At 30.4% G+C, this 115343-nt stretch carries 113 protein-coding genes, 1 tRNA gene, 1 pseudogene and 1 other annotated feature (1 of these 116 only partly in view); of the genes and pseudogenes, 102 read left to right on the forward strand and 13 right to left on the reverse strand.

The features are described 5' to 3' along the window. Nucleotides 1-330, forward strand: partial view of a peptide-methionine (S)-S-oxide reductase MsrA gene (msrA, locus tag BR69_RS0115750; RefSeq protein WP_027634048.1) — the 3' portion only. It extends 204 nt beyond the left edge of the window; 330 of the gene's 534 nt are visible here — the last part of the coding sequence; the start codon falls outside the window, past its left edge; the stop codon is at nt 328-330. A gap of 94 nt (nt 331-424) precedes the next feature. Here the strand turns inward: msrA and BR69_RS0115755 are convergent, their stop codons facing one another. The 3 genes from BR69_RS0115755 to BR69_RS20705 form a co-directional block, all read right to left on the reverse strand. After that, nucleotides 425-913 (reverse strand): hypothetical protein, encoded by a 489-nt coding sequence (locus BR69_RS0115755; RefSeq protein WP_242840703.1) that lies wholly within the window; start codon nt 911-913, stop codon nt 425-427. Between the two features lie 112 nt (nt 914-1025). Beyond that, nucleotides 1026-1823, reverse strand: coding sequence for a pyruvate, water dikinase regulatory protein (locus BR69_RS0115760; RefSeq protein WP_027634050.1), 798 nt, complete (start codon nt 1821-1823; stop codon nt 1026-1028). A 292-nt stretch (nt 1824-2115) separates the two neighbouring features. Further along, nucleotides 2116-4599, reverse strand: coding sequence for a transglycosylase domain-containing protein (locus BR69_RS20705; protein ID WP_051623647.1), 2484 nt, complete (start codon nt 4597-4599; stop codon nt 2116-2118). A gap of 119 nt (nt 4600-4718) precedes the next feature. Between BR69_RS20705 and yunB the strand changes: the two genes are divergently transcribed. Next, a complete protein-coding gene (yunB, locus tag BR69_RS0115770; RefSeq protein ID WP_242840704.1) occupies nt 4719-5375 on the forward strand; it encodes a sporulation protein YunB in 657 nt (218 codons plus the stop codon). 37 nt (nt 5376-5412) lie between these two features. On the opposite strand, the gene hpt is transcribed toward yunB, so the two are convergent. Further along, nucleotides 5413-5940 carry a hypoxanthine phosphoribosyltransferase gene (gene hpt / locus BR69_RS0115775; RefSeq protein WP_027634052.1) on the reverse strand — a complete coding sequence of 176 codons (528 nt, stop codon included), beginning with the start codon at nt 5938-5940 and terminating at the stop codon, nt 5413-5415. 117 nt (nt 5941-6057) lie between these two features. Between hpt and hflX the strand changes: the two genes are divergently transcribed. The 7 genes and pseudogenes from hflX to BR69_RS21605 all read left to right on the forward strand — a co-directional run. Next, nucleotides 6058-7842, forward strand: coding sequence for a GTPase HflX (gene hflX, locus BR69_RS0115780; protein ID WP_027634053.1), 1785 nt, complete (start codon nt 6058-6060; stop codon nt 7840-7842). 343 nt (nt 7843-8185) lie between these two features. Beyond that, nucleotides 8186-8404 carry a hypothetical protein gene (locus BR69_RS20710; protein ID WP_034850017.1) on the forward strand — a complete coding sequence of 73 codons (219 nt, stop codon included), beginning with the start codon at nt 8186-8188 and terminating at the stop codon, nt 8402-8404. A gap of 70 nt (nt 8405-8474) precedes the next feature. Beyond that, nucleotides 8475-9371 (forward strand): nucleotidyltransferase domain-containing protein, encoded by an 897-nt coding sequence (locus BR69_RS0115795; RefSeq protein WP_027634054.1) that lies wholly within the window; start codon nt 8475-8477, stop codon nt 9369-9371. An 88-nt stretch (nt 9372-9459) separates the two neighbouring features. After that, the gene (gene pdxR, locus BR69_RS0115800; RefSeq protein ID WP_027634055.1) at nt 9460-10869 is read left to right on the forward strand and encodes a MocR-like pyridoxine biosynthesis transcription factor PdxR; all 1410 of its coding nucleotides are present in this window, start codon (nt 9460-9462) and stop codon (nt 10867-10869) included. Next, a complete protein-coding gene (locus BR69_RS0115805) occupies nt 10869-11519 on the forward strand; it encodes a YigZ family protein (RefSeq protein ID WP_027634056.1) in 651 nt (216 codons plus the stop codon). The genes pdxR and BR69_RS0115805 overlap by 1 nt, the downstream gene beginning before the upstream one ends. 228 nt (nt 11520-11747) lie before the next feature. Then, complete coding sequence (locus BR69_RS0115810) at nt 11748-12488, forward strand: YebC/PmpR family DNA-binding transcriptional regulator (protein WP_027634057.1); 741 nt, start codon at nt 11748-11750, stop codon at nt 12486-12488. A 286-nt stretch (nt 12489-12774) separates the two neighbouring features. Next, nucleotides 12775-13029 (forward strand): annotated as a pseudogene (locus tag BR69_RS21605) (tyrosine-type recombinase/integrase); the annotation flags it as partial. A gap of 264 nt (nt 13030-13293) precedes the next feature. Here the strand turns inward: BR69_RS21605 and BR69_RS0115815 are convergent. Continuing rightward, complete coding sequence (locus tag BR69_RS0115815; protein ID WP_027634058.1) at nt 13294-13527, reverse strand: hypothetical protein; 234 nt, start codon at nt 13525-13527, stop codon at nt 13294-13296. Nucleotides 13528-13859: 332 nt separating this feature from the next. Then, nucleotides 13860-14441, reverse strand: a complete 582-nt coding sequence (locus BR69_RS0115820; RefSeq protein ID WP_027634059.1) for a hypothetical protein — start codon at nt 14439-14441, stop codon at nt 13860-13862. 224 nt (nt 14442-14665) lie between these two features. On the opposite strand from BR69_RS0115820, the gene BR69_RS0115825 reads away from it, so the two are divergent. Both BR69_RS0115825 and dut read left to right on the forward strand, forming a co-directional pair. Continuing rightward, on the forward strand, nt 14666-15130 hold the full coding sequence (locus tag BR69_RS0115825; RefSeq protein ID WP_027634060.1) for a GNAT family N-acetyltransferase: 465 nt from the start codon (nt 14666-14668) through the stop codon (nt 15128-15130). Nucleotides 15131-15816: 686 nt separating this feature from the next. After that, nucleotides 15817-16245, forward strand: coding sequence for a dUTP diphosphatase (gene dut / locus BR69_RS0115835; protein ID WP_027634061.1), 429 nt, complete (start codon nt 15817-15819; stop codon nt 16243-16245). 199 nt (nt 16246-16444) lie between these two features. On the opposite strand, the gene BR69_RS21260 is transcribed toward dut, so the two are convergent. Continuing rightward, on the reverse strand, nt 16445-17326 hold the full coding sequence (locus tag BR69_RS21260) for a CAP domain-containing protein (protein WP_051623648.1): 882 nt from the start codon (nt 17324-17326) through the stop codon (nt 16445-16447). A 158-nt stretch (nt 17327-17484) separates the two neighbouring features. Here BR69_RS21260 and BR69_RS0115845 point away from each other — a divergent pair, with 158 nt between their 5' ends. The 21 genes from BR69_RS0115845 to BR69_RS0115945 all read left to right on the forward strand — a co-directional run bounded on the left by BR69_RS0115845 (nt 17485) and on the right by BR69_RS0115945 (nt 39083). Further along, complete coding sequence (locus BR69_RS0115845; RefSeq protein ID WP_027634062.1) at nt 17485-18108, forward strand: hypothetical protein; 624 nt, start codon at nt 17485-17487, stop codon at nt 18106-18108. 140 nt (nt 18109-18248) lie between these two features. Further along, nucleotides 18249-18854 carry a Holliday junction branch migration protein RuvA gene (gene ruvA / locus BR69_RS0115850; protein ID WP_027634063.1) on the forward strand — a complete coding sequence of 202 codons (606 nt, stop codon included), beginning with the start codon at nt 18249-18251 and terminating at the stop codon, nt 18852-18854. 12 nt (nt 18855-18866) lie between these two features. After that, nucleotides 18867-19898: a Holliday junction branch migration DNA helicase RuvB gene (gene ruvB / locus BR69_RS0115855; RefSeq protein ID WP_027634064.1), complete on the forward strand. Its 1032-nt coding sequence runs from the start codon at nt 18867-18869 to the stop codon at nt 19896-19898. Nucleotides 19899-19916: 18 nt separating this feature from the next. Continuing rightward, nucleotides 19917-20942, forward strand: coding sequence for a tRNA preQ1(34) S-adenosylmethionine ribosyltransferase-isomerase QueA (gene queA / locus BR69_RS0115860; protein WP_027634065.1), 1026 nt, complete (start codon nt 19917-19919; stop codon nt 20940-20942). Between the two features lie 33 nt (nt 20943-20975). After that, nucleotides 20976-22106, forward strand: a complete 1131-nt coding sequence (gene tgt / locus BR69_RS0115865; RefSeq protein ID WP_027634066.1) for a tRNA guanosine(34) transglycosylase Tgt — start codon at nt 20976-20978, stop codon at nt 22104-22106. A gap of 12 nt (nt 22107-22118) precedes the next feature. Then, nucleotides 22119-22409: a preprotein translocase subunit YajC gene (gene yajC, locus BR69_RS0115870; protein WP_027634067.1), complete on the forward strand. Its 291-nt coding sequence runs from the start codon at nt 22119-22121 to the stop codon at nt 22407-22409. 58 nt (nt 22410-22467) lie between these two features. Then, the gene (locus BR69_RS0115875) at nt 22468-22836 is read left to right on the forward strand and encodes a TIGR04086 family membrane protein (RefSeq protein ID WP_027634068.1); all 369 of its coding nucleotides are present in this window, start codon (nt 22468-22470) and stop codon (nt 22834-22836) included. A 182-nt stretch (nt 22837-23018) separates the two neighbouring features. Further along, complete coding sequence (gene scfA, locus BR69_RS20720; RefSeq protein WP_034850021.1) at nt 23019-23156, forward strand: six-cysteine ranthipeptide SCIFF; 138 nt, start codon at nt 23019-23021, stop codon at nt 23154-23156. Between the two features lie 90 nt (nt 23157-23246). Continuing rightward, nucleotides 23247-24608 (forward strand): thioether cross-link-forming SCIFF peptide maturase, encoded by a 1362-nt coding sequence (gene scfB / locus BR69_RS0115885; protein WP_027634069.1) that lies wholly within the window; start codon nt 23247-23249, stop codon nt 24606-24608. A 294-nt stretch (nt 24609-24902) separates the two neighbouring features. After that, entirely contained in the window at nt 24903-26189 is a 1287-nt protein-coding gene (gene secD, locus BR69_RS0115890; protein ID WP_034850023.1) for a protein translocase subunit SecD, read from the forward strand. 6 nt (nt 26190-26195) lie between these two features. Next, a complete protein-coding gene (gene secF / locus BR69_RS0115895; protein ID WP_027634071.1) occupies nt 26196-27053 on the forward strand; it encodes a protein translocase subunit SecF in 858 nt (285 codons plus the stop codon). A gap of 353 nt (nt 27054-27406) precedes the next feature. Then, on the forward strand, nt 27407-28225 hold the full coding sequence (locus BR69_RS0115900; RefSeq protein ID WP_027634072.1) for a DHH family phosphoesterase: 819 nt from the start codon (nt 27407-27409) through the stop codon (nt 28223-28225). Between the two features lie 52 nt (nt 28226-28277). Beyond that, a complete protein-coding gene (locus BR69_RS0115905; protein WP_027634073.1) occupies nt 28278-28796 on the forward strand; it encodes an adenine phosphoribosyltransferase in 519 nt (172 codons plus the stop codon). 134 nt (nt 28797-28930) lie between these two features. Beyond that, nucleotides 28931-31114, forward strand: coding sequence for a RelA/SpoT family protein (locus tag BR69_RS0115910; RefSeq protein ID WP_027634074.1), 2184 nt, complete (start codon nt 28931-28933; stop codon nt 31112-31114). A gap of 16 nt (nt 31115-31130) precedes the next feature. Beyond that, a complete protein-coding gene (gene dtd, locus BR69_RS0115915; RefSeq protein WP_027634075.1) occupies nt 31131-31580 on the forward strand; it encodes a D-aminoacyl-tRNA deacylase in 450 nt (149 codons plus the stop codon). A gap of 13 nt (nt 31581-31593) precedes the next feature. Then, nucleotides 31594-32199, forward strand: coding sequence for an MBL fold metallo-hydrolase (locus BR69_RS0115920; RefSeq protein ID WP_027634076.1), 606 nt, complete (start codon nt 31594-31596; stop codon nt 32197-32199). 11 nt (nt 32200-32210) lie between these two features. Further along, on the forward strand, nt 32211-33635 hold the full coding sequence (locus tag BR69_RS0115925) for a coproporphyrinogen III oxidase (protein WP_034850024.1): 1425 nt from the start codon (nt 32211-32213) through the stop codon (nt 33633-33635). Between the two features lie 263 nt (nt 33636-33898). Further along, a complete protein-coding gene (hisS, locus tag BR69_RS0115930; protein WP_034850026.1) occupies nt 33899-35152 on the forward strand; it encodes a histidine--tRNA ligase in 1254 nt (417 codons plus the stop codon). Between the two features lie 17 nt (nt 35153-35169). Then, nucleotides 35170-36966: an aspartate--tRNA ligase gene (aspS, locus tag BR69_RS0115935; protein ID WP_027634079.1), complete on the forward strand. Its 1797-nt coding sequence runs from the start codon at nt 35170-35172 to the stop codon at nt 36964-36966. A 289-nt stretch (nt 36967-37255) separates the two neighbouring features. Further along, nucleotides 37256-38485: an aminopeptidase gene (locus BR69_RS0115940; RefSeq protein WP_027634080.1), complete on the forward strand. Its 1230-nt coding sequence runs from the start codon at nt 37256-37258 to the stop codon at nt 38483-38485. A 334-nt stretch (nt 38486-38819) separates the two neighbouring features. Further along, the gene (locus BR69_RS0115945; RefSeq protein WP_027634081.1) at nt 38820-39083 is read left to right on the forward strand and encodes a metal-sensitive transcriptional regulator; all 264 of its coding nucleotides are present in this window, start codon (nt 38820-38822) and stop codon (nt 39081-39083) included. A 154-nt stretch (nt 39084-39237) separates the two neighbouring features. Here the strand turns inward: BR69_RS0115945 and BR69_RS0115950 are convergent, their stop codons facing one another. Both BR69_RS0115950 and BR69_RS0115955 read right to left on the reverse strand, forming a co-directional pair. Continuing rightward, nucleotides 39238-39696, reverse strand: a complete 459-nt coding sequence (locus BR69_RS0115950; RefSeq protein ID WP_027634082.1) for a threonine/serine exporter family protein — start codon at nt 39694-39696, stop codon at nt 39238-39240. 1 nt (nt 39697) lies between these two features. Next, nucleotides 39698-40465, reverse strand: coding sequence for a threonine/serine exporter family protein (locus tag BR69_RS0115955; RefSeq protein WP_027634083.1), 768 nt, complete (start codon nt 40463-40465; stop codon nt 39698-39700). A 209-nt stretch (nt 40466-40674) separates the two neighbouring features. Between BR69_RS0115955 and glyA the strand changes: the two genes are divergently transcribed. The 61 genes from glyA to BR69_RS0116260 all read left to right on the forward strand — a co-directional run bounded on the left by glyA (nt 40675) and on the right by BR69_RS0116260 (nt 99759). Further along, nucleotides 40675-41910 (forward strand): serine hydroxymethyltransferase, encoded by a 1236-nt coding sequence (gene glyA / locus BR69_RS0115960; RefSeq protein WP_027634084.1) that lies wholly within the window; start codon nt 40675-40677, stop codon nt 41908-41910. A gap of 491 nt (nt 41911-42401) precedes the next feature. Then, nucleotides 42402-42917: a flavin reductase family protein gene (locus BR69_RS0115965; protein WP_027634085.1), complete on the forward strand. Its 516-nt coding sequence runs from the start codon at nt 42402-42404 to the stop codon at nt 42915-42917. Continuing rightward, a complete protein-coding gene (locus BR69_RS0115970) occupies nt 42910-43674 on the forward strand; it encodes a histidinol phosphate phosphatase (protein ID WP_242840705.1) in 765 nt (254 codons plus the stop codon). Before BR69_RS0115965 ends, BR69_RS0115970 begins: the two co-directional genes overlap by 8 nt. A 176-nt stretch (nt 43675-43850) precedes the next feature. Then, on the forward strand, nt 43851-44312 hold the full coding sequence (locus BR69_RS0115975) for a MarR family winged helix-turn-helix transcriptional regulator (protein WP_027634087.1): 462 nt from the start codon (nt 43851-43853) through the stop codon (nt 44310-44312). Between the two features lies 1 nt (nt 44313). Further along, on the forward strand, nt 44314-45285 hold the full coding sequence (locus BR69_RS0115980) for a beta-ketoacyl-ACP synthase III (RefSeq protein WP_027634088.1): 972 nt from the start codon (nt 44314-44316) through the stop codon (nt 45283-45285). Between the two features lie 22 nt (nt 45286-45307). Next, on the forward strand, nt 45308-45529 hold the full coding sequence (gene acpP / locus BR69_RS0115985) for an acyl carrier protein (RefSeq protein ID WP_027634089.1): 222 nt from the start codon (nt 45308-45310) through the stop codon (nt 45527-45529). Nucleotides 45530-45594: 65 nt separating this feature from the next. Then, nucleotides 45595-46536, forward strand: a complete 942-nt coding sequence (gene fabK, locus BR69_RS0115990) for an enoyl-[acyl-carrier-protein] reductase FabK (protein ID WP_027634090.1) — start codon at nt 45595-45597, stop codon at nt 46534-46536. Between the two features lie 4 nt (nt 46537-46540). Further along, entirely contained in the window at nt 46541-47482 is a 942-nt protein-coding gene (gene fabD / locus BR69_RS0115995; protein WP_027634091.1) for an ACP S-malonyltransferase, read from the forward strand. Beyond that, nucleotides 47482-48222: a 3-oxoacyl-[acyl-carrier-protein] reductase gene (gene fabG / locus BR69_RS0116000; protein ID WP_027634092.1), complete on the forward strand. Its 741-nt coding sequence runs from the start codon at nt 47482-47484 to the stop codon at nt 48220-48222. The genes fabD and fabG overlap by 1 nt, the downstream gene beginning before the upstream one ends. A gap of 12 nt (nt 48223-48234) precedes the next feature. Then, nucleotides 48235-49470, forward strand: coding sequence for a beta-ketoacyl-ACP synthase II (gene fabF / locus BR69_RS0116005; RefSeq protein ID WP_027634093.1), 1236 nt, complete (start codon nt 48235-48237; stop codon nt 49468-49470). Nucleotides 49471-49472: 2 nt separating this feature from the next. Next, nucleotides 49473-49958 carry an acetyl-CoA carboxylase biotin carboxyl carrier protein gene (accB, locus tag BR69_RS0116010; RefSeq protein WP_027634094.1) on the forward strand — a complete coding sequence of 162 codons (486 nt, stop codon included), beginning with the start codon at nt 49473-49475 and terminating at the stop codon, nt 49956-49958. Between the two features lie 4 nt (nt 49959-49962). Further along, nucleotides 49963-50394, forward strand: coding sequence for a 3-hydroxyacyl-ACP dehydratase FabZ (fabZ, locus tag BR69_RS0116015; RefSeq protein WP_027634095.1), 432 nt, complete (start codon nt 49963-49965; stop codon nt 50392-50394). An 11-nt stretch (nt 50395-50405) separates the two neighbouring features. After that, on the forward strand, nt 50406-51755 hold the full coding sequence (locus BR69_RS0116020; protein WP_027634096.1) for an acetyl-CoA carboxylase biotin carboxylase subunit: 1350 nt from the start codon (nt 50406-50408) through the stop codon (nt 51753-51755). Beyond that, on the forward strand, nt 51752-52645 hold the full coding sequence (gene accD, locus BR69_RS0116025; protein ID WP_027634097.1) for an acetyl-CoA carboxylase, carboxyltransferase subunit beta: 894 nt from the start codon (nt 51752-51754) through the stop codon (nt 52643-52645). Before BR69_RS0116020 ends, accD begins: the two co-directional genes overlap by 4 nt. Continuing rightward, the gene (locus BR69_RS0116030) at nt 52638-53441 is read left to right on the forward strand and encodes an acetyl-CoA carboxylase carboxyltransferase subunit alpha (RefSeq protein WP_034850028.1); all 804 of its coding nucleotides are present in this window, start codon (nt 52638-52640) and stop codon (nt 53439-53441) included. Before accD ends, BR69_RS0116030 begins: the two co-directional genes overlap by 8 nt. Nucleotides 53442-53593: 152 nt before the next feature. Continuing rightward, nucleotides 53594-54076 (forward strand): NTF2-like N-terminal transpeptidase domain-containing protein, encoded by a 483-nt coding sequence (locus tag BR69_RS0116035; protein ID WP_027634099.1) that lies wholly within the window; start codon nt 53594-53596, stop codon nt 54074-54076. A 485-nt stretch (nt 54077-54561) separates the two neighbouring features. Beyond that, nucleotides 54562-55815 carry a replication-associated recombination protein A gene (locus BR69_RS0116040; protein ID WP_027634100.1) on the forward strand — a complete coding sequence of 418 codons (1254 nt, stop codon included), beginning with the start codon at nt 54562-54564 and terminating at the stop codon, nt 55813-55815. Nucleotides 55816-55942: 127 nt separating this feature from the next. Next, nucleotides 55943-56389: an RrF2 family transcriptional regulator gene (locus BR69_RS0116045; protein WP_027634101.1), complete on the forward strand. Its 447-nt coding sequence runs from the start codon at nt 55943-55945 to the stop codon at nt 56387-56389. Between the two features lie 20 nt (nt 56390-56409). Next, entirely contained in the window at nt 56410-57600 is a 1191-nt protein-coding gene (nifS, locus tag BR69_RS0116050) for a cysteine desulfurase NifS (RefSeq protein ID WP_027634102.1), read from the forward strand. Nucleotides 57601-57605: 5 nt separating this feature from the next. Beyond that, a complete protein-coding gene (nifU, locus tag BR69_RS0116055) occupies nt 57606-58031 on the forward strand; it encodes a Fe-S cluster assembly scaffold protein NifU (protein WP_027634103.1) in 426 nt (141 codons plus the stop codon). 22 nt (nt 58032-58053) lie between these two features. Beyond that, nucleotides 58054-59130, forward strand: coding sequence for a tRNA 2-thiouridine(34) synthase MnmA (gene mnmA, locus BR69_RS0116060; RefSeq protein WP_027634104.1), 1077 nt, complete (start codon nt 58054-58056; stop codon nt 59128-59130). A 135-nt stretch (nt 59131-59265) separates the two neighbouring features. After that, nucleotides 59266-59772, forward strand: coding sequence for a PRC-barrel domain-containing protein (locus tag BR69_RS0116065; RefSeq protein ID WP_027634105.1), 507 nt, complete (start codon nt 59266-59268; stop codon nt 59770-59772). Then, entirely contained in the window at nt 59753-60760 is a 1008-nt protein-coding gene (locus tag BR69_RS0116070; RefSeq protein WP_027634106.1) for an AI-2E family transporter, read from the forward strand. The genes BR69_RS0116065 and BR69_RS0116070 overlap by 20 nt, the downstream gene beginning before the upstream one ends. Before the next feature lie 50 nt (nt 60761-60810). After that, nucleotides 60811-60984, forward strand: a binding site (T-box leader). A 51-nt stretch (nt 60985-61035) separates the two neighbouring features. Beyond that, on the forward strand, nt 61036-63675 hold the full coding sequence (gene alaS / locus BR69_RS0116075; protein WP_027634107.1) for an alanine--tRNA ligase: 2640 nt from the start codon (nt 61036-61038) through the stop codon (nt 63673-63675). Nucleotides 63676-63873: 198 nt separating this feature from the next. After that, entirely contained in the window at nt 63874-64128 is a 255-nt protein-coding gene (locus BR69_RS0116080; protein WP_027634108.1) for an IreB family regulatory phosphoprotein, read from the forward strand. 58 nt (nt 64129-64186) lie between these two features. Next, nucleotides 64187-64600: a Holliday junction resolvase RuvX gene (ruvX, locus tag BR69_RS0116085; protein WP_027634109.1), complete on the forward strand. Its 414-nt coding sequence runs from the start codon at nt 64187-64189 to the stop codon at nt 64598-64600. Nucleotides 64601-64666: 66 nt separating this feature from the next. Further along, entirely contained in the window at nt 64667-64924 is a 258-nt protein-coding gene (locus tag BR69_RS0116090; RefSeq protein ID WP_027634110.1) for a DUF1292 domain-containing protein, read from the forward strand. Between the two features lie 27 nt (nt 64925-64951). Further along, entirely contained in the window at nt 64952-65404 is a 453-nt protein-coding gene (locus BR69_RS0116095) for a Fur family transcriptional regulator (RefSeq protein ID WP_027634111.1), read from the forward strand. Nucleotides 65405-65440: 36 nt separating this feature from the next. Then, nucleotides 65441-67108: a ribonuclease J gene (locus BR69_RS0116100; RefSeq protein ID WP_027634112.1), complete on the forward strand. Its 1668-nt coding sequence runs from the start codon at nt 65441-65443 to the stop codon at nt 67106-67108. 20 nt (nt 67109-67128) lie between these two features. Further along, nucleotides 67129-67482, forward strand: coding sequence for a YlbF family regulator (locus BR69_RS0116105; protein ID WP_027634113.1), 354 nt, complete (start codon nt 67129-67131; stop codon nt 67480-67482). A gap of 146 nt (nt 67483-67628) precedes the next feature. Beyond that, nucleotides 67629-69452 (forward strand): translational GTPase TypA, encoded by a 1824-nt coding sequence (gene typA, locus BR69_RS0116110; RefSeq protein WP_027634114.1) that lies wholly within the window; start codon nt 67629-67631, stop codon nt 69450-69452. Nucleotides 69453-69478: 26 nt separating this feature from the next. Further along, nucleotides 69479-70513, forward strand: coding sequence for an endolytic transglycosylase MltG (gene mltG / locus BR69_RS0116115; protein WP_027634115.1), 1035 nt, complete (start codon nt 69479-69481; stop codon nt 70511-70513). Nucleotides 70514-70526: 13 nt separating this feature from the next. Next, the gene (locus tag BR69_RS0116120; RefSeq protein WP_027634116.1) at nt 70527-71183 is read left to right on the forward strand and encodes an O-methyltransferase; all 657 of its coding nucleotides are present in this window, start codon (nt 70527-70529) and stop codon (nt 71181-71183) included. Further along, entirely contained in the window at nt 71176-72405 is a 1230-nt protein-coding gene (locus BR69_RS0116125; RefSeq protein WP_027634117.1) for a peptidase U32 family protein, read from the forward strand. Before BR69_RS0116120 ends, BR69_RS0116125 begins: the two co-directional genes overlap by 8 nt. Beyond that, complete coding sequence (gene udk, locus BR69_RS0116130; protein WP_027634118.1) at nt 72405-73028, forward strand: uridine kinase; 624 nt, start codon at nt 72405-72407, stop codon at nt 73026-73028. The genes BR69_RS0116125 and udk overlap by 1 nt, the downstream gene beginning before the upstream one ends. Before the next feature lie 52 nt (nt 73029-73080). Further along, nucleotides 73081-74748 carry a penicillin-binding transpeptidase domain-containing protein gene (locus BR69_RS20725; protein WP_051623649.1) on the forward strand — a complete coding sequence of 556 codons (1668 nt, stop codon included), beginning with the start codon at nt 73081-73083 and terminating at the stop codon, nt 74746-74748. A 58-nt stretch (nt 74749-74806) separates the two neighbouring features. Beyond that, nucleotides 74807-75511 carry an RNA polymerase sporulation sigma factor SigK gene (gene sigK, locus BR69_RS0116140; protein WP_027634119.1) on the forward strand — a complete coding sequence of 235 codons (705 nt, stop codon included), beginning with the start codon at nt 74807-74809 and terminating at the stop codon, nt 75509-75511. An 89-nt stretch (nt 75512-75600) separates the two neighbouring features. Next, nucleotides 75601-76362 (forward strand): shikimate dehydrogenase family protein, encoded by a 762-nt coding sequence (locus tag BR69_RS0116145; RefSeq protein WP_027634120.1) that lies wholly within the window; start codon nt 75601-75603, stop codon nt 76360-76362. 22 nt (nt 76363-76384) lie between these two features. Continuing rightward, nucleotides 76385-77440 carry a type IV pilus twitching motility protein PilT gene (locus tag BR69_RS0116150; protein WP_027634121.1) on the forward strand — a complete coding sequence of 352 codons (1056 nt, stop codon included), beginning with the start codon at nt 76385-76387 and terminating at the stop codon, nt 77438-77440. 299 nt (nt 77441-77739) lie between these two features. Continuing rightward, complete coding sequence (locus BR69_RS0116155; protein ID WP_027634122.1) at nt 77740-79014, forward strand: glycosyltransferase family 2 protein; 1275 nt, start codon at nt 77740-77742, stop codon at nt 79012-79014. A gap of 164 nt (nt 79015-79178) precedes the next feature. Then, entirely contained in the window at nt 79179-80414 is a 1236-nt protein-coding gene (gene ftsA / locus BR69_RS0116160; RefSeq protein ID WP_027634123.1) for a cell division protein FtsA, read from the forward strand. 15 nt (nt 80415-80429) lie between these two features. After that, nucleotides 80430-81551: a cell division protein FtsZ gene (gene ftsZ, locus BR69_RS0116165; RefSeq protein WP_027634124.1), complete on the forward strand. Its 1122-nt coding sequence runs from the start codon at nt 80430-80432 to the stop codon at nt 81549-81551. 339 nt (nt 81552-81890) lie between these two features. Further along, nucleotides 81891-82694, forward strand: a complete 804-nt coding sequence (gene spoIIGA / locus BR69_RS0116170; RefSeq protein ID WP_027634125.1) for a sigma-E processing peptidase SpoIIGA — start codon at nt 81891-81893, stop codon at nt 82692-82694. 11 nt (nt 82695-82705) lie between these two features. Next, entirely contained in the window at nt 82706-83413 is a 708-nt protein-coding gene (gene sigE / locus BR69_RS0116175; protein WP_027634126.1) for an RNA polymerase sporulation sigma factor SigE, read from the forward strand. Between the two features lie 75 nt (nt 83414-83488). Then, complete coding sequence (gene sigG / locus BR69_RS0116180) at nt 83489-84262, forward strand: RNA polymerase sporulation sigma factor SigG (protein WP_027634127.1); 774 nt, start codon at nt 83489-83491, stop codon at nt 84260-84262. Nucleotides 84263-84367: 105 nt separating this feature from the next. Then, the gene (locus BR69_RS0116185) at nt 84368-84631 is read left to right on the forward strand and encodes a YlmC/YmxH family sporulation protein (protein WP_027634128.1); all 264 of its coding nucleotides are present in this window, start codon (nt 84368-84370) and stop codon (nt 84629-84631) included. 61 nt (nt 84632-84692) lie between these two features. Continuing rightward, on the forward strand, nt 84693-85163 hold the full coding sequence (gene nrdR / locus BR69_RS0116190) for a transcriptional regulator NrdR (RefSeq protein WP_027634129.1): 471 nt from the start codon (nt 84693-84695) through the stop codon (nt 85161-85163). 97 nt (nt 85164-85260) lie between these two features. Further along, entirely contained in the window at nt 85261-85974 is a 714-nt protein-coding gene (gene pgeF / locus BR69_RS0116195) for a peptidoglycan editing factor PgeF (protein ID WP_027634130.1), read from the forward strand. Between the two features lie 16 nt (nt 85975-85990). After that, a complete protein-coding gene (locus BR69_RS0116200) occupies nt 85991-86686 on the forward strand; it encodes a response regulator (RefSeq protein ID WP_027634131.1) in 696 nt (231 codons plus the stop codon). A gap of 2 nt (nt 86687-86688) precedes the next feature. Beyond that, on the forward strand, nt 86689-88407 hold the full coding sequence (gene pnpS / locus BR69_RS0116205; protein ID WP_027634132.1) for a two-component system histidine kinase PnpS: 1719 nt from the start codon (nt 86689-86691) through the stop codon (nt 88405-88407). Nucleotides 88408-88831: 424 nt separating this feature from the next. After that, nucleotides 88832-89716, forward strand: a complete 885-nt coding sequence (locus BR69_RS0116210) for a phosphate ABC transporter substrate-binding protein (RefSeq protein WP_027634133.1) — start codon at nt 88832-88834, stop codon at nt 89714-89716. A gap of 59 nt (nt 89717-89775) precedes the next feature. Then, nucleotides 89776-90657: a phosphate ABC transporter permease subunit PstC gene (gene pstC, locus BR69_RS0116215; protein ID WP_027634134.1), complete on the forward strand. Its 882-nt coding sequence runs from the start codon at nt 89776-89778 to the stop codon at nt 90655-90657. Next, nucleotides 90657-91541 carry a phosphate ABC transporter permease PstA gene (gene pstA, locus BR69_RS0116220; protein WP_027634135.1) on the forward strand — a complete coding sequence of 295 codons (885 nt, stop codon included), beginning with the start codon at nt 90657-90659 and terminating at the stop codon, nt 91539-91541. The genes pstC and pstA overlap by 1 nt, the downstream gene beginning before the upstream one ends. 11 nt (nt 91542-91552) lie before the next feature. Then, nucleotides 91553-92305 carry a phosphate ABC transporter ATP-binding protein PstB gene (gene pstB, locus BR69_RS0116225; protein ID WP_027634136.1) on the forward strand — a complete coding sequence of 251 codons (753 nt, stop codon included), beginning with the start codon at nt 91553-91555 and terminating at the stop codon, nt 92303-92305. 152 nt (nt 92306-92457) lie between these two features. Then, a complete protein-coding gene (gene phoU / locus BR69_RS0116230; protein WP_027634137.1) occupies nt 92458-93114 on the forward strand; it encodes a phosphate signaling complex protein PhoU in 657 nt (218 codons plus the stop codon). 214 nt (nt 93115-93328) lie between these two features. Beyond that, the gene (locus BR69_RS0116235) at nt 93329-94630 is read left to right on the forward strand and encodes a DUF512 domain-containing protein (protein ID WP_027634138.1); all 1302 of its coding nucleotides are present in this window, start codon (nt 93329-93331) and stop codon (nt 94628-94630) included. A gap of 17 nt (nt 94631-94647) precedes the next feature. Next, nucleotides 94648-95964, forward strand: a complete 1317-nt coding sequence (der, locus tag BR69_RS0116240) for a ribosome biogenesis GTPase Der (protein ID WP_027634139.1) — start codon at nt 94648-94650, stop codon at nt 95962-95964. A 3-nt stretch (nt 95965-95967) separates the two neighbouring features. Further along, nucleotides 95968-96960, forward strand: coding sequence for an NAD(P)H-dependent glycerol-3-phosphate dehydrogenase (locus BR69_RS0116245; RefSeq protein ID WP_027634140.1), 993 nt, complete (start codon nt 95968-95970; stop codon nt 96958-96960). Nucleotides 96961-97256: 296 nt separating this feature from the next. Continuing rightward, nucleotides 97257-98723, forward strand: coding sequence for a stage IV sporulation protein A (gene spoIVA, locus BR69_RS0116250; protein ID WP_027634141.1), 1467 nt, complete (start codon nt 97257-97259; stop codon nt 98721-98723). 371 nt (nt 98724-99094) lie between these two features. Beyond that, nucleotides 99095-99170: transfer RNA gene (locus BR69_RS0116255), tRNA-Pro, on the forward strand. A gap of 133 nt (nt 99171-99303) precedes the next feature. Continuing rightward, entirely contained in the window at nt 99304-99759 is a 456-nt protein-coding gene (locus BR69_RS0116260; RefSeq protein ID WP_027634142.1) for a hypothetical protein, read from the forward strand. A gap of 216 nt (nt 99760-99975) precedes the next feature. On the opposite strand, the gene BR69_RS21865 is transcribed toward BR69_RS0116260, so the two are convergent. The 3 genes from BR69_RS21865 to BR69_RS0116275 all read right to left on the reverse strand — a co-directional run bounded on the left by BR69_RS21865 (nt 99976) and on the right by BR69_RS0116275 (nt 101473). Beyond that, entirely contained in the window at nt 99976-100149 is a 174-nt protein-coding gene (locus BR69_RS21865; protein WP_160169958.1) for a hypothetical protein, read from the reverse strand. 213 nt (nt 100150-100362) lie between these two features. Continuing rightward, nucleotides 100363-100554 (reverse strand): hypothetical protein, encoded by a 192-nt coding sequence (locus BR69_RS0116270; protein WP_027634143.1) that lies wholly within the window; start codon nt 100552-100554, stop codon nt 100363-100365. A gap of 343 nt (nt 100555-100897) precedes the next feature. After that, entirely contained in the window at nt 100898-101473 is a 576-nt protein-coding gene (locus tag BR69_RS0116275) for a GNAT family N-acetyltransferase (RefSeq protein ID WP_242840706.1), read from the reverse strand. A 454-nt stretch (nt 101474-101927) separates the two neighbouring features. On the opposite strand from BR69_RS0116275, the gene BR69_RS0116280 reads away from it, so the two are divergent. From BR69_RS0116280 to BR69_RS0116290, 3 genes are all read left to right on the forward strand, one after another. Continuing rightward, entirely contained in the window at nt 101928-102917 is a 990-nt protein-coding gene (locus BR69_RS0116280) for an FUSC family protein (protein ID WP_027634145.1), read from the forward strand. 283 nt (nt 102918-103200) lie between these two features. Beyond that, nucleotides 103201-104226, forward strand: coding sequence for an FUSC family protein (locus BR69_RS0116285; protein WP_084315550.1), 1026 nt, complete (start codon nt 103201-103203; stop codon nt 104224-104226). Continuing rightward, the gene (locus tag BR69_RS0116290) at nt 104223-104687 is read left to right on the forward strand and encodes a methylated-DNA--[protein]-cysteine S-methyltransferase (protein WP_278246099.1); all 465 of its coding nucleotides are present in this window, start codon (nt 104223-104225) and stop codon (nt 104685-104687) included. Before BR69_RS0116285 ends, BR69_RS0116290 begins: the two co-directional genes overlap by 4 nt. Before the next feature lie 424 nt (nt 104688-105111). On the opposite strand, the gene BR69_RS0116295 is transcribed toward BR69_RS0116290, so the two are convergent. Then, a complete protein-coding gene (locus BR69_RS0116295; protein ID WP_051623650.1) occupies nt 105112-106014 on the reverse strand; it encodes a YitT family protein in 903 nt (300 codons plus the stop codon). Nucleotides 106015-106277: 263 nt separating this feature from the next. Here BR69_RS0116295 and BR69_RS0116300 point away from each other — a divergent pair, with 263 nt between their 5' ends. From BR69_RS0116300 to BR69_RS0116325, 6 genes are all read left to right on the forward strand, one after another. Continuing rightward, entirely contained in the window at nt 106278-107138 is an 861-nt protein-coding gene (locus BR69_RS0116300) for a DegV family protein (protein WP_027634149.1), read from the forward strand. Nucleotides 107139-107469: 331 nt separating this feature from the next. Continuing rightward, entirely contained in the window at nt 107470-108618 is a 1149-nt protein-coding gene (locus tag BR69_RS0116305) for a VOC family protein (protein WP_051623651.1), read from the forward strand. 379 nt (nt 108619-108997) lie between these two features. After that, nucleotides 108998-110377 carry an MATE family efflux transporter gene (locus tag BR69_RS0116310; RefSeq protein ID WP_027634151.1) on the forward strand — a complete coding sequence of 460 codons (1380 nt, stop codon included), beginning with the start codon at nt 108998-109000 and terminating at the stop codon, nt 110375-110377. 441 nt (nt 110378-110818) lie between these two features. Then, nucleotides 110819-111427: a hypothetical protein gene (locus BR69_RS0116315; protein WP_150112286.1), complete on the forward strand. Its 609-nt coding sequence runs from the start codon at nt 110819-110821 to the stop codon at nt 111425-111427. 370 nt (nt 111428-111797) lie between these two features. After that, on the forward strand, nt 111798-114758 hold the full coding sequence (locus tag BR69_RS0116320; protein ID WP_027634153.1) for an ATP-dependent DNA helicase: 2961 nt from the start codon (nt 111798-111800) through the stop codon (nt 114756-114758). Nucleotides 114759-114777: 19 nt separating this feature from the next. Further along, nucleotides 114778-115134, forward strand: a complete 357-nt coding sequence (locus BR69_RS0116325) for a C-GCAxxG-C-C family (seleno)protein (RefSeq protein WP_242840707.1) — start codon at nt 114778-114780, stop codon at nt 115132-115134. The last annotated feature ends 209 nt before the right edge of the window (nt 115135-115343 follow it).

Genomic DNA, 115343 nt, shown 5'->3' on the forward strand with positions numbered 1-115343 from the left:
TATGAAAAGCTTCTTTGGATATTTTGGACACAAATAGATCCAACAGATGACGGTGGACAGTTTATAGATAGAGGTTCCTCTTATAAAACAGCTATATTTTATAGTAATGAAGAGGAAAAGTCCTTAGCAGAAAAAACTAAAAATCACATAGAGGAAAGTGGTGAATTTTCAAAACCTATAGTTACTAAGGTATTACCTTTAGGAGAATTTTATGATGCAGAGGATTATCATCAAGATTTCTTTATAAAGAATCCTATTGAATATGCAAAAGAAAGAAAAGAGTCAGGAAGAGATGAGTATATAAAAGAGCATTGGAAGAATTTTATATAATATAATAAAAACACTATGATAAGCTATTTAATAATTTATCATAGTGGTTATTTATGCAAGAATATAGTTTTAATTCTTTATAGTAATCAGTTTTTTAAGCATTTATTAAAAGGTTTTCAGAGTTTTCAAGAGATTCCCTTTGTTTTTCTTCTAAATAGGAACAAAGACTTTTAAATATCTTAATATCATGAATGGTAGATAAATACCTAAGATCTATTGTTATACCTGTATGATATTGGGTTATAAATTCCATATTATAAAGTTCAGTTTCCTTAAAGCCTTCTCTTAAATCATATATGGAAGGGTAAAAGTTATGCCAATTATTTTCAAAGTATTTTGTTTTAGCAAAACATAGTCTATAAACTTGAAATACCATACCTAGGACAGTGGCTTTTGAGGCAAACTTCAATGAGAAGTAGTCTTGAGTTGGATACTTAGCCTCTATTTTCTCATAATATAATCTATTATTTAAAGTAAGCCCATATTTATCTAGAACCTTACATTTTTCTTCTCCAAGATATTCCTTAAGAAATTTTTCTCGAAGAAGTGGATCCATAAGTTTAAGTTTTTCAAAGTCTAACACATATATCACCCTTTTCTATAAGTCTTATTTATATAGTAACTTAGAGATAAGGGTTAGTCTAATAGTTAATATGTATAAAGTAATTACAAAGTATTACTAAAAACTATAATATTTATTGATTAATATAATTCATAATAATTAAAGCTGTGTCTTCTAGTGCTCTATTAGTCACATCAATAGACTTACAACCAAGTTTTTTTATTATTTTATCAGAAAAGTCAAATTCTTCTAGTATCCTGCCTTCATCAGCATAGGAGATAGACTTATGATATGTAGAGAATTTATCAAGTCTATGTTTTCTTATATCAATTAAGTTTAAAGGATTTATAGTAAGTCCAAAAACTTTACTTTTATCTATGGTAAATAGTTCTTCAGGTATAGGAACCTCAGGAACTAAGGGAATATTTATGGTTTTATATCCTTTGTTAGCAAGATATAGACTTAAGGGGGTTTTTGAAGTTCTAGAAAGACCAACTAGTATTATATCAGCATTTTTAAGTCCTCTTAAGTCCTTAGAATCATCGTATTGAATAGCAAATTCCATTGCCTCTATCCTTTTAAAATAATCCTCATCCATTTTCCAAACAGCTCCAGGGTTATACACAGGAACACTTTTGGTTTTAGAACTTATTACATTCATAATAGGAGATAAAATATTTATAATTGTAATATTATTTTCTATACAACGATTTATTAAAAATTCTCTAACTTCTGATAGTACAATTGTACATATAATCACAGTATTCTGAAAATCATCTAGGGACTTAAGAAAGTCTTCCACATCTTCAAAAGATTTTACATAGGGTACTCTTTTAACTTCTATATCTTCTTTGAATTGACTACAGGAGGCAAGAGCTACAAGTTCAGCAGTTTCTCCTATAGAATCTGATAGAGCATAAACCTTAATCATAATATCACCTCAAGTTAATTTTATCATAAAATAAAAATACATTACTAATGATTTCTATAAGTATAAGTAAATTATTATTCTTAACTTAGTGTATCCTATGATTTATAATTCTAATACTTTCTTTAGATTAAGAGTGAAGGTAAAAGATTCTAAAGATGTAAAAGTTTCTAGGGCAGTGAAGTAAAGTAGAATAAATATAACTTTACACAAAAAATAGTATTAAAATTATAATATAAAAAATAGGATTCATAACTAAAAGATTTTTTAGTTATGAATCCTATTATAAATTTTTTTAATTAGTCTTTTTTTTACCATCCCCTGGTGGAGTGACCTCGTTATTAGTTGGGGGCTTTGGTGTAGTTACAGGTGGAGTAGTGGTATTTGGATCAGTAGGATTTGGATCTTTATTTTCTTCCTTATCCTTATCTTTATCCGAATCTTTATTTTCCTCAGGAACTACAGGAGCCACAGCTGTGTTATCTTGTTCTGTTGGAAGAACATATTTTTGATCCTGTAGGGTAACTGAAGGTTTATAATTTCTTGTAATGAAAACTCTACTTTCTATTAAATCCTTAGTAGTATTTCCATTAGCAAGCTTTCCATTAGACTTATTTATCTTAGCTTCTACATGAGTATCACATAAAGAGGTTGGTTGAGTTCCATCTATAAACATTTCAGAATATACCCTTCCTCCTCTTGGATCTCTAGAGCATAGATTTGTAGCAAGTTTTCCAGAATCCTTACATACATCAACTCTTACTAAGCTAGAAGGTTCAGATAAATCTTTATAAGGTAAACCTTCATGAGCTTTTGCCATTATCTTTGACCAAATGGCTGCTGCATCTCCACTAGAGCCTTTAATAGGTCTTGAGAGATCATCACCAATCCAAACAGCTCCAGAATAATATGGGCTAAGTCCAGCAAACCATAAGTTTTTGTTGTCAGAAGATGTACCAGTTTTACCTGCTACAGGCATAGAACCCCACTTAGCTCTTCCACCAGTACCAGGAGGAGTTACAACCCCTTTAAGTAAATCATACATAATATAAGAGGCTTCTTTAGAAATAAGTTGTTTTTCTTTTGGTTTTCCATCTAAAATTACTTTACCGTTTCTATCTTGAACCTCTGTGTAAAGCATAGGATCAATGTACTTACCTTCATTTCCGAAAGTACCATAGGCAGCGGATACCATTAGAGGGTTACCACCATCTAAGTCTTTATAAGAGTTATTAAATTCTCCTAGTGCTAGAGATGCAATACTTTCTTTAGAGTCCTTATTAATAATCAAACCGAACTTTTCTCCATAGGCACTACCAGTTGAAAGTCCTATCATGTCCTCGGCTTTAACTGCTATTGTATTTTGAGAACGCTGAAGACCTTCTCTAATAGTTAAATAACCTTTAAAGTCGTTTGTATCATAGTTTTTAACTTCGTATCTAGCATATTTTTTTGATACGGCATCAGACAGCGGAGAATCCTCTAAAACTGTTGCTGCAGTACCTATTTTACTATCTATTAGTGGGGCATAAACAGTTAGAGGTTTTACAGCAGATCCTAAGGGTTTCAGATACTTATTAGAAGCACCTCTATTAAAGGATAAAGCAGGTTGATCTCCACGACCTCCAATAATAGTTTTAACTTGTCCTGTTGAGTAATCCATAACTGCTGCTGATACTTGAGGCTGAATTAAATTAGTCTTATCATCTTTTTTTCCATTTATTGATGTAAGGGATGAAGCCTTGTCAATAACCTCATGTTGAGCATAGTTTTGAAGATTTCTATCCATGGTGGTATAAATCTTTAGTCCACCATAGTTTAACATTCTATCTACTTCTTTATCAGTATATCCATATTGAGTCTTTAAGTCTTTCTTTACCTGAGTCATAACAGGTCTTGAGAACCATTCAAAGTTTAACTTATCAGCATTTTGTTTTGGTGGGTTAAACTTTATTCCATTAGCTTCAATGTCAGCTATGGTATTATTATATTCTTCTTCAGAAATCTTATTGAGTTCCTTCATTTTTCCAAGAACTAATTTTGTCTTATTTATATAAGGACTTGGATCCTTCTTAGCACTAGGTGAGAAGGGATAAAATCTAGCAGGATTTTGAGTAACTCCAGCTATATAAGCACTTTCAACTAAGTTTAAGTCCTTAGCTGATTTGTTAAAGTACTGTTTAGCAGCAGCTTCAACCCCATTAGCTCTTCCACCTAGGTGTATTGTATTTAAATAAGCTTCAAGAATTTGTTCCTTAGTTAATGTTTTTTCAAGTTTTAAAGCCATGTACATTTCTTGTATTTTTCTTTTTAATGTTACTTCATTAGTTAACAATGTATTTTTAAGTAACTGCTGGGTTATAGTAGAAGCACCATGTAATCCACTTTGTCTTGTTATCTTATTTTTAATATCTATATATACAGCCCCTAGAACTCTTCTATAATCGAGTCCATTATGTGAGAAAAACCTTTCATCTTCTATAGAAACAAAGGCATCTTTAAGATTTTGGGACATATCATTTATAGATATTATGGAACGTTTCTGTTCTGTAGGAACATAGTCCATAAATTCACCCTTATTATCATATAAGGTTGAATCTTCATTTAAGGATAAAAGAGCATTTATATCTAAAGGTGGTGCCGTTTTTACTATTGCGAAAGAGACTCCAGCAAGGGCTATACCAATAAGTAGTGTAAAAAATACAAAACCTAATAGTATCTTTTTCCATACCTTTGTGGGGCTGCCTTTCTTCTTACTTTGTTTTTTTCCTTTACCCATAGTTTCCTCCTAACTTTATTGGTTTTTAATTATAGCAAAATAAATTCATATTAAAATATTATATCATATTATAGCATATTAATAGAATGATTAATTAAATTTTTGTAGGGGGAATTTATGTGAAAAGGGTTAGAGTAAGTAAGGGTAAGATGATTTTTTTTACTATAGTTATAATAACTGTAATAATCTTCAATGTGACTATTTATCTCTTTGATAAAAAAGTTATGCCAAGGGTTATGATAATAGGAGATGCTGAAATGAGGGCTAAGTCTATTTTTATTCTTAATGATAATATAAATAGAATATTTAAAGAAAAATTTAATTATGAGGATATAATAAAGGTCGAGAAGGATAGTGAAGGCAATATATCAATGATAAGAGCAGATACTCTAAAGATGAATACCCTAGCAACAGAGGTTGCCTTAAATAGCCAAAAGGATTTGAGGGAAATTGGAGCTGTGGGAATAAAGATTCCCTTAGGTTATGTTCTAAATAATAACGTTATTGCAAATATTGGACCAGATATTAGTATAAAGATGCAACCAGTTGGAGATATTGAAACTACTTACACCTCAGAATTTGAAAGTGCTGGTATTAATCAAACTAGGCATAAGATATATTTAAATGTAAAGACTAAAGTTAAAGTAAATGTACCCTTAAAGACTAACGATTTAGAAATAGCTCATGAGATACCAATATGTGAGACTATTATAGTAGGAAAGATACCAAATACAAATTTTCAAATGGATAAATCCCAAGGGTTTAAAATTAATTAGGGCAGTCTATTGACTACCCTAATTAAATATATGTACTTTAGTTATCTTCCCAGTTGAAAACATAAGGAATATTTCTATAGTAATCACCATAGTTTAGTCCATATCCAACAACAAAAATATCTTCTATTTCAAAACAACAAAAATCAGGTTTTAAATCTACCTTTCTTCTTGAAGGTTTATCTAAAAGAACACAAGATTTAACTGATTTTGCACCAAGGTTTTTAACATGGTTTATAACAAAATCCATAGTTATTCCAGTATCTACTATATCATCTACTATAAGAACATCTAAACCTTCTATATTGTCTGGGATGTCGTTAACCACTTGAACTTTACCAGTAGATTCTTCTCCATGACCATAGCTTGAAGTTGTCATAAAGCCTATTTGAGTTTTAACATCTAAATTTCTAACTAGGTCTGCAGTAAAAATAAAGCTTCCTCTTAATAAGGAAAGAACATAGACATTACGTCCTGAATATTCTTTAGAGAGTAATGCTCCAACCTCTTTTATTCTAGAACTAATTTCCTCTTCGTTTAATAAAATATTTACTTTTTTATCTTCCATTGTTAGCCTCCATACCTACCATATTTACATTGTTGTAAATATGGTATAAAATAATATGAAAGTTGTCAAGTATATTACGTTTTCAAGCCTATATTAAAAGAAAGGGAGGGCTTTATAATGATATATGGTAATATAGAAGGAATAAAAAACAGCATTTTAAATGAATTAGAAGAACTTCAGAATTTAAAAAATGATAAATATGTATTTGCATCATTAGAAATAATAAACACAATGGTAAGGGTAACAGATATGCTACAAAGAGAGGTTAGTGTAGCTATAGATAGACGAGGAAAAGTTGTAAGTGTAGCTGTTGGCGATAGTACAACAGTTGAGGTACCCTTAATTGACATTAAAGAAAAAAAATTAAGTGGAGTAAGAATAGTTCATACTCATCCTAATGGATCTTCAAGGTTATCTGCTTTAGATAATACTGCTTTACTTAAATTAAAGCTAGACTCAATTATTGCTCTTGGAGTAGAAGAAGGAAAGCTTAAGGAGATAACTTTTGGATTTTGTGGAGTGCAAAATAATCTTCTTATTGCAGAATCAACTAAGGCTATGAGTGAAGAAGAGGCTGCAGGAATAAATATTTTAGAGAAGATTAAAGAGCATGAGGAACTTATAAAATTTAATGAAGTAGAAGAAGATAATGGGGAAAAGGCTATAATAGTAGGCTGTGATAATGAAGAAAGTCTAGAAGAACTTGAAGAGCTTACTAAAGCTTGCGATATACCTGTTTTAGAGAGAGTTTTTCAAAATAGGCATAAAATAGACTCTGCTTTTTATATAGGTAGTGGTAAAGTAGAGGAAATAGCTATGTTATGCCAAGGTTTAAGGGCTAATATAGTAGTTTTTGATGATGAGCTTTCAGGATCCCAGGTAAGAAACTTAGAAGAAGCCATAGGAGTTAAGGTTATAGACAGAACTACTTTAATTCTTGAAATATTTGCAAGAAGGGCAAAATCCAGGGAAGCAAAAATACAAGTAGAACTTGCTCAGCTTAAATACAGACAAACAAGACTTTTAGGCCTTGGAACTGTACTTTCAAGAACTGGAGGAGGTATAGGTACTAAAGGACCAGGAGAGAAAAAATTAGAAATAGATAGACGTCATATAAGAGAAAGAGTTTATGACTTAAATAGTGAACTTAAAAAGATAAAGAAGACTAGAGAAATTCAAAGAGAAAAGAGAAGTAAAGAAAATATTCCAAAAGTATCCTTAGTAGGATATACCAATGCAGGTAAATCTACTTTAAGAAATGCTCTATGTGATATTGCATCTTCTAGGGATTTAGTTAATAAGGAAAAAGTTTTTGAAGCAAATATGTTATTTGCAACCTTAGATATAACAACAAGAGCTATAAGTTTAAAGGATAATAGAACTATAACCTTAACTGATACTGTTGGATTTGTAAGAAAACTTCCCCATGATTTAGTAGAGGCATTTAAATCAACTTTAGAGGAAGTTATATATTCCGATGTTTTAGTTCATGTGGTAGATGCATCTTCAAAGGAAGCATTAAAGCAAGTAAATGCAGTGGAGGAAGTATTAAATGAACTTGGAGCAAGGGATAAGAGTCAGATTTTAGCTTTAAATAAAATAGATAGTGTAGATAAGGAAACCTTAGAAACATTAAAGGAAGCCTTAGAGGGTTATGATATTATAGAAATTTCAGCTAAAAATAATATTAATCTAGATGAACTTTTAGAGTATATAGGTACCAAGTTACCATATACATTAAAAGAAGCAGAATATTTAGTTCCCTATAGTGATCAAGGAATAGTGTCATATATGCATAGAAATGCTAACGTGCTTTTAGAAGAATATAAGGATAATGGAACTTATATAAAGGCGCAGGTAGACGATGAAGTATATAATAAATGTATAAACTTTATGATATAAAGGAAAAATACCTAGAGGATTCTAGGTATTTTTTAATATATGTATTTAAAGTAATTAGGACAAAGAATCAACTTATTAAAATTCATATAAAAGACCTATAAAGGGAACTTTCTTTAAGTATTAGTTTTTATTTTAATTTAAGGATAGGTAAGTGAGAGTAACTTTAGGATTCTACTATATTATATTTTAACATTGAAGATGTAAGTTCTTATTATAGATATACCATATGATAATTAGAACTAAATTATCAACTATCATTATTTAATGTGTATTAAAAGAATGAGTTTTGAGGTGGTTTATCTACTTATAAAAAGTGAATTTAATGTAAAAAGGAGAGGGAGTTATGGAAAAACTATGTCCTATATGCAATAGTATTTGTACAAAGCATGTAAGGTGCACAATGTGTGGAGAATTTATGGAGGATATGGGAAGAAATTCTCAGTACTATGATAGTTATAGTGCAGAAGCTGAAATTAACAATAGTGGTAAATGCATACATTTGTATCATTGTAATAAGTGTAATGAAGAAAATCTTGTAAATATAACTGAAATATTTATTTAACCATTGAAATAAAATTAAAAATAGATATATAATAAAGTAATGATTTTGTAAATAAATGGAGGGGTGTAGGGTGGTAAAGGCCATTATAAGTTATCAAAGAGTATTTAATAATATAGTGGAGAATCTAAAGAAAAGTAATGATGTATTAGCAGTATTGGTATTTGGAAGTATTGTAACAGGTGATGTTTGGGAGGAATCGGATATAGATTTTTTTGTGGTATGTGATAAAAATCCTGAAAATATAGAAAATATATATCTAGAAGAGGGAGATATACCAGTACACATAAAGCTTATGAATAAAGAAACCTTTATGGATATAGTAGATGGAAATAATAAAACAATTGGATTCTCAAGAGTTTTCTCTGCATCGAGATTAGTTTTTTCAAGGGATTATTATATTACTGATAAATATAATAGTGGAAGATATTTTAAGGATGTTGATAAAAATAGATTGTCTATGGTGTACCTTGGAAATCTTTTAAAAGAATTAAAGGTATGTAAAAAATACCTGTATAATGGGGGGAATTACACAGCTTTTTTAAGTGCTGTTAGAGCTATGGAAGGATTCTCAAAACTTTATGTGAATTCCTTAGGTTATATGACTAGTAAGGATGCACTATCTATGGCATCAGATTCTAATATTGAGTTTAAAATCACATTAGAAAATTTATTCTTTTATAAAAACAATGGAGAAGATGTGGTTAAAGACACCATAGATTTTATAGAAAGAGGAATAGATGAGATTTTTAAAGTAAGCACAAACTTTTTAGTTGAGGTTTTAAGGGAAGAGAAAAAACCATTAAGCGCTGAGGAAATAAAGAATATTCCAATATTTAAGAACTTCAATATAGAGATTGAAGAAATACTAAAGGAATTATTTAAAAGAAGCATGATAAAAAGAGAAATAAGGGAGTATAAAACTAAGGAGGGGAATTTCCTATTTAAAGAAAACTCATACTATCTATAAGGTTATAATGTATGATGAAAGATAAAGATAAAGTTAAAAAATAAAAACTTATAATAAAAAACTTTATTTAGGATAAATAGGGAGCTTTATGGACAAGTTTAAAGTAGAATTTATAGAGGATACACCTAAGTATGTACAGCTATATAGGCATATTAAAAGGTTAATAGATAAAGGGGAAGTAGAAGACGGACAGAAGCTTCCAACTATAAGAATGCTTTCTAAGGAGCTTAGAATAAATAATGTTACTGTGGTTAATGCTTATAAAAAGTTAGAAAGTGAAGGTTATGCTTTTCAGAGAATGGGAAGTGGAACCTATGCAAAAAGAAAGATTCTTGGAAAAAGCTTCAGAAAGGAATATAGAGAAACTTTTAAAAAGCTATCTATTGAGGAACTAAGAAATAGCATAGATTTTTCAGGAGAAAGCACTAGTAGTTCACATTTTCCAGTGGAGGACTTTAAAAATCTTATAAATAAGGTCTTAGATAGGGATGGGGCAGAAGCTTTGATGTATCAAGAATCATTAGGATTCAAAGGTCTTAGAAATGTAATCAATAAAGAATTTTGGAATGATACATTAGATATTGATGATATATTAATTGTTTCTGGAGCTCAGCAAGGAATAGACATTATAGCAAAAGCTCTTATAAATGTAAATGATAATATAGTAATAGAGAAGCCAACCTATAATGGAGCAATGATGGTATTTAACTGGAGAAGGGCTAATATCTTTGAAATAGATATGGAGGAAGATGGGGTTAATATAGACAAGCTTCAAGAAGTTTTAAAAAAGAATAGGATAAAATGTTTTTATACCATGAGCTATTTTCAAAATCCAACAGGATATTCATATAGTCTAGAAAAGAAAAAAAGACTTTTAAATCTAGCGGAAAAATATGATTTTTATATATTAGAAGATGATTACTTATCGGAACTTATATTTAATGAGGATATAAGTTATAACAGCTTCAAATCTTTAGATCTGAATAATAGAGTTATATATGTAAAAAGCTTTTCAAAGATATTTTTACCAGGAATAAGAATAGGATATGTAATAACTCCAAGAAAGTTTAGAGAAATAATACAAAATTCTAAAATTAATACGGATATATCCACATCATCTCTTATGCAACGTACTCTCGCTCTTTATATAGAAAATGGGCTTTGGAGAGAGTATATGGTAAGTCTTATAAGGGAATATGAAAAAAGATACTTTTTTATGGAAAAGTACATAAAGGAGAGGCTCTTCAATAAGGTAGACTTTATAAGCCCAGGAGGTGGGCTTAACTTTTTTATAAAAATAAAGGATAATATAAATATGGACTCTAAAGAGTTATTTTTAAAGTGTAGAAAAAAAGGAGTCATAATAACTCCTGGAGTAATGTTTTTTAAGAATGAGATAGAAGGTATTAAATACTTTAGAGTAGGATATTCTCAAACTAACTTGGAAAAAATTAAAGAAGGAATAGATATAATAAGAGAAGTAATGGAGGATTATTAATGGCATACATGACTATAAAAAAGGAAAGGGCTATTGGTGAATTTGAAGAGAGAAAATCAGAATTCATAGGTCATATAAAAAGAGTCACTAGTGAGGAAGAAGCTAGGGCATTTATTGATGAAATAAAAAATAAGCATAAACAAGCTACTCATAATGTATATGCCTATATAATAGGTGAAAATATGGGGATTCAAAGGTATACAGATGATGGTGAACCTCAAGGGACAGCGGGGATTCCTATGCTAGAGGTTATAAAAAAGAATAATCTTACTGATTGTTGTGTTGTTGTTACAAGATATTTTGGAGGAATACTTCTTGGAACAGGAGGATTAGTAAGAGCTTATTCTAAGGGAGCCAGTGTGGCTATAAAAGAAGCTGGTATTGTAGAAAAGGTAAAGGGAGTAACCTTAAAAATAGTTATGGACTATGATCTGTTAGGAAAGGTTCAATATGTGTGTATGGAGAATAATTGGCATATTGAAGATTCAGAATACACGGATAAGGTTACTATATATACACTTTGCGAGGAGCATATGGAAGAGAAAATAAGAGGAGAGCTTATAGAATCAACTAACGGAAAAATAATTATAGAGAGCATAGGAGAGGGCATATACTTTAAGGAAGGGTATCGCCTTTATTCCAGCATATAACTAAGTTGAAAGATTTAAATATTTTATGGTATAATATTCTTTGAAAATTTTAGATTGTTTTATAACATAATTAATAGTTGAATGTTTATTTTAATAAGGTAATTAAATTCAACTATTAGATTTATAGATGAGTTTTCTATGCTTTTAAAAAGTTATTATTGAATTTAAAAAATAAATTAAGCTTAGAATTACTTTATAATGGATTCATAGTTAGGAGGAATTAGAAACATGTCAGGACATTCAAAATGGCATAATATACAAGCTAAAAAAGGTAAGGTTGATGCTAAAAGAGGAAAGATCTTTACAAAGATAGGTAAAGAAATAATGGTGGTAGCTAAAATGGGTGGTTCAAACCTTGAGGCTAATCCAAAATTAAGGGATGTAGTGGCAAAAGCAAAGGCTGCTAATATGCCTTTAGATACAATACAAAGAGCTATAAAAAAAGCGGCTGGAGAATTAGAGTCTGTAACCTATGAAGAAATAGTATATGAAGGATATGGTCCATCTGGTATAGCTGTTATAGTAGAAGTTTTAACAGATAATAAAAATAGAAGCGCAAGTAATGTAAGACATGGATTCTCTAAGTATGGTGGAAACATGGGATCTAACGGCTGTGTGTCTTTTATGTTCCAAAAGAAGGGTGAAATTATCGTAGAGAAAAATGATAGCTTAGATGAAGATGAATTTATGATGATGGCATTAGATGGAGGAGCAGAGGATTTTATATCTGAAGATGAGGTTTATGTAATTACAACATCACCAGAAGATTTTGGATCAGTTCGTGAAAATCTTGAAGGAAATAATATAGAATTCTTAGAGGCAGAAGTTAAGAGAATACCAGATAATTATACTGCAATAGATGAAGAAACAGCAGTTAGCTTCCAGAAGATGCTAGATATGCTTGAAGATGATGACGATGTTCAGAATGTTTATCACAATGCAGAGTTCCCAGAAGGCTTTGAAGGATAATATATAAATCAAGGCTTTAGCCTAAGTTACTTATGTTAAGTTACTGTAATCCATTATGGCATACATAGATTATGGTTTTTGATAATGGTAAATGTTGAATTTCTATTAATTCCATTGTGGATATGCGAGTAGTACACCTTTATGAAACTTATATAAAAGTTTATGGAGGTGTATTTTTTATGTTATTATCAGAGATGTTAAAGGAATTTATATTTGATTGTGAAATTAGGAAAATGAGTAGTAGGACTATTAAAAGTTACAAAAACATAATACAGGTTTACCATTAACTATTGAAGCAATAGAAAGAGTTGTAAGACTGGCTGGTGAACAAGCAAAAGTTAGAGAAGACATAAGGTGCAGTTCTCATACAATAAGGCATTACTTTGCACAAGCACAATTAAGGAATGGGTTAGACGTTTATTCTTTATCTCGTCTATTGGGACATGAAAATATATCTATAACTAAAAGGTATCTTCAAGGGTTACAAGATGAGATTATCTTAGAAATGAGTGTAAAGACGAGTCCTCTAATGAATTTGTAGGTAAGGTAAAGGTAGAAAACACAATGGTTAAAAAGAAATAGGATTCTAACTTTTACTTTTCTTGTATATATAAATTAGGGTTTTTGTGACATATGTTGACACTTATAAAATTATTGGAAATACTCATTTTAAAGGGAATTTAGGTCAATTTTGAAGGGGGAAAATTAGGACTTTGCTAAATACAAATCCATAAGTTCTCTACTTACTCATACCTTAAGGAATAAAAGTGGGGAATCTAAACACCCCTGTCCCTAAGTAATAGTTTTACATTTGCCCCTCAAATCCGTGTATCACTTCATCATAGTCAAACTTCATTATAACAAATGAATCATCATCATTCCTATCAACGAAACAGTAAACACTAAATTGGTCAAAGTTTTCATCATAACGACAGTTTATAATAGGGTAATTATAGTATTCATATAAGGTCTTCTGTAAGGCTTTCTTCATAGCTTCTACCTCTTCTTTTTTTCTTTTAGATTTTTCGTATATCATCATTTAACTAACAACCTTTTTCTTCTTCATTCTTTTTTTGACTCTCCGTTACTCCTTAATCTAATAATGACGGATATTCTTTTTAGAAAGATAAATCCTAAAACAGATTTAAGATACGAGTTCTAACGAGTAGCTTAGAGTTTATTTGAAGCCTTTTATTAAACACCAACTAAATACTAGGTTTGTATTACAATACCAAGTTGGTATTAATCTTACCTCTCATTTCACTCGAGGTTTTTTTCTTTTTCAGTTTTTTTAAGAACTAACTTGTATTATTAAATTGTCCTCTTACCTATATAATCGCAAGTTAAAATCAAAAAAGTTACCTTTTCAACCTATTTCACAAAATTAAATAAAAATTTTTTATCTTTTTCTAATAGTTCCTTTAACTTTTTTAATCTGCTTTTTATTACTTTCTCACTAATACCAATTTCCTTTGATAATTGTCTAATGTTAATAGCCTTGTTAGCAAAGATAGAATCTTTTGTGTAGGCTAAACCTTCCACTATTTGAGTTATTAAATTAAACTCTTCCAATGGAACGGAATCCTCTATAGAAATTAGAATATTGTCTACTAAATCTATAAGGTTATCACTTAGGTTATAAATATATTCATATTTCAAAACATTAGCATCCTCAACCTTTTTATCTAAACTAAGTTCAATTTCTTTTACTCTTTTAGATTCTTTACGGATGAAATCTAAGAAATCCATTTTGATACTCTGGTTCATATATCTATCGAAGTTGTCCCCTTTGTTACCACAGTTAAATCTCATAATATCGCAAATTCCGTAACTAATAATGAAGCTTTCTGCATCTTGTGAATCAAATTTACTCCCTTTAGCTAATTCTCTGTTAATTTTAAATCTAACTAACTTTAAATACTTATCACATTGATTCCCTTTTATTAATTCCATTTTACTCAAGTCCACCTTTTAATTAGTGAAGAGTTAAAAAAACTTCTCTAATAAAATAACAAGATAGATAGCCATAGTGAGACAGATGTTAAAAGGAATTGTTATAAGAGTTTACCGAATACAATTAATTGGTATATATTTGTAATTATGCAATTGTATGATGTATAATTAAATGAATGTACAATTGTAATATATAGCGAACTTAAAAGGTGGAGAGATAAACTATGGGGTATTTTGTCAGAAAAGTAGAGAATGAAGAGTTAGAAAAAGCGTTTTTATTAATATGGAACACATTTTTAGAATTTACAGCACCAGATTATAGCAAAGAAGCAGTAGATACCTTCAGAGTTAATTTTATTGAAAATGAAGATTTTAAAGATTGTTTTAAAAATGGTACGCAGGTTATGTATGGTGCATATTCAAGAGAAAAACTTGTTGGAGTTGTATCCATAAGTGAAAATAATCATGTATCATGTGTTTTTGTAGATAAGGAACATCATAGAAATGGTATTGCAACAATGCTGTTTAATCAAATGATTTCGGAATTGAAAGAAAAGCAAGTTAAAAAAATAACATTAAATGCTTCTCCGTATGCTGTACATTTTTATCATGCGATAGGATTTAAAGACTTGGATAGTCAAAAAGAATTTCGTGGAATTTTATATACGCCAATGGAATTTATATTATAAAAAGATAAGATATATTGTGTAGTTATATTTAGTCGCTTTCTTCTTATAAAGTTCATTAATCATGAATTAACGATAGCTGAACAACAGTGATTTTTGAGGACTAACACATTAAAGGGAAGCCAATTAATAGTACAGTTAGCAATGATATGAATTAGGAGAAGGGAAGGATTAACGGAAAGCCTTAAATGTGAAATCGTAAATATTCTATTGTTTGAGTCCCAACTGTACAAGGGGAAATTTATTACCTACCCCCTACCTGTTTTTGGATGGATTATTATGTATATTTTAGATTTATATGGGTGTTCCTTATGTGAGTTCATAAAAGTATACCATAATGGAAGCCTTGCCAAGCCTCTTTATGTTATGGTATACTGTCAGTGCATTATGGAAATTGTTTAGTTTCTGTAATGGTGACTATATAAGTTGAATAAAGGAAAAATCTACTGTTAGACGTTGGAATTGCTGAAATTCTATCTTAATGTAAGATGATGTTCAGAACGTTTATCATAATGCAGAATTCCCAGAAGGATGGGAAGGGTAATATACTTTTCTTATATAGCATATGAGTTTACATGAGAGTTTATTATTTTCTAGTTACATGTCCACTTTTCATAAGGAATTATAAGTTCTATTATGAAGGGTGGATTTTTATTTAAATATAAAATACCAAAGAGGAGAGTTTGTTTATGAAATTATTAGTAGAAAAAATTAATGAAAAGGCAATAATACCATTTAGGGCTCATGATGGAGATGCTGGTATGGATTTATTTTCAATAGAAGAAGTTATAATAAAACCTATGGAACGAAAATTAATTCATACTGGAATAAAAATAGGTCTTCCTAAAAATACGGAGGCACAAGTAAGACCTAGAAGTGGTCTTGCTTTAAAACATGGTATAACTGTTTTAAATACACCTGGAACAATAGATGAAGGATATAGGGGAGAAATAGGGGTAATATTAATTAATCTTAGCAATGAAGATTTTAAAGTTGAAGTAGGAATGAAGATAGCACAAATGGTTATCAAGGAAGTGTTAGTTTTAGATGTGGAAGAGGTTTCAGAGTTAACAGAAACTGAAAGAGGAGAAGGGGGATTTGGTTCCACAGGAGTTTAAAAGTTATAATAAAAATATATTTTGAGAGAATAACAAGATCTTAAGATAGGGTAAAATGCAGATTAAAAGAAAGTTTTTAGTGATAATTTAGATGTGTTATATAAATTAAATTATATAAGTTTATATATTAAAATAAAGGAAAGTCTCCCAATTTATTTATGAAATTGGGAGACTTCTACTTACATTCTATTATGTTAATTTAGTTTGCAAATAATTGAGATTCATAAGCTCTATTTCCATTAGGAGAAAAAGCAACTCCAATTCCCATACGCTTATAGTTCCCATTTAATATGTTAGCTCTATGACCTGGAGAGTTCATCCAATTAGTTACTATATATTCAGCAGTTACAGAAGCCTTATCACGACCCATGCTGTATTGGATGTTTTCACCAGCAGCATTGTATTTTACGCTAAATGACTTTAATAGGTCAAAAGGACTTCCAGTATGAGGAGAATTATGGTCAAAGTAACCATACTGAAGCATTTCCTCAGCTTTATATCTAGCAGCTTGTCTCATTGTATTATCCATAGTTAATGGAGCAAGTCCAGCTTTAGAACGCTCTACATTAGATAGTTCTAAGATTTTATTCTCTACATTAGATAAAAATTCAACAGAGTACTTACTTGGAATTTTGGGTAAGTTACTAGGGTAGTTTTCACTGCTAGATGCTGTATTTTTAGAATCACTAGCAGGAGACTTAGTCCCTGTATTAGAATTTGTGTTAGCATCTGATGGATTTTTGCTAGTGCTAGGTTGTTTAGCTGATGATCCATTAGAATTTGAAGAATTATTAGTGTTTGAAGAAGTATTAGGTTTTTTATTAAATACCTTTCTTGCACTAGTGTTCTCCATGTTACTAGCATGGTTAGCTTCTGATTCTTTATTTTCAGAAGAAGTAGTTTCTACATCTTCATTTTTAATCTCTTCAGATGCTTCTTCTTTCCCACTTTCCACTTCTTTTGATGCTTCTATAGTGGAGGGGGTAGTTGAGGGTGCTTTTTTATTTGAATATACGTATGCACCACTTCCACAAGATAAAGCTAAAGCTAATAATATAGATATTTTTATACTTTTACTCAAAAAATCACCTCTTATAATTTATTTTTTTAAGCTTGTACTAAAGTATAAATTAACTTTGAGGAAAATTATACAGGGGACTGTTGGAATGATAAAAACATTCAAACAATTATGTATAATTCTTGTAAAATATGGACATAATTCCCCATGAGGTGATTATTATGGAAAGAAAAAAGAATTTATTTATGTTTTTTACAGGACTAATTTTGATGGTATGTTTATTTTTTATAAGTTTCTATGTTACAGCTATAAAGATACAAGAAAGAAATGAAAAAATAAGAAATGAAGAAACTATGCAAACCTCTGCTAAGGAGCTTATAAGTTCTGATGCAAAAATAAATCTTTACATTAAAGATAGAAATGGTAATTCCACTAAGGAATCAAATGTTTTATTTAAGGATGTAATGGATAAGTTGCAAGGTAAATATGACCTAGCATCTCTTCAAAGTTATTATCAAACTTTAGGGTATTATTATAGATTTTCAAATAGTGAGGGATATGTTTTTGAAAAGAGATTTACTCCTAATAGGTATTATATAAGTGTATATGAGGATAAAGGGAAGGAATACTTTGCTATATTTAAAGCAGATGGAGAGGGCAAGCTTATAATTGAAAATAAGAATGAAGATATAAGCAGCACTACTATAACTAAAATTCCTACAGAAAGAGAAAGAGATATGTATAGAAAAGGCTATGGTGGCCATGATGAAAAAGATAATATAAATAATGAAGGATTTGAAAGTAAGGAAGATGCCTTTGAGGCTCTAAGTGCTTTAACCTCCTAAAAGCCTAGTTTTTCTAGGCTTTTTCTTTTATATATAGAAGGGATCAATGCGTGCAGTACAAAGGACTTTATATTGAATTATTTTTTCTTAAGTGTTAAAGTATAATATGGATTAAATTAAAGGTAAAATTAGGAGGGCTTATGTTTGAGTATATAAAAGGAAAATTTATGGGGATTAATAAGGATTATATAATAATTGAGAATAATGAAATAGCCTATAAAGTATATACCTCAGGAAATACAATGGCTCAGATGCCTTCTGTGGAAGAAAAGGTAATGGTTTATATTGAACAAATTGTAAGACAAGATTTTATAGGATTATATGGATTTTACACTAAGGAAGAATTGGATATGTTTAAGCTTTTAATAACTATAAATGGTGTGGGAGCTAAGGCAGCCTTATCATTGCTTTCAATATGTAGTGTAAATAACTTTAAATATGCAGTTTTAACTGGGGATGAGAAGACCATAGTTAGAGCTCCAGGAGTTGGAAAGAAAATTGCTCAAAGAATTATATTAGAGCTTAAGGATAAGTTTAAGATTAATGAGAAGTTATTAGAAGGTGATGGAATTTCCCTTCATAAGGAAGAAGATTTATATATGGATAATAAAATTAATGATGCTTTAGAAGCTTTAATATCTCTAGGATATTCTGAAAAAGAATCAAATAAGGCTTTAAGCAAGGTAGATAACAGTAAATCTTTAGAGGAAATTATAAAGGATGGTCTTAAGCATCTTATAAGTTAAGGAGGTAATGGTATGGATGATAGAATTATTACCTCTTCAAGTTTACAGGAGGATAATAGTGAATATAGCTTGCGTCCTAAAAACTTAAGAGAGTATATTGGTCAAAAAAAAGTAAAAGAGAGATTGGATATTTTTATAAAAGCAGCTCAAAATAGAGATGAGGCTCTAGATCATGTGCTTCTTCATGGGCCACCGGGACTTGGAAAAACTACTTTAGCCAATATAATAGCAAGAGAAATGGGTGGAGAATTAAAGGTTACATCGGGACCTGCTATTGAAAGAGCAGGAGATTTAGCTGCAATTCTTACCTCACTTCAAAAGAATGATGTTCTTTTTATAGATGAAATACATAGATTAAATAGGTCTGTGGAAGAAATTTTATATCCTGCTATGGAGGATTATGCTTTAGATATTATTATTGGAAAGGGCGCTTCTGCAAAATCTATAAGAATTGACTTGCCAAATTTTACTCTTATAGGGGCCACAACTAGGGTGGGATTATTAACAGCTCCCTTAAGAGATAGGTTTGGAGTTCTTTGTTCTATGGAATACTATGAAGAGGAAGAACTAAAAGAAATAATAGTAAGATCCTCTCATATTTTAGGCTGTGATATAACTGAGGATGGAGCTTTAGAAATAGCTAGAAGAAGTAGAGGTACCCCAAGAATTGCTAATAGGCTTTTAAAAAGAGTTAGAGATTATGCTGAAGTAAAAGGAGATAATATTATAGATTATAAGGCATCAAAGGCAGCTCTTAAGCTTTTAGAGGTTGATAATGAAGGCTTTGATAGAATAGATAATAAAATACTAGAGGCAGTAATAGATAATTTTAATGGAGGGCCTGTAGGAATAGAAACCTTAGCATATTTTGTTGGAGAAGAATTAGATACCATAGAGGATGTATATGAACCTTATCTTCTTCAAAAAGGATTTATAATTAGAACTGCAAGGGGAAGATTAGCTACAGATAAAGCTTATGAGCACTTAAAAAGGGAAAGATTAGATAATATAACGGATCAAATTTCAATATTCAATAAAGACTAAGGATAAGAAGGTGTAGTTATGGAAGTTAAAGATTTTTATTTCGATTTACCAGAGGAGCTTATAGCACAGCATCCACTAAAGGAAAGAGAAAAATCAAGACTTATGGTTATGGATAAAAGTACAGGAGAATTAAGTCATAAACATTTTTATGATATTATAAATTATTTAAAAAAGGGAGATACCTTGGTTTTAAATAATACAAGGGTTATTCCAGCAAGGCTTATAGGAGAGAAGTTAGAGTCTGGTGGTAAGATAGAATTTCTTCTTCTTAATAGAATAGAGGGAGATAAGTGGGAAGCTTTAGCAAAACCAGGAAAAAGAGCTAGGGTAGGACGTGAGTTTGTCTTTGGAGACGGAAAACTTAAGGCAAAGGTTATAGAAGTAAAAGATGATGGTAATAGAATAATAGAATTCTCCTATAAAGGAATTTTTGAACAGGTTTTAGATGAACTTGGACAAATGCCATTACCTCCATATATAACAGAAACCTTAGAGGATAAGGAAAGATATCAAACTGTATATTCAAAGGAGAAAGGTTCAGCAGCAGCTCCTACAGCAGGGCTTCATTTTACAAAAGAGCTTCTAAAAGAAATTGAAGAAAAGGGAGTAAATATAGCATATTTAACTCTACATGTAGGACTTGGAACCTTTAGACCGGTAAAGGTAGATACTATAGAAGATCATGATATGCACTCAGAGTTTTATTCCTTAGACAAAGAAAATGCAAGGATTATAAATGAGACTAAAGAAAGAGGAAATAGGGTTATAGCTGTTGGAACCACCTCAACAAGAACTCTTGAAACCATAGGAAGCAGGGAAGGGGTTTTAAAAGAAAGTAGTGGATGGACAGATATATTTATATATCCAGGATATGAATTTAAAATAGTAGATTCTTTAATTACAAATTTTCATCTTCCAGAATCTACGCTTATAATGCTAGTAAGTGCTTTATCAACTAGGGATAATGTTATGAAGGCTTATAATGAAGCTGTAAAAGAAAGATATAGATTCTTTAGTTTTGGAGATGCTATGTTTATTAAATAAATTTGTTTAATTAAAATTTAAAGGAGTGAAGTTATGTATAAACTACTTAAGAAAAGTGGAAAGGTGAGACGTGGAGAGTTTCATACCCCTCATGGAGTAATACAAACTCCAGTATTTATGAACGTTGGAACTTTAGCAGCCATTAAAGGCGCAGTTTCTTCTATGGATTTAAAAGATATAGGGTGTCAAGTAGAACTTTCTAATACATATCACCTTCATTTAAGACCAGGAGATAAGGTAGTTAGAAAACTTGGAGGATTACATAAGTTTATGAATTGGGACAGACCTATTCTTACAGACTCAGGTGGATTCCAGGTGTTTTCTTTAGCAGGACTTAGAAAGATTAAAGAAGAGGGAGTTTATTTTAGTTCTCATATAGATGGTAAAAGAATATTTATGGGTCCAGAGGAGAGTATGCAAATACAAAGTAATCTAGGATCAACTATTGCCATGGCTTTTGATGAATGTATAGAAATACCATCTCCTCGTGATTATGTTGAAAAATCAGTAGCTAGAACAGTGAGATGGCTTGAAAGATGTAAAACTGAGATGGATAGATTAAACGCTCTTCCAGATACAGTTAATAATAAGCAAATGCTATTTGGAATAAATCAAGGTGCTACATATAAGGATATTAGAATAGAGCATGCTAAAACCATATCAAAAATGGATTTAGATGGTTATGCCATAGGAGGTCTTGCAGTGGGAGAAACCCATGAAGAGATGTATGATATAATAGATACTGTGGTTCCATATTTACCAGAAGATAAGCCTATATATTTAATGGGAGTTGGACTTCCAAGTAATATATTAGAGGCAGTATCTAGGGGAGTAGATTTCTTTGATTGTGTTTTACCAGCTAGAAATGGAAGACATGGTCATGTGTTCACTAATGAAGGAAAAATAAATTTAATGAATGCAAAATTTGAACTAGATGACAGACCAATAGATGAGGGATGTCAATGTCCAGCTTGTAAGGATTATACAAGAGCGTACATAAGACACTTATTTAAGGCAAAAGAAATGCTTGCAATGAGACTTTGTGTATTGCATAATCTTTATTTTTATAATAAACTAATGGAAGATATAAGAAATGCCATAGATAATGATTGCTTTGAAGAATTTAAAAGAGAAAAGCTTGAATCATGGCAAGGAAGAGCTTAAGGAGGAGAAAGTATGCCACAATTATTAGGCGGAGTTTTACCATTTGTAGTTATGATAGGAGTATTTTATCTTTTAGTACTACTACCAGAAAATAAGAGAAAGAAAAAATACAGCTCTATGTTAAACGAACTTAAGGTAAATGATGAGGTATTAACAAGAGGCGGAATAGTTGGTAAGGTTATAAATCTAAAGGAAGATTATATAATCTTAGAATCAGGTCCAGATAGAGCAAGATTTAAAGTTGTTAAAAATGGAATAGCAGATATTTTAAATAAAGAAGAAGAAGAACAAGAAAATAAATAAACATAAAGAATAAACACCCCCTTTGCATCATATTTTAATATGAAAGGGGGTGTTTGTTTTGGAAAAAAAAGCTCTTATGGTGAATGTGAGTAAAGGAGTCTTAAGAGGTGTTATATTAACTACAGTATGTTTAGTTATATATTCTATAATTATGAATTTTGTTGATATAAGCCCTAAAACCACTTCAGTGGTTTATATGGTAATAACATCATTAAGTATACTTCTAGGCTCTGTATATTCATCAAAAATCAATGGAGAAAAGGGTTGGATTGTAGGACTTTTGGTTGCTCTTATATATATGGCGTTGTTAATGATAGTTACAGCTCTTGTAAATGGAGGACTTGTATTTACAACCCTTATTTTAGTTCAATTAATTTTGGCTTTATTAGTTGGATTTTTCTCAGGAATGCTCGGAATAAATCTTTAACCTAGGTAAATTATAATGAAACAAAAGAATAAGATTTAACTATAACTAGGTATTAGCTAAATAAAAAACATAGTAAATAAAAACTAAATGTAAAAGATTTTTATAGACTTAAATAGCTCTTTAATAAAGGGAAAAATTATGATATAATGGCTAGGAAACTACTTGAATGGAGGAAAATAGCAATGAAACATATAAGAACAATCAATAAGGCAAACATTAAGGAAAGCTTAAATAAGCCTGGTTGTAAAGAATGTGCTAACTCTTGCCAATCAGCTTGTAAGACATCTTGTACAGTTGCTAACTTAGAGTGCGAGAACTAAAAACTTACTAAGTAACTAAAAATTTTCATGGCAGTAACTTTGATGTTACTGCCTTAAATTTAGTCAAAATAAGAAATGGAGGAGTAAGAGGTGGCATTAATTCATAAATTTAAACAGGATGAGGATTATTACGTAATAGATGTAAATACAGGAAGTCTTCATTTGGTAGACGAGCTTGTATATGATTTATTAGATGAGGACAAGTTAAGAAAAGAAGAGGATATTATAAATGAGCTCTCTTCTAAGTATAAAGAAGAAGATATAAAAGAAGCTTTAGGGGATATAAAGGAACTTATAGGAGAAGGACTTTTATACTCCTTAGACCTATATGAGAATATTGCTCAAAATGATAGATCTAAATCTTATGTTAAAGCAGTATGCCTAAATATTATTCACGACTGTAATTTAAGATGTAAATATTGTTTTGCTGATGAGGGTGAATATAAGGGCAAAAGGAAAATCATGAGCGTAGAAGTGGGTAAAAAGGCCATTGACTATGTAATAGAGAAGTCAGGTCCAAGAAAAAATATAGAGATAGACTTATTTGGGGGAGAGCCTTTAATGGCTTTTAAAAACATAAAGGAAATAGTAGACTATGGAAGAGAGCAAGAGAAGATTCATAATAAGAACATAAGATTTACTATGACTACCAATGCTACCTTATTAGATGAGGAAAAAATGGAATATTTAGATAAAAATATGGGAAACATAGTTTTATCTATTGATGGTAGAAAATCTGTAAATGATAAGGTAAGAATAAGAGTTGATGGGTCAGGTAGCTATGATGCCATTCTTCCTAAGATAAAGGAAATGGTGAAAAGACGTGATAAATCAAAACAATATTATGTTAGAGGAACCTTTACAAGAGAAAATACAGACTTTTTCCAAGATGTATTAGCCCTTGCAAATGAAGAATTTGATGAGATATCCATAGAGCCTGTAGTCCTTCCCGATGGACATGAATTATCCTTAAGAGAAGAAGATTTAGAAACTATATATGGTGAATATGATAAGCTATATCACGAAATGCTTAAAAGACATAAAGATGGAAACCCATTTAAGTTTTATCACTTTAATATAGATCTTCAGGGAGGACCTTGCGTTTATAAGAGAATAAGTGGATGTGGGGCAGGACATGAATATGTAGCTATAACCCCAGATGGAGAGGTTTATCCATGTCACCAATTTGTAGGAAACAAGGACTTCTTATTAGACAATATATATAATGAAAATTTTAATAATGATTTATCTAGTGATTTTAGAAAAGCTCATATATATAATAAACCAAAATGTAAGGAATGTTGGGCAAGATTCTATTGTAGTGGAGGATGCCAAGCTAATAACTTCAACTTTAATGGAGATATGAATATTCCTTATGAAATAGGCTGTAAAATGCAAAAGAAAAGAATAGAATGTGCCATAGCCCTTAAGGCAAAACTTATGGAAAATTAGAAAATAAATTTAAAAAGTTGACTAAAAAATGGTAAATATATATAATTTACCTATAAAGTTAACCTTAATTTAATAAAAAATTATTTTTTTATCTAACTATACAGGTTATTATAGAGGTTAGCTGAGTTCTAAATATTATTTTAAAATCCATAAGTTAATACTGTATTCTAGTTAAGTTATTCCATTGAAATTATTAGTTTTTAGAAAACTTATTTCTATATAGACTATGAAATATGTTTATTTTAGAATTTAACTAGGAAGACAGATGAAGGTATTTAAACTAAGAAAAATAAAATGCAAAGGGGGAGAAATATGAAAACTAAAGGTAAAGGCAAAGGTAGAAGTTGGGTAGTATTTATATTAATAGCTATGCTAGTAGGCTTTTTTGCATACTCAGGAGCCTATGGAGTTAAGCTGTTTGGAAATACATATGAAGTTAAATCCTTTGGATCCATGATAACTAAGGGCCTTGATCTTCAAGGTGGAGTTTCGGTAATAGAAGAAATAGTATCAGAGGATGGAAAGGTAAAGAAAGAGGATTTAGAGAAGACAAAAGAGCTTCTAAGCCTTAGGGTTAATAGAATAGGAGTAGCTGAAACCACCGTTACCACTGAAGGTGAAAATAGAATCAGAGTGGATATTCCAGGAAAATTTGAATCTAAAGATATTATAGATACTCTTACTAAAACAGGAGAACTAACTTTTAAGGCACCAGATGGAACAGTTCTTCTTACGGGTAAAGAGGTAGAGAATGCAGGATCACGTATTGATCAAAATGGAAAAGCTATAATTGACTTAGAGTTTAATGAAGACGGAAAAGAAAAGTTTAAAGCTGCCACTGAGAAATATATAGGACAACAAATTTCTATATATATGGATGATGAGGTGTTAACATCTCCAATGGTAAAGAATGTTATAAATGATGGAAAAGCTATAATTGAGGGAAGTAAATCCATAGATGAAGCTAAGAGACAGGCGGGAGTGATACAATCAGGAGCTCTCCCTGTAACATTAAAGACAGTTTCTGTGAAAACAGTGGGACCAACCTTAGGTAGTAGTGCAATCCCTAGTAGTTTAAAAGCTGGAGCTATAGGTATAGGATTAATCTTTTTATTTATGATAGTATTCTATAGAGTTCCAGGATTATTAGCAGATTTTGCATTGGTTATATATATATTATTACTTCTTACCATATTCTCTTCCTTAAAGGTTGTATTAACTCTGCCAGGAATAGCAGGATTCCTATTAACCATAGGAATGGCTGTAGATGCTAACGTACTGATATTTGAAAGAATAAAAGAAGAGATTAAAACCGGAAAGTCTATTAAATCTTCAATAGACTCAGGGTTCCATAGAGCTTTATCTTCTATATTAGATTCTAATATAACTACAATAATAGGTGGATTAGTACTATACTTCTTTGGATCAGGGGCTGTTAAGGGCTTTGCAATTACCCTTATGATAGGTATAGTTGTATCTATGTTTACTGCAATAACAGTTACTAGAGTTTTAATTAAACTTGCAGTTAATATGGGTATATTAAATAAGCCATCATTATTTGGGGTAAGGAAGAGGGGGTAGAGATTTATGCTTAAGATAATAGAAAAAACAAAGATATGGTTTACTGCCTCCATAATAGTAATAGCTATAGGCCTTATATTTACTGTAACTAAAGGGTTAAATTTCGGTATAGACTTTAAAGGTGGAACTCAAGTAGTTATAGATTTTAAAAATGATTTCGATAAACTTGAGGTAGATGATATAATAAAAAAATATGCTTCTGATGCAGTAAGTAATAAACTTGAGAACACTCAACTTGAGATAAAGAGTAATAGCTTAGATAGTGCTAAAGTTGCAGAAATGTTTAAAGAGGTTAAGGAGAAATATTCTTTAGAGGATAGTTCTTTAGTATCTCAAGATGAGATAGGAGCAACAATAGGACGTGAATTAACAAGGAAATCTATAATAGCATTACTTATATCAACAATTGCTATTTTAGTGTATGTAGGTGTAAGATTCGAATTTAGATTTGGAGTAGCAGCAATTATTGCTCTTATACACGATATACTAATAACTGTAGGAGTATATGCAGTGTTCCAGATACCTGTAAACACACCATTTATAGCAGCTATATTAAGTATAGTTGGATATTCTATAAATGATACCATAGTTATCTTTGATAGAATAAGAGAAAATATGAAAAATATGAGAAGGGCAGAACCAACAGAGATAGCAAATGCAAGTATAACTCAAACTTTAACTAGATCTATAAATACAACTTTAACTACACTTATAACTATAGTTTGTGTTTATATATTTGTACCTTCTGTTAGAGATTTTGCATTTCCTTTAATTGTGGGAATAGGTACAGGTGCATATTCTTCAATATTTATAGCAAGTCCAATATGGGTAATCCTTAAAAAGAAATATAAGAAAAAACATTAATTAAATGTTAAAATAGGCTATATTCTTTTAGAATTTAAACTCTAAAAGAATATAGTCTTTTTAGAGTTTATATAATTTATTTTAAAGGAGAGAATAAATTTAAATTATTATAGGATTTTCAGGAGCGAATTAAGCATTGTTTTGTAGAGTATATAAATATATTGTAGAAAATATATATTTCAATAGGTAAAATTTATAGTATTATAAAGGTTATTTATGAATATGAGAAAGGATTGTAGAAAAACATACTAAATTAAGGGATATTCCATGGGTTTTTTTATTAAAAGGATTTGTCAAAATAGGCTTTATACATTATAATATATTTGTTTTCTAAAAATTTGGAGGAGTTAGCTATGCAGAAAATTTGGGAGAGAAAATATAGCCTAAACAAAACTTTAGGATATAATCCGTTTTTAATAGAAAAAATGGATATTACCATAAATAAAATAGCAAAGGCTATAAATAAGCGTGAAAAAATTGTAGTATATGGTTCATGTGATGTGGATGGTATATGTTCTATTTCTCTTTTAATTCTGCTACTTAAGTATTTAAATGCAGATGTGGAATATTATATATCTGAGGGAAAAGAAATATTATGTTCAAAGGTAATTAAAAATCATGTTGATATGCTAGGTGCTTCCTTAATAATATCTCTAGGGTGTGTAATAGAATCTAGAGACCAAGAAAATCTTATAAATAATCTTGGTATGGAGGTTATAGCACTTTTAAATAAAGAATATAGTAAAGATTTGAAATCTATAATTTTAGGTAATGAGACATTAAGTATTAGTGCATTAACTTTTAAATTGGCACAAGCTATAGCAGCTTATTATAATATGAAAAGTATAAATAAATATATAGACTTGGTTACCATAGGTACATATTCTTCAAATTACAAATTAGATGGAGAAAATAAAGTTTTGTTTGAAGAAGGTATAAATTATTTGTTAAATAGCAATAATTATGGATTAAAGGCGTTAATGACTTATAATGGAATAATAACTCCAAGTAGGGATAACTTAAGTAAAATGGTTCTTGCTATGACTCCGAGGGTTAATGCGGTAGGAACTATTGACAATGCAAGAATAGTGGTAGAACTTTTGACCACAACTAATGAATATAGAGCACAGCAAATAGTAAAGTATTTAGAAAAAGAATTAAAAAATAATTAGTGGAATAGGAAGTTTAATATATTTCAATAAAATTTAAGTTGGAGGTATGACTATGGATTTAAGAGAAAAGATAAGAATAGTAGATGATTTTCCAAAGGAAGGAATAAGTTTTAAGGATATTACAACCTTAATTGGAGATGGAGAGGCTTTAAAATATACTATAGATACGATAGCAGAGAGACTTAAGGAAAAGAATGTTGACGTAATAGTTGGACCAGAAGCAAGAGGATTTATATTTGGAGTTCCTGTAGCTTATGCTTTAGGGGCCAGCTTTGTTCCAGTTAGAAAGCCAGGGAAGTTACCTTGTGATACTATAAGCCTTAAATATGATCTTGAATACGGCTCAGACTCTTTAGAGATGCATAAGGATGGAATAAAGAAGGGACAAAGGGTTGCCATAGTAGATGATCTTTTAGCTACAGGAGGCACAATATGCTCAGTTGCAAAGCTTGTAGAAGAAGCCGGTGGAGAAGTTGTAGCTATGGATTTTGTAATTGAACTTACAGATCTTAAGGGACGCGATAAGTTAAAGGGATATGATGTTATAAGCTTGGTAGAATACGATATATAGTAGCTTTTACTAGGGGAAATTTAAATTGCAAAATTCTACACAATATTATATAATTTTGTTATATAGTAGTAATGGCTGGTTGTATAACCAGCCATTGATATTATGAAGTTTAGTTTTAGAGGAGAGTATTCCAAATGCTAGATAAATTAATAGAAAAAATAGATAAAAACTGTATAAATATAGATAAAAAACTTGTAGAAAAGGCTTATTACTTAGCAGAAGAGGCTCATAGCCATCAAAAGAGAGAGTCAGGGGAGCCTTATTTAGTTCATCCTGTTGAAGTAGCATGTATACTAGCTGAGATGGGAATGGATACAAATACTATAGTGGCTGGACTTCTTCATGATGTTATAGAAGATACAGATTATAGCTATGAAGATATAGAAGCTTTATTTAATGAAGAGGTGGCTAATCTAGTAGATGGAGTAACTAAGCTTGGAAAAATTAAATATAAAACTAAGGAAGAGCAAAAGGCAGATAATGTACGGAAAATGCTCCTAGCTATGACTAAGGACGTAAGAGTAATTCTTATAAAGCTAGCAGATAGACTTCATAATTTAAGAACATTAAAATTTAAAAGTATTGAAAAACAAAAAGAAAAGGCAAAAGAGACCTTTGATATATATGCACCCCTTGCTCATAGACTTGGGATGTCTAAAATAAAATGGGAACTTGAAGATTTAGCCTTTAGGTATATGAACTCTAATGAATACTATGAACTTGTTAAAGAGATAGCGGAGAAGAGAGTTGAGAGAGAAGAGTATATAAGTAGGGTAATAAATGATTTAAGGGAAAGGTTAGCCCTTTCAGGTATAGAGACGGATATAGAGGGAAGACCTAAGCACTTCTATAGTATATATAGAAAGATGGTAAATAAAAGTAAGTCTGTAGATCAAATATTTGATTTAACAGCTATAAGAATTCTTGTCCATACAATTAAAGATTGTTACGCAGTTTTAGGCATAGTACATACAGTATATAAGCCTATTCCAGGAAGGTTTAAGGATTATATTGCTATGCCTAAGCCTAATATGTACCAATCCCTTCATACAACAGTTATAGGACCACATGGAAAAACCTTTGAAATACAAATAAGAACTTTTGATATGCATAAGACTGCAGAGTATGGAATAGCTGCCCATTGGAAGTATAAAGAAGGATCTAATGATAATGGAGGAAGCAATTTAGATAATAAGCTTTCTTGGATTAGAGATATGGTAGAATGGCAAAGAGATACTGAAGATGCGGAAGAGTTCATGGAAGCCTTTAAAATAGACTTATTCTCTGATGAGGTATTTGTATTTACTCCTAAGGGAGTTGTAATAAACCTGCCTAATGAGGCAACGCCTATAGATTTTGCTTATAGAATACACACAGATGTAGGAAATAAGTGTATAGGAGCTAAAGTTAATGGAAGAATGGTTACCTTAGATTATCATCTGAAAACTGGAGAGATTGTTGAAATCCTGACATCATCTACTCCAAAGGGACCAAGTATAGATTGGCTTAATATAGTTAAGTCTAATCAGGCAAAGAGTAAAATAAGAGCATGGTTTAAAAAGCAGAAAAGAGAAGAAAATATAGTAAAAGGCAAGGATGTTTTAGAACGTGAGGCTAAAAGACATGGATATAACTTTGGAGAGCTTGCCAAGACAGAGGCCTTTGAAAAAATTCTTAAAAAGTATAACTTTAATTCCATAGATGATCTTTATGCATCTGTAGGTAGTGGTATAGTTATAGCTTCAGGAATCGTTGGGAAGTTAAGAGATAGCATTGAACACTCTAAGTGTAATGGTGAGAATAATTCTGAAGCATTAAAGAAGGCTGAAGACCAAATAAAAACTACTAACTTAAAAAAGAAACCTAGTGAGGTTGGAGTTACAGTAAGAGGGCTTTCTAATGTAATGGTTAGATTTTCAAAATGTTGTAATCCGGTACCAGGAGATGACATAATAGGATATATAACAAGGGGAAGAGGAATATCAATACATAGGAAAGATTGTAACAATATAGATGGTTTATTAGAAGAAGATGGAGATAAGTTTGTAGAAGTAACTTGGGGTATTTCTAATAAAGGTGATTATGTAACAGAGATTCAGGTTAAGTGTGATGATAGAAACGGCGTGTTATCTGATATAATGATAATAGTTACTGAAATGAAGGTTCAGCTTCAAGCTTTAAATGCAAAGACAAATAAGCAAGGCTTTGCTATGGTAAATATAAAACTTAGAATAACTACCATAGATGAACTTAAAGAACTTATGAAAAAGGTTAAGAAGGTTAAGGGTGTAATAGAGGTATATAGAGTTAAAAATTAAAAAGGGAAGTGAAGATATGAGAGCAGTGGTTCAAAGGGTTTTAAGTTCTAAAGTAACTGTATCAGGAGAAATTGTTGGGGAGATAGAAAAAGGCTTTAATGTACTCCTTGGAATACAAAAAGAAGATACAGAAGATGATATTAAATACTTAGTTGATAAAATAATAAACCTTAGAGTTTTTACTGACGATAATGATAAGATGAATTTATCTTTACTTGATGTAAAAGGGGAACTATTAATAGTTTCCCAATTTACTTTGTATGGAGACTGTAGACGAGGAAGAAGACCAAGTTTTATAGAAGCATTAGGTGGAGAAGAAGCTGAAAGGCTTTATGAGATATTTCTTGAAAAGTGTAGAGAGTGTGGTTTAAAAGTAGAGAAGGGAATATTCGGAGCAGATATGAAGGTTTCCATTGAGAATGATGGACCTGTTACTTTACTTTTAGAAAGCAAGAAAACTTTTTAGTGGAGGGATTCATATGTTTATAAAAAGAATACCAGCAGGAATATATGCTGCTAACTGTTATATTGTTATGGATGAAATATCAAAGGATATAATACTTATAGATATTGGTGGAGATGCAGAGGATATAATAAAGGAAGTTAAGAACCTTAATGGAAATGTAAGAGGAATAATCTTAACCCATGGTCATGTGGATCATGTAAGTGGGGTATTAGATTTTAAGGAAGAATATGATGTACCAGTATATTTAAGCCATAAGGACGAAGAGCTTATGATACAGGGAACTTATATATATGGAAGCTTCAATGATAAAAGAGCAGATTTTTCCCTTAAAGAAGGAGAGGTAATAACTCTAGGATCAATAAAAATAAATGTTCTAGAGACCCCAGGACATACTCCAGGAGGGGTAAGTTTTATTATTGAGGATAATGTATTTACAGGAGATAGTCTTTTCTATGGATCTATAGGAAGAACAGATCTTTCAGGAGGAAATTATGGTGAGCTTATAGATAGTATAAAAGATAAACTTTTAGTTCTACCAGAGGAAACTAAGGTTTATAGTGGACATGGACCTATGAGCACCGTAGGAAATGAGAAGAGAAGCAACCCATTTTTAAGGTAATAGGAGAAAAGATGGTTAAAGTAGTATTAAATGAAGAAAAGTTTAGATATGATATATATCAGATAATAAATCTTTATCATAGTTTTCAGGATATAGAGTTCACTAAAGATGAAGGAGATTATTATATAAATATAGACTCTTATAATATAGAGATTAAGGGAAAGGAATTAGAAAAGACTTACCCAATCTCAAAGGATGTAAGGACTGATATTAAAAAGTCTGTATTTAGTTATTTTAAGGATATTATGGATAAACCACTTCCTTGGGGAACCTTAGTTGGTATAAGGCCAAGCAAGATAGCACTTTCCATGATAAAAGAAGGAAAAAGTGAAGAAGAAATAATAGAATATTTTAATGAGAAGTATCTAGTAAGCAGGGAAAAGGCAAAGCTTTGTATAGATGTGGCTAGATATGAGGAAGAATTTGTTAATACATCTAAGGATTCCATAAGTGTATATATAGGTATGCCATTTTGTCCTACTAGATGTGTATATTGTTCCTTTACCGCTAATCCTATAGGAGGAAATAAGTCCTTAGTTAAGCCTTATTTAGATGCTCTTATATATGAGATAAAGGAGATTGCATCATATATAAAGGAGAAAAACTTAACCCTTCAATGTGTATATTTTGGGGGAGGTACTCCAACTTCCGTTAATGATGAAGATTTTAGATATTTAATGGAAGAAATATACAATAATCTTATAGAAGGTAAAAATGTAGAAGAGTTTACTGTAGAATGTGGAAGACCAGATAGTATATCCATAGATAAGCTTAAAACTATGAGAGATTTTAAGGTTCATAGAATAAGTATAAATCCTCAAACTATGAATGACTCTACCTTAAAATCCATAGGACGTAATCATTCTGTGGATCTTGTAAAAGAAGTTTATAATGAAGCTAGAGATATGGGATTTGACAATATAAATATGGATCTTATAGTAGGGCTTCCCGGAGAAGATTTAAGTCACATTAAAAAATCCTATGAGGAAATATTAAAACTTAAACCAGATTCATTAACTATTCATGGTATGTCAGTAAAAAGGGCATCAAGACTTTATGAGGATATTTGTCATAATAAAACCCTTAAAATTCCTCATCAAAGAGAATTAAATTCTATGTATGATTTAACTAAGGATTTAGGTAAAGACTTAGGTATGAATCCTTATTACATGTATAGGCAAAAGAACATGGTGGGAAATATGGAGAATGTAGGATATGCTGTAAAAGGAAAAGAAGGAATTTATAATATTCAAATTATAGAGGAGAGACAAACCATAATTGCTTTAGGGGCAGATGGGGTTTCCAAAGTTGTTTTCTTAGATGAAAATAGAATAGAGAGATTTGCTAATGTAAAGGATGTTAGGGAGTATATAAAAAGAGTTTCAGAAATGGTAGATAAGAAAAAAGCATTATTGAGCACATTATATACCTCATAGATATTATAGATATATATAAGAAATTTGTCTAAAAGACTATGACTTAATGCTTATGTAAAGAATTCATAGCTTTTATATAATTAAAAGAAAATAAAGATTATAAATTTTTAGGGTTAATTTATATAGTAACTTATAGTTAGGTTATGTGTAAATATTTATTTAATAGGACTTAAGGTTATGTATATGGTTAAGATTAATTATGTTTATAAATGTTTATAAATATAATTTTAAATAAGATTTATTTTATAATAGGAGGGATAGTAATGGAAAAAATGCAAGCACCTAAGGGTACTAAGGACATGTTACCAAAGGATAGCTATAAGTGGCATTATGTAGAAAATAAACTTAGAAATTTATCAAAGGAATATGGAATAAGAGAAATTAGAACTCCTATGTTTGAGCATACAGAGCTATTTTTAAGAGGTGTGGGAGAAACTACTGATGTGGTTCAAAAGGAAATGTATACCTTTGAGGATAAGGGGAATCGTAGTATAACATTAAAGCCAGAAGGTACGGCACCAGCAGTTAGGGCATATATAGAAAACTCTATTTATGCAGATACTCAACCAACAAAGATGTATTATTTTACTCCAGTATTTAGATATGAAAATGTCCAAAAGGGTAGATTAAGACAACATCATCAATTTGGAGTTGAGATTTTTGGATCTAAGGAAGCGTCAATGGATGCTGAAATTATATCTTTAGCTATGAGGGCTTTTAATGAACTTGGCATTAAGGGTTTAGAACTTAATATAAATAGTATTGGTTGCCCTAAGTGTAGGAAATCTTATAATGAAGCTCTTAATAAGTTTTTAGGGGATAACTACAATAACTTATGTGAAACATGTAAATCAAGATTTGAAAGAAATCCTATGAGAATACTAGACTGTAAAGAAAGAACATGTAAGGAAATAACCAAAGAAGCTCCTGTAATTTTAGATTATATATGTGAGGAGTGTAATGATCACTTTGAAACTTTAAAGAAGTATTTAGGTGTTATGGGCATAGATTTTAAAGTAGATCCTTATATAGTTAGAGGACTAGATTACTACACTAAAACTGTGTTTGAAATTATAAATAAAGGACTTACAGTTTGTGGTGGAGGAAGATATGATAAGTTAATAGAAGAAATAGGTGGACCAGAGATACCAGCTGTAGGTTTTGGTATGGGTCTTGAGAGACTTCTTATGACTCTTGAAGAAGAGGGAATAGAAATAGATGAGCCGAATCTTTTAGAACTTTATATAGGGTCTATGGGAGAGGATGCAAATCTTGAGAGTTTTAATATAGTTTACAACTTAAGAAAACTTGGAGTAAAATGTGAAGGGGACCATATGAAAAAGAGCGTTAAAGCTCAAATGAAGTATGCTAACAAAATGGGAGCTCTTTATAGCATGATTCTTGGAGAAGATGAGCTTAATAATAAAAAGGCAAATCTTAAGAGAATGAGTGATGGAGAAGTTTTTTCAGTGGATTTAACTAATTTAAATATGTTAGTTGAAATAATTAAAAAGTAAAGCTAGGAGGAGTAGTTATGGGCGAAGCACTAAATGGTGTTAAGCGTACTATAATGTGCGGTGATGTAAGAGAATCCAATATAGGTGAAAAAATAACTGTAATGGGATGGGTTCAAAGAAAAAGAAATCTTGGAGGATTAATATTTGTTGATCTAAGAGATAGAGAAGGAATTCTTCAAGTAATGTTTGGAGATGCAATAAATTCTGAAGCTTTTAATAAGGCTGATACTGTAAGATCAGAATATTGTATAGCTGTAACTGGAGAAGTAGTTAAAAGAGAATCAGTAAATCCTAATATGCCTACAGGAATGGTAGAGCTTAAGGGAGAAAGTATAAAGATACTTTCAGAGTCTGAAACTCCACCAATATATATAAAAGAAGATCTAGACGCTTCTGAGGCAATAAGACTTAAGTATAGATACCTAGATCTTAGAAGACCAGACATGCAGAATATTTTCAAAATAAGACATAGAGCAACTAAGGCTGTTCGTGACTTTTTAGATAAGGAAGGCTTCCTTGAAATGGAGACTCCAATGCTTACAAAGAGTACTCCAGAAGGAGCAAGAGACTATTTAGTTCCAAGTAGAAATTATCCAGGAATGTTCTATGCTCTTCCTCAATCACCACAACTATTTAAGCAACTACTTATGGTATCTGGATATGATAAGTATTTCCAAATAGTTAAGTGCTTTAGAGATGAAGATTTGAGAGCTAATAGACAACCAGAATTTACTCAAATAGACCTTGAAATGTCTTTTGTTGAGCAAAATCATGTGATGGAGCTTAATGAGGCACTTGTATCTCATGTATTTAAGGAAGTTTTAGGACATGAAATAAGCCTTCCTATAAAGAGAATGCCTTTTAAAGAGGCTATGGAGAAATACGGTAGTGACAAACCAGATTTAAGATTTGGAATGGAAATAAAGGATTTAAGTGAAGCTGTTAAATCTTCAGATTTTAAGGTTTTTGCTGATACATTAAGCAATGGAGGTTCTGTACGTTGTTTAACTGTTAAGGGCGGAGCTTCTATGGGAAGAAAAGATATAGATAGACTTGGAGAATTTGTTAAGACTTATAAGGCAAAGGGTCTTGCATGGATTCAATATAAGGAAGAAGAAATAAAATCGCCTATAGCTAAGTTCTTAAAAGAAGAAGAAATGAAGGCTATAATAGATAAGGCAGAGGCAGAAGTTGGAGACTTAATACTTATAGTTGGGGATAAAAACTCAGTGGTATTCTCATCTCTTGGTGCTTTAAGATTAGAGCTTGCTAAAAAGTTTGATTTAATAAAAGATAAAAATGAATTTAATTTTGTATGGATAACTGAATTCCCTCTTCTTGAGTATGATGAGGAAGAAGGAAGATATTTTGCAGCTCACCATCCATTTACCATGCCTATGGATGAGGATATAGAATATTTAGATAGTGATCCAGGAAAGGTTAGAGCAAAGGCTTACGACCTTGTATTAAATGGAGAAGAACTTGGAGGAGGAAGTATAAGAATTCATGATACTAGCCTTCAAGAAAAAATGTTTAATGTTCTTGGATTTACTAGTGAATCTGCATGGGAGAGATTTGGATTCTTACTTGAGGCCTTTAAATTTGGACCACCACCACACGGTGGGTTAGCTTTTGGCCTTGATAGAATGGTAATGTTCCTTGCAGGTACTGATAATATAAAGGATGTTATAGCATTCCCTAAGAACCAAAATGCTTTCTGTCCGTTAACAGAAGCTCCAGGAGTTGTTGATGAAAATCAACTTGTAGACCTTGGAATAAAGAAGATAGAAACTCTTTCTAAAGAAGAGAAATAGAAAGCTAAAATAATTAAAGTATGAAAACACAGTATGTAGTAAAAACTACATACTGTGTTTTATTATATTAGTGTTAAGTATATAGGTTAATATTAGTAATAAGAACACCGCCTGAAGGAAGACTCATTCTATATAACTTAAAAAATTATATAAAAATATAATTAATACTTTTCCATATGTTGTGATATAATTATAGAAATAATATTAAGATAGTTAATAGAGGGGAGCACTATTATCTATAGGTTAATAGTGTATCCTTTAAGTAAGATATATAAGGGGGCAATATTTTATGAATAATGAATCATTAAAAAAGTATGCAGACCTAGCTGTAAGATGTGGAATTAATATTCAAAAGAATCAAACTCTACATATAAGTTCACCACTAGAATGTATAGATTTTGTACGTGCTATAGCAAAGGCGGCTTATGAGGCTGGAGCAGGAAATGTGGTAGTTGACTATGTAGATGATGAAATAACATTAATTAAATATAACAATGCACCAGAGGAAAGTTTTTCAAAGGTTCCTAATTGGGCAGCTTTATCAAAGGTGGCTTTAGCTAAGGAAGAAGGGGCAGCCTTTTTAAGTATATCTGCTAGAAATCCAGAGCTTTTAAAAGATGTAGATCCAAAGAGGGTAGCAGCTGCAAGTAAGTCTAGTAGTATAGCTTTTAAAGAGTTTTCGGATTTTCTAATGGGAGATAATGGTCAATGGGCAGTTATATCTGTTCCTACTAAGGCTTGGGCTAAAAAGGTATTTCCAGAGTCATCTGAGGAGGAAGCAGTAGAAAAGCTTTGGAATAGTATATTAAGTATAGTAAGAGCTGATAAAGAAGACCCAGTAAGGGCTTGGGAAGAGCATTTAAATACTTTAAAGGAAAAAAGAGGTTTTCTTAATGAGAAAAAGTTTAAATATCTTCACTATAAATCTGAAGGTACGGATTTAGAAATAGAATTCTCAAAAAACCATAAATGGCTTGGAGGAAGTGATTCCACTAAAAAGGGAGTAAATTTTGTAGCTAATATGCCAACAGAAGAAGTGTTTACCCTTCCATTAAAAACAGGTGTAAATGGTTATGTAAAAAGTACTAAGCCTCTTATTTATGGAGGAAATATAATAGATAATTTTGTTCTTCATTTTAAAGAAGGAAAAGTAGTAGATTTCACTGCAGAAAAAGGATATGATGTGTTAAAGAACTTAATAGAAACTGATGAAGGATCTCATTATTTAGGAGAGGTGGCATTGGTGCCAGATAATTCTCCAATATCTAATTCTAATATAATTTTCTTTAATACTTTGTTTGACGAAAATGCTTCTTGTCACTTAGCACTAGGAAAAGCTTATTCTAGTTGTGTTGAAGGATATGAAGATATGACTGAAGAGGAAAAGAAAGTTCAAGGAGTAAATGATTCATTAACTCATGTGGATTTTATGGTTGGGTCAAAGGATTTAAATATTCAAGGGGAAACCTTTAGTGGAGAGAAGATTACAGTATTTAAGGATGGAAATTGGGCTTTTTAATTAGGGTACCTATATCTTATAAATCTTAATTAAAATATCCAGCTAAGGAAGGGACTAATCTATAAAACCAATCTAATATATATAAAGTGAAATTAATTCGTTTAAAGTTTTTACCATAGGTAATTATGGTGTAGTGAAATCCAGAGATTTTAAAGCTTTTACTCCTATATTAAATAGGAGTAAATATTGAAACTTTAGAGTCTCTGGATAAATTTTTAGTACTAAACATTGCACAATTTAGGGAAGAATAAAGCTAGAATTGTATTATAGGTAGAAAGGTGATATAATTGTATCATACTCTATAGGGGTATAGTATTTAAGGAGTGGTAATATGATGGAGGCTAAAAACGAAGCATTAAAAAAAGATATTTGTGTAAGGTTAAGAAGAATTGAAGGTCAAGTTAAGGGAATTCAAAATATGGTGAATAATGAAGTTTGTTGTAGAGATGTCCTTGTTCAAGTGGCGGCAGTTAGGGCAGCTATGAATAAAGTTGGAGGGCTTATGCTTGAAAATTATGCTTATAACTGTATGGACTTTGATGAGGAAGATGAAAGAATACAACAACTTATAAGTGCATTAGTTATGTTTTTAAAATAAATTAGAACTTAATTTAGATAAAGTTTTTTACCAAAGGCAAAGTGTAGTAAATAAGGCTAGAAAGTTTATAATTATTACATTCTATAGTAATAAAGTCATAAGATTTTTTAGTAAAGAATCCTAATTAGATTTAACCTTAATTAATAGAAAAACCCTAGGAAGATTTCCTTAGGGTTTTATTTTTATTTATATATATTTTATAATTTATAAATCTAGCAATTGAAGATGTAAGTATTACACCAACGGCTATAGCACCAGCACCAGATAGGGTTTTTAATCCTAGTTCTAGGGATTTATAAACATTTCCTTGGATGGATGCCAGCATTGTATAATACATACCACCTCCTGGAACCAGTGGAATTAAAGCGCATATAACAAAGGTCGTTACTGGAGCTTTTAATACTCTAGCTAAGATTTCGGAATAAGCACTTAAAGCTACAGCGCCAATGAAAAGGGAGGTAACATCAGAAAGTCCATAATAAAGAGCAATTTCATAAAAGAGCCATCCAAGACCTCCACCAATGGTTGCAGCAAAAAGGTTTTTTCCCTTTATATTAAATATAATACCAAATCCTAAAGTAGACATAGCAGCATAAAATGTTTTAATAAACATATTAAAAACCTCCTATATAAGTAAACCAAAATTTCATCACAACCCCTGTACCTGTAGCTATTCCTACCGCTATTAGAAAGGCTTCGAGAGCTCTTGCAAGGGCAGCTAAAAGATCTCCAGCTATGGTATCACGAAGGGCATTGGTTATTGCAAGACCAGGAACTAAAAGCATTATAGATCCTATTATTATTTCATCTAAGTTATGTCCTATACCTGTATAAATACTTAGAAGAGCTATAATTGCAGTAATAGCACCACCAAAGGTATTTATAAAAAATTCATTTATTTTGTATTTACTAAAAAAGCTAGAACTAAGCTTTATAATTATACCTATTAAAAAAGAAACAAAAAAGTCGTTAATATCCCCTCCGAATAATAAGGTGAAAAAAGCAGCAGCAGTAGCTGAAAAAAATGCTGTGGTATTTAATCCATATCTTTTTTCATTATTTATTTCCATTAAAGCTTCTTTTATCTCATCAGAGGTTAGTCCTTTAGACTTAATATTTCTTGAAAGATCATTGACTTTTGATATTTTTTCAAGATCAACAGTTCGGCCTCTTACTCTTTTAACTAAGGATATTGTTTGGCCGAAGTTATCTGTTATAGAAACCATTATACCAGTAGGCGTTACAAAACTATCACAATCCTTTACATTAAAAGCAGTACATATTCTAAATATAGTTTCTTCAACTCTATAAGTTTCTCCGCCATTTTCTAATATAATTCTACCAGCCTCTGTGGCAATATGTAATATTTTATTTACATCCATTATAATTACCTCTAATATATGAAAATATTTTACTCAAATATTATAGCATATAACATATAAAATAATATCATTTTATAAAATAAACAATTTTCTGATAAATGATAATAGTTGTTGATAAATAGATTAAAGAACTCTATAATATTATTGAGTGCTTATATAGGGTATTCAAATAATAAGTATAATAAATTTAAATGAGGGGCGTGATATAAATGAATTTTGAGAATCTAAAAAATGTAGATGGGGATGTATTAGACATTATAGAAAGAGAAAGCCAAAGACAGGAGTATAATATAGAGCTTATTGCATCAGAAAACTTTGTATCAAAAGCAGTTATGGAGGCTATGGGTTCTACTTTAACAAATAAATATGCAGAAGGATATCCGCATAAAAGATATTATGGCGGCTGTGAGGTTGTAGATGAGGTTGAAGATTTAGCAAGAGAAAGGCTTAAAAAGCTATTTGGAGCAGAGCATGCTAATGTGCAACCACACTCAGGATCTCAAGCTAATATGGCAGTATATTTTACTGTACTAAATCCAGGAGATACTGTTCTTGGAATGAATTTAAGTCATGGAGGACATCTAACTCATGGAAATCCAGTTAATTTCTCAGGAAAGTTATATAACTTTGTATCCTATGAAGTTAGTAAAGAAGAAGAAGTTATAGATTATGAAGAGGTTAGAAGAATAGCTTTAGAACATAAACCTAAATTAATAGTTGCAGGAGCCTCAGCTTATCCAAGAGTAATAGACTTTAAAAAGTTTAGGGAAATTGCAGATGAGATTAATGCGTACTTAATGGTAGATATGGCTCATATAGCTGGACTTGTGGCTACTGGACATCATCCATCTCCAGTACCATATGCAGATTTTGTAACCACAACTACTCACAAAACTCTAAGAGGACCTAGGGGAGGAGCTATTCTTTGCAGAGAGAAATATGCTAAGGATATAGATAAAACCATATTCCCAGGAATACAAGGAGGTCCTTTAATGCACATAATTGCAGCTAAGGCTGTATGTTTTAAAGAAGCTTTAGAGGATAACTTCAAAGATTATATAGAACAAGTTGTTAAAAATGCCAAGGCTTTAGGAGAAGAACTAGAAAAGTATGGCTTTAGACTTATATCAGGTGGAACAGATAACCACTTACTATTAGTTGACTTAACTAATAAAGATATAACTGGAAAGGAAGCTGAGAAAGTATTAGATTCTGTTGGAATAACAGTAAACAAAAATACTATACCTTTTGAAACTAGAAGTCCTTTTGTAACTTCTGGTATAAGAATAGGAACTCCAGCTATGACATCAAGAGGATTTAAAGAAGAGGATATGAGAGAGATTGCTAGACTTATGGACTATGTTATAAGTCATAGAGAAGAAGATCTATCTAATATAAGACAAGAAGTTATAGAGCTTTGCAAAAAAAATCCATTATACAAATAGTATAGGAATGGGTTAAAGAAAATAATTTAAAACAAAAAGCATATTAGGATATACTTTATAGGGCTACAGTCATATAAAATATACTAATATGCTTTTATTTATTATAGATATGATATAAATAATCGAATATCCTATGTGGATTAAAGAGATAAAGAAACACTGTAGATTTATAGAATTAATTTGAATATAATTTCTTATATAATAAAAGTTGTTATATAAATTAAATTTAACTTTATTCATATGGAATATACTAGTATAATATAAGAACTGATGTAGATAAGGTTAGTATTATATAAAAAATTAAATACTATATAAAGCATAGTTTATTTTCTACAAGAAATTAAAAAACTATTTGAATAATAAATTTAGCCATAATATAAGAATTACAATATATATTACTTACAAATAATTATGTAAGTTTGATATATATATTCATAATTGGTAAACTAATAATAATCTATTTAAATTAAATTTACCTAGGAGGAAAGCTTATGAAGTTTGAATATATAAAAAATATAGATAAGACTATGAAGTACTTTTTAAAATATGGAGGATTCTTAACATGTAAGGATGGGGATGACTTAAATGTAATGACAATAAATTGGGGGACCATTGGAAATCAGTGGGGCAAACCTGTATTTACTATGATGATCAGAAAATCAAGAAGTTCTCATAACATTATAGAAAACAGTAAGGAATTTACAGTAAGTATTCCAACAAAGGTAGAGTATAGAAGATTACTTGGACTTTGTGGTTCATCTTCCTATAAGGATGTAAATAAAATAGAGAAATTTAATATTAAACTTAAGGATAGCGTTGTTATAGATACTCCATCCATAGATGGATGTACAATATTTTATGAGTGTAAGGTCATATATAAGTATGATGTCAAAGCAGAGGATTTAAATAATGAAATAGAAGACATTACTTATATGGAAGGAGATTATCACACTATTTATGTAGGTGAGATAGTTAATTATTATGTGGAGGGAAAGAATAATGATTGATTGTCATGTTCATAGTAATTTTTCTACAGATAGTAAAATGCCTATAGAAGATATATTAAAGACATCTAAAGATTTAAATATAGGGGTTACTGTCACAGACCATATGGATTTAAATTATCCTGATAAAGAACTTTTTAGATTTGATTTAAATAAATATGTAGAGGCTTATGAGAAGTTTAGAAATAATAATTTCTTTCTTGGAATAGAACTTGGAATGGGAGAAGAAATTGTAGATGATAATAGAAGTCTTATAGAAAAATACAGATTTGATTTAATTATAGGATCTATACATATGATTGATGGTGGTGATATATATGATAGAAGAACCTATGAAGGAAAGAGTAGGAAAGAGGTTTTTCAAAGATACTTTACTCTTATGGAGAGTGCTATAAGAAGCCATGAATATATAAATGTTCTTGCTCATATAGACTATATAAGTAGATATTGTCCCTATGAAGATAAAGAAATATGGTATAGGGAGTTTAGTGATTATATAGATGAGGTTTTAAAAAGGATAATAGAAAAAGAAATAGCTTTTGAAATAAATACTAGAAGGCTACAGTTAGAGTCTGCAAGAAATAATATAAAGGATATATTATTAAGATATAAGGAACTAGGGGGAGAAATAGTAACCCTTGGTTCAGATGCTCATAATAAAGAATCCATAGGAAATAACTTTTCTGTAGGAAAATACTTAACAGAATGTTCAAATTTAAAAGCTGTATATTTTAAAGAAGGAAAGATAAAAAGCTTATAGTCATTGGCTATAAGCTTTTTATTTTTTTATTTTTCCTAGGAGTTATAAATTTTAAATAACATGTTAAAACTTTAGAAGAAAGTTGACAGTGAAATTTAGTTGTAATATACTTTGACTATCAAAGTATAATATTTTGATAATCAAAGTTTTATAAAAATACTTCTAGGAGTGAAGAGATGACAAAGAGCATTAATGTATTAAATGAGCTTTTGGTGGACCTATTCAATGATATATTGAAAATAGAACAAAATGCTCTTCAGGAAGGACATTTTAAAGATTTATCAGTAACAGAAATACATACTATAGATGCAATTGGAATGTATGAAGCAAGGTCTATGTCAGAAGTTGCAGATAAACTTAATATTACGGTGGGGACACTAACCACAGCCATAAATAAATTAATAAAAAAAGGTTATGTGGATAGAAAAAGGCAGGAAGAAGATAGAAGGGTAGTTCTTATTGAACTTACTAAACGTGGAAAACTTGCCTATAGAATTCACGAGAAATTTCATAAGGATATGATAAGGGAGACTATTAGTGGTCTTAGTGAGGATGAAGAACATATTCTTATAAATTCTTTAGAAAAGCTAAGTAGCTTTTTTAAGGATAAATATAACCTTATTAAGAAGGAGAATTAATATGAGTTATGTTGAAATATTAGGAAGTGGTGCTTATGTACCTTCTAAGATTTTAAGTAATAAAGATCTTGAAGGAATAGTAGATACTAGTGATGAATGGATTGTTACAAGAACTGGAATAAGAGAGAGAAGAATTGCAGTGGATGAAGAGACTAGTGATGTGGCATCTGTTGCAGCAAAAAGAGCATTAGAGAATTCAAAGGTTTCTAAAGAAGAAATAGATTATATAATAGTTGCAACCTTAAGTGGTGAAACCATAACTCCTTCAACAGCGTGTATGGTTCAAAGTAAGATAGGGGCAATAAATGCTACAGCCTATGACTTAAATGGAGCCTGTAGTGGGTTTATATACGCTCTTATACAAGGAGAGGCACTTATTAAGGCATCAAAAGCTAAGAAAGTATTAGTAATAGGAGTTGAAATTCTTTCAAAGTTTGTAGATTGGAAGGATAGAAATACCTGTGTACTTTTTGGAGATGGAGCAGGAGCTGTAGTGCTTTCAGAAGGAGATAAAGGTATAATTACAACCTATTCTAAATCCTTTGGGGATCTTGGAATGTGTTTAACCATAGGAGGGACTCCTTTAAATAATATTTTTATGGAGGAACCTGTTAAAGCTTTAGATTCATCCATCCATATGGAGGGAGGATCAGTATTTAAATTTGCAACTTCTGCTATGGTAGAAGCGGTGGAAAAGGTAGCATTAGATGGGGGAATAACTCTTGATGATATAGATATTATAATACCTCATCAAGCTAATTATAGAATAATAGAATATGCAAGTAAAAAGCTTAAAATGGATATAAATAAGTTTTTCATTAATTTAGATAAATATGGAAATACATCCTCTGCAAGTGTACCTATAGCCTTAAATGAAGCTCTTGAAAAAGGGATTATAAAAACTAATATGAATGTGGTTATGGTAGCATTTGGAGGAGGCCTTACTGTAGGGGCAACCCTTGTAAAATTTTAATATTAAATTGGAGGAATGTAAAATGATATTTGAAAAAATAAAAAGTGTAATAGTGGATCAATTAGGAGTAGAGGAAGAGGAAGTAAGTTTAGAAACTAGTTTTCAAGATTTAGGAGTAGATTCATTAGATTTATTCCAAATAATAATAGAGCTGGAAGAAGAGTTTGGAGTGCAAATAGAAGAGGCAGAAAAGATAAAAACTGTAAAAGATGCAGTAGAATATATAGAAGCTAAGAAGAACTAGTTTCTTAAATAGTTAGATAGGTCAGATATTATATATCTGACCTATTATATAGGAGGGTTTAAAATATGAAAAATAATAGGGTTTGTGAAATACTTGATATTAAATATCCTATAATTCAAGGGGGAATGGCTTGGGTTGCAGATAGTTCCTTAGCAGCAGCAGTAAGTGAAGGTGGGGGTCTTGGAGTCATTGCAGGAGCTAATGCTCCTATAGATTACATAAGAGAAGAAATAAGGAAGACAAAAACTTTAACAGATAAACCTTTTGGAGTTAATATAATGCTTTTAAGTCCCAATGCAGAAGAACTTTCAAAGTTAGTTTGTGAAGAAGGAGTTAAAGTGGTTACCACAGGTGCAGGAAATCCTGGAAAGTACATGGACATGTGGAAAAAACATAATATAAAAGTAATTCCAGTGGTAGCTTCAGTGGCATTAGCTTTAAGGATGGAAAGAAGTGGAGCAGATGCTATTGTAGTGGAAGGGTGTGAAGCTGGAGGGCACATAGGAGAACTAACAACCATGACTTTAGTACCTCAGGTTAAGGATGCTGTTAAAATTCCGGTTATAGCAGCAGGAGGAATTGGAGATGGCCGTGGGGTTGTAGCAGCTTTATCTTTAGGAGCAGAAGGGGTCCAGGTAGGAACCAGGTTTTTAGTAGCAGAGGAGTGTAATATCCATAAGAACTATAAGGAAAAAGTTTTAAAGGCTAAGGATATAGATACCATAGTAACTGGTAGATCAACAGGTCATCCGGTAAGAGCATTAAAGAATAAGTTAGCAAGGCAATTTCAGAAACTAGAAAAAGAAGGAGCATCTTTAGAAGAGATTGAAAGTTTAGGTCGTGGAGCTCTACCAAAGGCAGTAAGAGATGGAGATGTGGATTATGGTTCTGTAATGGCAGGTCAAATAGCAGGCCTTATAAAAAAAGAACAACCAGCTAAGGATATAATAGAAGAAATGTTTAATGAAGCATTCCAAGTTATTAATGTTCTTAAGGATAGGATATAAACTTATGAGGAAGATAGGATTTGTATTTCCAGGCCAAGGAGCCCAATATGTTGGAATGGGAAAAGAGCTTTATGATAACTTTGAAAGAGTAAAAGACTTATTTGAAGAAGGAAATAATATTTTAGGATTTGATATAAAAGAATTAATATTTAATGGTACAGAAGAAGAGTTAAGTGATACAGAAAATACTCAACCAGCATTACTAATTTTATCTACAGCCATACTTCAGGTGCTTAAGGAAAATAATATAGAGCCATTTATGGTAGCGGGTCTTAGTTTAGGAGAATATTCAGCTTTAGTAGCAAATGATGTATTATCCTTTCATGAGGCACTACCCCTTGTTAAAAAAAGAGGTAAGTTTATGAAAGATGCAGTACCAAAGGGAAGAGGAACTATGGCAGCTATCATAGGAGGAAAGGAAGAAAATATAAGAGAACTTGTTAAGAAAGCTGGAGAAAAGGGAATAATTGAAATAGCAAACTTTAACTGTCCAGGGCAAATAGTCTTATCAGGAGAGGTGAAGGCAATAGATTATGCCATAGAAATTTCAAAGGAATTTGGAGTTTTAAAAGGTATAAGGCTTAAGGTTAGCGGACCTTTTCATAGTTCTATGTTAGAAGAAGCAGCTTTAAGTCTTGAAAAGGAATTAAATAATATAAACTTAAAACCTATGAAGGTTCCCTATGTGTGTAATCTAAAGGGAGATGTTATAAGAGATACAGGTAGAATAAAGGAGTATTTAAAAGAAGGAGTCATGTCATCTGTACTATTTCATCAATCCATAGAAGCTATGATAGAGGAAGGGGTTAATACCTTTATTGAGGTGGGGCCATCTAAAACTTTAAGTAGCTTTATTAAAAAGATAAATAGAAAAGTGGAAGTATTAAACACAGAAGATTTGAAATCTTTAAATAATACTATAAATACATTAAGGGAGGGAGTTTAGTGTTAAAGGATAAATGTGCCTTAGTTACAGGTGGTAATCGTGGTATAGGAAGAGAAATAGCTTTAAAACTTGGAAGTTTAGGAGCTAAGGTAATAGTTAATTATAGAAAAGATGAAGAAGGAGCCTTAGAGGTTGTGGATACCATAGTGAAAAATGGAGGAGAAGCCTTAGCGTTAAAGGGAGATGTAAGTTCCTATGAAGAGGCAGAAGCTCTTATTAAAAAAAGTAAGGAAGCATTTAATAACATAGATATACTTGTAAATAATGCAGGAATAACTAAAGATAAGCTTCTTTTAAGAATGAAGGAAGAGGATTTTGACTCAGTTATAGATGTTAACCTTAAGGGTACTTTTAACTGTATAAAACATATAACTCCTATAATGCTTAAACAAAAAGGAGGAGTTATAGTAAATATATCCTCAGTTATAGGACTTATAGGAAACGCAGGCCAAAGCAACTATGCTGCATCTAAAGCAGGAATTATAGGAATCACAAAATCCATTGCTAAGGAGCTTGGGGGTAAGAGTATAAGGGTTAATGCTGTTGCTCCAGGATTTATAAAAACTGATATGACAGAGGTTTTATCTGATGAGGTAAAGGATAGACTTAAAGATTCTATTCCACTAAAAAGACTTGGAGAAGGTAAGGATGTGGCAGAGGTTGTAGCTTTTTTATGTAGTGAAGGTGCATCCTATATAACAGGCCAAGTTATAAATGTTGATGGTGGAATGGTAATGTAGGAGGAAATTAGGATGAATAGAGTAGTTATTACTGGAATGGGAGCTATTACTCCTATTGGAACAAATGTGGAAGAGTTTTGGAAGAATAGTAAAATAGGAGTAAATGGTATAGATAATATAACTCTTTTTGATACAGAAGGATTTAAAGTAAAGCTAGCAGCAGAGGTTAAAAACTTTAATGTAGAAGATTATTTAGATAAAAGGGAAGCTAAGAGGTATGATAGGTTTTGCCAGTTTGCAATGATAGCAGCAGAAGAGGCTGTAAAAAATAGTGATATAGACTTAGACTTAATAGATAAAGAAAGATTTGGAGTGGTAATAGGTACTGGAATTGGAGGGTTTGATACCCTTGAGAGAGAACATAAAAATCTTTTAACTAAAGGACCAAGAAGAGTATCACCTATGGTTATACCTATGATTATAGGAAATATGGCATCAGGAAATGTGGCTATAAAATATGGGGCAAAGGGACCATGTTTAGACGTAGTTACAGCTTGTGCTACAGGAAGTAATTCCATAGGAGAGGCTTTTAGAAATTTAAAGCATGGTTATATGGATGTGGCTTTAGCAGGAGGATGTGAAGGGTCAATAACTCCTTTATCTGTAGCTGGATTTACTTCCTTAACGGCTTTAAATACAGGTATTGATAAAGATAGAGCTTCTATTCCTTTTGATAAGGAAAGAAGTGGATTTGTAATGGGAGAAGGGGCAGGGGTTCTTCTTCTAGAGACCTTAGAACATGCAGAAAAAAGAGGGGCGAAAATATTAGGAGAAATTATAGGATATGGTAGTACCTGTGATGCCTATCATATGACATCACCATCTGTAGATGGAGAGGGAGCTAAAAGATCAATGGAAATGGCCCTAAGGGAAGGTGGAATAGAAAAGAGCCTAGTAGGATATATAAATGCTCATGGTACATCTACTCCTTACAATGATAAATTTGAAACTTTAGCTATAAAAAATCTTTTTGAAAAAGATGCATATAACATACCTGTAAGCTCTACTAAGTCTATGACAGGACATCTGTTAGGAGCAGCAGGGGCAGTGGAATCTATTGTATGTATAAAAGCTTTAGAGGAAGGATTTATTCCAGCAACTTTAAATTTAAGAGTAAAAGATGAAGAGTGTGATTTAGATTATGTTAGCAATGAGGGGCGTAAAAAAGATATAAAATATGCTCTATCTAATTCCTTAGGATTTGGAGGACACAATGCAACTCTTCTATTTAAGAAGTGGGAGGAATAGAAATGAATATTGATGAGATAAAAGATATTCTTAAGTTTTTAGATAAGTCTTCCTTAGCTTATCTTGAGATTAAAGAAGGAGATTTTTATATAAAAATAGATAAATCATTAAATAGGGATAATTCTGTATCAGAAAAACATAAGGATTTAAAATCTAGCAACATAGAGGAGAATCCTGTAAAGCACAATGACAAGATTGGCATTATAGAGGAGGAAGCTTTAAGTAAGGATGAATCCTTTGAAAAGGAAGGGGAAGTTATAGTAGCTCCAATGGTTGGAACCTTTTATGGAGCAGCATCTCCAGGTTCAGAGCCTTTTATTAAAATAGGAGATAGGGTAGATAAGGGTAAGGTGCTTTGTATAATAGAGGCTATGAAGCTTATGAATGAGATAGAATGTGAAATCCAGGGAGAAGTTATTGAAATATTAGTACAAGATGGAGATATGATTGAATACGGTCAGCCTTTATTTAAAATAAAAAGGAGTTGAAAAAATGAAGAGTTTGAATATTATGGAAATACAAGAGGTGATTCCTCATAGATATCCTTTCTTATTGTTAGATAAGGTAGAAGAGCTAGAAGCAGGTAAGAGGGTAGTAGCCTATAAAAATGTAACTATGAATGAGCATTTTTTTCAAGGACATTTTAAGAATGAACCAGTAATGCCAGGGGTGTTAATTGTAGAAGCCTTAGCTCAAGCAGGGGCAGTTGCCATTTTAAGTGTTTCAGAAAATAAGGGCAAAACAGCTTATTTTGCAGGAATAGATAAGGTTAGATTTAGAAGAAAAGTAGTTCCAGGAGATGTTATTAGATTAGAGGTAAATATAACAAAAATTAAAGGACCTATAGGACTAGGTCATGGAGTGGCTACAGTAGATGGAGAGAAATGCTGTGAAGGAGAAATAATGTTTGCTCTTTCAAAATAGGAGAGATGTGTATGTTTAAGAAGATATTAATAGCTAATAGAGGAGAGATTGCAGTAAGGATCATTAGAGCATGTAGAGAAATGGGGATACTTACTGTTGCAGTGTATTCAGAGGGAGATAAAGACTCTTTTCATGCTCAACTTGCAGATGAGGCAGTTTGTATAGGACCTAATTCTCCAAAGGATAGTTATCTAAATATACAAAATATAATAAGTGCTACAGTACTTACAGGAGCTGAAGCCATACATCCAGGGTTTGGTTTTTTATCTGAAAATCCTAAGTTTGCAGCCATATGTGAGGAATGTAATATAAAATTCATAGGACCTAGCAAGGAATGCATAGAAAATATGGGTGATAAGGCTAAAGCTAGGGAGATAATGAAAGAATCTAAGGTTCCAGTAGTTCCAGGATTTGAGGGTATAATAGAAGGAGAAGAGCACTTAAAAAAGGAAGGCAAAGCAATAGGATATCCCTTAATGTTAAAAGCAGTAAGTGGTGGAGGCGGAAAAGGGATAAGAATTGTAAGAAGTGAAGAGGAAATAGTAAAGGCATATAACACTGCTAAAAGCGAAGCCAATCTATCTTTTGGAGATGATAGAATATATATAGAAAAGTATATAGAAAACCCCCATCATATAGAGTTTCAAATAATGGGAGATGACTTTGGTAATATAGTTCATTTAGGGGAAAGAGATTGTTCTATTCAAAGAAATAACCAAAAGGTATTAGAAGAAGCCCCTTCTACTCTTTTATCAGAAGACCTTAGAAAAACCATGGGGGAAATAGCTATTAAGGCTGCTAAGGCAGTAGGCTATAATAGTGTAGGAACTATTGAATTTTTAGTTGATGATAATAATGACTTTTATTTTATGGAAATGAATACTAGAATTCAGGTGGAGCATCCAATAACAGAAATGATAAGTAACATAGATATAGTAAAGGAACAAATAAAAATAGCTGATGGAGAAAGTCTTTCAATAACACAAAGTGAAGTAGAGCTTAAAGGCCACGCCATTGAGTGTAGAATAAATGCAGAAAATCCAAGTAAAAACTATATGCCTTGCCCAGGAACTATAAGCTATCTTATAATGCCAGGAGGCAATGGAATAAGAATAGACAGTAGTGTATATGAAGGGTATAAAATACCACCATTCTATGATTCTATGATAGCTAAGCTCATTGCTTATGGTAAGGATAGAGACGAGGCTATTATGAAAATGAAAAGAGCCCTTTTGGAGTTTGTTATTGAGGGTGTGGATAATAATATTGAACTTCATTTTAATATATTGAATAATGAGGACTTTATAAAAGGAAATTATAATACTTCTTTTTTAAGAGATAAGTTGGTGAATAAATTATGATAAAAAGTCTATTTAAAAAGAATAAGTATATAACTGTAAGTAAACAACCTTTTTATAAGGAGGAAAGCGATTTACATGAAGATCACAATAAGCCTAATATACCAGAAGGTGCGTGGATTAAATGTGATGGATGTAATAAAATTCTCTATAATAAAGACATAGTGAATAACTTAAAGGTTTGTCCATATTGTACTAATCATTTTAGGTTAGGAGCTTCTGAGAGAGCAGAGATATTGTTTGATAAAGGAAGTTATAATAAAATTTTTAATGATATAAAACCCTTAAATCCTTTAGAGTTTAAAGGTTATGAAGAAAAAATTAAAAACACTATAAAAACTGCTAATGAAAACGAGGCAGTTGTGTGCTTTCAAGGGAAGATAAAGGGGGAAGACTCTTTAGTTGCTATTATGGATAGTAGATTTTTTATGGGAAGCATGGGATCAGTAGTAGGAGAAAGGATTACAAGACTTATTGAAAAAGCTACAGAAGAAAAGCTTCCACTTATAATTTTTACTGCATCTGGAGGAGCGAGAATGCAGGAAGGGATATTTTCACTAATGCAGATGGCAAAAATAAGCGGGGCGTTAAAGAAGCTTCACAATGCAGGAGGTTTTTATATAACAGTAATTACAGATCCTACTACAGGGGGAGTTACTGCATCCTTTGCAATGCTTGGGGACATAATTCTTGGAGAAATGGGAGCTTTAGTAGGTTTTGCAGGAAGAAGAGTTATAGAGAATACAATTAAAGAAACATTACCAGAAGATTTTCAAACAGTAGAGTTTCTTCTTAAAAAAGGCTTTATAGATAAAATAATTCATAGAAAAGAAACTCCACATATTCTTTATAACTTAATTTTAATGCATAAGGGAGCTTGGTATAATGGATAGTAATAGTGCATGGCATAAAGTAGAAATAGCAAGGAATAAAGAAAGACCTTCTGCTAAGTTATATATAAACCATATATTTCAAGATTTTATAGAACTTCATGGAGATAGATACTATGGAGATGATAAAGCCATAATAGGAGGAATAGGTTTTCTTTCTGGAATTCCCGTTACAGTTATAGCAGAGTGTAAAGGAGACAATACTAAAGAAAATATAGAAAGAAACTTTGCAATGCCTCATCCAGAAGGATATAGAAAAGCCTTAAGGCTTATGAAACAAGGAGAAAAATTTAAAAGACCTATAATTTGTTTTGTGGATACCCCAGGAGCTTTTTGTGGAGTAGAAGCTGAAGAAAGAGGTCAGGGGGAGGCCATAGCTAGAAACTTATTTGAAATGATGGATATAAAAGTTCCCATAATATCTGTTATTTTAGGAGAAGGTGGAAGTGGAGGAGCACTAGCTTTGGCAGTAGGAGACCAGGTTTGGATGATGGAGAATTCTATATACTCAATACTTTCTCCGGAGGGATTTGCATCTATACTATGGAAGGATAAGTGCAGAACCAAAGAAGCAGCAGAAATAATGAAAATAACAGCTCAAGATTTAAAGAGCTTTAATATAATAGACAAAATAATTAGTGAACCTAAGGGTGGAGCACATATAGATAAATTAGGAGCCATGGATAATTTAAAAGATAGTTTAATAGAAGTTTTAGAGACATATAAAAATGTAGAAGTTACAAACCTTCTAAACAAGCGATATGAAAAATTTAGAAGTATGGGAATTTATAGTGAATAAGACTTTAAGAGGTTAGGAATATTAAGAAAGCCTAACCTCTTAAAGTCTTTATATATTTAAAAATATTCATTGTATTTTAATAAATTTTTATTACTACTGATGTATAATTATTTTGTAAAGAGATAATAATTACCTAAAAAGGGGTGATACTAATGAATAAAAATATGTATGCAACGCTTACCCTAGGACTTTTGGTTATTTTAATAGGTGGTTCTATAGTATATGTGTTAAATAAGAACCATAATGTAAAAGCATCTAAAGGACAAGAAGTTATTCAAAGTGTGGTTAATAAAGAGAATCAAGATACTGATGAGGAGAAGTTAGAAAAAGAGGCTAAGGCTTATTTTGAAGCGTGGAAGGAAAAAGACTATAAAAAAATGAGTAATATGTACATAGAGGAAGAAAAGAAGGGGTTTGATCATGAGTACATAAAGGCTATTTATGAAGATAAAGCTTTAGAACAATATGAGAAGATAAGTTATTTTAAAAATTCAGAGGATACAGTGACTATAACATTTAAGGTTAAGTATAATGAAAGTGGAGCAGTTACTGTAAGTGCTATAGATATAGAAATTAATAAAAATACATTAAAAATAAATCCTAAAAAGGCTATTAATGAAAGAAGTATATGCTAAAGGCAATTACCTTAAGTTATTAATGTGGAGAGTTAGAAAAATTTAAATAAAAATTTAGTGGATTCTTAAAACTATGATTAATTTGAATTATATTAATCATAGTTTTTTTATGTTATATAACTTAAGAGAAGATACATATAAATATTAGATTGCCTTATATACATGAAGGTAACGAAATCTTACATAAACTTTACTATAAATAATAAAACTAACATAGGATTTTATAAAGGATGATTATATAAGTTATAAGAGAAGAGGAGATAGTAATTGAAAAACTTAAGATGTTTTTCATGATAAGTTTAAAAGAAGAAAACCTATAGCTAAATTAAATTGTGTCTTATATTCATTTATAAAGAGTTATATAAGCAGGAGGAGGAAGTTTTTGATTATTAACCATGCAAATATGATATAATTAATAATTAAGTCAAATAAGAAATATAATCTTAAAACTTATAAGAATAAAGATAATTAGATAGGTGATTTTTATGAATATACCCTTAGCAGAATTTTTAAGGCCTAGTACCTTGGAGGAGGTAGTAGGACAAAAGCATATATTAGGAGAAGGAAAGCTTTTAAGAAGAATAGCTAAAACTAAGTATATTCCTAATATGATATTTTATGGACCACCAGGAGTTGGTAAAACAACTGTAGCTAATATAATAGCTAAAATAAGTGATAGAAAGTTATATAAGCTTAATGCAACTACAGATTCTCTTAAGGATATTAAGGATATTATTGGGGACTTAGATACTTTTTTAGGATATAAGGGAGTAGTAGTGTATATAGATGAGATACATCATTTTCCTAAAAGAACTCAACAGGTTCTTCTTGAATATATGGAGAATGGAAAAATAACTTTAATAGGAAGTACCACAGAAAACCCGTACTTTCATATATTTAAAGCTATTTTAAGTAGGGCCACAGTGGTGGAGTTTAAGCCTCTTACTAATGAAGATATAGAAGAAGGGCTTAAGACTGCTATAAATAAAGTTGAAAAAGAAAATAAAATAAAAATAAATATAGAGAGTAATGTTTTAAAAGAGATTCCAAAATTAAGTGATGGAGATTTTAGACGAGGATTAAATATTTTAGAAATTCTTATAAATAGTAGGGAAGAAGATAAGATAACATTTAAGGATTTAGAGGAAGTAGCAGGGGAGAAGGTATTAAACTTTGATAGAGATGGAGATTCCCATTATGATGTCCTTAGTGCCTTTCAAAAGTCTATTAGAGGTAGTGACCCAGATGGGGCTGTTTTTTATTTAGCTATGCTTATAAAAGGTGGAGATCTTATATCTATTTGTAGAAGGCTTTTAGTTATAGCATCTGAAGATATAGGTCTTGCTCATCCACAGGCTATAACTATTGTTAAGGCTTGTGTAGATTCAGCTAGAGAATTAGGATTTCCAGAGGCAAGAATACCACTGGCAGAGGCTGTAATATTTTTGGCTACATGCCCAAAATCTAATAGTGCCTATTTAGCGCTAGATAAGGCAATGAGGGATTTAAATAGTAAGAACATAGGGGAAATGCCTGTACATCTAAAAGATTCTCATTATAATGGGGCTAAAGCCATGGGAAGAGGAGTTGAATACAAGTATCCTCATAATTATGAAAATAACTATGTAAAACAAAATTATCTTCCAGAAAGTTTAAAAGGATGTACCTATTATAACTATGGCAATAATAAAATAGAAAAGTTAAGTGAAGCCTATTGGAATAATATAAAAAACAAATAATTGCTATTTAAAATTTCTACTATATTAGTTTGATACTATTAGTTTGTCATTGTTGACAATTATGGTCGGCTTTGATAAAATAATTTTGGAAAACCTAGTAAAACACTCGAGTTTAGGAGTGATAAAAATGAAGCTATCCACTAAAGGAAGATATGGGGTTAAAGCAATGGTAGACCTTGCTATATATTATGGAGGGGACCCTGTATCTATTAAAAGTATATCAAAGAGACAAAACATATCTGAATATTATTTAGAACAATTATTTTCTCCTTTAAGAAAAGCAGGGCTTATTAAAAGCATAAGGGGAGCACAAGGAGGATATGTTCTAAATAAGGCACCAGAGGATATAACTGTGGCTCAGGTTATGAATGTGTTAGAGGGACCCATCGAAATATCTGATTGCGTAGATGGGAGTACTTGTAATAATCTAGATTGTTGTGCCACAAGACTTCTTTGGGAAAAGATAAAATATAGTATAGATAGTGTTATGGAGTCGGTTACATTAAGGGATATAGTAGACGACTACAATAGCATGGCAGCAAATAAAAATATCATCAAGGGAATAAATATTTAAAGTAAATAGGGAGTGAAACCATGGATAAGAAAATAGTGTATATGGACTATGCCGCTACAACTTATGTAAAGGAAGAAGTATTAAAAGAGATGATGCCATATTTTACAGAGCATTATGGTAATCCATCTTCAGCTTATTCAATATCAAGAGAAACTAAAAAAGCCATAGATATAGCTAGAACTAAAGTGTCTAAGGCTATAAATTCTGATAGTAGCGAAGTTTACTTTACAGCTGGGGGAGCAGAAGCTGATAACTGGGCAATAAAGGGTATTGCTTTTGCTCATGCTAATAAAGGAAGACATATAATAACTACTAAAATAGAGCATCATGGACTTTTACACGCATGTGAATGGCTTGAAAAGAATGGCTTTGAAGTTACATATTTAGATGTTAATGAAGAAGGTCTTGTAGATGTTGATAAGCTTAAAGCAGCTATAAAGGATGATACAATCCTAGTTTCTATAATGTTTGCAAATAACGAAATAGGAACTATACAACCAATAAAGGAAATAGGAGAGATCTGCAAAGAGAAAAAAATAATTTTCCATACAGATGCAGTTCAAGCAATTGGACATATACCAGTAGATGTTAAGGAAATGAATATAGATTTACTTTCTTTAGCAGCTCATAAAATCTATGGACCTAAGGGTGTAGGTGCTTTATACATAAGAAAGGGCATAAAAATAGATAATCTTATTCACGGTGGTGGACAGGAAAGAGCAAGAAGAGCAGGTACAGAAAATGTACCAGGCATAGTTGGTCTTGGAAAAGCTATAGAGATTGCCATAGAAAATATGGAAGAAGAAAGTAAAAGGCTTACTGTTCTTAGAGAAAAATTAATAAATGGAATTTTAGAAACCATACCATACACAAGATTAAATGGACCTAAAGGGGATAAAAGGCTTCCAGGTAATGTTAATGTATGTTTTAGATTTATAGAGGGAGAAGGAATACTTTTATCCTTAGATTATGAAGGCATATGTGGATCAAGCGGAAGTGCATGTACTTCAGGGGCTTTAGACCCATCACATGTATTATTATCCATAGGACTAGACCATGAGACATCTCACGGTTCTCTAAGACTTTCTTTAGGGGAGACAAATACAGAGGAGGAAGTTAACTATGTTTTAGAAAAACTTCCACCAATAATAGAAAGACTTAGAAACATGTCACCATTATGGTATGACTTCAAAAAGAGAGGGGAAAAATAGTTATGATGTATAGTGAAAAGGTAATGGATCATTTTAGAAATCCAAGAAATGTAGGGGAAATAGAAGAGGCTAATGGTATTGGTGAGGTTGGAAACGCTAAATGCGGGGATATAATGAAAATATATTTAGATATAGAGAATAATATAATAAAAGATGCTAAGTTTATGACTTTTGGATGTGGTTCAGCTATAGCTTCATCAAGTATGGCAACAGAACTTATTATAGGAAAAACTGTTGAAGATGCTTGGGAACTAACAAACAAGGCAGTGGCAGAGGCTTTAGATGGTCTTCCACCAGTAAAAATGCATTGTTCAGTATTAGCAGAAGAAGCTATCCATAAGGCTATAAATGATTATAGAATAAATCAAGGCTTAGAACCATGGGAGACAAAAGAATATCATGATATTCACGATCATGTTCATGGCCACTAATAAGAATTAAAAGGTGATTTGAATGAATAAAAAAGTTGTAGTAGGAATGAGTGGAGGAGTAGATAGCTCTGTAGCAGCTTACCTACTAAAAAAGCAAGGATATGAAGTTATTGGGGTTACCATGAAAGTATGGCAATCTGATGAAGAGTATGAGGAAAAAGAAGGCGGATGTTGTTCCTTATCAGCTGTAAATGATGCAAGAAGAGTAGCAGACAAGTTAGATATACCTTTTTATGTGTTAAATTTTACAGATGTATTTAAGAGGAATGTTATAGATTATTTTGTTGATGAATATATGAAAGGAAGAACTCCTAATCCTTGTGTTGCATGTAATAAGCATATAAAGTTTGATGAACTTTTAAGAAGAGCTATGGGACTTGGAGCGGATTATGTGGCTACAGGTCACTATGCAAAAGTTATAGAAAGAGATGGAAGATATCTTCTTCAAAGATCTGAAGATGATAAGAAAGATCAAACTTATGCCCTTTACAACCTAAAGCAAGACCAGCTTGCTCGTACTTTAATGCCTTGTGGAGAATACTCAAAGGATGTTATACGTGCTATTGCTAAGGAAATAGGACTTGATGTTCATAACAAGAAAGATAGTGAAGAAATTTGCTTTATACCTGATAATAATCATGGTAAGTATATAAAAGAAGTTATGCCACAAAAGGTTAAAGAAGGTCATTTTGTGGATAAAGAAGGAAATAAATTAGGAAAGCATAAAGGAATAGTTTATTATACCATAGGTCAAAGAAAGGGACTTGGAATAGCCCTTGGAAGACCAATGTTTGTTATAGACATAAATCCGTTAAATAACGAAGTGGTACTTGGTAATGAAGAGGATATATTTAAGACTACTTTAGTGGCAAAAGATTTAAACTTTATAGCTTTTGATGAACTTAAAGAACCTAGAAAGGTTCAAGCTAAGATAAGATATTCTGCAAGACCAGGAAATGCTATAATAAGTCCAATGGAAGATGGAAAAGTTAAGGTTGAATTCGAAGAAAAGCAAAGAGCAATAACAAAGGGTCAATCTGTTGTTTTCTATGATGATGACATAGTAGTTGGTGGCGGAATAATAGATGGATTAATTTAAATCCAATTTTAACATATAACTTTAATTTAAAAATAATACCTTATGTTCAGTGAAACATAAGGTATTATTTTTTTTCTTTAGGAGAAACTATTCTAAGGAAAGAGAGTGTCAACCTAAGGAGAAGGAGTGGATGCCATGTTTAGAACTAAAGAATTTCAATATATGAAGGTGGAAACTCCTAAGGGGAAGTATTTAGGTTTTGTAAAAGATATAGCCATTGATTATAACAATAAAACAGTTATAGGATTTAAAATATCTACCCCTTCTATTTTCTCGAAAGAGATGTATGTTTTAAGGGAAGATATAATATGTATAAATGAAAGAATAATAGCTTCAAGGATAGTAAACAGTAAATACCTTTGTTTTAATGATATAAAGTTTTTGGATGTTATAACAACAAGGGGATGTATATTAGGAATCCTTGAAGAGGTTATTATTGATCCTATGGACTTTTCTATAAAAGCTCTTGTTATAAGCTTGGGGTTTATAAATAAAATTATAAAGGGTAAAGAGTTAATTTTAATAAAGGATACTATACTAGGAGATCATAATATACTATATAATCCTAGGGAAAATATAAAACTTTTTTCTATTCCACATAAAATTATAGGAGTTAAGGACTATGAAGAGGATTGTTATTAAGATAATATTGTTTATTTTCTCCATAACCCTAGGGTATTTTTTACTTAAAAATAATATAATAAGAGAAATATTTTATGTTATTTTGGTATCTTTTATTTTGGCATATATGCTTAAGCCTTTAGTTGATTACCTAAGTAAATATGGGGTTAAAAGAAAGCTAGCTTCAGGAATAGTGGTACTGGTGTTTTTTGGTGTATTTATAGCTATAGGTATTATGTTTATACCTAAAGTCTTAAAAGAAAGCAGTAATTTATTTAAATCTTTTGATTATCTGCAGATAAGAATATCGGAGATATATAATGGAGTAAAAAATAATAATAAATTTTTTAATTTACTTCATAATGAGCTTGAAAATAAAATATTAGAATATTTTAAGGGAATATTTATGGGGGTTTTTAAAGGGATAATTGATGCCTCAGAACATATAATATCTCTAGCAGTGATTCCAGTAATATCTTATTATTTTCTAGCAGATAGGGAAATAATGTGGAGAAAGTTTTTAATATTTATTCCTGTTAAAAGAAGAAGTGTGGTGGAAGGGATAACAAAGGATATAGATAAGATCCTTTCACGATATGTAATGAGTCAATTAATACTTTGTATAATAGTTGGAGTTCTTACATTTATAGTACTTATGTTTTTAAAAGTAGATTTTCCTTTAATTCTTGCGTTAATAAATGCTATGGCTAATATAATACCTTATTTTGGCCCTATCTTTGGAGGAATTCCAGCAATTTTAATTGCTCTTTTAACATCTCCGTCAAAAGCATTATATACTCTTATATGTCTTTCTATAATTCAGCAAGTAGAAGGCGATATAATATCACCTAAAGTCGTTGGAGATAGTATATCCATGCATCCTCTTATGGTTATAATTCTTCTTATTATAGGAGGGAAAATAGGGGGATTTATAGGGATGGTATTAGCAGTTCCCTTTGGGGTTATAATTAAGGTGATTTATGAAGATATAAATTATTATTTGTTTTAAATATTGACATAAATCCCATAATAAAATATAATTTTCCCATAAGTAAATAATAAAGAGCTGTGATGAGAAGGAGTAAATTTATATCTTTATTATAGAGAGGAAGTGGATGGTGAAAACTTCTTAAAGAATAAATTGAAGGCTGTCTTTGAGCTGTATAAACTTAAGTGATGGACTTTAAGTCCATAATTAGGGTGGTACCACGGAATTTAGCTTTCGTCCCTTTATAGGGATGGGGGCTTTTTATATTTTTATAATAGAATAAGGAGGAATTTTTCATGAAAAAAATGGGATTAAATGAGATAAGAGAAGTATACTTAAAATTCTTCGAAGAAAAGGAACATTTAAGGTTAGAAAGTTTTCCTTTAGTACCAAAGGATGATAAGGATTTATTGTTAATAAATGCAGGAATGGCGCCGCTTAAGCCGTATTTTACAGGGCTTAAAACCCCACCAAGTAAAAGGGTGACTACTTGCCAAAAATGTGTTAGAACTGGAGATATAGAAAATGTAGGGAAAACATCAAGACATGCTACGTTTTTTGAAATGTTAGGTAACTTTTCTTTTGGAGATTATTTTAAAGAAGAGATTATTCAATGGGCATGGGAGTTTATAACTAAGAACCTTAATATACCTAAGGATAAGCTTTATGTAACAATATACTTAGATGATGATGAGGCTTATGACATATGGACTAGTAAAACTGATGTGGATCCAAGTAGAATATTTAGGCTTGGAAAGGAAGATAACTTCTGGGAGATAGGGGTAGGACCTTGTGGACCATGTTCAGAAATACACTATGATAGAGGAGAAGGAAAGGTATCTACTGTAGAGGAGTTTATAGAGGCTTCAGACAATGATAGAATAGTAGAATTCTGGAACCTTGTGTTTACTCAATTTAATAAGGATGAAGAAGGGGTATATAATAGACTTTCTCATCCTAATATAGATACAGGAATGGGACTTGAAAGAATAGCAACCATAATGCAAGGAACTGAAAATATATTTGAAATAGATACTATAAGATCTATTTTAGATAAGGTATGTGAAATAAGTAATGTAGAATATGGTAAAGATAAAAATAAAGGTGCATCAGTACGTATAATTACAGACCACGTAAAAAGCGTAACGTTTTTAATATGCGATGGTGTGCTTCCATCTAATGAAGGTCGTGGATATGTACTAAGAAGACTTCTAAGAAGAGCAGCAAGACATGGAAGACTAATTGGAGTTAATAGGATATTCTTAAGTGAAGTTATGGATAAGGTTATAGAAAATTATGGAGATGCTTATCCTGAAATTAAGGAAAAGAGAGACTACATTAAAAAGGTTATGGAGATTGAAGAAGAAAGATTTAATGAAACCATAGATGGGGGAGAAGAAATCCTTAAGTCATATATTGTGGAACTTAAAGAAGAGAAGAATAAGGTTTTAAGTGGAGAAAAAGCATTTAAACTTCATGATACCTATGGATTTCCTCTAGAACTTACAGAAGAAATATTAAGTGAAAATGGTATGGAAGTAGATATAGAAGGCTTTAATAGGGAAATGGATCTTCAAAGAAAAAGAGCAAGAGAGGCAAGGGGAGAAAGTAGCTATATGGGAGGAGAAGACTCCATATTAAATAAGGTAGCACAAAACGTTGATACTGAATTTAAGGGTTATGATCACCTAATATGTGAAGGTAGAGTTATTGAAATTATTAAGGATGAAGCCTTTGTAGAAAGCTTAAAAGAAAATGAAGAGGGAATAATTATTGTAGATAATACTCCTTTCTATGCAGAAATGGGAGGTCAAGTAGGAGATACTGGAACTATCTATGGAAATACGGGAGAAGTTTATATAAAGGATTGTAAGAAAAATATATCAGGTAAGATAATGCACTTTGCTAGTGTATCTAGTGGCTCTATAACTAAGGGGGAAGTAGTAAAGCTTAAGGTAGATAAGGAAAGAAGAGAGGGCATATGTAGAAATCATACAGCTACTCATATGTTACACGAGGCATTAAAGGAGATTTTAGGATCTCATGTAAATCAATCAGGATCCTATGTGGATAATGAAAGATTAAGATTTGACTTTACTCATTTTTCTGCTTTAACAGATGAAGAAATTACTAAGATAGAAAGATTAGTAAACGAAAAGATAATGGAAGCCTCAATGATAGATACAAATATAATGAATGTGGATGAAGCAAAATCTTGTGGAGCAATAGCTTTATTTGAAAATAAGTACAAGGGAGACGTAAGAGTAGTTTCTGTAGGAACCTTTAGTAAAGAACTTTGTGGGGGAACCCATGTAAGAAATTCAGGACAAATTGGTTTATTCAAAGTTATAAGTGAGGCTGGAGTTGCAGCAGGAATAAGAAGAATAGAAGCTCTAACTGGAACTAATGCTTTAAATTACATGGAAGAAAAACATTTGATGATTAAAGAAGTATCCAAGGTATTAAAATGTACAGAGAAGGATATAATAGAAAAAATAAATCAAAATACCTTAACATTAAAGGAGAAGGACAAGGAAATTCAAGAACTTAAATCTAAGATGGTAAAGGGTATAGAGAATGATATAGTTAAAGAGGCTAAAGAGATAAATGGAGTAAGATTTGTATCTTATAAACTTCTTGATATAGATGCTAATAACCTAAGAGACATAGGAGATAAGGTTAAAAATAAGCTTCAAGAGGGAGTTGTAGTACTTGGTTCTGTGAAAGATGGGAAAGTAAACTTTGTTTCTATGGCTTCAAAGGATGCTATAGAAAAAGGAGCTCATGCAGGTAAGATTATAAAAAAGGTTGCAACTATTGCTGGTGGCGGCGGTGGTGGAAGACCAGATATGGCTCAAGCAGGAGGAAAACTTCCAGAAAAAATTGATGAAGCACTAAATGAGGTAGCAAAAGTATTAGAAAAATTACTACAATAAAAATAACATATATACATTTTCTAGTTTTTGATTTATAATAGAGTTATCAAATGAGAATAAATAATAATTAAAGCTATTAATTAAACTATAAGTTGAACTTTGAATAAATTAATAAAAAAAGGTTATACTACAAAATGAGCTACTTACATGTTTAAAGTATAATGTAAGGAGGTGAAGCTGCATATAAGCAGCCTAATTATGGTTAATAATGAACATACAATGGAATTTGATTTTAATAGGGATAAGGAAGATTTAACTAAAGCTATTCTTACAGAAATATATAGCTCTTTAAAGGAAAAAGGATATAATCCGGTAAATCAGTTAGTAGGATATTTAATTTCTGGTGATCCTACATACATTACAAATTATAATGGTGCTAGAGCTTTAGTTAGGAAGCTAGAAAGAGATGAAATTTTAGAAGAAGTTTTAAAATCTTATTTAGACATAAAGTAATTTCGGTGCCCTAAATTTTAGGGCACTTTTGCTTTAAAATGGACTTAAGGAGAATTCAATGAGGATATTAGGATTAGATATAGGAGATAGAACTATAGGGGTAGCTATAAGTGATCCCTTAGGTTACACTGCCCAAGGAATCACCACTATAAGAAGAAAAATTGAACCATTAGATATTGAGGAAGTAAGAAAAATATGTGAAAGCTATAATGTAGAGAAAATAGTTTCAGGACTTCCTAAGAATATGAACGGAACATTAGGACCTCAAGGGGAGAAAGTTATGGAGTTCTGTGACAAGTTAAAGGACTCTTTAAATATAAATATTGAATATTGGGATGAACGTCTAACCACAGTAGCTGCACATAGAGCCATGTTAGAGGCTGATATGTCTAGAGCTAAAAGAAAGAAAATTGTGGATAAGATAGCAGCTACATATATTCTTCAAGGATATCTGGATAGATTATCAAAATAAGGAATAATTATTATTGACAAATAATTTATTTGAATTTAAAATTACAATAAATAGAGGAGTGTTAAAATGGAAAATAACATGGACACAATAATTTTGCTAGACGAAGATGGTGTTGAGTGTGAGTTTGAAATAGCTCAAAGATTCGGCGTTGAAGAAAATGAATACGTGGTTGTTGTACCAGTAGAAAATGAAGAGGAAGAAGAGGGAATACTCCTAAAAGTTATAGAAGATGAAGAGGGAAGTTTCACTTTAACTACAGTTGATGATGAGGCAGAATATGAAGTCGCAGCTGAAGTGTATACAACCCTATTCACTGAAGAATAATAATAAGGAAATGGGGTAGTTAGATATATGCCAAAGTTATCTACATCAGAAATAAATGGATTAAAAGAAGATTTAAAAAAGAAAGGTTATAAATTAACACCTCAAAGAAGAGCCATAGTTGATACAATTATAGATAATGAGAGTAAACATTTAACCGTTGAAGAAATTTATGATAAGGTAAAAAAAGACTGTCCAGAAATAGGATTAGCCACTGTATATAGAACCATAGTTCTTTTAGAAGAACTTGGAATAGTATATAAGCTTGATCTTAATGACGGATGCAGTAGATATGAATTAGTTCATAAAGATGAACTTCATAGACATCATCATTTAATTTGTACAAAGTGTGGCAAGGTAATAGAGGTTGAGGGAGATCTTTTAGATAACCTAGAGTATAAGATTGAGTCACAATATAAATTTAAAATAAAAGATCATAGTGTAAAATTCTTTGGAATATGTGAAGAGTGTGAAGAGGAATAAGCAGTAATATGTATAGAAACACAAGGAGGGAAGTTAATGAAAAAAGAAAAGGATAAAGTCAAAATAATTCCTCTTGGCGGACTAAATGAAATCGGAAAAAATATGACAATCATAGAGTACAAAGAGGATATTATAGTAATTGACTGCGGATTAAAATTTCCAGATGAAGATATGTTTGGTATAGATATTGTTATACCAGATGTAACATATCTTCTAAAGAATAAAGAAAGGGTTAGAGGTATATTCTTTACCCACGGCCATGAGGACCATATAGGGGCACTGCCATATATATTAAAGCAAATAAATGCACCTGTATATGGAACAAAGCTTACTCTTGGGTTAATAGAAACAAAGCTTAAGGAGCATGGGCTTTTAAGCACAACTGAGCTTATAAATGTAAAACCAAGAGATATAGTTAGATTAAATAATGCTTCAGTAGAATTTATAAAAACAAATCACAGTATTGCAGATTCCGTGGCTATAGCAATACACACTCCATTAGGAGTGGTTCTTCACACAGGGGATTTCAAGGTAGACTATACTCCAATAGATGGAGAGATAATGGATTTTGCAAGATTTGCAGAGCTTGGTAAAAAAGGTGTTCTTGCAATGCTTGCAGATAGTACTAATGTTGAAAGACCAGGATACACTATGTCAGAAAGAACAGTTGGAGAGGCTTTTGAAAAGATTTTCTTAAAAGCTAAAGGAAGAATACTTGTGGCAACTTTCGCATCAAATATTCACAGAATACAGCAGGTGTTAATAGCAGCTGAAAAGTATGGAAGAAAGGTTGCAGTATCAGGAAGAAGTATGGAAAATACTGTTGCCGTAGCCTCAGAACTTGGATATTTAGATGCAGGAAAAGATATTATGATAAATATAGATTCTATAAATAGATATCCTGATGATAAGATAATTATAGTAACTACAGGAAGCCAAGGAGAGCCAATGTCAGCTTTAGCTAGAATGGCAACTTCAGAGCATAAAAAGGTTAATATAATAGAGGGTGACACTGTAATAATATCTGCAAGCCCAATACCAGGAAATGAAAAACTTATTTCTAAGGTAATAAATCAATTATTTAAAAAGGGTGCAGAAGTAATATATGAAGCTCTCGATGATATTCACGTATCAGGCCATGCATGTCAAGAGGAATTAAAGCTTATGCATTGTCTTGTAAAACCTAGATTCTTTATACCAGTCCATGGAGAGTATAGACATTTAAAGCAGCATAAGGAACTTGCTGAAAAGCTAGGTATGCCTTCAAGCAATATATGTATTATGGATAATGGAGAGATAGTAGAGGTTTCAAGAGATCAAATAAGAAAGAATGGTACTGTAGTTTCAGGTCAAGTCTTTGTAGATGGACTTGGAGTTGGAGATGTTGGAAATATAGTATTAAGAGATAGAAAGCATCTTTCACAGGATGGAATCCTTACAGTGGTTGTAACTATAGAGAAGGAAAGTGGATCTGTAATTGCAGGACCAGATATAATATCAAGAGGTTTTGTATATGTTAGAGAATCCGAAGGATTAATGGATGAAGCAAGGGAAATAGTAAAATCTGCTCTTAGAGAGTGTGAGATTAAGAAGATAACAGATTGGGCATCTATGAAATCTATGATTAAGGATGCACTAAGAGTATACTTGTATGAAAAAACAAAGAGAAAGCCTATGATATTACCAATTATAATGGAGATATAGGAAATCAGAGGGAGAATCTTATGAATATTTATGATAAATCTCATGAATTAGCTAAAGTTCTTAAGGATACAAGAGAAGTTGTTGACTATAGAGAAGCTCATAAAAAAATAGCTGAAAATGAATCAAATAAAAAAATAGTAGATGATTTTAGAAAACTTCAACTTGAGGCTTATAATGAGCAAATGACTAAGGGCGAATTATCTAAAGAAATAAAAGATAAGATGCAAAGCTTAGGAGCTATATTATCATCTAATGCAGATGTGGCTAATTATTTACAAAGTGAAGCGAAGTTCGCAGTGCTTTGGGAAGATATAATTAAAATATTACATGAAGCTGTTGGCTTAGATTTAACTTTTGGAAATGACAATAAATAGGTTAAAAAGTTGACTTTTTTATATCTTGATATTAGAATTAATATGATTAAAGTAAAATTGGGTACTAGGGTATCCAATTTTATTTTGCACAAAAGGTTAAGGAAATCATTAAACAATGAAATAAAACAAACTTTGGAGGAAAATATATGAGTTTATTTGTTAGAAATGATATAAGAAATATAGCAATTATTGCGCACGTTGACCACGGTAAGACTACTTTGGTGGATGCATTACTTAAGCAAAGTAATGTTTTTAGAAGTAATGAAAAGGTAGAAGAGAGGGTAATGGACTCTAATGACCTAGAAAAAGAAAGAGGAATCACAATACTTTCTAAAAATACAGCAGTTGATTATGAAGGTGTAAAAATAAATATTGTTGATACACCAGGACACGCGGACTTTGGTGGTGAAGTTGAACGTGTTCTTAAAATGGTAGATAGTGTTATACTTGTTGTAGACTCCTATGAAGGAGCAATGCCACAGACAAAATTCGTTTTAAAGAAAGCTTTAGAACTTGGATTACATCCAATAGTTGTAATAAACAAGATTGATAAGCCAAATGCTAGACCAGAAGAGGTTATTGATGAGGTATTTGAATTATTCATGGAGCTTGGAGCTACAGATGAGCAATTAGATTTCCCAATAGTATATTGTTCTGCTAGAGATGGATATGCTATGGCTAAATTAGAAGAAACTAATGATAATATGATACCTTTATTTGATACTATAATAAAGCATGTTAAAGCTCCAGAAGGAGATATAGACAAGTCATTACAAATGCTTGTAACTACTTTAGATTCTAATGAATATGTAGGAAGAATATCTATTGGTAAGGTAGAAAGAGGAGTTATAAGAAAGAACCAAAATGTTACTATAATACAGAAAGACGGTTCTTCAACTAATGCAAAAATCTCTAATCTTTATGTTTATGAAGGCTTAAATAGAGTTGAAACAGAAGAAGCTAAGCTTGGAGATATAGTAGCTGTAAGTGGAGTTTCTAATGCTAATATAGGAGATACTATATCAGATAGTGATAATCCAGAAGCATTACCTTTTGTTGATATAGATGAACCAACTATAAGCATGAACTTTATGGTAAATGACTCACCTTTTGCAGGTAGAGAAGGAGATTTTGTAACATCAAGACACTTAAGAGATAGATTATTAAAGGAACTAGAAACTAACGTTAGTTTAAGAGTAGAAGAACTATCCCCTGATTGCTTTAAGGTAAGTGGTAGAGGAGAACTTCATTTATCAATATTAATAGAGACTATGAGAAGAGAAGGATATGAGTTCCAAGTATCTAAGCCATCTGTTATCTTTAAGGAAGAAGATGGTAAGAAGGTTGAGCCTATTGAGTATCTTACAGTAGATGTTCCAGAAGAATTTATGGGACCTGTAATGGAAAAGCTTGGACCAAGAAAAGCTGAAATGGTAAATATGACTTCAGCAGTAAATGGATATGTAAGACTTGAGTTTAAGGTTCCAGCAAGAGGTCTTATAGGATTCAGAAATGAATTTATGACAGATACAAAGGGAAATGGAATAATGAACCACATATTCGAAGGATATGAAAAGTTCAAGGGAGAAATTCCAGAAAGAACAAGAGGATCATTAATTGTATTTGAATCTGGAGACGCTGTAGCCTATGGATTATTTAATGCTCAAGAAAGAGGAAGATTATTTATAGGACCAGGAACAGAAGTTTATTCTGGTATGATAGCAGGAGAATGTTCAAGGGCAGATGATATAGAAGTAAATGTATGTAAGAAGAAACATCTTTCAAATACAAGAGCTTCAGGATCAGATGATTCATTAAAATTAACTCCGATAGTTCAAATGTCTCTTGAGCAAAGCTTAGAGTTTGTAAGAGCAGACGAGCTTGTTGAAGTTACTCCAAAGAACGTAAGAATGAGAAAAAGACTTTTAGATGCAAATGAAAGAAAAAGAGCCATAAATAGAAAGAAATAATTAAATCTTTTTTATTGGGGGTTAACATGAAAAAGAGGGTTATTATTATATTTGGTTTTATAGTTATTTTAACCTTAGGGGCTTATATAGGAGTTAAATCCTATTATAAGTCTAAGGTTATAGATAGACCTTTTAACTTAAGTGTAGATAAGGTAAAGCTAAAAATAAATGATGGTGATACATTAAATCATGTTATAGAAAAATTTTCATCCCAAAATATTATACATAGTAAGTATTTAATGAAGTATTATTTTAAATACAATAATGGTGATACTAATATTATTCCAGGTACATACTACATTAAAAAAGATATGAGTTTAAGAACTTTTATAGATATGATTACTAAGGGAAAAGTTAGCGATAATCTTATAAAAGTAACTATTCCAGAAGGGTTTAATGTGGATGAAATAGGGAAAAGATTAGAGGACAATGGAATAATAACTAAAGAAGATTTTATGAAAAGTGTAAAAGAATATAAACTTCCAAATTATATTAAGAAATCATCAGAAAGAAAATATGGTTTGGAAGGATATCTTTTTCCTGATACCTATGATTTAGAAAAAGGTATGGATGGCAATGATATTATAGATATTATGATAGAGCGCTTTGAATATATAGTAAAGGATATTGAAAAAAAACAAGGTAAAGATATAGATATAAATGTCCTTGATGACATAATGAATATGGCGTCTATTATTGAAAAAGAAATAGTAAAAGATGAAGAAAGAGGGAAAGCAGCTTCAGTGTTTTATAATAGAATTAATAGAAATATGAAGCTTCAATCCTGTGCTACTGTTTTATATTCCTTAGGGATACATAAAGAAGAATTATCTAATGAGGACTTAAAAATTAATTCTCCATATAATACATATTTGGTAGATAAGTTGCCAGTAGGACCTATAGCCTCACCAGGTAGGGCTTCTATAGAGGCTGCACTAAGTCCAAATTCTACAAATTATTTATTTTTTATTTCTAATGATGATGGAACTCACAGTTTTACCTCATCGGATAGAGAGTTTTTAAAACTTAAGGAAGCAAGAGATAGGAGAATAAAAAGATAAATTGGAGGATTCTATGAGTGGAGTAACACATGAATATATGGAAGAATATTTAAGAAATTTGATTCCAGATAAGAAGGGAACACTAAAAAAACTAGAAGACTTCGCAAAAGAAAATTCTGTTCCTATTATACAGAAGGAAGCAGGTAAATTTCTAGAGTTTATGATAAATATGAAAAAACCTAAGAGGGTTTTAGAGCTTGGTACAGCTATAGGATATTCTTCAATTCTAATGGCTGAAAGCGTAGATTATAAACTTCCAATAGTAACTATTGAAAGAGATGATAACATGGTTACATTGGCTAAAAGTAACATAAAGCTTTATGGCTATGATGACAGAATAGATATAATTCAAGGAGATTGCTTAGAGGTACTTGAAAAGTTAGATGATAAGTTTGATGTTATATTTATGGATGCAGGAAAGGGGCATTATAATCATTTTCTTCCTCATTGTTTAAGGCTTTTAAATGATGATGGAATAATAATTGCAGATAATGTATTATTTAGAGGAATGGTTGCTTCTAATGATTTAGTTAAAAGAAGAAAAATAACCATAGTAAAAAGAATGAGAACTTATCTTGAAATGGTTTCAAGTAACGAAGACTTAATTACATCAGTTATACCTATGGGAGATGGTATAGCCATTACTAAAAGGAGGATGGATCATGAATAAAAGGCCAGAAATACTTGCACCAGCAGGCAGTTTAGATAAATTAAAAACAGCCATTGATTTTGGAGCAGATGCAGTATATTTAGGTGGAAGTAAGCTAAACTTAAGAGCTTTTGCAGACAACTTTACTCCAGAGCAAATTAAAGAAGGAGTAGAGTATGCTCACGAGAGGGGAAGAAGAGTTTATGTTACCATGAATGTATTCCCTCATAATGCAGATATAGAAGGACTTGAGAAGTATATAAAAGAATTAGAATCTCTTGGAGTGGATGCAATTATAGTGTCAGATCCTTCTATAATAATAACTGCTAAAGAAGTGGCTCCAGGACTTGAAATTCATTTAAGCACCCAAGCTAATAATGTTAACTGGAAATCTGCATTATTTTGGCATAATATGGGAGTTAAAAGAATAGTTCTTGCAAGAGAGCTTTCTTTAAATGAAATTAGAGAAATAAGAAGTAAACTTCCAGAAGACTGTGAGCTTGAGGCCTTTGTCCATGGATCTATGTGCATGGCATATTCAGGTAGATGTCTAATATCTAATTATATGACAGGAAGAGATGCTAATAGAGGAGCGTGTTCCCAGGCATGCAGATATAAGTATCATTTAGTAGAAGAAAAAAGACCAGGAGAATATTTCCCAGTAATAGAGGATGATAATGGAACCTACATAATGAATTCAAAAGACTTATGTATGATAGAATATTTAAAAGATGTAGTTGAGGCTGGAGTATATTCATTAAAAATAGAGGGAAGAATGAAGAGCTCTTATTATGTAGCAGGAGTTGTTAAATCTTATAAAGAAGCCCTTGAGTCATATCTTGAAGATCCAAAAAACTGGACACTTAATAAGAAGTGGATGGATAATCTTCTAAAGGTAAGTCACAGACAATATCATACAGGATTCTACTTTGGGAAAAATAATGAGCAGGTATATGACAATTCGTCTTACATAAGAGACTATGATATTGTAGGAATAGTAAGAACCTATGATAGTGAGAAAAAGGTAGCAGAAATAGAGCAAAGAAATAGAGTTTTTGAAGGCGACAAAGTAGAAATTTTAAGACCAGTTGGTGATAATTTTGAAATTTCATTAGATGATATGAGAGAAACCAATGGTAATAAAATAGAGGTGGCTAATAGAGCTCAAATGTTCTTTACTATTAATTGTGAAACAGAGTTAAAACCTAAAGATATGCTAATAAAGAGCAAGGGGGAAAACTAATGAAAAAGCCAATATTTATAGGAATAGCTGGCGGAACAGGATCAGGTAAAAGTACTATAGCTAAAGAAATATATGGTCAATTTAATGAAGATTGCATAGCAATGATTGAGCATGATGCTTATTATAAGGATCAAAGCAAAATTCCATTTGAAGAGAGAGTAAAAACTAATTATGATCATCCTAATGCTTTAGATACAGCATTATTAATAGAACATATAGAATATCTATGTACAGGCAATGCAATAAAAAAACCTATATATAATTTTGCAGAGCATACAAGACAAGAAGAGACAATATTAGTTGAACCAAGAGATATAATAATTGTAGAAGGAATTATGATTTTAGAAGAACCAAGACTTAGAGATCTTCTAGATATAAAAATCTATGTAGATACTGATGCAGATGTGAGAATAATAAGAAGACTCGTTAGGGATATAAATGAAAGAGGAAGAACTGTAGATTCTGTTATAGAGCAATATTTAGGTGTTGTTAGACCTATGCACATGCAGTTTGTAGAACCTACAAAGAGATATGCAGATATCATAATACCTGAAGGTGGTCATAATAGAGTTGCTATAGATATAATGGTAGCAAACATAAAGCATATTTTACAATCAAGATAGAATAAAGCATCTGACTTTTGGCAATAATTAGCTAAAAGGAGGTGCTTTTTTTATGAGAAGACGTAGTATAATATTACTTTTTAGTTATATATTACTTTTTACATTGCTTATAATTAGAATAGTAGATATACAATATTTTAAAAGTGAAGACTTAAACTTAAAAGCCAATTCCCAGCACAGCTATACCGAAGTTGTACAAGAACTCAAATATAATATTTTCGATACCAAGGGAGTGAATCTTGTAAATTATGACAATAAACAAATATTGGTTATAGATATATTATCATTCAAAAGAGAGAATAATAGCACACCTTTAGAGGAAATTTATGCTTTAGATTATATATTAAGAAATTACAATAAGTCCTATGATCTTATGAAGATTTTAAGGGATGGAGAAGGGGGAAAGAAATATTTCACCCTAGATAAGGAGTCCTTAGAAAAAATAGAGATGCTAAAGGAAATAAAGGGTATATATTCCTATGATTATAGTAAGGTTCATAAGGGTGAACCTTGGAATATAGTAACTATGCTTATAGAAGGAATAGATAAAGGTAATGAAGGAAGCCTTCAGGGAGATTTATATAATATTATAAAAGATAATACAGGTTCTACTATTAGTTATACTAAGGATGATGATGGTAAGCTAAATAAGGAAGAGATAAAAAGTGAAAAGGGTAATACTAATATATATTTAACCCTAGATAGAGAGATAGAAGACACTATTAAAGGAATTTTAGAAAAGGAAGAGTTTAAGGAATTTAAAGATATTGGAGTGGCTCTTATGGAAAGTTCCACAGGAAAGATAAGAGCTATGGTACAAAAGGATGATAAAAGACCTAATGTTCTTTTAGGTTCTGCCACTGAAAATGGATTTGCTCCAGGGTCCATATTTAAACTTGTAGTATTGGAAGGGGCCTTAAATGAAAAACTTATAAGTCCAAAGGAAAAGTTCACATGTAAATATAGTCCTAATCTTCCATGCAAAAAAAGTCATGGGGAGTTAACGGTAGAAGAAGCTTTGATTCAATCTTGTAATAATATTTTCGCAGAGATAGGAACAAGACTTGGAAGTGAAAATATTATTAAATATGGAAAAGCCCAAGGGCTTTATGAAAAGGTTCTTCCTTTTAAAGGGGATAAGGAAGCTAAGGGAGACTATGTTATATCTAAAGAGGATGAAGGTGGGGCCACCAATATATCTATAGGACAAAACATGAGAATAACTCCTCTTCAAGGTCTAGGAATTGCATCAACAGTTACTAATGGAGGAAAATATGTAAAACCTACCATAGTAGAGAAAGTAATAGATGGTTATGGAGAAGAGAAAAAGGAATTTCAAGGAGAAACCACAAAGGTTTTCGATAATATTACAAGTTCCTATGTAAAATCAGCTATGAATAAAGTTATTACAGATGAAAAAGGTACAGGGAAAAATGCATTTATAGGTAATAACTTAGATATGGGAGGTAAAACCGGAACAGCTACTAGAATGGAACCAGTACAAAATGAGGAGAACAGTGAAGACTCATCAAATGGTAAAGAGGAAAAAGAAGGATTAAAGAAATATAATGATGGATGGTTTATAGGATATTTTAAAATAAAGAACAAATATTATTCTATGGTTGTCTTTGTAAAAGATATAGGAGAGACTCATGGTGGCGGAGATACTGCAGTCCCTATATTTAGAGAAGTAGTAAAAGAATTAAGTGTAAAAAAATAGTAATTTTTTAAGCTATTAATCATATTATAGTAGTAAGCACTAATAGGGGGAGCAGCTTGTGTTTATCTTTCAATGCTTTTTTGATATGGTTGGTAGTATAACCTTTCTAGCGGGATATGTGACAGGAAATAATTCTTTTCCAAAGCCACTAGATGAGAAAGAAGAGGAATTCTATTTACGAAAGCTAAAAGAGGGTGATGAGGTAGCTAAACAAGTCCTAGTTGAAAGAAATTTAAGACTTGTGGCACATATAGTAAAGAAATATTCATTTCCAGGTAGGGAGGTAGATGATTTAATATCTATTGGAACTGTAGGTCTTATTAAGGCTATTGATTCCTTTGATTATGAAAAGGGTACTAGACTTGCAACCTATGCAGCAAGATGTATAGAAAATGAAATACTCATGCTTATAAGGAATAATAAAAAAGTTAAGGGTGAGGTATTTCTTCATGACCCAATAGGGGTAGATAAAGAGGGAAATGAAATTTCATTAATTGATGTACTAAGTACAGAAGAGGATTCCGTAGTTGAAATAGTTGAAAACAAGATACAGATAAAAAAGTTATATAAACAAATAAACCTTTGTTTAACTGAGAGAGAGAAGCTTATAATAGAGATGAGATATGGGCTAATTGATGGAAACTCTAAAACACAGAGAGAAATAGCAAGTATGCTTGATATTTCCAGATCTTATGTTTCTCGAATTGAAAAGAGGGCATTAAAAAAATTGTTTAAGGAGTTAAATGGAAAAAATAGAGTATGATAGAGGTGCTAAATTTCTTTTGTAATCTTAAAATTATAAAAGGAGTTTGGCACATTTTTGTAGAATAAATTAACTAGGAGCTGATATCTATGAGAAAATGTGGATTATTAGGGAGAAATATAGGATATTCTAAGTCACCCAAAATTCATAATGATTACTATAAAATTCATAATATAGACTTAGAATATGAATTATTTGACATGGAAGATAATAAGGTGGATGAGTTTTTTAATAACTTAGAGCATAGTAATATAATAGGGTTTAATGTTACTATACCTTATAAAGAAAAGGTTTTAAGATATCTGAATCACTTAGTTTACCCATCAAATATTATAGGGGCTGTAAATACTGTAGTCATAAGAGGTAATACTTATCTAGGATATAACACAGATTATTTTGGGTTTATAAAAAGTTTACAGGTAAAGGGTATAGATGTAAAAGGAAAAACTATATTGATTTTAGGAAATGGTGGTTCTTCTAAAGCTATATTTTATGCACTAAAGGATTTAGGAGCATCATCAATAGATATGGCTGGACGGAACATAAAAAAAATGGAAAGAGAGTTTCTTTTAGTAGATAATATATTGAACATAAGCTCAGACTTTAATTTTTATAAATATGATATGGTAATTAATTGTACTCCCTTAGGTAATATTAACAATCCACAGTTGCCATTTACTATAAAAAGGATAAAGAAAGATCTTATAATATACGACTTAAATTATAAGCCAAGTAAAACTAAACTTATGGAATTAGGGGAAAGTTTAGGAGCTATATGTGTTAATGGAGAAGATATGCTTAAATTTCAAGCTTACGAAGCCATTGATATATGGTGTGAAAATCTCAAATAAACTTTAAACAGGAGGGTAAAATTTGTATACATTAAGAGAATTACTAGAAATAACATTAAAGGAAAAGGCTTCAGACTTACATTTAACTGTAGGAACTACTCCAGCTATTAGAATAAATGGTGCTCTTAAGCATATTGGAGATAAAAAACTTTCTCCAAGGGACGTGGAAGGCTTTGCTAAAGAAATATTGGGAGAATATTTTGAAGAGTATTTAAATGAAGGGGAGTATGATACTTCTTATTCTATATCAGGTTTTGGAAGATTTAGAGTTAACATATTTAAGCAAAGAGGAAGCGATGCTATTGCTCTTAGAGTAATAACTTTGAAGGTTCCAACTTTAAGTGAGTTAAATCATCCACCTGTTATAAAGGACTTAATAAATAAACAAAGAGGGCTGATATTAGTAACAGGACCAACAGGAAGTGGAAAAAGTACAACCTTAGCAGCCATGATAAATGAGATAAATAATACTAGAGATGCTCACATAATAACCCTAGAAGATCCTATAGAATACTTACATAAACATAATAAATCTATAATTAACCAAAGAGAAATAGGAAAAGATACAAAGTCCTATGAAAAAGCTTTAAAGGCTATACTTAGAGAAGATCCAGATGTTATATTAGTGGGAGAAATGAGGGATATAGAAACTATAGCAGTGGCTATAACAGCAGCGGAAACAGGTCATCTTGTACTTTCTACCCTTCATACCATAGGGGCAGCAAAGACTATTGATAGAATAGTAGATGTTTTCCCTCCTCATCAGCAGCAACAAATAAAAGTGCAGCTAGCAGCAGTGCTTCAGGGAGTAGTATCTCAGCAACTTCTTCCAAGAGAAGATGGAGAGGGTAGAGTTTCAGCTTTAGAAATTATGACATCAACTCCTGCTATACAAAACTTAATAAGAGAAGGAAAAACTCATCAAATAGAGTCTTCTGTTCAAACAGGAAGTAAGTATGGTATGAAAACCATGGATATGGCTATAGTACAACTTTATAAAAGTGGAATAATAACAGAAGAAACAGCTATGACCTTTGCAGTAGACAGAGAAATGATAAGTAGAATGATGCTTCTTTAATAAAGGATGGCCTTGGCTATCCTTTTTTTTACCTAAAATATAGTTTTATAATAATAAGTTTAAGTTAAGAACCTCCTCCTAGTTATGCTTAGGAATATTATTCCATAAACAGCGAAGATTATTCCATAAACAGCGAAGATTATATTTTTAGAATTAAGTGAAATATATGATTAATCAAGTAATATAATATTATGGGAAATATTAATAAAATCATAAATAAAAAATAATTGAAATTAAATAAAGGTATAGTATTTAAAATTGATTTGTGTTAAAATAACTTTGATTAAGGGGGAGATACAATGGAAATCTTTAATTCCTTAGTACACATTATATCAGCAGTATTTACTAATTTAGTTTTTGGAGTATCAATGTATTACTTAATACTTTCTTTTTTTGGACTTATAAGATTTAAGGAAAAAAAGGAATTTTCTCCAAAGAAGAGCTTTGCATTTATAGTAGCAGCTCATAATGAAGAAATGGTTATAGAAGACATTATAAATAGTTTACATATGGTTGACTATCCCAAAGATTTATATGACATCTTTGTTATTGCTGATAATTGTACGGATAATACTGCGCTTAAAGCTAGGGAATCAGGTGCCTTAGTTTTTGAGAGGGTTAATAAAACTGAAAGAGGAAAGGGTTATGCCTTAGAATGGATGTTTGATAAGATATTTAAAATGGAGAGAAAATATGATGCAGTAGTAGTTCTAGATGCAGACAACCTAGTTTCAAAAAACTTTTTAAAAGTTATGAATAATAAATTATGTAATGGATACAAGGTAGTACAAGGATATCTTGATAGTAAAAATCCTATGGATACCTGGATAACAGGAAGTTACTCTATAGCATTTTGGACTTCAAATAGAATGTTTCAATTGTCTAGAAGTAACTTAGGGTTATCAAATCAGCTTGGTGGAACAGGATTTTGTATAGATACTAATGTATTAAAGGATTTAGGATGGGGAGCTACTTGTCTTACTGAAGATTTAGAGTTCACTTGTAAGCTTGTGTTAAATGACTGTAAGGTAGGTTGGGCACACGAGGCTATTATATATGATGAAAAACCTTTAACACTTGTTCAGTCATGGGCACAAAGAAGAAGATGGATGCAAGGGTTTGCAGACGTTGCTTCTAGATATTTCTTTAGACTTATGAAGAAGGCAATAAAAGAATTTAATGTGGTAGCTTTAGATTGTGCTTTGTATAGTATTCAGCCAATAGTAATAATACTTTTAGGAGTAGCTATGATTTTAAATGCTATGAATTACTTCTTAATGGCACCAGAGCTTATAACTAAAGCTATAACCATGATGCAAACTGCTAACTTTACTATGTTTAAGGCAGGAGCGGTATTACTTATTGCTATGCAATTTATATATACACCCTTTATTTTAATTCTTGATAATAAACTTAGTTTTAAAATATTCTTATATTATTTAATCTATCCAATTTATGCAATAACTTGGATGCCAATATCTATTCAGGGAATATTAAATAAGGATAAAAAGGAGTGGTCACATACTTTACATACAAGAAGTATAAAGATCACAGACCTTGAAGAAGCGAAATAAGGACGAGGTATCTCGTCCTTTGCTTTTTTATATATTATAGGATATACTAAAGAATATATAAAAATTCACTGGAAATATACCATATTTAAAAGGAATTTTTAAAAACATGTTGAATATATAGTATGAGTTTAAATGCTATCTGCGAAGGAGGTAGACAAAAGAGGATGAATAACAATTATATAGTTGGTATTGATATGGGATCCTCATCTATATATGGAATGATAGGCAAGGCAGATAAGCAGGGAAAACTAAAAATATTAGCAAGTACTGAAATAAAATGTGATGGGATAAAAAAAGGTATAGTTGTTAATATAGATAGTGTAACTGAAGCTTTAAGAAGTTGCCTTGAAGACATGGAAAGAGTTATTAATCTATATATAGACGAAGTTTTTATAGGAATACCTTCATCGATTTGTAGGCTTGTGTCTAATAAGGGAATTATAGCTATTTCAGGAGAAGAAGATACTATAGATGAAGCTGAGGTAAAAAGGGTTTTAGATGCAGCTAAGAGGGTTTCTATAGGTAAGTATGAAAAAGTTATTGATATAATTCCAGAAAAATTTATAATTGATGAGTCTTATGAAATTGATAATCCCTTAAATATGAAGGGAAGTAGATTAGAAGTAGATGCAAAAATTGTTGTGGCTAATGAGATTCACTTAGATTCTATATATAAGTGTTTTGATAATTTAAAGGTGGGAATAAAGGGCACAACTTTAAAGATAAATGCAGCATCTACATTTATCTTAACTAAAGAAGATAAGAGGGAAACTATAGCTATTATAGATGTTGGGGTTGATAATACAGATATAGGGATTTATAAAAATGGTACCTTAGTACATATGAATTCTTTTAATATAGGTGGGAATAATATAACAGGAGATATTATGTATTGCACAAAGGTTTCATTTAAAGAAGCTGAAGAATTAAAGTTTAAGTATGCAGAGCTAGGCAGAGGTCTTGAAGACATAGAATTAGGAACAAAGGGTGAAGAATATGGTCTTCAAGGAAATATATTATGTGATATAATAGATGCTAGAATTGAGGAAATTTTAAACTTTATTTCAGATGAGTTAAAGAACTCTTCATATATGGACGATATAAGCACAGTGATAATTTATGGAGGGGGAATTTCTCAGTATAAATCTTTAGTGAGTATAGGCAAAAGAGTGATATCTAAGCCAATATATGCTTTTAATAAAAGTACTACAGATTTAGAGAATACTTTAACTATTAATTCATTAGGAATTGTTAAACATGTCTTTAATGAGTTGAAAATTAGTTATAATAAAATAACTGATAATAAGATTGAAAATAATGAAACTGAAATTAATAATAAAGAAAAGAAGCCAGAAGGTTTTATGAGGAAAATAAAGAGTTTTCTAGGTGAATATTTCTAAAGAGGAGGAATTGTCTTGTTAGATTTTGATGTAGATGTTCAACAGTTTGCCAATATTAAGGTTATAGGTTGTGGAGGCGGAGGAAACAACGCTGTTAATAGAATGATAATTGAAGGATTAAAAAATGTAGAGTTCATATCTGTAAATACAGATAAGCAAGCTCTAATGTTATCTCATGCTACCCAAAAGATTCAAATAGGAGATAAACTAACAAAAGGACTTGGAGCAGGAGCTAATCCAGAAATAGGAAAGAAGGCTGCAGAAGAGAGTAAGGAAGAAATATCCCAAGCTATTAAAGGTGCGGACATGGTATTTATAACTGCTGGTATGGGTGGCGGAACCGGTACAGGAGCAGCACCAGTGGTTGCAGAAATAGCTAAGTCTATGGGTATACTTACAGTGGGAGTTGTGACAAAGCCATTTCCATTTGAGGGAAGAAAAAGAATGCTTCATGCAGAAATGGGAATAAATAATCTAAAAGAAAGAGTAGATACTCTAGTTACAATACCAAATGAAAGATTATTGACTATGGTAGATAAAAAAACTACCTTACTTGATTCTTTTAAAATGGCAGATGATATTTTAAGACAGGGTGTTCAAGGTATATCAGACCTTATAACAATACCTGGACTTGTTAACCTTGACTTTGCAGATGTTAGAACAGTAATGGTTGATAAAGGGCTTGCTCACATGGGTGTAGGATATGGAGCAGGAGACAATAGAGCAGCAGATGCGGCTAAACAAGCTATATCTTCTCCATTACTTGAAACTTCAATAGTAGGAGCTACAGGAGTGCTTTTAAATGTTACAGGTGGTACAGATCTTGGACTTCTTGAAATAAATGAAGCGGCAGAGGTTGTACAACAGGCAGCAGATCCAGACGCTAACATAATATTTGGAGCTGTTATAGATGAAAATCTTAAGGATGAAATAAGAATAACTGTTATAGCAACTGGTTTTGAATCAGAAAAAGAGATTGTTAAAAGACCAGAGGAAAACATAGTTAAAGAGCCAGTTAAGGAACAAAGAATCAGAACGGAACAAGAATCTGATGACATGGAAGAAGTGGCACCAACAAGAACATATAATGATAATGATATAGAAATACCAGCTTTCTTAAGAAAGAATAAGAGATAGTCAGTAGTTTATACTACTGACCATCTCTTTATTTTTGCACAATATATTGCTTAATAGGATAGAAATTCCATGATATTTAAAATAGATATAAATACTTATGTCTATTTTAAATATCATGGAATTGTTTATTATTTAAGAATTTATATTAAATAAGTTTTACTATAAATACATTGAGTAATAGTTACACTTATATAAAAATATATGGAGATAAAAAATAGTATGAAAAGATAAATGGGTAAAAATGTAAAAAAATAAAAGAATAAAAAAACTTATAAATTTTATGAAGTGACAAAATTTTAAGAATAAGCCAGTTATAATAGTTATCAAGGGGGGAGTGAAATGGAGGTATATGCAGATATACTAATCTTTGAAAATTTTATTGTGAATTTATTTTTACTATATTTAACCTCACAAACCTTAAGGACAAAATATTCTATTAAAAGGTTTATAATTCCATCTCTTATAGGAGCTTTATACTGTATAGTTGTACTTTTTGATTTTTTAAGCTTTTTAAATAATTTACCTATAAAAATTTTAGTAAGTTTTTTAATGACTTTTTTAGTTTTTAGAAAGAGGGAAATATTATTTTTAATAAAGAGTTCTATAGTATATATAATTTACTCTATGGTACTTGCAGGAGTATGCGTTTTTGTTGATATTTCAAAAGAAACAACCTTCTCCTTAAATTATCAAGTTGTGAATTTCTCCTATAAATATTTACTCTTATCTTTAATGATTATTTATTTGTTTAGTAGCCGTATAAATACATTTGTACAAGATAGAAAGTCTATGAATAAATATATTTATGATATTGAGATACTAGATAACAACTTTAAGGCAAAGATGAGGGCTTTTTTAGATACAGGAAATGAACTTAGAGAACCAGCCACTAATTTGCCAGTTATAATAATTGAAGAAAATGTACTAAAAGATTATAGATTAGAGAATAAGGATACTTTTAAAATACCCTATGCAGCTGTAAATGGACATAAGGGTGAACTTCAGGGATTTAAACCTTTAGGGGTAAAGATATCATATGATGATAATAATATACAATTTAGAGAAGTTATTGTTTGCCTTTGCAAGGAAAGATTAAGCAATACAGATGATTATGTAGCGTTGTTATCAAGAGGATTAATATAGGGGGGATGAATGTGATAAAACTTAGGATATTGTTAAATAGAATTTTAACTAAAATGAAGTTATTTACAAAAAAACTTTATTACATAGGAGGCAATGATGCTCTTCCACCTCCCTTATCTAAGGATGAGGAAGAGGATTTAGTCTTAAAACTTGTAAAGGGTGAAAAAAGTGTAAAGAGCACCCTCATCGAAAGGAATTTGAGGTTAGTGGTATATATTGCAAGAAAGTTTGAAAATACAGGGGTTTCAGTTGAAGATTTAACATCTGTTGGAACTATAGGACTTATTAAGGCAGTAAGTACCTTTGACCCAGAAAAGAAAATAAAACTTGCTACTTATGCTTCTAGGTGCATAGAAAATGAAATTCTTATGTATCTTAGAAGAAATTCAAAGGTGAAAGCAGAAATTTCCTTTTATGAACCATTAAATACAGACTGGGATGGGAATGAGCTATTATTATCTGACATATTAGGTACAGAAAATGATACAGTTTATAACTATATAGAAGATGAAATAGATAGAGAACTTTTATGTGTTGCCTTGGATAAATTAAATGAAAGAGAAAAAGAAATTGTAAGACTTAGATTTGGTCTTCAGGGCACTAAGGAAAAGACACAAAAGGAAGTTGCAGATATGCTTGGGATATCTCAATCTTATATATCTAGATTAGAAAAAAGAATTATTAGTAGACTAAAAAAAGAAATAAATAAAATGTTATAGGGTTGTCAGCGGTATAAAATTTTATCCCTGAGGGAACACTTTTAATTGAATTACTCTGAAGGGACTGATAACTATATGATGATTAGCAAGGTAGAAATCTGTGGCGTAAATACATCAAAGTTGCCTGTGCTAAAGGAAAAAGAAATGAAAGCACTACTTATAGCAATAAGGCAAGGGAATAATAATGCAAGGGAAGACTTTATAAGAGGTAATTTAAGATTAGTTTTAAGTGTTATTCAGAGATTTAATAACCGAGGAGAAAATGTTGATGATTTATTCCAAGTCGGATGTATAGGTCTCATGAAGGCAATAGATAATTTTGACTTAAGTCAAAATGTAAAGTTCTCAACCTATGCAGTTCCTATGATAATAGGAGAGATAAGAAGATATTTAAGAGATAATAACTCCATAAGAGTTAGTAGATCCCTTAGGGATATTGCCTATCGAGCTTTACTTGTACGTGATAGACTAGTTAATGAAAATAACAAAGAGCCTACCATATCTCAAATAGCTAAGGAGCTTGAGGTTCCAAGGGAAGAGGTAGTATTTGCCCTAGATGCAATCCAAGATCCAGTGTCCTTATTTGAACCCATATATAATGATGGAGGAGATGCCATATATGTTATGGATCAAATAAGTGATAATAAGAATTTAGATGAAAGTTGGCTTGAAAATATTGCTATAAAAGAAGCGATGAAAAAGCTTAATGATAGGGAAAAACTAATATTAAACTTAAGGTTTTTTGATGGAAGAACTCAAATGGAGGTGGCAGATGAGATAGGTATATCTCAAGCTCAGGTATCAAGATTAGAAAAAACAGCATTGAGACACATGAGAAAATATGTTTAAAAAGAGTCTGATTTTCAGACTCTTTTTATTTTGAAAACTAAATGCATATATATTTAGCATAGAATTACTATTGAAAACATATAAATTATTTAGGGAGGGATTATTATGGAAATAAATTCTATGCATTCTATAAACCAAATAAAATCTATGGAGGTAATTGATGTAAATCTTGGGGCGAAGCTTGGATATATAAAGGATTTGAAGATAGATTGTGATGAGTGTAGGGTAGTAGCTTTAGTGTTACCAGAGATAAGAGCATCTTGGTTTACCAAAGGGGAACATAGAGAAATACCTTGGAATAAGGTGGTTAAAATAGGGGTAGATGTAATTCTTGTAGATTATGAGCAAAGTAATTCAAATGACATATAGAAATTATATAAAAATATAGTATAATACTACTATAGAAATTAAAAAGAAGGGCGTGAAGTAAATGAAATGTCCATATTGTACTAATGAGGAAAGTAAGGTTGTAGATTCAAGATCTACAGATGATGATAATGCAATAAGAAGAAGAAGAGAATGTTTAAAATGCAATAAAAGATATACAACCTATGAGAAGATAGAAGATATTCCTATACTAGTAATAAAAAAGGATTTAACTAGAGAATATTTTGATAAGAGTAAGATAGTTAATGGGCTTATAAAGGCATGCCAAAAGAGACAAGTCTCTAGAGCGCAGATTGATGAGATAGCTCAAGACATAGAGAAATATTTAAGTAATGAACTTCTTACAGAGGTTAAGTCAGAATACATAGGGGAACTTATAATGGAAAAATTAAAGAATATTGATGAGGTATCCTATGTGCGTTTTGCTTCAGTATATAGACAGTTTAAAGATATAAATACATTTATGGAAGAGATTAAAAATCTAATGTCAAATAAGCCAAACTACTTAGAATAGTTTGGCTTATGTTAATATTAAGTAAAAAAAGGTTAAAATTCAGTAGGAAGTAAAATAGATATAAGGAAGTATGTTAAGATTATGTTAGGAGAAAGTTATGGAAATAATTAATTTAGATATAGAGAGAAGACTTATAGAAATAAATTTTGAAAATGCCACTATGGTATTTTCAACAGCAGAAGGTGATTTAGACTTTAGGAAGAATAAATCTAGTTTTAAAGAAAATATAGAGGAAATTTCTAAATACTATGGATTAAAAGATATTAAAACATTATCCCAAATACATAGCAGTATAGTTTTAGATATAAAAGAAGAGGGTAAAGAAGGTGATGGACTAATTACTAATGAGAAATATATGGGAATTGGAATCCTTACAGCAGATTGTGTACCCCTTCTTTTATATGATGAAAAAAATAAAATAATAGGGGCAGTTCATAGTGGTTGGAAGGGAACTTTAGACCATATATCCTTAGAGGCTGTAGATAAAATGATTGAGGTTTATAACTGCAATCCTAATGATATAAAGGCTGTAATAGGACCTCACAATAGGGAATGTTGTTATGAGTTTGGGGAGGAGTTAATAGAAAAGTTTTTAGGTGATAAAATATTTAAGAAGGGAAAAGTAAAAGAAAATAGAAACTTAAACGTAGAAAGTTGTATAATTCAAGATTTAAAGTATAAGGGATTAAAAGAGGAGAATATAAAATCTTTAGAATTATGCACTTATTGTAATAAGGAATTAAAATTTCACTCTTATAGAAAAAACAGAGAAGACAGTGGAAGATTACTATCCTTAATATTTATGAAATAGTATAGGAGGGATTTATATGGCAGAGGAAAAAATATTAGTAGTGGATGATGAGGATCACATATTAGAGCTTATTAAATTTAATCTTGAAAAAGAAGGATATAAGGTACTTACTTCTGGAAATGGAATAGATGCTTTAAATATTATAAAGGAAGAAGTTCCAAAACTAATATTATTAGATTTAATGCTTCCAGGAATGGATGGTTATGATATTTGTAAAGAAATAAGAAGAGATACTCTCACCTCTCATATTCCTGTAATTATGATTACAGCAAAGGGAGAGGAACTTGATAAAATCTTAGGGTTAGAGCTTGGAGCAGATGATTATATCACAAAGCCTTTTTCAGTTCGTGAACTAATTGCAAGGATAAAAGCTGTTTTAAGAAGAACTACCACTCAGTTTGTGGAAACTTCTTATAAGTTTGGCAATGTAGCCATAGATTTTCAAAAACATGAGATTATGAAATCTGGTAAAAGAATAGATTTAACTTTAAAAGAATTCGAGTTATTAGAGATCTTAATAAAGAATAAAGGAAGGGTTATGACCCGTGATTTTCTTTTAGATAAGATATGGGGATATGAATATATTGGAGAGACAAGAACAGTAGATGTTCACATAAGGCACCTAAGACAGAAGATAGAAGACGATGATAAAAACCCTAAATATATAGAAACTATAAGAGGAATAGGATATAGATTTAACTATGGTGATTAAATATGAAAAAAAGAATATTAATTTTAGTATTAAGCACAATAATATTTAGTCTAGTAGTAATAAGCTCATTATTCATAGTTATATCTAACTATCAACAAATAAATAACACTCGTCAGGATCTTATAGTAAATAATAAAATTTTAAATAGAGCCATAGAGGATAAATCCCTTGAAAAGAGGAAGGAGTTATTCAGAGAGCTTTATACTAGAGCAGACTTTAGGGTAACTCTAATAGGAAGGGATGGAGAGGTTATTTATGACTCTCTTCAGGATCATAATAAAATGAATAACCACTTAACTAGGGACGAAATAAAATTAGCCTTAAGAGATGGGGAAGGAAGCAGTATAAGATATAGCTCTACTTTAAGTAAAAATATGATGTATTTTGCTACAAAGACAATAGACGGGGATCTTTTAAGAACTTCTATAGCATTAGATAATGTTAACATATTAAATGGTCAATATATTAAGTATTATATTACTGTTTTAGTAGTTGTTATATCCATTGCTGTTATGCTATCAGTAAAATTGTCTCAAATAATTATGGAACCTATAAAAGAGTTAGAGTTTGTAACGTCAAGAATTGCAAAAGGAGATTTTAATAGAAGAGTAAATGCCTTTTACGCTGATGAGGTAGGAGATCTTGCAAAGACATTTAATAATATGGCCGATAAGCTCCAATATACAATTAGAGAGGTTACAGATAAACAAAATAGATTAGAAGCTATACTAAAAAGTATGGATAGTGGAGTTATCGCCATAGATAGAAATTCTAAAATAATAATGATGAATCCATATGCCAATAAAATATTTGATATAGATAGAGATATTATTGGAGAAAATCTTATGGATCATATTAGGGATTTTGAATTTGAGGCAGTCTTTAAAGATACCAGTGATGATTATAAAGAACTTAAGATATACTGGCCAGAGGAAAAGGAACTTAGAATAAAAACAGCAGATATTATAAATCATAGGGAGCTTATAGGTACTGTAGCAGTAGTACAGGATGTTACAGAAATTAAAAAGCTTGAAAATATGAGATCAGAATTTGTTGCTAATGTATCTCACGAGTTAAAAACACCTCTTACATCTATAAAGGGATTTGCTGAAACCTTAAAATATGTAGATGATGAAGAAAATAAAGATAGATTTTTAGGAATAATAAATGATGAGGCTGAAAGACTTACTAGATTAATTGATGATATACTGGCACTATCTAATATAGAGCAAAATAGAGAGGTAATTATAGAAAATATAGAGGTAGATAAAACCTTAAAGGATATATATTATCTAATAAAAAATACTGCAGATAAAAAGAATATAGACCTTGTTTTTGATGTTAATAGTAATATTAATATTATGGGAAATAAAGATAGGTTTAAGCAGATGATGATAAATATAATAGATAATGGGATAAAGTATTCTGAAGAAGGTGGATGTGTATGGGTTACCTCTAAGTCCATAGAGAATAATTGTGTTATAAGTATAAAAGATAATGGAGTTGGAATAGATAAGGAGCATATACCTAGACTTTTTGAAAGATTTTATAGGGTAGATAAGGCTAGGTCTAGGGCTAAGGGAGGAACAGGACTTGGTCTTGCCATTGTAAAACATATAATAAAAAGCTTTAATGGAAGCATTAACGTAGATAGTGAAGTAGGAAAAGGAACGGAATTTATAATAACCTTACCTATAAAGAATTTTAAAGAGAATAGTTAATAATTAAATAGATTTCTATTTATGAAAACAGATGGTATTTATATAAAGAGTATAAATACCATCTGTTTTTTATTATATAAATTTTATATGAAATTAGAAATATAAAATTTTAACACAGTACATTAGTACATTTTTAGAATAAATATTCTAAAATTAATATATTCTCTTTTGAGAATAAATTTAATTTATACAATGGCTAAAACTTACACATTCAATAACTTAAACAATGTAGAAGTTGAGTTTTAATATTAAGACACTATAGATTATAGATTTAAACTTAGTATATGATTCTGAATTTTAAAAGGTTTAATTGGGGAACCTAATGTTAAATTTATTTAACTTTACTATAATACTGCTTTAACTTTAAAAGTACATAATGTAATTGTAAAGTACATCTAAAGGAAATTTAGGAGGAATGTAAATTATGAGAAAAAACTTTTTAAAGCTTAGTGTATTAGCTTTAACTTTAACACTAGGGGTAACAGGACTTACTGCTTGTGGTAATAAGGAAGAAACAACTGGAGATTCTAATAAAGCTTATTCAGGAACTGTATTATCAATAGGATCAACTGCCCTTCAACCATTAGTTGAAAAATCCGCGGTAAAGTTTAAAGATAAATATCCAGATGTAACTGTGAATGTTCAAGGGGGAGGAAGTGGAGTTGGAATAAACCAAGTTGCCCAAGGAAGTGCACAAATAGGTAACTCAGATGTACCAGCTAGTGAAAAAATAAAAGATAAAAAGATATTAGATGAATTAAAGGAAGAAAAGGTTGCTGGAATAGGATTTGCTTTAGTGGTAAACAAAGATGTTAACATAGATAACCTAACTATAGATGAAATACAAAAGGTTTTTACAGGGGAAATAACTAACTGGAAGGATCTTAAAGGAAATGACTCAAAGATAACTGTAGTTAATAGAACTAAATCATCAGGAACAAGAGCTACCTTTAAAAATACTATCTTAAAGGATAAGGATGAAAAAGAGGGACTTGGAATGACACAAGATTCTACAGGAGCAGCTTTAAAGGCTGTAAGAGAAACTAGTGGATCCATTACTTATGTGGCTTTATCTAACTTAATGACTGATAAAGACAAAGAGGGAATAAAAGTTTTAAAGATAGATGGAATAGAGGCTAAAAAGGAAAATATAGTTTCTAAGAAATATCCATTCTGGTCTTATGAATATATGATAACAAAAGGTGAAGCAAAGGATGAAGTAAAAGCTTTAATAGATTTTATTAAGAGTGATGAAAACAAGGAAACAGTTGAAAAACTTGGATATATACCGATGGGTGATTTCAAGTAATAAATTAGGCTAGACCTTGTCTAGCCTAATTAAATTAATTTAAGAAGAGGTTGTGAGGTATGAAAAGCAATAGGTTCACCAAACTTAGAAATGAATATTTAGGAAGAACTTATGCAACAATTTGTGGAGTATTAATAGTAGTCCTTACTTTATCCATAATGTTGTTTGTGTTCTCAAAGGGTATGACGACTTTTAAAACTACTCCTATAAGTGAGTTTTTATTCTCACCTAAATGGGTTACAGAAGGAGATACAAGTTTTGGATCTCTTATATTTTTAGCAGGATCCATATTAGTATCTTTTGGAGCAATAGTAATAGCAGCACCTATAGCTGTAGCTTTAGCAATCTTTATGAATTTAATTTCTAAAAGCATAGGAAGTAAAATTCTTCAGCCTGCTTTAGAGCTTTTTGTAGGAATACCTTCTGTTGTTTATGGATGGATTGGTATATCCTTTCTAGTACCTTTAATTAAAAGAGGGTTTGGAGGTATAGGTTTTTCAGTACTTGCAGCTATACTTGTATTAAGTGTTATGATATTACCTACCATAGCAAGTATTGCATCTGATGCTATAAAGACTGTGCCAAGGGAATATATTGAGGCATCTTATGGTCTTGGGGCCACAAGATGGCAAACTATAAGTAAGGTAGTTGTACCAGCAGCTAAAAAAGGCATACTTACTGGAATAGTTCTTGGAGTAGCAAGAGCTTTTGGAGAGGCCTTAGCTGTTCAAATGGTAATAGGAAACTCTATAAAATTCCCAAAAGGAATACTAGACTCCACTACCACTTTAACTGGTATTCTTACCATGGATATGGCTAATACAATAAATGGAACACCATGGAATGATGCTCTTTGGTCCTTAGCATCCTTGCTACTTGTTGTATCATTCATATTTATATTAGTAATAAGAGCAATAGGAAAACGAGGTGAATCAAAATAATGAATGCTAAGGTTATAGATAAAATTTGGACTTTTATATTATATTTACTATCTGCTTTTGTGGTATTTATATTAGTTTTATTATTATCAATAATAATTGTAAAAGGATTTGGCTTCCTAGATCCTAAATTCCTATTTGGAGCTCCAAAGCATGGAGAAGCTGGAGGGGGAATAGGTCCTCAATTATTTAACTCATTTTATCTTCTTGTACTTTCTTTAGCTATTACCATACCTTTAGGACTTGGTGCAGGAATTTACTTAAGCGAATATGCAAAAGAAGGAATGTTTTTAAATATAATAAGGCTATCTATTGAAACTATGGCATCACTTCCTTCTATAGTAGTAGGATTATTTGGACTATTAGTTTTTGTTAATTTAGCAAAATGGGGATTTACCCTATTTGGAGGAGCCTTAGCTTTAACTATACTAAACTTACCATCTCTTACAAGGGTTTGTGAAAATGCAATAGGTGATGTGTCAAAAAAGTTTAGTGAAGCAAGTCTAGGACTTGGAGCTACAAAATGGCAAACTATAAAAAATGTACTAATTCCAGCTTCAATGCCTCAAATTCTTACAGGAATAATACTTGCTGCAGGAAGAATATTTGGAGAAGCAGCAGCACTTTTATATACTGCAGGAATGACTACTCCAACTTTAAAACTTGGAGCTTCCCTTGGAAGTAAAGCTAATCCTTTTAATATATTTAGGCCAGCAGAGACACTATCTATACACATTTGGAAACTAAATTCAGAAGCAAGTCTTCCAGATGCAGCAGCTATAGCTAATAAATCAGCAGCAGTGTTAATATTTATGGTGCTTATATTTAATATATTAGCTAGAATACTTGGAAAGAGAATACATGAAAGATATACAGGGTCAAAATAGGAGGAAGTATTATGAGTATAATAGAGGCAAAGGATATTAATTTATATTATGGAAAGGTTCATGCCCTTAAAAATATAAATGTGGACATAGATAAGAATAAGGTTACAGCATTAATAGGTCCTTCAGGATGTGGTAAATCTACCTTTTTAAGAACAATAAATAGAATGAATGATCTTATAGATAATGTTACAGTAAATGGTGAAGTTATATATGAAGGAAAAAATATATATGATAAAGAATATGATGTAATAGAACTTAGAAAAAAAATAGGTATGGTGTTTCAAAAACCTAATCCATTCCAAATGTCTATATATGATAATATAGCCTATGGACCTAGAATACACGGGATTAAAGATAAAGGTACCCTAGATGAAATAGTAGAAAGAAGTTTAAGAGGGTCAGTACTTTGGGATGAAGTAAAGGATAAACTTAAAAAGAATGCCTATGGATTATCAGGAGGGCAGCAACAGAGATTATGTATAGCAAGAACCCTTGCTGTAGAGCCAGAGGTCCTTCTTATGGATGAGCCTACATCAGCTCTTGATCCTATATCTACATTAAAGGTAGAGGAACTTATGGATTCATTAAAGAAAGATTATACTGTAGTTATAGTTACTCATAATATGCAACAGGCAGGAAGAATCGCAGACAATACAATATTCTTTTTAAATGGAGAGATTGTAGAAAAGGGAAAAACAGAAGATATTTTCTACAGACCAAAGGATAAAAGAACAGAAGATTATATAACTGGAAGATTCGGCTAAAATATTTAGGGAAATAATAAATTATTATTACTTTTAAATAACTCTAGAGAGAAAAATAATAGTATTAAAAAATATATTCTCTAAAGATACTCTATAAGTGATAGGAGTTATTTTCTATTATATGACTAATATATAATAAGTGAGGTGCTATTATGACAAGAACATCCTTCGATTTAGAACTAAGAAATCTTCATAATGATTTACTTAGAATGAGTAGTATTGTAGAAAAACAAATATATAATTCTATTGAGGCTTTAAAAAAGAAAGATGATAATTTAGCAAGTGAAATAATAAAAAATGATGATATTGTAGATAAGCTTCAAAGGGATATAGAAGATAAATGTATAAAGCTTATAGCAAGAGAACAACCCCTTGCAAAGGACTTAAGAAATATTTTTACAACTACAAAAATAGTCACAGATCTTGAAAGAATGGCAGACCATGCAGTGGACATAGCAAAGGTTGTAAAAAGACTTAAGGATGAGAAGTATATTAAGGAATTAGTAGACATTCCTAGGATAACAGAAATAATACAAAAGATGATAAAAAGTGCTATTGATGCCTATGTGGAAGGGAATGTAGAACTAGCCTATGCTACTTGTAAAATGGATGATGAAATTGATGCCATATATAAGGGTATATTTAAAGAGTTAATAGACCTTATGATAAATGATAAAACAGTAATAAACCAAGCTGCTCAATTTTTATTTGTATGTAAATTCTTAGAGAGAATAGCAGACCATGTTACTAATATATGTGAATGGACAATTTACTTAGTTACTGGAGAAACTGTAGACTTAAATGATTAAACTTTTTAAAACTAGAAGCTAGTCTTCTAGTTTTTTATTTTGAAATATGGACATAATTAGAAAGAAAACATAATTAATAGTTAATAAAATAACTAAATCTAATTACTAGAAAACCTTTAAATAGTAAGGCTTTAACAATAATTATTTATTGACTAGTTTATTTAATTAAGGTATTATAACATAATGATAGTAACTAAAAATAGGAGTGAAACTTATGAATAAAAAAATCTCTAAAGTAATTAATGGAAGTATCGCAGAAGAACTAGGGATTGATATAGGGGATAAACTACTTAAAATAAATGAGACAGTAATTAAGGATATAATTGACTATAAATTTTTAATTGCAGATGAGTACTTAGAAGTAGAAATTGAGAAACAAGATGGGGAAGTCTGGGTATATGAAATAGAAAAAGACTATGAAGAGGATCTTGGTCTTGAGTTTGAAGAGGGAATCATGGATAGAGCAAAGAGCTGTACTAATAAATGTATATTTTGCTTTATAGATCAGAATCCAAAGGGAATGAGAGATACCATATATTTCAAAGATGATGATTCAAGATTATCTTTCCTTCAAGGAAACTTTGTTACCCTAACTAATATGAAGGATGAGGACATAGAAAGAATTATAAAATATAAAATAAGTCCTATAAATATTTCTGTACATACAACTAATCCAGAATTAAGAGCAAAAATGCTTAATAATAGATTTGCAGGGGAAATTTACAATAGATTACAAAAGCTTGCAGATGCGGGTATTGAAATGAATGCCCAAATAGTTTTATGCCCAGAAATAAATAATGGAGAAGAGTTATATAGAACTATAAATGATTTATATAAGCTTTATCCAAGTATTCAAAATGTGGCAGCAGTTCCAGTGGGAGTTACTCAATTTAGAGATGGATTGTTTAAACTTACCACATATACTAAGGAAACTGCTAAAAAGGAAATAGAAGATTTAAAGGAAATACAAGATAAATTTATTGAAACTATAGGAAGTCCTTTTATAAGACTTGCTGATGAATTCTATGTAATGGCTGGAACAGAAGTTCCAGAGGAGAGCTTCTATGGTGGATATGAGCAAATTGAAGATGGTATAGGAATGATAAGACTTCTTAGAGATACCATAGATAAGGATGCAAAGCTTGTGGATAAGGATATAGAAAAATCTATTACTTTTGTAACAGGTACTTCTGCTTATCCAGAGATAGAGAGAATGGCAAATAAAATAATGGAAGTAAATTCAAAGCTGCAGCTTAAGGTGGAGAGAGTTGTGAATAAGTTCTATGGGGAAACCATAACTGTAGCAGGGCTTTTAACTGCAGGGGATATAATTGATGCTCTAAAGGACAAAAATCTTGGGGAGTATATGATAATACCAAGAAATATGCTAAGAGCTAATGATAAGGTATTTTTAGATGATGTTACTGTAGAAGAGTTAGAAAAAACTCTTAATGTAAAGGTTAGAGTGTGTCACTATACAGGAGAAGACATAATTGACATAATAAATCAGTGTTAATGAAGGAGGAGTAACAAATGGCAAAGCCAATAGTTGCAATGGTCGGAAGACCAAATGTGGGGAAATCTACTCTTTTTAATAAAATAGCAGGAAAAAGAGTATCTATAGTTGAGGATACTCCAGGGGTTACAAGAGATAGAGTTTATGCAGAGGCAGAATGGTTAAATCATAAATTTACTATGATAGACACAGGTGGAATAGAGCCTGAGAATGGTAATATTATAGTAAAGCAAATGAGAAGGCAAGCTCAAATTGCTATAGAGACAGCTGATGTTATAGTTTTTATAGTTGATGGAAAAGAAGGATTAACTTCAGCGGACCATGAAGTAGCTCAAATGCTTAGAAAAAGTAAGAAATCAGTAGTGTTAGTTGTAAATAAAGTAGATAACCTAAAGGATGAAAATAATGCCTATGAGTTCTATAACCTAGGTATTGGAGAGCCTGTAACTATATCAGCAACTCAAGGTCTTGGACTTGGGGATATGCTTGATATGGTGGTTGAAAACTTTAATTATGATGAAATAAATGATGAAGATGAGGAAAACATAAAGATAGCTTTAGTAGGAAAGCCTAATGTGGGAAAATCATCTCTTATTAATAAGCTTCTTGGAGAAGATAGAGCTATAGTTTCTAATATTCCTGGAACTACAAGGGATGCTATAGATAGTAATGTAGAAAATGAATTAGGTAAATTTACATTAATAGATACAGCTGGGCTTAGAAGAAAGAGCAAGGTTAAAGAAGAGATAGAAAGATATAGTGTAATAAGAACCTTAGCAGCAGTAGAAAGAGCAGATGTATGTATTCTTATAATAGATGCAGAAGAGGGCGTAACTGAGCAAGATGAAAAGATAATAGGATATGCCCATGAGCTTAATAAGGCTATAATGGTTATAGTAAATAAGTGGGACTTAATAGAGAAGGATAATAAAACTCTTGATAATTACAAGAAGGATTTACAAAGTAATTTAAAGTTTATTGCCTATGCTCCATATCTATTTATTTCTGCATTAACAGGCCAAAGAACTCATAAGGTTCTTGAAATGGCAAAGGAATGTTATGATAGCTATAATAAGAGAATAGGAACAGGAATACTTAATGATGTTATAAGTAAAGCTGTACTTATGAAAGAACCTCCAATAGTAGGACTTAAAAGATTAAAGATATACTATGTGACCCAAGTGGGTACGAAACCACCAACATTTATATTCTTTGTAAATGATTCTAGTGCATTACACTTTTCTTACCAAAGATATCTAGAAAACCAGCTTAGAAGCAGTTTTGAGTTTAAGGGAACTGGTATTAAAATGGAGTTTAGGGAAAGGAAGGAATAGTTTATGAGTAAGGTAGCTTTCTTAGGGGGAGGAAGTTTTGCAACGGCTCTTTCAAATTTACTAGGTGAAAAAGATAATTCCGTATATATATGGGCTAGGGATGAAAAAGTAGTTCATGATATAAATATAAATAGAAGAAACTCAAAATATATGAAGAATATAGTATTAAACCATAATATTATAGCTTCTATGGATATTAAAGAAGTACTAAAGGATGCTGACTATGTAGTTTTTGCTACTGCTTCCCATGCCATTCGTGAAATATGCAAAAAGGCTAAGGAGTATATAGAAGAGAAATCTATAATAATAAATGTGGCAAAAGGTATAGAAGAAGGTACTTCAAAACTTATGTCTGATATATTAGAGGAAGAATTACATAATCCTGTGGTAGTATTATCAGGACCTAGTCATGCAGAAGAGTTAGCAGCTGAAATTCCAACTACTGTGGTATCTTCATCAAGACATATTTGTCATGCAGAAGCTGTTCAAGAGCTTTTTATGGCTCCATATTTTAGAGTATATACTAATGATGATTTAGTAGGAGTTGAAATAGGAGGGGCGGTTAAGAACATAATAGCATTGGCAGCAGGGGTGTGTGATGGAATAGGATATGGAGATAATGCAAAGGCTGCTCTTATGACAAGGGGAATGAGTGAAATAATTAAGATTGGAGAGAAGTTAGGTGGAAAAAAGGAAACTTTTTTTGGACTAACTGGTATGGGAGATTTAATTGTTACATGTACCTCTATGCATAGTAGAAATAGAAGAGCAGGTATATTAATTGGCAGTGGATCCACCATGGAGGAAGCTGTTAAGGAAGTTGGAATGGTAGTAGAGGGAATAAAGGCTTGCAAGGCTTTCTACTTTTTAAAGGAAGACCTTAATATTTCAATGCCTATAACTGATACTCTCTATAGGGTTTTATTTGAAAATAAAGATCCTAAAGAAGGAGTATTAGAGCTTATGCAAAGAGATAGAAAGAAAGAAAGTAATTAATAATATATTATTAATTAAAATAGAATCCATAAATCCATCCTATAGAAAATCATAGTAAATATGTATTTTCTATAGGATGGATTTATTTTTTTGATTTTTGTAATTTTAACAAAAATTGGAACATATCTTTATTAAAAGAATATATTGTATTGTTATTATATCTTATATTGGGGGCATGGAGAAAATATATGCCTTAAGAAAAGAATATTAATATTTTTTAACTAGTGTTTTGTAATAAATGTTAAGAAAAAATAATATATATATAATGTTAATATGTAATCTGGGGAGGGTTGGACTTGGAGAATTTCAACATATACAAAGATATAGCCGAAAGAACCCAAGGCGATATTTATGTGGGGGTAGTGGGGCCTGTAAGAACAGGAAAATCTACTTTCATAAAGAGATTTATGGACATGATGGTAATACCAAAGATAGATAACGGATATAAAAAGCAAAGAGCAAAGGATGAACTTCCGCAAAGTGGCTCAGGTAAGAGCATTCATACAACAGAACCTAAATTTGTACCTAATGAGGCTATAGAAATAGGCCTTGAAGATGGAATAAAATTTAAGGTAAGAATGGTAGATTGTGTAGGATACATTGTAAAAGGGGCATCAGGATATAATGATGGAGAAGAAGCTAAGATGGTAACAACTCCTTGGTATGATTATGAGATTCCCTTTGAAGAAGCAGCTGAGATAGGCACAAAGAAGGTTATAATAGACCACTCAACCATAGGGCTTGTTATAACCACTGATGGATCTATAACAGATATTAAGAGGGAAGAATATGTTGAAGCTGAAGAGAGGGTAATTGATGAACTGAAAAATATTAATAAGCCATTTATGATTGTACTTAATTCAGCTCAAATGTATTCTAAAGAAACTATGGAACTTAAAAGAGAGCTTGAGGAGAAATATGATGTTCCAGTTCAAGTAATGGATGTACTTAATATGAATGAAGAGGATGTTATGAATCTCTTCCAAAGAGTATTAAAAGAATTCCCAATAAAAGAAATCAATATTGATCTACCAGAGTGGATTGAAAAGTTGGAACCATCACATTGGCTTAAGGAAAACTTCCTAGGATTGGTAAGGCAAATGTGTGATAAAGTTTATAAAGTACGTGATGTAAAAAGTATACTTAATAATTTTAGGGAAGAGGATTTCTTAGGACATACAGATGTTAATGAGATGAATATGGGAGAAGGAACTGCTAGGGTATCTATGGCACCAAAGTCTGGTATATTCTATGAAATACTAAGTGAAATATGTGATTGCTCTATAAGAGGGGAAAATGATCTTCTTTCAATTATACAAGATCTTCATGTGGCTAAGGTTGAGTATGATAAAATTTCAGAGGCACTAAGAGATGTTAAGAGTACAGGATATGGCTTGGTTGCACCTCAGTTATCTGAAATGAAATTTGAAAAACCAGAAATTGTAGGTAATAGAATTAAGTTAAAGGCTAGTGCCCCATCTCTTCACTTTATTAAGGCTGATATAGAAACAGAAATACAGCCTATAATAGGAAGTGAAAGGGATACAGAAGAGTTTGTTAAGGGATTACTAGAACAGTTTGAAAGTGATCCAAGTAAGGTTTGGCAAAGTAATATGTTTGGAAAACCTTTAGAGCTTCTTGTAAAAGAAGGGCTGCAAAGCAAACTTTATAGAATGCCAGAGGATGTACAAATTAAGATTCAAAGAACTCTTCAAAAGATAATTAATGAAGGTAATGGAGGATTAATTTGTATAATATTATAATATAATATTATAATATAATATTATATGTATAATATTGAAACTTAAAGTTAAAAATTAGCTTATAACAATTAATAAGATGTATATAATAGAGATAAAAAAGTCATTTCAAATTTGAAGTGACTTTTTATCGTATATTAATCATTTAAATAAAAAAATCTTATTTAAAAAAGGGATATGAGGTTTTTGAGTATCAGACAATTATTCATGGAAATATTATTAGGAAAAGAATAGGTAATTGGTATTTTTATAATAATATTTCTATAAACTTTCCTAAACATAGTGAAGATTTATATGATTCTATTATAAGAATAGATGTGTATATATTGTATGTATATTCCAAATAGTGTAAAATACATTGTGTAAATAATTATCTGGGTATAGCGCAGGTGGTAGCGCGCTAGAATGGGGTTCTAGAAGTCGCAGGTTCAAGTCCTGTTACCCAGACCAAATCCTTGATAAATAAGGAGTGTTGAAAATAAGTGTTTTGATTTGGGAACATAAAAGTACTTATTGATCTGATTTATTTAAAAGAAAGTTTTCATAGAATTAGGGCCTAAAATAAGGAGGTAGCAATTAAAGAATGGTACACTTAGTATATTGTGATGACAAAGAAAAGGTTTTGGAAAAAATACTTGATGGAACCAAAACTATGATTGTAAGAGGTGCAGCAGGAAGAAAAATTCCTCATAGTAGAGTTTTTGAAGATGAAACTTTATACTTTATGAAAAAGGGAACAGGAAAAATATCTGCTATGGCTACAGTTTCAAGTGTTCAAAACTATGTTAAGTTAACAGAAGATGTAATTATAAAAATACTCCATGAGAATCAAAGTAAGCTTAATTTGTCACCTAAGCAAAGAGAAAGATGGCACAAAAAATGCTTATGCTTAGTTGAATTTAAAGATGTTAATGAAATTACTCCTTTAGAATTTCATCACCAAAACAATATGGATGATTGGTTAATCATTGAAAAGATTGAAGATGTGGTGATAGGTACAAGTATTCCATATGATTATAAAAACTCTAAATTTAAATAAGACTAATGAGAATTTATTTGTAGAATTAAGATGAGATTATTCCTATATTAGTATCAAATTGTAAAAATAGTATGGACAAGTATTTTGTATTATTTAAAATCCTTTTTATTAGTATTAGAAAAAATACATATATGTTTATAATATAAAGAATAAAAGGATATAAAATCTTTTATTTAAACAAATTTTATATCCTTAGAAAACCTATATATATAAATATTAATATTTACAATGTTTGCAATTAATGTGGATATGAACTGAACGTGTATATATCTTTATTTTTCCACACTCATCTTTTTTTGAATAATTATCATGTTTAGGGGAAAGGTCTGAAGATGAGAGCTCTGTTTCTTCATATTCATCATAGCTATTATAATCTATAAATTCATCCATAAATAACATCTCCTTATAAATACAACTTATATATAATATAAGTTATTTATAGTTTATATTATATATTATTACGATTTATATAAGAGGTGAAAGAATTTTAGGGAAATATCTAAGAGATTGTAAAATTCATTATAAGGTTAGATTAACAATAATTATTATAAATATGAAAGGATGCTAAGTTTAATACAATAAAACTTAGCATCCTTTCATACTTTAAGGTTGAGTGTTTTTATAACACTTAAAGGAGTTACAATTAACATGAATATGAACTTCATCAGCATAAATACTTATTTCTCCACATTCATCATTTTTATAATACTTAGTGAACTTATCATTAAGTTTTAAAGATGTACTCTCTACATCTTCAATCTTTTCATATTTATAATTATTAAAAGATTTTTCCATAATAGATATCTCCTTATAAATATAATTAGTATAAGAGAATAAAGTGAAATTTAATTAAGAGGATATTTTCAGTACTAAATGAATTGTAGTAGAAGATACTCAGAGTTTTATAGTTTTTATTTAAAAGTTTAAGTTAATAGACATTAGAATTAAAAAGTAAGAAAATAAATAAATTGCATAAGTTACTATATACTGTATATTATTATAAGATATTATAAATTGTGAAAGTTATTTTAGGACATATTTTTAATTTATAGTACTAGGAAAAATAAAGCTTTTTATATTTATCTGGTTGTTGTTGAACAATATAATAATTGTGTAATAACTGTCTATTGAAAAACACTTATTTTTCAGTGTCAGATTTTAATAAAGAATATAATATTAAATCAACAACACCGTGACCTTTCCAGGCATATCCTTGTCGAATTATTCCCTCTTTATTAAAGCCGTTTCTTTGTAATACATTCTGTGATTTAATATTTTCAGGCATTACAAAGGCTTGTATACGGTTAATGCCAATATGATTAAATATGTAATCTTTCATTGCCTTAACAGTTTTTGTAGCAATTCCTTTAGACCAAAATTTATTATTCAGTCTGTAACCTATAGTTATCATATTTACCTCATTGGAGTAGTCAAACATTTCTGCTATACCAACAATATTGTTAGGTTCACCATTTAAGCAGATTCCAAGAAATATGGATTTTCTTTTATGAAAATCTCTTTCAAAATGTCCTATCATATTGGCAACAGTATTTTTATTCTTTTTAAGCATTACAGGAGAGTGTTTAAAAAGATTTTCATTGCTATATATTTCAAAAAGGTTGTCTAAATCAGAATCTAGGATTTTTCTTAATGTTATTTCATCTGTTACAATATGAGGAAATTGTTCATATGGATTTTTACTCAAAAGTATCATACCCCTCTCATGGTGAATATAAAAAGACTTTCTTTTCAGAATTTCACAAATATGTATTTATATTTTATACCAATCAATCCCTGATTACCAACTTATTATATTCTTTTACATAAAAAATAAGAACTATGTTACTATTGATAAAGTCTTGGTACCTTAACCAGAGAATATTATGAGAAGTATATTATATGGATATATCGGAACTAGTTATCAGTAATACATATTTTTTATGCAGGCCTAAGAATATCACCAATCCTGTTTTTAAAAATCCAACAGAAATTATAAAAGCATCTTTAAGATATTTTAAAGTTATTAATGAAAATTTAGAAAATACTAACTATTATTTATTGTAGTAATAATACTATAGAAAAAAACAATACAATATCTTCCTAAAAGGACAGGTATTATAAAAACTTAAGGAGTATAATAATTAGTGATATACATAGGAGGGGTAAATATGACATCATTAAAAACAGAAGTTAAAATTATGAAGATATCATTAGGGGTTTTGGTATCATTGATATTAACAAGATTATTGGGTTTTGGAAATAGTAATGTTGCGCCAATTGCAGTGGTTGTAGTTATGACTTTAACTCAAGCGGTACATGCTAGTAAGAATAATGTTAGAAGTTTAGTAATTAGTAATGTGCTTGGAGTAGCCATAGGTCTTGTTTTTACATTACTTATTAAAAATTATATTGTAGCTACTACTTTAGCCGTGTTTGTAACTTTATTCATATGCTATAAGCTGCCATGGGATATATCCTTTATATCAGGAGGGGTAGCAACTATACTTATAATATATTTTTCTTCTTCAGAACCAGCTTTCCAATATGGAAAGGAAAGGCTTTATCTTGTCATATTAGGAGCTGTAGTTGGATATCTTATTAATAACTTAGTTTGTCCACAAAGTTATGAGGAATTAATCGAGAGCAATTTATATAGAGGGTCACAGAAAATTTTCAGCATACTAGATGATTTTCTTGAAAACCATTATGAAATTAATATGACTAATGAAGATATTTTTTATATGCAAAATTGTATTACAGGTATAAACCATGGTATAAGTATGTTAGATAAGGATATGAATATGAAGATACATCATGGAAGCAAAAAAAAGGATATTATAAATACATATAAAGAAACAGAGAAGCTTTTAGAATTAAGCTACAATCTTGTATATAAGTTATTTTATTTTAAAGAAAGTTTCAATAGCTTAACAGAAAAAGATAAGAGGGAATTTGCGAAAAAAATTAAGGATATGATTGAAAGCCAGAAAATAGTTATAAATTCACTTAAAAACAATAGTGATTATGAAAAAATAAATGAGATGGTAAGTGCTGTTAATGAAGAGATATGGTCTTATGAGTCTATGGTATTTAAGGGTGGATTAACAGAGTATTTTCTCCAATTAGGGACATATCATAAGAGCTTAAGTAAAAGTTAACAAATAGTAAAAAAGAGATATTACTAAATTTAGGATATTAGTAATATCTCTTTTTAATTTATAAATTATAGCTATGATAAATACTTAATTAAGTATATTTAAAAAATTAATTAGTTCATAGATTTACACCTAAATCTGAATAATAAAGTAATATAAAATTTAATAGGAAGTCAATTATTGTAATTATAAATAGAAAAAAGTTGAATTTTAAATATGACATGGGGTTAGGTTAGTAGGTATAATATAGTTTAGGGGAAATATAAAAAATGCTTAGGAGGAGTAGATGTTGTTTTTAAAAACAGATATAAAAATTATTAAAATAACTATTGGAGTTTTAATTTCACTTATATTTACTTATGCTTTAGGACTTAATGAAGATGTAACAGCTCCTATTGCCGTTATAATAGTGATGGTGCTTTCTGATGCCATTCACAGTACTAGAGGAAATTTAGTAGATATAATACTTAGTAATGTAATAGGTATAGGTTTTGGAATAATATCCTATCTCATATTTCCAAATTACATTATAGCTGTAACTTTGTCTGTACTTATATCCATGATAGTTGCAAATATAATTCCATTTGAGGTCTCATTAATAACCACACCTATAGGAGCAATTCTTACAGTGTACCTTTTTTCCATAGATTCTCCTATATTATATAATAAGGACAGGCTTATTCTTGTTATTATAGGAGGGATTCTTGGATATATAATAAATATCTTAATATATCCACCATGCTATAAGGAACATATAAGAAAAGCTATAGATAAAACTAGTCATACTATATTTAATATTTTAGAGAAAGCTACTAAGGAAGATTTTAATAAGATTTTTACCAGTAAGGATTTAAGAAGTATTCATAGGAGTATAACAGAGATTAATACTAATATATCTATATTTAATAAGGACTTAAATCTTAAAAGAAAAGAATCGAAAGAAGATTTATTGTTATTATATAAATATGAAGAGCTTACAAAGCTTTTAGAAAGTAGTTATAATATAATTTATAAACTTTTTTACTTTAGTTCTAGATTTAATAAAATGGCTGATGAAGACAAGACAGAATTTTCATTTATAGTAAAGGAATCTATAGGGGAACATAAAAAGGTGCTAAGTAGCATATATAGCAAAAAAAATCATCATATAGATTTAAATATAGACTTAGAAACATTTAGTACAGATTGTAATTATACTATGTTTAAAGGAAGTGTTATTGAATATTATTTAGAGCTTAAACAGTTTATTGAGGACGTAAATAAAAAAGAGAATATAGTAGTTATAAGTTCTAAGGAGGGGCTAAAATATTGATATATGTAGATTATATGGAATCACCTATTGGAATATTAAAGATAACTGCAAATAAAGATTCTATAATAGGCATTGAATTTTTAAAAGATAATAAAAAAGATGAGGCCAGTGGTAATAAAATAATAGTAATGGCTAAAACTCAGTTAGGTGAATATTTTAAAGGAGAAAGAAAAGAGTTTACAGTGCCTTTAGATATAGTTAGTGGTACTGAGTTTCAGAAAAGGGTGTGGAAGGCATTAAAGAATATACCCTATGGAAAAGTAGCTACCTATAAAGACATAGCAATTGAGGTTGGAAATCCTAAGGCGTCTAGGGCTATTGGAAATGCAAATAACAAAAATCCACTGTCAGTTATAATTCCATGCCATAGAGTAATTGGAAGCAATGGAGCCTTAGTTGGTTATGAGGGAGGACTTTCTGTAAAGAAGTATTTATTAGAGCTAGAAAAAAGTAATAAGTAGAGAAATTAATTTATAGGAAGATTTTGTTATTTAGAATAAGTTGTTACTTAAGAGTATTAGGAATTTTAAATTTTCACCATTAGTTTTAACTAAAGGGAGTTAAAAGTTAACAACCTTAAGTAAATAATATATAAAATAGAAGAATAGTAAAGCTTTATAAAAGGGGCTGTTGAACTAAGAATAAATACTACAATATATTGTGCTAATTTTAAATTTGCAAATCAATATATTGTATGTAAATTCTTTAGTGTGACAGCCCCTTTATATTCTTATAAGTAATAATCAAAGCATATATTTTTGTGAAATATTAGAAGCATCTTTAAGAAGGCGTATCTTAAAGATTATAAATTTATAATAGTTTTACAAAGAATAAGTAGTAAATTTTAGACTGGATAATATAAAGTGTATAAAATTTTTTAACTAACTAGCTAGTTTTATTTAATTCTCTTATATTTTTAGTTATATGAGTAAGAGAACTTTTTCTTACATTATGGGTTTCAGAAACGGTTGAAGCTTGCATTATAGCCCCATCGTCTATATTAAGGACTACATCCTTTAAATGAGGATAGAAGATTTTATCTGTTATACAATATATTATTTTATAGTCCTCTCCAGAGTATCCACCATTACCTTTTAAATATGTTATAGGTATGGAATGATCTTCTATAAGAGTTTTACCTATTTCTTCATACTTAGAAGAGATAATGAGAACAGATTTGCATTGGTTAAGCCCGGATAGTATTAAGTCCACAATTTTAGTCATTATATATATTATAGCAAGAGAAAACATAGCTTGCTCTATATTAAAAACTAAGGCTGTTACAACTAATACAGAACAGTTTATTGTAAACAATACAGCACTTATTGGAATATTAAAGGTTTTATTAATCCAAATGGATAACATTTCACTTCCATCAATGGCACCACCATATTTTATAACAATTCCAACACCAACTCCAAGGATTACACCTCCATAGAGAACTATTAAGAACTCTGATGTAGTTACAGGTGGAACAGGCTTTAATAAATATAGCCAAAGGGAAGCTATAATATTTGAGTATATGGTTCTTATACAAAAAGTTTTATAAAGTTTTTTAGCGGTAAAGGATAGGATTATTCCGTTTAGTATAATAAGATTTATAAAAAGTGGAAATCCGAAAAGGTGGTTGATTATTACAGAAAGGGCGGTAGTACCGCTATCAACAACACCATTAGGAGCCATTATCAGTTCTATGGCAATAGCTGATAGTAGGGCTCCTAGCGTTAACATAAAGTAATCAATAAAAATCTTAAAGTGCTTATTTCTTGTAATTTTTCTTATATTCATTAAATTCCTCCTTATCATATGATTATATAAATTAAGATATTTATAATACAATGCCAAGAATAATTTTACATGAAAAAAACACGCTTATGTTCATAATGAACAAATGTTTAGGGTTTATTAAACATTTGTTTAAGAGATTAAAAATAAATTATAATATTTGCTTTTGATAAATGTAGTTTATATATTCTTTATTTTTGAACTAAGTGGTATAATAATTGGATGACTAATAAAAGTATAAAATAGATTAATCAGAGAGGTGCAATATGGCAGTAAAGATATTAACAGATAGTACCAGTTATATACCTAAGGATATATTGGAAGAATTAGATATTAACATAGTTTCTTTAAAGGTTAATTTTAGTGATGAGAGCTTCAGTGAAGTGGATATAAATAATGAAGAATTTTATGAAAAAATGAAAGAAAAGGGGATACCTAAGTCTTCTCAACCTTCTATAGATGATTTATACTCCTCTATGGAAAAGATAATTAAAGAGGGAAATGATATTTTATGCTTATTCTTATCTTCAAAAATGAGTGGAACTTATTCTAGTGCTCATTTAGTAAAAAATATGATGTTAGAAGATTATAAAGATGCAAATATAGAGATATTAGATTCAAAATCTAATTCCATGGAGCTTGGGTTCATTTCCATAGTAGCGGCTAGAGCAGCTAAAGATGGAGATAGTCTATATAATGTTAAGGAAAAGGCTGAGGATGTAATAAGACGTAGTAGATTTTTATTTATACCAGAGAATTTAGAATACTTAAAAAAGGGTGGAAGAATAGGAACTGCAAGTGCTTTAGTTGGAAGTCTTTTGAAAATAATACCTATCCTTACAGTGGAGGAAGGTGTTACAACCGTTCTTACAAAAATAAGAACGAAGAAAAAGGCTATAGAAGAGATGATTAAAAAAGTATTAGATGATAATATAAATTTCAATGTGGAAGAAATTGCAATCCATCATATAAATGCAGTAGATGAAGCTAAAAAATTATCTCTTAAAATTAAAGAAATCTTTAATATAGAGGCGAGAATTTGTGATATAGGACCGGTTATAGGTCTTCATGTAGGACCAGGAGCAATTGGAATTGCCTATTATACTAAAAAGGATATGAAATTTTAGCATTTATTTAGGACATTAGGGTTTATTTACTCTAGATTTTATAAATTGAAAAATTAAGTAGCCCAATAGGATGTCATCCTATTGGGCTACTTAATTTTTAGAATACATAAGGGTACTAACTATAATATAAAAGTATAAAAATTAAAGTTAAGAAAAATAATAACCTTAATAAAATAGCTAAACTATAAGAAGGATTTAGTTTCTATAAATAAGTATAAATATTTAGATTTATATGATTATACAAATTTACAGTTAATTTTGAAAAATATAATATTAGCTATTGAATAATGATTATCAATAGATTATAATTATCATATAAGGAGGGGATAATATGACAAATTTAATATTACCTGATTTCTGGAATGAACATGAAGAATTGAAAAATTATATAGATAGCGTGAAGGAATTTAACAATAATGATGAGTTATTAAAAAAGGAAGCAGAAAAAGTTATAGATAAGCGTAAGACTTTAGGACTTCAAGGATTAGTGGGAGATTTAGAAGTTTTACTTATAAATACTGAGATGGATAAACAAGAAAACGCAGTTGAAGAGTATTTAAAATTTACAGGATATGATTTTAATGAAGGATATGAAAACGATTATGAAAGAGTTTATGTTTTATCTCAAAACAATTCACCAGATATATTAATAAAATCAAGGAAAGATCAAGATAATCCTTATATAAGAGAGGAATATCATCCAAAATCACAAGAAATGATTAATACAAGAATAGAAGCATTTATATATTCTTGTAGTGATATAAAGAAGTACTATGAAATACAAAAGAAGCTAGGAGTAAGATTCCTAACAGAGGATATAGTAGAAAAAGAAAATTATTATATGCTTCTAACAATACCCTCAAGCTTTACTAATACATCTTATGGAGTTATTCAGTGGAAAGATAATAAAGCCACTTATTTATCAAAGGAAGATAAGAAGATAGAGGTTTCATTAACTAAGCCTAAGGAGAAGTATATAGAGTATATTAAAGAAATGGATCACATAGCTACTAGAATTCAATCTAAGGATAGGGATGCAGCAATTTTAGAGTTTATGGAACTTACAAACTATGATTTTAATTTTGCTATATATATTGAAAAAATGAATTCTATAACTAATGTATCAAGACTTCCTAAAGGAAAGGTAGCTATGGTATTTACAGCTGGTATAGAACCATTTAAATCCTTAGAGGAAGCAGGTCCTACAGAAAAATTTGTATACAACTATGGAGCAAGGCCTCATCATATAGCTTATAATTTAGAAAATATAGAATATAGCTTTGAAAAACTTAAGGAAAAAGGAATGGAATTCCTTATTGATTTAGTTGGAGATGAGGAAGAAGGAATAGTTCAAACCTTTAGTAAGCCTTCTAAGAGCACATTAATAGTAAATGAATATATTTATAGATATGGTGATTTTGATGGATTCTTTACTAAAGATAATGTAGCAGACTTAACTGCATCTACTGATAAACAATAAATATAAAGAATAGAAAAAGACATTATAATTAGATTATTATTAATTTAGTTATAATGTCTTTCTATTTATATTCCTTAAAGTTAAATAGATTTTATAAGAAAAATTTAAAGAGTATATAGGCTATTAATTTTTCTATAATCTACCCTTTTGTTATTATTTAATGTTTAAATAAGATATGGGGAGGGATTTTGAATAAGTGTTTTATATTTATAACATTAGTAATTGGAACATTAATTAAATTAAGTGAAGAAATATATACCTAAGACCATAACAGAATAATATCTGTTATGGTCTTAGGTATAAATAATTTTAATTGTTTACAAACCATGATACAATGAACTAGTACAGTATTTAAAGAATGGGGGCGCTTTGAATTATAATGAATGGACAATCAAAAAAAGAGCTTATACTTAAGGGGGACATGTATAAAGTTATTATTACCTTAGCCATACCTATTATGGTAAATAACTTAATACAAACACTATACAATTTAGCAGATGGAGTATGGGTCAGTAAATTAGGGTCCACAGAATTTGCAGCTACATCCTTTGTATGGCCAGTAAATTTCCTTTTTATTTCTCTTGGAATTGGAATATCTATTGCAGGAACAGCTATTTTATCTCAGTTCATAGGGGCAGGAGAATATAAAGAAGCTAATAAGTATGCAAGTCAGCTTATAGCATTATCCTTATGCTGTTCTTTAATATTTGCAGTAGTAGGATATTTAATAACTCCATTTGTAGTAAGAGCAATGGGAGCTACAGGAGATCTTGAGATCCATAGTATTACTTACCTTAGAATTACTTTTTTAGATACACCTCTTGTTTTCTTATTTTTTAATTTTAATTCTTTAATGAATTCCCAAGGTAATACATTAACACCAACTATACTAAGTGGAATAAGTGCTATATTAAACGTAGTATTAGATCCTATATTTATATTTACCTTTAATATGGGAGTAGCAGGGGCAGCTATAGCAACCCTTTTATCTAAGGCACTTTTAGCAGGGGTTATAGTATATTTAATGAAAAATTCTTCTACTATGATTAAGCCTAGCTTTAAAGGATTTAAATTTGATAAGGATATAATAAGAAGGATACTTAAGGTAGCAATACCTTCATCAGTTGGTCAATCAGGTTCAGCTTTAGGGTTTATTGTGCTTAATAGTTTTATTGCCTCTTATGGTACTGCAACCTTAGCAGCTTTTGGAATGGTAAACAGGATAACTTCTCTTATAATGCAGCCAGCTATGGGAGTGGGAGCAGCTTTAACTACTATAGTGGGACAAAACTTAGGATCGAATCAATTAGATAGGGTTAAAGAGGGATTTATTAAAGCACTTAAGTTTACCATAGTATTTTCAGTTTTAGGGTCTATTATTCTTATATGGCAGAATGAGGGAATCATAAACTTTTTTATGCAGTCTAAGGACGATAAAGAAGTTATATCCCAAGGGATAACATTTTTAAATTTCATATCCTTTTCTATGCCTCTTATGGGGATATTTAGTGTACTACAAGGAATATTCCAAGGATCGGGGCATACAAAATATTCTATGGCTATGGAAATAGGAAGACTTTGGTTTGTAAGGCTTCCTATGATACTTGCCTTTAAGTATTTTACTAATATAGGAGAGGAAGGAATATGGTTTTCTATGAGCTTTAGTAATTTTATAATATGTATATATGGCCTATGGTTATATAAGAAAGGTCATTGGAAAAATAAAGTTATAAAAGTTTCTGAAAAAGCTATGGCATAGAAATAACTAGAAAAATTAAGAGTAACTTTAAAAATCTTATATAATAAAAACCTCCCTTTAAGTTATATACAGTTAAAAATCGCAGTGAAAATATAATTTAAAGGAATGGGGGTTATTAAAAGATACTTGCAAAATTAAATTTTGATTTTGTAAGTATCTTTTAATTTGGTAATATTTTTATAGATGAAAAACCATTGAATTGCTAACAGATTAACTTATTCCTTTGAGTAGTTAATTTTAGAATAAATAAAATTAATTTAGTTAAAGTATAAAATATGAAACTTTAAATTTAGAAATATTTAATTTCAATAATATAGAGTAACTAGTATAATAGTCTAAGTTAGTTAAAGCTATAAATAAGGATTTATTAACTAAATATAGAATGTAAAAAAATCTTAAGGGTAAACTAAAAGGAGTTAAATATTGAAAGGAGATATAGGAATGAAGAGTTTAAAAAAGATAGGTGTTCTAACCTTAGCATTAGTTATAATTATTTTTGGAGTGGTAGCATGTAATAAACCCAAGGAGTCCTCAGAAAAGTCTGAAGTTACTGTTAAAAACTTTTTCGAAAATGTAAAAAGAGAAAGATATGAAGATGCTTTAAAAGAAGTTCGTGATGAGGATAAAGAAAGAGCAAAGGAAAGTATAAATAGTATAAATACAGAGGATGCAAAGGAAATAGGAAAAGAATTATATAAAAATTTAGATTATAAAATAATATCAGAAGATGTTAATGGAGATAATGCCAAAGTTAAAACAGAAGTAACCCTTCCTAATACCTTAGAGATAATTACAAGGGCTGTTAAAGATACTACAGGAGAAAACATTCAAAATTTTATAACTAACAAAGGAAATCTTAATAGTACAAATTATACAACCATAAGAAACAATGTGATGGAAGAACTTAAAAAGCCAGATGTAACAAGAAAAACTAAAAATTATGACTTAGATTTAGTTAAGGTAAATGGTAAATGGAAAATGGTTGGGAATGATGAGCTTATGAATGCCTTAAGCGGAGATTTATATAGATATCAAGGATTATACAAGTAATTTAAAAAATCTAGAGGGAAACACATCTCTCTAGATTTTTTAAATTGATTTTTTATTTTCTTATATCATGATAAAATACTACTTGGGAAGTTTCATTTAAAATATAATTAACTATTTATATATAGTTAATTATATAATTTACATTCAACTGATTGATGAATCAATAATTTTAAGCTGAATCTAGTCCAGCTTTCATATTACAACTTGTATATTAAGAGGGATTTTTAAATTATAAGGGTATTATAGTTTAAGTAATCTCTAATTTTAAGAGAAGTTATAAAAGCTCATTATACATAGACTTACTTTAAGCTTATAGGTAATAGGAGATTAGGTTAGCCAAAATAGATAAGATAATATAAAAGAGGATATAATGGAGAAAGTATTTAGTGTTTTAGATAATATAGTATATATTTATATAGATTTTATAGAGAGTAACAATGAAGATGGGTATTTATATATAAGAGGAATTAAAATTAAAAATAGAATACCTATGTATTACAAAGAAAAAATACAAATTAAAGAATGGAAATTAAAAAAACAACATGAGTTAATAGAAGATAACAATCATATTAGTGGAGATAGAGAACTTCAAGATTTTAAGAATTTTTTAGAAGAAATGCCTGTAATATATCATGGGGATGACTCAGTCTTAAAAGGTATATATATAATAAATAAAGAATTTCATATAAAAAATAAGTTTCTGGATTCTAAGGAACTTATAGCTTTATTGAATCCATCACTGGAGGATTACACTCTCAAGGGGTTAAAAAGCTACATTAAAATAAAAAATGGTTATTATAACAAACCTATGGAATATGAGAACTTAACATTAGAATTAGTAAATAAGTTTTTAAGCGACTTTTGGATGGAAAATCCTTTGATTATTCCAAGAGAATTTGACAATTTAAGAACATGGCCATGGTATTCTTATATTCAACCTAAAAGTATAACTATGGATAATAAAGACTTTTATAAAGAAGAGAAATTTAAAGAAGATCATATTAAAGTTAATTATAAAAGATATGAAGAGTTATTTAATGATGAGGGCTTATGGAAAAGATATCATAGCAACTATAGGGTAAGAGAAAATCAAGTAAAACTTAGCACTCATATTAAAGAAGGCATTTTAAAAAAGAATATAACTTTAGTGGAAGCACCTACAGGTATAGGTAAAAGCATGGCATATCTTTTGCCTTCATCTATATTTTGTCACTTTAATAAGGATAAGAAGATGTTTATATCTACTAATACTAAGGGGCTTCAAAAACAATTAGTTACTAAGGACATCCCAAATTTATTAAAAATACTAAAGTTAAATAATGTGAAATATGTGCTTATAAAAGGAAAGAGCAATTATTTTTGTATAGATAGATTTAATTATCTAGAGGAGGACTTAATTACAAATAATCCATTGGCCTATGTCTATATTTATAGATATATAAATGACTATGGTCTTGGAGATATTGAAGAGGTTAACCCTTATATAAGAGAAAAATTTAACTTAGAAAAGCTTATTCCTCATTGCTTTTGTGACTCAGAACTGTGTAACATAGAAGAATGTGCTTATGATGAGAGATGCTATTATGCAAAGAAGGTTAGAAGCCTTGAGGAAGGAAATATCATAGTTATTAATCACTCACTTCTACTTAGGTGGCCCTATGAAAATTATGCAAAAATACAGCATCTTATAATGGATGAGGCACATAACCTTTCTATGGAAGCCTATGAGGCTTATGAAGAAGAAGTTAATACTTTAGATATTTATAAGGCTTTAATGGACATATATAATAAAGAAAGTAATAAAGGTTTTTTACTTTATTTAAGCCATAAGAGTCAAGGCGCCTTTGATTTAAATAATATTTATAATTATATAGTTAGCCTTAGCTATAATATAGAAGCTGTGAAGTCCTCTATTATTAAGTATGCTGATGATAAAAAGATAACTAATGAATATGATTTAAATGAAAAGTTTAATTTAGAGGATGGAGTATTAAAAGGGGTAAAGGCTAATCTTAATAGATTAGGTAATAATATGTATAACTTTTTAGAAGAGATAAATAAGGGACTTTCTAACATAGAAAATAAAGAAAACTTTAAAAATGATATTAGAGTTAAAATCCTTAAGGAAAGATGTAAGTTTTTAAATAATATAAAAGATAATATAGAAAAATTTATATTAAATCAAGAGGAAGGGTATTGTTATTCTTTTCAGCTTCATAAAGGCTATAAGTGGTGGAGTCTTAAAATAACTCCCTTAGATATTTCAGGATTTTTCCACAAAAAAGTCATAAGTGATTTAGAAAGTGGACTTTTTATATCTGCTACACTTTCAACAGAAGGGAAATATAATGATTTAAAGAGAACTCTTGGAATTAATTTATGTGAGAAAAGCCAAGAAAATAGGAAGGATGTAATTGATATAAATCCTATAGAATCATCCTTTCACTATGAAAAAAGAAGTGTGGTATATGCTCCTAAGTTTTATAGCGCTATAAATGAAAATGTAGAAGAATACTCTTTAGAACTTTTAGATAAATTTAAAGAAATTCTAAAAATCATAGAAGGTAATGTTCTTATGCTTTTTACTAATATAAGACGGCTTAAGGAATTTAAAAAACTTATAAAAGAAGAAGAAGAAAACTTAAGAATTAAAATTATTACAGATAAAAATGAAATAAATAATCTTAAAAAGAGAGATAATACCTATGTATTTTTAGGGTCTAAGGGAATGTTTGAAGGGATAGATATACCAGGAGATAGTATGAACACTGTAATTTTAGATAAAATTCCAAATATAAATAGCAATGACCCTTTTTATGAAGCCTTAATAGAAAAGAATATGAGAGGGAAGGAAGACTATTGGAGATGTTATAATAAAATTAATTATCCAATTGTATCCATAGCTACAAAACAAATCTTTGGGAGACTTATAAGAACAGAATATGATTATGGAAGTTTATTTATCATGGGAAAGTTTTATGAGGAAAATCAAAATACAAGGAAGCTTCAAGAAGAACTTCATAGAAGTCCTGTTATACGAGGGGATATTGAAGATATAAAGAAGGATTTAGAAAAAAGGACAAGGTATTGGATTAAACTAAACTTGTTAAAAATTTTAAAAGAAGAAGCTTTTAAGGAACTAAAATATATAAATATAATAGAGAAAAAAGAAGAGGTTTTAAATTTAAAGCTTAAAAATGAACTTAGAAAAAATAAATTAAATGATAATATATATCTGAAAATTTATCCTAATATATTTTTAAAGACTAAAGATAGGATAATAAAATTTAATAAAAAAGAACAGGATTATATATATAAAATACTTACATAGGAGGATTGGAGGGAAAATATTGAAGGCAAAAGAACATTTTATGGAAGGGTTAAATTGTTGTGAAGCTATAATAGCCTCTTCCAATGATAATTTAAATACAAGTATTCCTATATCTATAGGAAGTGGTATGGGAGGAGGGATGGGAGTTGGACTTACCTGTGGTGCTATTACAGGAGGAAATATGATTCTTGGGATATTAAAGGGAAGAAACTCTTTAGAGGAAAATAATCAGTGTAAAATTCAGGTTATGGAACTTATGAATTCAGTACTAGAAAAGTATGGCTCTGTAAATTGTATGGAACTTAGAGCCAAGGGAATTGATTGTAATGAAATAGTTGAGTTTATAGATGAGTATTTAAAAAAGGTAAATATATAGGTTTTTTACATAAACACTTAACTTATTTATTAAAAATATACTTTATTTATTTAGGGTTAGATATATGTATAAATTAGCTTTAAAGATTAAAACTCTATAAAAATAATTTAAGATTATAGTTTTTAAATTTTATATTATATAATATTTTAAATATTATAAGTCATACTTATAGTTATAAAAGCCCACTAAGTATTATGGATTAATACTTA

The sequence above is a fragment of the Clostridium hydrogeniformans DSM 21757 genome (genome assembly GCF_000686705.1).
GTDB classification, from domain to species: Bacteria; Bacillota; Clostridia; order Clostridiales; family Clostridiaceae; genus Clostridium_Z; species Clostridium_Z hydrogeniformans.

Bases quoted from the DNA above. Each gene is read 5' to 3' on its own strand.
- BR69_RS0116200 (WP_027634131.1), top strand. From the start codon at position 85,991: ATGGCAGAGGAAAAAATATTAGTAGTGGATGATGAGGATCACATATTA.
- BR69_RS0115905 (WP_027634073.1), top strand. From the start codon at position 28,278: ATGGATTTAAGAGAAAAGATAAGAATAGTAGATGATTTTCCAAAGGAA.
- BR69_RS0116275 (WP_242840706.1), bottom strand. From the start codon at position 101,473: ATGATACTTTTGAGTAAAAATCCATATGAACAATTTCCTCATATTGTA.
- mnmA (WP_027634104.1), top strand. From the start codon at position 58,054: ATGAATAAAAAAGTTGTAGTAGGAATGAGTGGAGGAGTAGATAGCTCT.
- BR69_RS20710 (WP_034850017.1), top strand. From the start codon at position 8,186: ATGGAAAAACTATGTCCTATATGCAATAGTATTTGTACAAAGCATGTA.
- BR69_RS0116260 (WP_027634142.1), top strand. From the start codon at position 99,304: ATGGTACACTTAGTATATTGTGATGACAAAGAAAAGGTTTTGGAAAAA.
- BR69_RS20705 (WP_051623647.1), bottom strand. From the start codon at position 4,599: ATGGGTAAAGGAAAAAAACAAAGTAAGAAGAAAGGCAGCCCCACAAAG.
- pstC (WP_027634134.1), top strand. From the start codon at position 89,776: ATGAAAAGCAATAGGTTCACCAAACTTAGAAATGAATATTTAGGAAGA.
- BR69_RS0116035 (WP_027634099.1), top strand. From the start codon at position 53,594: ATGAATAAAAATATGTATGCAACGCTTACCCTAGGACTTTTGGTTATT.
- BR69_RS0116040 (WP_027634100.1), top strand. From the start codon at position 54,562: ATGAATATACCCTTAGCAGAATTTTTAAGGCCTAGTACCTTGGAGGAG.
- udk (WP_027634118.1), top strand. From the start codon at position 72,405: ATGAAAAAGCCAATATTTATAGGAATAGCTGGCGGAACAGGATCAGGT.
- BR69_RS0115900 (WP_027634072.1), top strand. From the start codon at position 27,407: ATGCAGAAAATTTGGGAGAGAAAATATAGCCTAAACAAAACTTTAGGA.
- BR69_RS0116030 (WP_034850028.1), top strand. From the start codon at position 52,638: ATGGATAGTAATAGTGCATGGCATAAAGTAGAAATAGCAAGGAATAAA.
- BR69_RS0116310 (WP_027634151.1), top strand. From the start codon at position 108,998: ATGAATGGACAATCAAAAAAAGAGCTTATACTTAAGGGGGACATGTAT.
- BR69_RS0116155 (WP_027634122.1), top strand. From the start codon at position 77,740: ATGGAAATCTTTAATTCCTTAGTACACATTATATCAGCAGTATTTACT.
- BR69_RS0116270 (WP_027634143.1), bottom strand. From the start codon at position 100,554: ATGGAAAAATCTTTTAATAATTATAAATATGAAAAGATTGAAGATGTA.
- hisS (WP_034850026.1), top strand. From the start codon at position 33,899: ATGGAAAAAATGCAAGCACCTAAGGGTACTAAGGACATGTTACCAAAG.
- BR69_RS0116235 (WP_027634138.1), top strand. From the start codon at position 93,329: ATGAATAAAAAAATCTCTAAAGTAATTAATGGAAGTATCGCAGAAGAA.
- BR69_RS0115980 (WP_027634088.1), top strand. From the start codon at position 44,314: ATGAGTTATGTTGAAATATTAGGAAGTGGTGCTTATGTACCTTCTAAG.
- BR69_RS0116145 (WP_027634120.1), top strand. From the start codon at position 75,601: ATGAGAAAATGTGGATTATTAGGGAGAAATATAGGATATTCTAAGTCA.
- mltG (WP_027634115.1), top strand. From the start codon at position 69,479: ATGAAAAAGAGGGTTATTATTATATTTGGTTTTATAGTTATTTTAACC.
- fabK (WP_027634090.1), top strand. From the start codon at position 45,595: ATGAAAAATAATAGGGTTTGTGAAATACTTGATATTAAATATCCTATA.
- yajC (WP_027634067.1), top strand. From the start codon at position 22,119: ATGCCACAATTATTAGGCGGAGTTTTACCATTTGTAGTTATGATAGGA.
- BR69_RS0116125 (WP_027634117.1), top strand. From the start codon at position 71,176: ATGAATAAAAGGCCAGAAATACTTGCACCAGCAGGCAGTTTAGATAAA.
- typA (WP_027634114.1), top strand. From the start codon at position 67,629: ATGAGTTTATTTGTTAGAAATGATATAAGAAATATAGCAATTATTGCG.
- ftsA (WP_027634123.1), top strand. From the start codon at position 79,179: ATGAATAACAATTATATAGTTGGTATTGATATGGGATCCTCATCTATA.
- scfA (WP_034850021.1), top strand. From the start codon at position 23,019: ATGAAACATATAAGAACAATCAATAAGGCAAACATTAAGGAAAGCTTA.
- BR69_RS0116020 (WP_027634096.1), top strand. From the start codon at position 50,406: ATGTTTAAGAAGATATTAATAGCTAATAGAGGAGAGATTGCAGTAAGG.
- dtd (WP_027634075.1), top strand. From the start codon at position 31,131: ATGAGAGCAGTGGTTCAAAGGGTTTTAAGTTCTAAAGTAACTGTATCA.
- phoU (WP_027634137.1), top strand. From the start codon at position 92,458: ATGACAAGAACATCCTTCGATTTAGAACTAAGAAATCTTCATAATGAT.
- accB (WP_027634094.1), top strand. From the start codon at position 49,473: ATGAATATTGATGAGATAAAAGATATTCTTAAGTTTTTAGATAAGTCT.
- spoIIGA (WP_027634125.1), top strand. From the start codon at position 81,891: ATGGAGGTATATGCAGATATACTAATCTTTGAAAATTTTATTGTGAAT.
- BR69_RS0115810 (WP_027634057.1), top strand. From the start codon at position 11,748: ATGTCAGGACATTCAAAATGGCATAATATACAAGCTAAAAAAGGTAAG.
- BR69_RS0116280 (WP_027634145.1), top strand. From the start codon at position 101,928: ATGACATCATTAAAAACAGAAGTTAAAATTATGAAGATATCATTAGGG.
- BR69_RS0115815 (WP_027634058.1), bottom strand. From the start codon at position 13,527: ATGATGATATACGAAAAATCTAAAAGAAAAAAAGAAGAGGTAGAAGCT.
- BR69_RS0116100 (WP_027634112.1), top strand. From the start codon at position 65,441: ATGAAAAAAGAAAAGGATAAAGTCAAAATAATTCCTCTTGGCGGACTA.
- BR69_RS0115975 (WP_027634087.1), top strand. From the start codon at position 43,851: ATGACAAAGAGCATTAATGTATTAAATGAGCTTTTGGTGGACCTATTC.
- secD (WP_034850023.1), top strand. From the start codon at position 24,903: ATGCAAAGGGGGAGAAATATGAAAACTAAAGGTAAAGGCAAAGGTAGA.
- BR69_RS0115950 (WP_027634082.1), bottom strand. From the start codon at position 39,696: ATGTTTATTAAAACATTTTATGCTGCTATGTCTACTTTAGGATTTGGT.
- BR69_RS0116090 (WP_027634110.1), top strand. From the start codon at position 64,667: ATGGAAAATAACATGGACACAATAATTTTGCTAGACGAAGATGGTGTT.
- ruvA (WP_027634063.1), top strand. From the start codon at position 18,249: ATGTTTGAGTATATAAAAGGAAAATTTATGGGGATTAATAAGGATTAT.
- sigG (WP_027634127.1), top strand. From the start codon at position 83,489: ATGATGATTAGCAAGGTAGAAATCTGTGGCGTAAATACATCAAAGTTG.
- BR69_RS0115945 (WP_027634081.1), top strand. From the start codon at position 38,820: ATGGAGGCTAAAAACGAAGCATTAAAAAAAGATATTTGTGTAAGGTTA.
- BR69_RS0116245 (WP_027634140.1), top strand. From the start codon at position 95,968: ATGAGTAAGGTAGCTTTCTTAGGGGGAGGAAGTTTTGCAACGGCTCTT.
- BR69_RS0116300 (WP_027634149.1), top strand. From the start codon at position 106,278: ATGGCAGTAAAGATATTAACAGATAGTACCAGTTATATACCTAAGGAT.
- BR69_RS0116295 (WP_051623650.1), bottom strand. From the start codon at position 106,014: ATGAATATAAGAAAAATTACAAGAAATAAGCACTTTAAGATTTTTATT.
- BR69_RS0116315 (WP_150112286.1), top strand. From the start codon at position 110,819: ATGAAGAGTTTAAAAAAGATAGGTGTTCTAACCTTAGCATTAGTTATA.
- pnpS (WP_027634132.1), top strand. From the start codon at position 86,689: ATGAAAAAAAGAATATTAATTTTAGTATTAAGCACAATAATATTTAGT.
- BR69_RS20725 (WP_051623649.1), top strand. From the start codon at position 73,081: ATGAGAAGACGTAGTATAATATTACTTTTTAGTTATATATTACTTTTT.
- BR69_RS0116095 (WP_027634111.1), top strand. From the start codon at position 64,952: ATGCCAAAGTTATCTACATCAGAAATAAATGGATTAAAAGAAGATTTA.
- BR69_RS0116320 (WP_027634153.1), top strand. From the start codon at position 111,798: ATGGAGAAAGTATTTAGTGTTTTAGATAATATAGTATATATTTATATA.
- pstB (WP_027634136.1), top strand. From the start codon at position 91,553: ATGAGTATAATAGAGGCAAAGGATATTAATTTATATTATGGAAAGGTT.
- pgeF (WP_027634130.1), top strand. From the start codon at position 85,261: ATGGAAATAATTAATTTAGATATAGAGAGAAGACTTATAGAAATAAAT.
- nrdR (WP_027634129.1), top strand. From the start codon at position 84,693: ATGAAATGTCCATATTGTACTAATGAGGAAAGTAAGGTTGTAGATTCA.
- glyA (WP_027634084.1), top strand. From the start codon at position 40,675: ATGAATTTTGAGAATCTAAAAAATGTAGATGGGGATGTATTAGACATT.
- BR69_RS0115820 (WP_027634059.1), bottom strand. From the start codon at position 14,441: ATGGAATTAATAAAAGGGAATCAATGTGATAAGTATTTAAAGTTAGTT.
- BR69_RS0116065 (WP_027634105.1), top strand. From the start codon at position 59,266: ATGTTTAGAACTAAAGAATTTCAATATATGAAGGTGGAAACTCCTAAG.
- BR69_RS0116045 (WP_027634101.1), top strand. From the start codon at position 55,943: ATGAAGCTATCCACTAAAGGAAGATATGGGGTTAAAGCAATGGTAGAC.
- BR69_RS0116120 (WP_027634116.1), top strand. From the start codon at position 70,527: ATGAGTGGAGTAACACATGAATATATGGAAGAATATTTAAGAAATTTG.
- nifS (WP_027634102.1), top strand. From the start codon at position 56,410: ATGGATAAGAAAATAGTGTATATGGACTATGCCGCTACAACTTATGTA.
- acpP (WP_027634089.1), top strand. From the start codon at position 45,308: ATGATATTTGAAAAAATAAAAAGTGTAATAGTGGATCAATTAGGAGTA.
- hflX (WP_027634053.1), top strand. From the start codon at position 6,058: ATGATATATGGTAATATAGAAGGAATAAAAAACAGCATTTTAAATGAA.
- nifU (WP_027634103.1), top strand. From the start codon at position 57,606: ATGTATAGTGAAAAGGTAATGGATCATTTTAGAAATCCAAGAAATGTA.
- BR69_RS0116105 (WP_027634113.1), top strand. From the start codon at position 67,129: ATGAATATTTATGATAAATCTCATGAATTAGCTAAAGTTCTTAAGGAT.
- dut (WP_027634061.1), top strand. From the start codon at position 15,817: ATGAAATTATTAGTAGAAAAAATTAATGAAAAGGCAATAATACCATTT.
- alaS (WP_027634107.1), top strand. From the start codon at position 61,036: ATGAAAAAAATGGGATTAAATGAGATAAGAGAAGTATACTTAAAATTC.
- BR69_RS0115760 (WP_027634050.1), bottom strand. From the start codon at position 1,823: ATGATTAAGGTTTATGCTCTATCAGATTCTATAGGAGAAACTGCTGAA.
- BR69_RS0115925 (WP_034850024.1), top strand. From the start codon at position 32,211: ATGGTTAAAGTAGTATTAAATGAAGAAAAGTTTAGATATGATATATAT.
- ruvB (WP_027634064.1), top strand. From the start codon at position 18,867: ATGGATGATAGAATTATTACCTCTTCAAGTTTACAGGAGGATAATAGT.
- BR69_RS0115940 (WP_027634080.1), top strand. From the start codon at position 37,256: ATGAATAATGAATCATTAAAAAAGTATGCAGACCTAGCTGTAAGATGT.
- BR69_RS0115805 (WP_027634056.1), top strand. From the start codon at position 10,869: ATGGCATACATGACTATAAAAAAGGAAAGGGCTATTGGTGAATTTGAA.
- BR69_RS0115970 (WP_242840705.1), top strand. From the start codon at position 42,910: ATGATTGATTGTCATGTTCATAGTAATTTTTCTACAGATAGTAAAATG.
- aspS (WP_027634079.1), top strand. From the start codon at position 35,170: ATGGGCGAAGCACTAAATGGTGTTAAGCGTACTATAATGTGCGGTGAT.
- BR69_RS21865 (WP_160169958.1), bottom strand. From the start codon at position 100,149: ATGGATGAATTTATAGATTATAATAGCTATGATGAATATGAAGAAACA.
- BR69_RS0115845 (WP_027634062.1), top strand. From the start codon at position 17,485: ATGGAAAGAAAAAAGAATTTATTTATGTTTTTTACAGGACTAATTTTG.
- hpt (WP_027634052.1), bottom strand. From the start codon at position 5,940: ATGGAAGATAAAAAAGTAAATATTTTATTAAACGAAGAGGAAATTAGT.
- BR69_RS0116070 (WP_027634106.1), top strand. From the start codon at position 59,753: ATGAAGAGGATTGTTATTAAGATAATATTGTTTATTTTCTCCATAACC.
- secF (WP_027634071.1), top strand. From the start codon at position 26,196: ATGCTTAAGATAATAGAAAAAACAAAGATATGGTTTACTGCCTCCATA.
- BR69_RS0115825 (WP_027634060.1), top strand. From the start codon at position 14,666: ATGGGGTATTTTGTCAGAAAAGTAGAGAATGAAGAGTTAGAAAAAGCG.
- BR69_RS0115965 (WP_027634085.1), top strand. From the start codon at position 42,402: ATGAAGTTTGAATATATAAAAAATATAGATAAGACTATGAAGTACTTT.
- BR69_RS0116285 (WP_084315550.1), top strand. From the start codon at position 103,201: ATGTTGTTTTTAAAAACAGATATAAAAATTATTAAAATAACTATTGGA.
- BR69_RS0115955 (WP_027634083.1), bottom strand. From the start codon at position 40,465: ATGGATGTAAATAAAATATTACATATTGCCACAGAGGCTGGTAGAATT.
- BR69_RS0116185 (WP_027634128.1), top strand. From the start codon at position 84,368: ATGGAAATAAATTCTATGCATTCTATAAACCAAATAAAATCTATGGAG.
- der (WP_027634139.1), top strand. From the start codon at position 94,648: ATGGCAAAGCCAATAGTTGCAATGGTCGGAAGACCAAATGTGGGGAAA.
- fabF (WP_027634093.1), top strand. From the start codon at position 48,235: ATGAATAGAGTAGTTATTACTGGAATGGGAGCTATTACTCCTATTGGA.
- pstA (WP_027634135.1), top strand. From the start codon at position 90,657: ATGAATGCTAAGGTTATAGATAAAATTTGGACTTTTATATTATATTTA.
- accD (WP_027634097.1), top strand. From the start codon at position 51,752: ATGATAAAAAGTCTATTTAAAAAGAATAAGTATATAACTGTAAGTAAA.
- BR69_RS0115920 (WP_027634076.1), top strand. From the start codon at position 31,594: ATGTTTATAAAAAGAATACCAGCAGGAATATATGCTGCTAACTGTTAT.
- BR69_RS0115910 (WP_027634074.1), top strand. From the start codon at position 28,931: ATGCTAGATAAATTAATAGAAAAAATAGATAAAAACTGTATAAATATA.
- tgt (WP_027634066.1), top strand. From the start codon at position 20,976: ATGTATAAACTACTTAAGAAAAGTGGAAAGGTGAGACGTGGAGAGTTT.
- BR69_RS0116210 (WP_027634133.1), top strand. From the start codon at position 88,832: ATGAGAAAAAACTTTTTAAAGCTTAGTGTATTAGCTTTAACTTTAACA.
- fabZ (WP_027634095.1), top strand. From the start codon at position 49,963: ATGAAGAGTTTGAATATTATGGAAATACAAGAGGTGATTCCTCATAGA.
- fabD (WP_027634091.1), top strand. From the start codon at position 46,541: ATGAGGAAGATAGGATTTGTATTTCCAGGCCAAGGAGCCCAATATGTT.
- queA (WP_027634065.1), top strand. From the start codon at position 19,917: ATGGAAGTTAAAGATTTTTATTTCGATTTACCAGAGGAGCTTATAGCA.
- ruvX (WP_027634109.1), top strand. From the start codon at position 64,187: ATGAGGATATTAGGATTAGATATAGGAGATAGAACTATAGGGGTAGCT.
- BR69_RS0116080 (WP_027634108.1), top strand. From the start codon at position 63,874: ATGGTTAATAATGAACATACAATGGAATTTGATTTTAATAGGGATAAG.
- BR69_RS0116305 (WP_051623651.1), top strand. From the start codon at position 107,470: ATGACAAATTTAATATTACCTGATTTCTGGAATGAACATGAAGAATTG.
- pdxR (WP_027634055.1), top strand. From the start codon at position 9,460: ATGGACAAGTTTAAAGTAGAATTTATAGAGGATACACCTAAGTATGTA.